The sequence below is a fragment of the Halomonas sp. E19 genome (assembly GCF_052439355.1).
Classification (GTDB): domain Bacteria; phylum Pseudomonadota; class Gammaproteobacteria; order Pseudomonadales; family Halomonadaceae; genus Halomonas.
In genome coordinates this window covers 2,462,654-2,574,049 of record NZ_JBNFWU010000001.1, presented here as the reverse complement: position 1 = coordinate 2,574,049, position 111,396 = coordinate 2,462,654, and the positions used below count along the sequence as shown (strand labels likewise).

At 64.9% G+C, this 111,396-nt stretch carries 87 protein-coding genes and 31 pseudogenes (2 of these 118 only partly in view); 66 read left to right on the top strand and 52 right to left on the bottom strand.

Annotated elements, in window-relative coordinates:
* Nucleotides 1-230 carry the 3' end of a GntR family transcriptional regulator gene (locus tag ACUDAL_RS13495; protein ID WP_444678479.1) on the top strand. Its footprint begins 430 nt before the window's first position, so the window shows 230 of its 660 coding nt (coding positions 431-660); its start codon lies off the left edge, out of view; it ends in the stop codon at nt 228-230.
* 85 nt (nt 231-315) lie between these two features.
* Here ACUDAL_RS13495 and ACUDAL_RS13490 read toward each other — a convergent pair whose 3' ends face one another.
* From ACUDAL_RS13490 to ACUDAL_RS13425, 14 genes and pseudogenes are all read right to left on the bottom strand, one after another.
* Complete coding sequence (locus tag ACUDAL_RS13490) at nt 316-606, bottom strand: DUF1330 domain-containing protein (protein ID WP_444678478.1); 291 nt, start codon at nt 604-606, stop codon at nt 316-318.
* A gap of 29 nt (nt 607-635) precedes the next feature.
* Entirely contained in the window at nt 636-1,121 is a 486-nt protein-coding gene (locus ACUDAL_RS13485; protein WP_444678477.1) for an aspartate dehydrogenase, read from the bottom strand.
* Nucleotides 1,010-1,444 (bottom strand): hypothetical protein, encoded by a 435-nt coding sequence (locus ACUDAL_RS13480; protein WP_444678476.1) that lies wholly within the window; start codon nt 1,442-1,444, stop codon nt 1,010-1,012. Before ACUDAL_RS13480 ends, ACUDAL_RS13485 begins: the two co-directional genes overlap by 112 nt.
* Before the next feature lie 6 nt (nt 1,445-1,450).
* The gene (locus ACUDAL_RS13475; protein WP_444678475.1) at nt 1,451-1,648 is read right to left on the bottom strand and encodes a hypothetical protein; all 198 of its coding nucleotides are present in this window, start codon (nt 1,646-1,648) and stop codon (nt 1,451-1,453) included.
* The gene (locus tag ACUDAL_RS13470; RefSeq protein WP_444679450.1) at nt 1,612-1,788 is read right to left on the bottom strand and encodes a hypothetical protein; all 177 of its coding nucleotides are present in this window, start codon (nt 1,786-1,788) and stop codon (nt 1,612-1,614) included. Before ACUDAL_RS13470 ends, ACUDAL_RS13475 begins: the two co-directional genes overlap by 37 nt.
* Nucleotides 1,789-1,920: 132 nt before the next feature.
* Nucleotides 1,921-2,831 (bottom strand): annotated as a pseudogene (locus ACUDAL_RS13465) (2Fe-2S iron-sulfur cluster-binding protein).
* Between the two features lie 132 nt (nt 2,832-2,963).
* Nucleotides 2,964-3,305, bottom strand: coding sequence for a GlcG/HbpS family heme-binding protein (locus ACUDAL_RS13460; RefSeq protein ID WP_444678474.1), 342 nt, complete (start codon nt 3,303-3,305; stop codon nt 2,964-2,966).
* Entirely contained in the window at nt 3,302-3,442 is a 141-nt protein-coding gene (locus ACUDAL_RS13455; RefSeq protein WP_444678473.1) for a hypothetical protein, read from the bottom strand. Before ACUDAL_RS13455 ends, ACUDAL_RS13460 begins: the two co-directional genes overlap by 4 nt.
* Before the next feature lie 131 nt (nt 3,443-3,573).
* Nucleotides 3,574-4,209 (bottom strand): aldehyde dehydrogenase family protein, encoded by a 636-nt coding sequence (locus ACUDAL_RS13450; RefSeq protein WP_444678472.1) that lies wholly within the window; start codon nt 4,207-4,209, stop codon nt 3,574-3,576.
* A gap of 64 nt (nt 4,210-4,273) precedes the next feature.
* Nucleotides 4,274-5,011 (bottom strand): annotated as a pseudogene (locus ACUDAL_RS13445) (aldehyde dehydrogenase family protein); the annotation flags it as partial.
* A gap of 53 nt (nt 5,012-5,064) precedes the next feature.
* Entirely contained in the window at nt 5,065-5,796 is a 732-nt protein-coding gene (locus ACUDAL_RS13440) for a TenA family transcriptional regulator (protein ID WP_444678471.1), read from the bottom strand.
* A gap of 512 nt (nt 5,797-6,308) precedes the next feature.
* Nucleotides 6,309-7,914 (bottom strand): annotated as a pseudogene (locus ACUDAL_RS13435) (gamma-glutamyltransferase family protein).
* A gap of 10 nt (nt 7,915-7,924) precedes the next feature.
* Nucleotides 7,925-8,545, bottom strand: a complete 621-nt coding sequence (locus ACUDAL_RS13430; protein WP_444678470.1) for an IMPACT family protein — start codon at nt 8,543-8,545, stop codon at nt 7,925-7,927.
* Nucleotides 8,545-9,027, bottom strand: coding sequence for a LexA family protein (locus ACUDAL_RS13425; RefSeq protein ID WP_444678469.1), 483 nt, complete (start codon nt 9,025-9,027; stop codon nt 8,545-8,547). The genes ACUDAL_RS13430 and ACUDAL_RS13425 overlap by 1 nt, the downstream gene beginning before the upstream one ends.
* 207 nt (nt 9,028-9,234) lie before the next feature.
* Between ACUDAL_RS13425 and ccmA the strand changes: the two are divergent.
* The 14 genes and pseudogenes from ccmA (at nt 9,235) to ACUDAL_RS13355 (ending at nt 27,035) form a co-directional block, all read left to right on the top strand.
* Nucleotides 9,235-9,878: pseudogene (gene ccmA / locus ACUDAL_RS13420) on the top strand (cytochrome c biogenesis heme-transporting ATPase CcmA).
* Between the two features lie 22 nt (nt 9,879-9,900).
* A pseudogene (gene ccmB / locus ACUDAL_RS13415) lies at nt 9,901-10,603 on the top strand (heme exporter protein CcmB).
* Between the two features lie 13 nt (nt 10,604-10,616).
* A pseudogene (locus tag ACUDAL_RS13410) lies at nt 10,617-11,356 on the top strand (heme ABC transporter permease).
* Nucleotides 11,357-11,435: 79 nt separating this feature from the next.
* Entirely contained in the window at nt 11,436-11,594 is a 159-nt protein-coding gene (locus ACUDAL_RS13405) for a heme exporter protein CcmD (RefSeq protein ID WP_444678468.1), read from the top strand.
* Complete coding sequence (gene ccmE, locus ACUDAL_RS13400) at nt 11,584-12,096, top strand: cytochrome c maturation protein CcmE (RefSeq protein ID WP_444678467.1); 513 nt, start codon at nt 11,584-11,586, stop codon at nt 12,094-12,096. Before ACUDAL_RS13405 ends, ccmE begins: the two co-directional genes overlap by 11 nt.
* 24 nt (nt 12,097-12,120) lie before the next feature.
* A pseudogene (locus tag ACUDAL_RS13395) lies at nt 12,121-14,129 on the top strand (heme lyase CcmF/NrfE family subunit).
* Nucleotides 14,126-14,656 carry a DsbE family thiol:disulfide interchange protein gene (locus tag ACUDAL_RS13390; RefSeq protein ID WP_444678466.1) on the top strand — a complete coding sequence of 177 codons (531 nt, stop codon included), beginning with the start codon at nt 14,126-14,128 and terminating at the stop codon, nt 14,654-14,656. The pseudogene ACUDAL_RS13395 and the gene ACUDAL_RS13390 overlap by 4 nt, the downstream one beginning before the upstream one ends.
* A complete protein-coding gene (locus ACUDAL_RS13385) occupies nt 14,647-15,120 on the top strand; it encodes a cytochrome c-type biogenesis protein (protein WP_444678465.1) in 474 nt (157 codons plus the stop codon). Before ACUDAL_RS13390 ends, ACUDAL_RS13385 begins: the two co-directional genes overlap by 10 nt.
* Nucleotides 15,117-16,341, top strand: a pseudogene (gene ccmI, locus ACUDAL_RS13380) (c-type cytochrome biogenesis protein CcmI). The gene ACUDAL_RS13385 and the pseudogene ccmI overlap by 4 nt, the downstream one beginning before the upstream one ends.
* Nucleotides 16,342-16,346: 5 nt before the next feature.
* Nucleotides 16,347-19,839, top strand: a pseudogene (gene smc / locus ACUDAL_RS13375) (chromosome segregation protein SMC).
* A gap of 627 nt (nt 19,840-20,466) precedes the next feature.
* Complete coding sequence (gene zipA, locus ACUDAL_RS13370; RefSeq protein WP_444678464.1) at nt 20,467-21,822, top strand: cell division protein ZipA; 1,356 nt, start codon at nt 20,467-20,469, stop codon at nt 21,820-21,822.
* 104 nt (nt 21,823-21,926) lie between these two features.
* Nucleotides 21,927-23,989, top strand: a pseudogene (gene ligA, locus ACUDAL_RS13365) (NAD-dependent DNA ligase LigA).
* A complete protein-coding gene (locus tag ACUDAL_RS13360) occupies nt 23,986-24,255 on the top strand; it encodes a YheU family protein (RefSeq protein ID WP_010630056.1) in 270 nt (89 codons plus the stop codon). Before ligA ends, ACUDAL_RS13360 begins: the two are co-directional and overlap by 4 nt.
* A gap of 197 nt (nt 24,256-24,452) precedes the next feature.
* A complete protein-coding gene (locus ACUDAL_RS13355) occupies nt 24,453-27,035 on the top strand; it encodes a putative bifunctional diguanylate cyclase/phosphodiesterase (RefSeq protein WP_444678463.1) in 2,583 nt (860 codons plus the stop codon).
* 37 nt (nt 27,036-27,072) lie between these two features.
* Here ACUDAL_RS13355 and mnmC read toward each other — a convergent pair whose 3' ends face one another.
* Entirely contained in the window at nt 27,073-28,035 is a 963-nt protein-coding gene (gene mnmC / locus ACUDAL_RS13350) for an FAD-dependent 5-carboxymethylaminomethyl-2-thiouridine(34) oxidoreductase MnmC (RefSeq protein WP_444678462.1), read from the bottom strand.
* Between mnmC and ACUDAL_RS13345 the strand changes: the two genes are divergently transcribed.
* Nucleotides 27,957-28,157 carry a hypothetical protein gene (locus ACUDAL_RS13345; protein WP_444679449.1) on the top strand — a complete coding sequence of 67 codons (201 nt, stop codon included), beginning with the start codon at nt 27,957-27,959 and terminating at the stop codon, nt 28,155-28,157. The two genes, mnmC and ACUDAL_RS13345, sit on opposite strands and share 79 nt — an antisense overlap.
* Before the next feature lie 44 nt (nt 28,158-28,201).
* Here ACUDAL_RS13345 and mnmD read toward each other — a convergent pair.
* Nucleotides 28,202-29,170, bottom strand: a pseudogene (gene mnmD, locus ACUDAL_RS13340) (tRNA (5-methylaminomethyl-2-thiouridine)(34)-methyltransferase MnmD); the annotation flags it as partial.
* Between the two features lie 129 nt (nt 29,171-29,299).
* Nucleotides 29,300-29,599 carry a YciI family protein gene (locus tag ACUDAL_RS13335; RefSeq protein WP_444678461.1) on the bottom strand — a complete coding sequence of 100 codons (300 nt, stop codon included), beginning with the start codon at nt 29,597-29,599 and terminating at the stop codon, nt 29,300-29,302.
* 184 nt (nt 29,600-29,783) lie between these two features.
* On the opposite strand from ACUDAL_RS13335, the gene ACUDAL_RS13330 reads away from it, so the two are divergent.
* Nucleotides 29,784-30,641 (top strand): PHP domain-containing protein, encoded by an 858-nt coding sequence (locus ACUDAL_RS13330; protein WP_444679380.1) that lies wholly within the window; start codon nt 29,784-29,786, stop codon nt 30,639-30,641.
* A 31-nt stretch (nt 30,642-30,672) separates the two neighbouring features.
* A pseudogene (locus ACUDAL_RS13325) lies at nt 30,673-31,295 on the top strand (L-threonylcarbamoyladenylate synthase).
* Between the two features lie 15 nt (nt 31,296-31,310).
* On the opposite strand, the gene ACUDAL_RS13320 reads toward ACUDAL_RS13325, so the two are convergent.
* The 3 genes and pseudogenes from ACUDAL_RS13320 to ACUDAL_RS13310 form a co-directional block, all read right to left on the bottom strand.
* Nucleotides 31,311-32,192 (bottom strand): ion transporter, encoded by an 882-nt coding sequence (locus tag ACUDAL_RS13320; RefSeq protein ID WP_444678460.1) that lies wholly within the window; start codon nt 32,190-32,192, stop codon nt 31,311-31,313.
* A 45-nt stretch (nt 32,193-32,237) separates the two neighbouring features.
* Nucleotides 32,238-32,696 (bottom strand): hypothetical protein, encoded by a 459-nt coding sequence (locus ACUDAL_RS13315; RefSeq protein WP_444678459.1) that lies wholly within the window; start codon nt 32,694-32,696, stop codon nt 32,238-32,240.
* 161 nt (nt 32,697-32,857) lie between these two features.
* Nucleotides 32,858-33,061 (bottom strand): annotated as a pseudogene (locus tag ACUDAL_RS13310) (CYTH domain-containing protein); the annotation flags it as partial.
* A 132-nt stretch (nt 33,062-33,193) separates the two neighbouring features.
* Between ACUDAL_RS13310 and ACUDAL_RS13305 the strand changes: the two are divergent.
* The 6 genes from ACUDAL_RS13305 to glrR all read left to right on the top strand — a co-directional run bounded on the left by ACUDAL_RS13305 (nt 33,194) and on the right by glrR (nt 40,995).
* Nucleotides 33,194-33,874 carry a TIGR00153 family protein gene (locus ACUDAL_RS13305; RefSeq protein ID WP_444678458.1) on the top strand — a complete coding sequence of 227 codons (681 nt, stop codon included), beginning with the start codon at nt 33,194-33,196 and terminating at the stop codon, nt 33,872-33,874.
* 67 nt (nt 33,875-33,941) lie between these two features.
* Nucleotides 33,942-35,207: an inorganic phosphate transporter gene (locus ACUDAL_RS13300; protein ID WP_444678457.1), complete on the top strand. Its 1,266-nt coding sequence runs from the start codon at nt 33,942-33,944 to the stop codon at nt 35,205-35,207.
* 128 nt (nt 35,208-35,335) lie between these two features.
* The gene (gene argA, locus ACUDAL_RS13295) at nt 35,336-36,649 is read left to right on the top strand and encodes an amino-acid N-acetyltransferase (RefSeq protein ID WP_444678456.1); all 1,314 of its coding nucleotides are present in this window, start codon (nt 35,336-35,338) and stop codon (nt 36,647-36,649) included.
* A gap of 863 nt (nt 36,650-37,512) precedes the next feature.
* Entirely contained in the window at nt 37,513-39,012 is a 1,500-nt protein-coding gene (locus ACUDAL_RS13290) for a sensor histidine kinase (protein WP_444678455.1), read from the top strand.
* On the top strand, nt 39,009-39,563 hold the full coding sequence (locus ACUDAL_RS13285) for a hypothetical protein (protein ID WP_444678454.1): 555 nt from the start codon (nt 39,009-39,011) through the stop codon (nt 39,561-39,563). Before ACUDAL_RS13290 ends, ACUDAL_RS13285 begins: the two co-directional genes overlap by 4 nt.
* A gap of 22 nt (nt 39,564-39,585) precedes the next feature.
* On the top strand, nt 39,586-40,995 hold the full coding sequence (gene glrR / locus ACUDAL_RS13280; protein ID WP_444678453.1) for a two-component system response regulator GlrR: 1,410 nt from the start codon (nt 39,586-39,588) through the stop codon (nt 40,993-40,995).
* A 43-nt stretch (nt 40,996-41,038) separates the two neighbouring features.
* Here glrR and xseA read toward each other — a convergent pair.
* From xseA to ACUDAL_RS13265, 3 genes and pseudogenes are all read right to left on the bottom strand, one after another.
* Nucleotides 41,039-42,375 (bottom strand): annotated as a pseudogene (gene xseA, locus ACUDAL_RS13275) (exodeoxyribonuclease VII large subunit).
* Between the two features lie 133 nt (nt 42,376-42,508).
* Nucleotides 42,509-43,153 (bottom strand): PRC-barrel domain-containing protein, encoded by a 645-nt coding sequence (locus ACUDAL_RS13270; protein ID WP_444678452.1) that lies wholly within the window; start codon nt 43,151-43,153, stop codon nt 42,509-42,511.
* Nucleotides 43,154-43,214: 61 nt separating this feature from the next.
* Complete coding sequence (locus tag ACUDAL_RS13265) at nt 43,215-43,412, bottom strand: CsbD family protein (protein WP_444678451.1); 198 nt, start codon at nt 43,410-43,412, stop codon at nt 43,215-43,217.
* Between the two features lie 228 nt (nt 43,413-43,640).
* On the opposite strand from ACUDAL_RS13265, the gene guaB reads away from it, so the two are divergent.
* The 7 genes and pseudogenes from guaB to ACUDAL_RS13230 all read left to right on the top strand — a co-directional run bounded on the left by guaB (nt 43,641) and on the right by ACUDAL_RS13230 (nt 53,928).
* Nucleotides 43,641-45,110 carry an IMP dehydrogenase gene (gene guaB, locus ACUDAL_RS13260; protein ID WP_444678450.1) on the top strand — a complete coding sequence of 490 codons (1,470 nt, stop codon included), beginning with the start codon at nt 43,641-43,643 and terminating at the stop codon, nt 45,108-45,110.
* 105 nt (nt 45,111-45,215) lie between these two features.
* A pseudogene (gene guaA / locus ACUDAL_RS13255) lies at nt 45,216-46,789 on the top strand (glutamine-hydrolyzing GMP synthase).
* A gap of 888 nt (nt 46,790-47,677) precedes the next feature.
* Nucleotides 47,678-49,858: an NERD domain-containing protein gene (locus tag ACUDAL_RS13250; RefSeq protein WP_444678449.1), complete on the top strand. Its 2,181-nt coding sequence runs from the start codon at nt 47,678-47,680 to the stop codon at nt 49,856-49,858.
* Complete coding sequence (locus ACUDAL_RS13245) at nt 49,855-50,514, top strand: hypothetical protein (RefSeq protein WP_444678448.1); 660 nt, start codon at nt 49,855-49,857, stop codon at nt 50,512-50,514. The genes ACUDAL_RS13250 and ACUDAL_RS13245 overlap by 4 nt, the downstream gene beginning before the upstream one ends.
* Before the next feature lie 98 nt (nt 50,515-50,612).
* The gene (locus ACUDAL_RS13240; protein WP_444678447.1) at nt 50,613-52,493 is read left to right on the top strand and encodes an AAA domain-containing protein; all 1,881 of its coding nucleotides are present in this window, start codon (nt 50,613-50,615) and stop codon (nt 52,491-52,493) included.
* Nucleotides 52,493-53,608 (top strand): hypothetical protein, encoded by a 1,116-nt coding sequence (locus tag ACUDAL_RS13235; RefSeq protein WP_444678446.1) that lies wholly within the window; start codon nt 52,493-52,495, stop codon nt 53,606-53,608. The genes ACUDAL_RS13240 and ACUDAL_RS13235 overlap by 1 nt, the downstream gene beginning before the upstream one ends.
* Entirely contained in the window at nt 53,599-53,928 is a 330-nt protein-coding gene (locus ACUDAL_RS13230; protein ID WP_444678445.1) for a hypothetical protein, read from the top strand. The genes ACUDAL_RS13235 and ACUDAL_RS13230 overlap by 10 nt, the downstream gene beginning before the upstream one ends.
* 125 nt (nt 53,929-54,053) lie before the next feature.
* Here ACUDAL_RS13230 and ACUDAL_RS13225 read toward each other — a convergent pair.
* The 3 genes and pseudogenes from ACUDAL_RS13225 to ACUDAL_RS13215 all read right to left on the bottom strand — a co-directional run bounded on the left by ACUDAL_RS13225 (nt 54,054) and on the right by ACUDAL_RS13215 (nt 56,680).
* Nucleotides 54,054-55,294: pseudogene (locus tag ACUDAL_RS13225) on the bottom strand (NAD(P)/FAD-dependent oxidoreductase).
* A 342-nt stretch (nt 55,295-55,636) separates the two neighbouring features.
* A complete protein-coding gene (locus ACUDAL_RS13220) occupies nt 55,637-56,179 on the bottom strand; it encodes an HD domain-containing protein (protein WP_444678444.1) in 543 nt (180 codons plus the stop codon).
* A gap of 294 nt (nt 56,180-56,473) precedes the next feature.
* Nucleotides 56,474-56,680 (bottom strand): cold-shock protein, encoded by a 207-nt coding sequence (locus ACUDAL_RS13215; protein ID WP_444678443.1) that lies wholly within the window; start codon nt 56,678-56,680, stop codon nt 56,474-56,476.
* 96 nt (nt 56,681-56,776) lie between these two features.
* On the opposite strand from ACUDAL_RS13215, the gene ACUDAL_RS13210 reads away from it, so the two are divergent.
* The 4 genes and pseudogenes from ACUDAL_RS13210 (at nt 56,777) to ACUDAL_RS13195 (ending at nt 60,266) form a co-directional block, all read left to right on the top strand.
* Nucleotides 56,777-57,061, top strand: a complete 285-nt coding sequence (locus tag ACUDAL_RS13210; protein WP_444678442.1) for a hypothetical protein — start codon at nt 56,777-56,779, stop codon at nt 57,059-57,061.
* A 70-nt stretch (nt 57,062-57,131) separates the two neighbouring features.
* A complete protein-coding gene (locus ACUDAL_RS13205) occupies nt 57,132-58,865 on the top strand; it encodes a mechanosensitive ion channel family protein (RefSeq protein WP_444678441.1) in 1,734 nt (577 codons plus the stop codon).
* Nucleotides 58,866-58,982: 117 nt separating this feature from the next.
* Nucleotides 58,983-59,857: pseudogene (yghU, locus tag ACUDAL_RS13200) on the top strand (glutathione-dependent disulfide-bond oxidoreductase).
* A 187-nt stretch (nt 59,858-60,044) separates the two neighbouring features.
* On the top strand, nt 60,045-60,266 hold the full coding sequence (locus ACUDAL_RS13195; protein ID WP_444678440.1) for a hypothetical protein: 222 nt from the start codon (nt 60,045-60,047) through the stop codon (nt 60,264-60,266).
* A gap of 160 nt (nt 60,267-60,426) precedes the next feature.
* Here the strand turns inward: ACUDAL_RS13195 and ACUDAL_RS13190 are convergent.
* Nucleotides 60,427-60,809 (bottom strand): annotated as a pseudogene (locus ACUDAL_RS13190) (septal ring lytic transglycosylase RlpA family protein).
* Between the two features lie 196 nt (nt 60,810-61,005).
* Nucleotides 61,006-61,842, bottom strand: coding sequence for a diguanylate cyclase (locus tag ACUDAL_RS13185; protein ID WP_444678439.1), 837 nt, complete (start codon nt 61,840-61,842; stop codon nt 61,006-61,008).
* A gap of 659 nt (nt 61,843-62,501) precedes the next feature.
* On the opposite strand from ACUDAL_RS13185, the gene ACUDAL_RS13180 reads away from it, so the two are divergent.
* On the top strand, nt 62,502-62,894 hold the full coding sequence (locus ACUDAL_RS13180) for an HIT family protein (RefSeq protein ID WP_444678438.1): 393 nt from the start codon (nt 62,502-62,504) through the stop codon (nt 62,892-62,894).
* Between the two features lie 476 nt (nt 62,895-63,370).
* Here the strand turns inward: ACUDAL_RS13180 and ACUDAL_RS13175 are convergent, their stop codons facing one another.
* Nucleotides 63,371-63,682 (bottom strand): hypothetical protein, encoded by a 312-nt coding sequence (locus ACUDAL_RS13175; protein WP_444678437.1) that lies wholly within the window; start codon nt 63,680-63,682, stop codon nt 63,371-63,373.
* Nucleotides 63,683-64,045: 363 nt separating this feature from the next.
* Nucleotides 64,046-64,357 carry a hypothetical protein gene (locus ACUDAL_RS13170; RefSeq protein ID WP_444678436.1) on the bottom strand — a complete coding sequence of 104 codons (312 nt, stop codon included), beginning with the start codon at nt 64,355-64,357 and terminating at the stop codon, nt 64,046-64,048.
* Nucleotides 64,358-64,611: 254 nt separating this feature from the next.
* Here ACUDAL_RS13170 and ACUDAL_RS13165 point away from each other — a divergent pair, with 254 nt between their 5' ends.
* Both ACUDAL_RS13165 and ACUDAL_RS13160 read left to right on the top strand, forming a co-directional pair.
* The gene (locus tag ACUDAL_RS13165; RefSeq protein ID WP_444678435.1) at nt 64,612-65,997 is read left to right on the top strand and encodes an AsmA family protein; all 1,386 of its coding nucleotides are present in this window, start codon (nt 64,612-64,614) and stop codon (nt 65,995-65,997) included.
* Nucleotides 65,982-67,283: an AsmA family protein gene (locus ACUDAL_RS13160; protein WP_444678434.1), complete on the top strand. Its 1,302-nt coding sequence runs from the start codon at nt 65,982-65,984 to the stop codon at nt 67,281-67,283. The genes ACUDAL_RS13165 and ACUDAL_RS13160 overlap by 16 nt, the downstream gene beginning before the upstream one ends.
* A gap of 16 nt (nt 67,284-67,299) precedes the next feature.
* Here ACUDAL_RS13160 and ACUDAL_RS13155 read toward each other — a convergent pair whose 3' ends face one another.
* The 3 genes from ACUDAL_RS13155 to ACUDAL_RS13145 form a co-directional block, all read right to left on the bottom strand.
* Nucleotides 67,300-67,632, bottom strand: coding sequence for a hypothetical protein (locus ACUDAL_RS13155; protein ID WP_444678433.1), 333 nt, complete (start codon nt 67,630-67,632; stop codon nt 67,300-67,302).
* 92 nt (nt 67,633-67,724) lie between these two features.
* Nucleotides 67,725-69,200, bottom strand: a complete 1,476-nt coding sequence (locus ACUDAL_RS13150; protein WP_444678432.1) for a dihydrolipoyl dehydrogenase — start codon at nt 69,198-69,200, stop codon at nt 67,725-67,727.
* Between the two features lie 189 nt (nt 69,201-69,389).
* Nucleotides 69,390-69,578 (bottom strand): DUF3008 family protein, encoded by a 189-nt coding sequence (locus ACUDAL_RS13145; protein WP_444678431.1) that lies wholly within the window; start codon nt 69,576-69,578, stop codon nt 69,390-69,392.
* 146 nt (nt 69,579-69,724) lie between these two features.
* On the opposite strand from ACUDAL_RS13145, the gene ACUDAL_RS13140 reads away from it, so the two are divergent.
* The 5 genes from ACUDAL_RS13140 to ACUDAL_RS13120 all read left to right on the top strand — a co-directional run bounded on the left by ACUDAL_RS13140 (nt 69,725) and on the right by ACUDAL_RS13120 (nt 73,263).
* Nucleotides 69,725-70,198 (top strand): creatininase family protein, encoded by a 474-nt coding sequence (locus tag ACUDAL_RS13140; RefSeq protein WP_444678430.1) that lies wholly within the window; start codon nt 69,725-69,727, stop codon nt 70,196-70,198.
* Nucleotides 70,183-70,758 (top strand): creatininase family protein, encoded by a 576-nt coding sequence (locus ACUDAL_RS13135; RefSeq protein WP_444678429.1) that lies wholly within the window; start codon nt 70,183-70,185, stop codon nt 70,756-70,758. The genes ACUDAL_RS13140 and ACUDAL_RS13135 overlap by 16 nt, the downstream gene beginning before the upstream one ends.
* A gap of 324 nt (nt 70,759-71,082) precedes the next feature.
* Nucleotides 71,083-71,571 carry a hypothetical protein gene (locus ACUDAL_RS13130; protein ID WP_444678428.1) on the top strand — a complete coding sequence of 163 codons (489 nt, stop codon included), beginning with the start codon at nt 71,083-71,085 and terminating at the stop codon, nt 71,569-71,571.
* Between the two features lie 97 nt (nt 71,572-71,668).
* The gene (locus tag ACUDAL_RS13125) at nt 71,669-72,121 is read left to right on the top strand and encodes a phage holin family protein (protein WP_444678427.1); all 453 of its coding nucleotides are present in this window, start codon (nt 71,669-71,671) and stop codon (nt 72,119-72,121) included.
* Entirely contained in the window at nt 72,118-73,263 is a 1,146-nt protein-coding gene (locus tag ACUDAL_RS13120) for a DUF3618 domain-containing protein (protein ID WP_444678426.1), read from the top strand. Before ACUDAL_RS13125 ends, ACUDAL_RS13120 begins: the two co-directional genes overlap by 4 nt.
* 92 nt (nt 73,264-73,355) lie before the next feature.
* Here the strand turns inward: ACUDAL_RS13120 and ACUDAL_RS13115 are convergent, their stop codons facing one another.
* Complete coding sequence (locus ACUDAL_RS13115; RefSeq protein ID WP_444678425.1) at nt 73,356-74,078, bottom strand: YebC/PmpR family DNA-binding transcriptional regulator; 723 nt, start codon at nt 74,076-74,078, stop codon at nt 73,356-73,358.
* Between the two features lie 372 nt (nt 74,079-74,450).
* Between ACUDAL_RS13115 and dbpA the strand changes: the two are divergent.
* The 3 genes and pseudogenes from dbpA (at nt 74,451) to ACUDAL_RS13100 (ending at nt 78,676) form a co-directional block, all read left to right on the top strand.
* Nucleotides 74,451-75,849: pseudogene (gene dbpA / locus ACUDAL_RS13110) on the top strand (ATP-dependent RNA helicase DbpA).
* Nucleotides 75,850-75,876: 27 nt separating this feature from the next.
* Nucleotides 75,877-76,701, top strand: a pseudogene (locus tag ACUDAL_RS13105) (PA4780 family RIO1-like protein kinase); the annotation flags it as partial.
* Between the two features lie 190 nt (nt 76,702-76,891).
* Nucleotides 76,892-78,676: a sensor domain-containing phosphodiesterase gene (locus ACUDAL_RS13100; RefSeq protein ID WP_444678424.1), complete on the top strand. Its 1,785-nt coding sequence runs from the start codon at nt 76,892-76,894 to the stop codon at nt 78,674-78,676.
* A gap of 224 nt (nt 78,677-78,900) precedes the next feature.
* Here the strand turns inward: ACUDAL_RS13100 and ACUDAL_RS13095 are convergent.
* The 3 genes and pseudogenes from ACUDAL_RS13095 to ACUDAL_RS13085 form a co-directional block, all read right to left on the bottom strand.
* A pseudogene (locus tag ACUDAL_RS13095) lies at nt 78,901-79,033 on the bottom strand (methyl-accepting chemotaxis protein); the annotation flags it as partial.
* 145 nt (nt 79,034-79,178) lie between these two features.
* The gene (locus ACUDAL_RS13090) at nt 79,179-79,832 is read right to left on the bottom strand and encodes an outer membrane protein assembly factor BamB family protein (protein WP_444678423.1); all 654 of its coding nucleotides are present in this window, start codon (nt 79,830-79,832) and stop codon (nt 79,179-79,181) included.
* Nucleotides 79,760-81,613, bottom strand: coding sequence for an outer membrane protein assembly factor BamB family protein (locus ACUDAL_RS13085; protein WP_444678422.1), 1,854 nt, complete (start codon nt 81,611-81,613; stop codon nt 79,760-79,762). Before ACUDAL_RS13085 ends, ACUDAL_RS13090 begins: the two co-directional genes overlap by 73 nt.
* Nucleotides 81,614-81,978: 365 nt before the next feature.
* Between ACUDAL_RS13085 and ACUDAL_RS13080 the strand changes: the two are divergent.
* Nucleotides 81,979-82,197, top strand: a pseudogene (locus ACUDAL_RS13080) (glutathione S-transferase N-terminal domain-containing protein); the annotation flags it as partial.
* A 459-nt stretch (nt 82,198-82,656) separates the two neighbouring features.
* On the opposite strand, the gene ACUDAL_RS13075 reads toward ACUDAL_RS13080, so the two are convergent.
* Both ACUDAL_RS13075 and ACUDAL_RS13070 read right to left on the bottom strand, forming a co-directional pair.
* Nucleotides 82,657-83,721, bottom strand: a complete 1,065-nt coding sequence (locus ACUDAL_RS13075) for a calcium/sodium antiporter (protein ID WP_444678421.1) — start codon at nt 83,719-83,721, stop codon at nt 82,657-82,659.
* Nucleotides 83,722-83,938: 217 nt separating this feature from the next.
* Nucleotides 83,939-85,237, bottom strand: a complete 1,299-nt coding sequence (locus ACUDAL_RS13070) for an NAD(P)/FAD-dependent oxidoreductase (protein ID WP_444678420.1) — start codon at nt 85,235-85,237, stop codon at nt 83,939-83,941.
* A 35-nt stretch (nt 85,238-85,272) separates the two neighbouring features.
* Here ACUDAL_RS13070 and ACUDAL_RS13065 point away from each other — a divergent pair, with 35 nt between their 5' ends.
* Nucleotides 85,273-85,608 (top strand): hypothetical protein, encoded by a 336-nt coding sequence (locus tag ACUDAL_RS13065; protein WP_444678419.1) that lies wholly within the window; start codon nt 85,273-85,275, stop codon nt 85,606-85,608.
* 38 nt (nt 85,609-85,646) lie between these two features.
* On the opposite strand, the gene ACUDAL_RS13060 is transcribed toward ACUDAL_RS13065, so the two are convergent.
* Nucleotides 85,647-85,805 (bottom strand): hypothetical protein, encoded by a 159-nt coding sequence (locus ACUDAL_RS13060; RefSeq protein WP_444678418.1) that lies wholly within the window; start codon nt 85,803-85,805, stop codon nt 85,647-85,649.
* 214 nt (nt 85,806-86,019) lie between these two features.
* On the opposite strand from ACUDAL_RS13060, the pseudogene ACUDAL_RS13055 reads away from it, so the two are divergent.
* The 8 genes and pseudogenes from ACUDAL_RS13055 to ACUDAL_RS13020 all read left to right on the top strand — a co-directional run.
* Nucleotides 86,020-87,025, top strand: a pseudogene (locus ACUDAL_RS13055) (zinc-dependent alcohol dehydrogenase family protein).
* A gap of 327 nt (nt 87,026-87,352) precedes the next feature.
* On the top strand, nt 87,353-87,427 hold the full coding sequence (pqqA, locus tag ACUDAL_RS13050; protein WP_444679379.1) for a pyrroloquinoline quinone precursor peptide PqqA: 75 nt from the start codon (nt 87,353-87,355) through the stop codon (nt 87,425-87,427).
* A 106-nt stretch (nt 87,428-87,533) separates the two neighbouring features.
* Nucleotides 87,534-87,788, top strand: a complete 255-nt coding sequence (pqqD, locus tag ACUDAL_RS13045; protein ID WP_444678417.1) for a pyrroloquinoline quinone biosynthesis peptide chaperone PqqD — start codon at nt 87,534-87,536, stop codon at nt 87,786-87,788.
* Nucleotides 87,700-88,898 (top strand): annotated as a pseudogene (gene pqqE, locus ACUDAL_RS13040) (pyrroloquinoline quinone biosynthesis protein PqqE). The gene pqqD and the pseudogene pqqE overlap by 89 nt, the downstream one beginning before the upstream one ends.
* Nucleotides 88,899-88,997: 99 nt before the next feature.
* Nucleotides 88,998-89,498 (top strand): urate hydroxylase PuuD, encoded by a 501-nt coding sequence (locus ACUDAL_RS13035; protein ID WP_444678416.1) that lies wholly within the window; start codon nt 88,998-89,000, stop codon nt 89,496-89,498.
* Between the two features lie 42 nt (nt 89,499-89,540).
* Complete coding sequence (gene serC, locus ACUDAL_RS13030) at nt 89,541-90,671, top strand: 3-phosphoserine/phosphohydroxythreonine transaminase (RefSeq protein WP_444678415.1); 1,131 nt, start codon at nt 89,541-89,543, stop codon at nt 90,669-90,671.
* The gene (locus tag ACUDAL_RS13025) at nt 90,656-91,165 is read left to right on the top strand and encodes a hypothetical protein (RefSeq protein WP_444678414.1); all 510 of its coding nucleotides are present in this window, start codon (nt 90,656-90,658) and stop codon (nt 91,163-91,165) included. Before serC ends, ACUDAL_RS13025 begins: the two co-directional genes overlap by 16 nt.
* Nucleotides 91,057-91,488 (top strand): annotated as a pseudogene (locus ACUDAL_RS13020) (hypothetical protein); the annotation flags it as partial. The gene ACUDAL_RS13025 and the pseudogene ACUDAL_RS13020, both read left to right, overlap by 109 nt.
* 67 nt (nt 91,489-91,555) lie before the next feature.
* On the opposite strand, the gene nfo reads toward ACUDAL_RS13020, so the two are convergent.
* Nucleotides 91,556-92,413 (bottom strand): deoxyribonuclease IV, encoded by an 858-nt coding sequence (nfo, locus tag ACUDAL_RS13015; protein WP_444678413.1) that lies wholly within the window; start codon nt 92,411-92,413, stop codon nt 91,556-91,558.
* 158 nt (nt 92,414-92,571) lie between these two features.
* Between nfo and ACUDAL_RS13010 the strand changes: the two genes are divergently transcribed.
* The 3 genes and pseudogenes from ACUDAL_RS13010 (at nt 92,572) to pdxR (ending at nt 95,672) form a co-directional block, all read left to right on the top strand.
* On the top strand, nt 92,572-93,087 hold the full coding sequence (locus tag ACUDAL_RS13010; RefSeq protein ID WP_444678412.1) for an SRPBCC family protein: 516 nt from the start codon (nt 92,572-92,574) through the stop codon (nt 93,085-93,087).
* Nucleotides 93,088-93,134: 47 nt separating this feature from the next.
* A complete protein-coding gene (locus ACUDAL_RS13005) occupies nt 93,135-94,142 on the top strand; it encodes a GGDEF domain-containing protein (protein WP_444678411.1) in 1,008 nt (335 codons plus the stop codon).
* Nucleotides 94,126-95,672 (top strand): annotated as a pseudogene (gene pdxR / locus ACUDAL_RS13000) (MocR-like pyridoxine biosynthesis transcription factor PdxR). The gene ACUDAL_RS13005 and the pseudogene pdxR overlap by 17 nt, the downstream one beginning before the upstream one ends.
* On the opposite strand, the gene ACUDAL_RS12995 reads toward pdxR, so the two are convergent.
* The 4 genes and pseudogenes from ACUDAL_RS12995 to ACUDAL_RS12980 form a co-directional block, all read right to left on the bottom strand.
* Nucleotides 95,664-96,383, bottom strand: a complete 720-nt coding sequence (locus ACUDAL_RS12995) for a GNAT family N-acetyltransferase (RefSeq protein ID WP_444678410.1) — start codon at nt 96,381-96,383, stop codon at nt 95,664-95,666. The pseudogene pdxR and the gene ACUDAL_RS12995 overlap by 9 nt on opposite strands.
* Nucleotides 96,380-96,568, bottom strand: a complete 189-nt coding sequence (locus ACUDAL_RS12990; protein WP_444679448.1) for a hypothetical protein — start codon at nt 96,566-96,568, stop codon at nt 96,380-96,382. Before ACUDAL_RS12990 ends, ACUDAL_RS12995 begins: the two co-directional genes overlap by 4 nt.
* 131 nt (nt 96,569-96,699) lie before the next feature.
* Nucleotides 96,700-96,972, bottom strand: a pseudogene (locus ACUDAL_RS12985) (FMN-binding negative transcriptional regulator); the annotation flags it as partial.
* A gap of 29 nt (nt 96,973-97,001) precedes the next feature.
* Complete coding sequence (locus tag ACUDAL_RS12980) at nt 97,002-97,466, bottom strand: GNAT family N-acetyltransferase (protein ID WP_444678409.1); 465 nt, start codon at nt 97,464-97,466, stop codon at nt 97,002-97,004.
* A 368-nt stretch (nt 97,467-97,834) separates the two neighbouring features.
* Between ACUDAL_RS12980 and ACUDAL_RS12975 the strand changes: the two genes are divergently transcribed.
* Nucleotides 97,835-98,065, top strand: a complete 231-nt coding sequence (locus tag ACUDAL_RS12975; RefSeq protein WP_444678408.1) for a hypothetical protein — start codon at nt 97,835-97,837, stop codon at nt 98,063-98,065.
* 35 nt (nt 98,066-98,100) lie between these two features.
* Nucleotides 98,101-98,355 carry a methylated-DNA--[protein]-cysteine S-methyltransferase gene (locus ACUDAL_RS12970; RefSeq protein WP_444678407.1) on the top strand — a complete coding sequence of 85 codons (255 nt, stop codon included), beginning with the start codon at nt 98,101-98,103 and terminating at the stop codon, nt 98,353-98,355.
* A 23-nt stretch (nt 98,356-98,378) separates the two neighbouring features.
* On the opposite strand, the gene ACUDAL_RS12965 is transcribed toward ACUDAL_RS12970, so the two are convergent.
* Nucleotides 98,379-99,656 (bottom strand): MgtC/SapB family protein, encoded by a 1,278-nt coding sequence (locus ACUDAL_RS12965; protein ID WP_444678406.1) that lies wholly within the window; start codon nt 99,654-99,656, stop codon nt 98,379-98,381.
* Nucleotides 99,657-99,784: 128 nt separating this feature from the next.
* Between ACUDAL_RS12965 and ACUDAL_RS12960 the strand changes: the two are divergent.
* The 3 genes and pseudogenes from ACUDAL_RS12960 to ACUDAL_RS12950 all read left to right on the top strand — a co-directional run.
* Nucleotides 99,785-100,186, top strand: a pseudogene (locus tag ACUDAL_RS12960) (LexA family protein); the annotation flags it as partial.
* Between the two features lie 79 nt (nt 100,187-100,265).
* Nucleotides 100,266-101,540, top strand: coding sequence for a Y-family DNA polymerase (locus ACUDAL_RS12955; RefSeq protein WP_444678405.1), 1,275 nt, complete (start codon nt 100,266-100,268; stop codon nt 101,538-101,540).
* Nucleotides 101,541-101,642: 102 nt separating this feature from the next.
* Nucleotides 101,643-102,512 (top strand): bifunctional nuclease domain-containing protein, encoded by an 870-nt coding sequence (locus ACUDAL_RS12950; protein WP_444678404.1) that lies wholly within the window; start codon nt 101,643-101,645, stop codon nt 102,510-102,512.
* Between the two features lie 43 nt (nt 102,513-102,555).
* Here the strand turns inward: ACUDAL_RS12950 and ACUDAL_RS12945 are convergent, their stop codons facing one another.
* From ACUDAL_RS12945 to ACUDAL_RS12935, 3 genes and pseudogenes are all read right to left on the bottom strand, one after another.
* Nucleotides 102,556-103,716: a methyl-accepting chemotaxis protein gene (locus ACUDAL_RS12945; protein ID WP_444679378.1), complete on the bottom strand. Its 1,161-nt coding sequence runs from the start codon at nt 103,714-103,716 to the stop codon at nt 102,556-102,558.
* A 48-nt stretch (nt 103,717-103,764) separates the two neighbouring features.
* Nucleotides 103,765-104,147, bottom strand: a pseudogene (locus tag ACUDAL_RS12940) (cache domain-containing protein); the annotation flags it as partial.
* Between the two features lie 264 nt (nt 104,148-104,411).
* Nucleotides 104,412-105,233, bottom strand: a complete 822-nt coding sequence (locus ACUDAL_RS12935) for an acyl-CoA thioesterase (protein ID WP_444678403.1) — start codon at nt 105,231-105,233, stop codon at nt 104,412-104,414.
* Nucleotides 105,234-105,293: 60 nt separating this feature from the next.
* Between ACUDAL_RS12935 and tadA the strand changes: the two are divergent.
* Nucleotides 105,294-105,784, top strand: a pseudogene (gene tadA / locus ACUDAL_RS12930) (tRNA adenosine(34) deaminase TadA).
* Here the strand turns inward: tadA and ACUDAL_RS12925 are convergent.
* From ACUDAL_RS12925 to mltF, 3 genes are all read right to left on the bottom strand, one after another.
* Nucleotides 105,761-106,513: a GGDEF domain-containing protein gene (locus ACUDAL_RS12925; RefSeq protein WP_444678402.1), complete on the bottom strand. Its 753-nt coding sequence runs from the start codon at nt 106,511-106,513 to the stop codon at nt 105,761-105,763. The pseudogene tadA and the gene ACUDAL_RS12925 overlap by 24 nt on opposite strands.
* Nucleotides 106,483-107,235, bottom strand: a complete 753-nt coding sequence (locus tag ACUDAL_RS12920; RefSeq protein WP_444678401.1) for a hypothetical protein — start codon at nt 107,233-107,235, stop codon at nt 106,483-106,485. The genes ACUDAL_RS12925 and ACUDAL_RS12920 overlap by 31 nt, the downstream gene beginning before the upstream one ends.
* A gap of 506 nt (nt 107,236-107,741) precedes the next feature.
* Nucleotides 107,742-109,208, bottom strand: coding sequence for a membrane-bound lytic murein transglycosylase MltF (gene mltF, locus ACUDAL_RS12915; protein WP_444678400.1), 1,467 nt, complete (start codon nt 109,206-109,208; stop codon nt 107,742-107,744).
* Nucleotides 109,209-109,361: 153 nt separating this feature from the next.
* On the opposite strand from mltF, the pseudogene purL reads away from it, so the two are divergent.
* Nucleotides 109,362-111,396, top strand: a pseudogene (gene purL, locus ACUDAL_RS12910) (phosphoribosylformylglycinamidine synthase); it runs 1,915 nt beyond the window's last position.

Below are 111,396 nucleotides of genomic sequence, written 5' to 3'. Positions count from 1 at the left end.
GGGCCGCGGGCAACCCCAAGCTCCACGAGATGCTGGTCGACCTCAAGGACTACGTGCGGGCCTTCTCCAACCTCAGCAGCGCCCTCCCGGGGCGTACCAAGGAAGCGTTGCGCGAGCATCGGGACATATTGAGCGCGATTCGCAACGGGGAAGAGGATCTGGCCGAGAGCTTTACCCGCATCCACCTCGAGAAGTCGCGCAAGGCCTACATGAGCCGCTCCCACGTCTGACGCTAGCCGACCACAGCACAACGCAACCCGGGCGCCTTGGCGCCCGGGTTGCTGTTTTTACCTGCTGCCTGGCGGTGTCCTGGCGTCAGGCGCCCTCGACGATGCGGATGTCCCTGATCGCGCCGTCGCCCAGCGCTTCTAGCGCCGCCCCGTACGCCTCGCCATCGTGGGTCGCCCGTGCACTCTCGAGATCGGGAAACTCGATGATAATGGTGCGATCCTTGAGGCCCTGCTCATAGGCAAAGGCGGCGACGTCCCTGGCCAGGAAGTGGCCGCCGCCTGTGGTGATGGCAGGCAGGGCAAGCTCTATATAGCGGGCATACCTGGTCCTGTCCGAGATTTCCCGGTAGCAGGAGACCCAATAGGCTTTCTTCATTTTCGAGCTCCTTGAACGCGTCAGCGATGCTAGCCGATCACCAGCGGCGAGGAGAGGTTCTTCAGCGTCCGGGCGACGCTCATGGCGACGATATAGCCAGTCTTGGGGTTGCTGGGAGAGGGCGTGTTCTGCACTTCGATGCGCACCTCGCCGAATAGGCCCTTGGCGCTGACCTCGTGCACGTTCTTGTCGATGGTGGGATCGACCAGCACCCTCACCTCGGTGGCCTCGAAGCCGATACCGGCCAGGCTAAGTGCCGCCGAGACATTGACGCTCTCCGGGAACACCCGTGACGATTCGCGGGCATTGCCCTCGAAGATCACCGTCGGCTGCGTCACCGTGTCGAGGTTTACTACTTCCTCGGCAAAGGTGCCGCGCCAGGCCTTGACCGGCTTGCGTGTGGTCAGCGTGACGCGCTCCAGCGGCCCCTGGGCGGCGGCGGCGATGCGGTCGAGCCCGGCGATGGCCGCCGAGGGCACCAGTACCCGCTTGCCGTGTTGGCTGGCGCTGGCCATGACCCGGTCGAACAGGGCCTGGTCGCAAAGGCGCCCACCGAGACCACCATGAAGTCGCAGCCGTGGGATAGCGCTGCCTCGGCGTAGCGGAACACCGCCGCGTGACCGGCGGTCTCGACCACCACGTCGGGGCGGCGCTCGAAGAAGGCCGCTTCGCTGTCGGTGATCAGACAGTCGCCCAGGGCGACGTCGGCGTATTTGGCCGCATCGCGCACCAGAACGGCGGCCAGACGCGTGTCACCCGCCTGACCGCCGAGGATGGCTTCGGCGACATCCTTGCCCGCCGTGCCATAGCCGATGAGTCCTACGTTCAGCATCGTCATGACTCCCTACGCTTCTGCCTTGGGCTTGACTTGGCCTGCGCCGGCATTGCCACCCTTGGTCGACTCTTCCCAGGAGACCTTGACGTCGCCCTTGAGGAAGGTCTGACAGGCCAGACGGTAGCCCTGCTCGATTTCTTCCTTGGTGAGCAGCTTTTCTTCCTTCTTTTTCACGGCGTCGGTGTTCTCCAGGCCTTCCTCGACCAAACACTTGCAGGTGCCACACAGGCCGCCGCCGCACTTGAATGGAATGCCCCCTTCTCGCGCAGGGACATGCGCAGCAAGTTGGAGTCTTCGGGAACACTGATGACCTTGCCACCGTTGGTGATGAAAGTGATATCCGGCATGTCGATTACCTCGCTGGTTCCGGTTGCGTCAGGCAGCGCTGCCTTCGAGCTCATGGGTGAAGTTGAAGCTGTCGGCGTAGATCCGCTCGATGTCGAGCCCGCGCTTGGCAAAACTTGTCTTGGCCGCGGCGATCATCGGCGGGGGCCGCACAGGTAGGCATCGAAGGCGCTCAGGTCGTTGAAGTCCTCGCATACCGCCTCATGCACGAAGCCGCGGCGACCGTCCCAGTCAGGGGCGGGCTCGGAGAGGACCGGCACGTAGCGGAAGCCGGGCAGCGTCCGGGCCCACTCGCTAAGCTGGTCGTGGAGGTAGAGGTCCTCGGCGCGGCGCACCCCCAGTAAAGGGCGATGCCCGGGCGGTCGTCGTGGTCGAGCAGCGACTCGATAATACTCTTGAGCGGTGCCAGGCCGGTGCCGCCGCCCACCATCAGCAGGTCGCGAGGACTCTCGGCGTCATGCCGGAAGTTGCCCAGCGGCAGCTCCACGTCGAGGGTGTCGCCAGGCTGGTAGTGAGTCTCCAGCCGGCCGGTGAAGTGCCCGCCCGGCACCCGGCGGACGTGAAAGTCGAACAGCTCGCCGCGGTGAGGCGAGGCCATGGAGAAGCTGCGCGGGGTGCCGTCGTCGAGCATCACGTTGAGGTACTGCCCCGGGTGGAAGACCACCTCGCTCGCCGTGGGGATGCGCAGCACCAGGTGGGTCACGTCGTGGCTCAGCTTGTCGAGCGTCTCGATGGTGGCGACATGGAAATCGGCCGGAATGTGACCCGCAGGCAGCAGCTTGGCGCTGATGGTCAGGTCGCTCTGGGCACATGCCTGGCAGGCCAGCGCATAGCCCTCCTCGGCCTCCTCTTCGGTCAGGCCGAAGGGGAACTCTTCATATTCGACCGTGCCTTCCACCAGTTTGACGCGGCAGGCGCCGCAGCCACCGAAGCGGCAGTCGTGAGCGAGCGGAAAGCCTGCTCGCTCGGCGGCTTCGAGCAGCGGCTCGCCAGCCTGGGCTTCGAAGCTTTCTGACGTGTCGGAGAGGGTAATACGGTAGCTCATGGCAGCCTCCTGGAGCGCACCCGTTTCAAGGCAGGGTCTTGTCGTTGTTGCCGAGTCGGTGCTTGGCCGGTCGTCTGGGGGGTCGGCAAGGGCGGGGCGCCTTGCCGACGGTCATGCTTGGCTCGGCCGGGCTTACTTCTTGATGTCGGCCTCGACCACCACTTCGTGGCCGGACTCGCGCAGGTGGTCCTGCAGTGCTTGGAGCGCAGCCAGGCCGGCCTGGGTGTCCTGCTCGCCGTTGCCGCCGCTCAGGCCCACGCCACCGATCACCTCGCCGTCGACGACGATGGGGAAGCCGCCGACGAACACGGCGAACTTGCCCTCGAAGCTCCACTGGATGCCGAAGGCCTCGTTGCCGGGCAGGGCGGGGCCGTTGGGGGCGGTGTTGAACAGGTGGGTCGAGCGCTTGTGGCCGGCGGCGGTGAAGGCCTTGTTCCAGGCGATCTGCGGGCCGGTGACGCGGGCACCGTTCATGCGCTCGAGTGCCAGGGGTAGCCGCCGTCATCCACTACGCAGATGGTTTCCAGCACGCCGATCTCCTCGGAGCGCTTCTTGGCGGCTTCCACCATCAGCTTGGCTTCTTCCAGTTCCAGTCGAAATACCTGTTTCATGTCTTTCACCTTGTCGTCAGGTTGTCGTTGTAGGTGTCGCGCTTAGCGGCCGAGGTAGACGGTCTTGGTCTGGGTGAAGAAGTCGAGCCCGGCGCGTCCCGACTCACGGAACGTGGAGGTGCTCGACTGTTTCAGGCCGCCGAAGGGGCGTTGACCAGATTGCCGGTGGTGGTGCGGTTGACCTTCACCGTGCCGGCCTGGATATCGAGCGGGAAGCGCTGGATATAGCCGATGTCGTTGGTCACCAGGGCAGCGGAGAGGCCATAAGGCGTGTCGTTGGCCTTGGCGATGGCATCCTCGTAGCCGTCGATCTCGATCACCGCGACCACCGGGCCGAAGATCTCCTCGCGGGCGATGCGCATCTGCTGGGTCACGTCGCTGAAGATGGCCGGTGCCATGTAGAAGCCCTTGGCGAACTCGCCTTCGGTGAGGTGCTCGCCGCCGTGAACGTGCGTGGCCTCCTGCTTGCCCGCCTCGACGTAGCCGAGCACGGTGTCGAGCTGCTGGCGGGTGGCCAGCGGGCCGATCTGGGTGCCCTCGGTCATGCCGTTGCCGATCTTCAGCGTCTTGACCTTCTCCACCAGTCGCGTGAGGTACTCCTCCTTGCGACTGCGGGAGATCAGCACCCGGCTGGTGCCGGTGCAGGCCTGGCCGGTCAGCGAGAAGCCGCCCTTGACGGTGAGGTCGACCGCGATGTCGATATCGGCATCGTCGAGCACGATCAGCGGGTTCTTGCCGCCGAGCTCCATCTGGGTGCGGGTGGCCATGCGGCGCGGCGCGGTGGATGCGCTCGCCCGCGGCGGTGGAACCGGTGAAGGAGATGGCCTTGACCGTCGGGTTGGCGGTGAGCTCCTCGCCGATCGCCGAGGCGGCGCCGGTGATGAAGTTGAACACGCCTGCCGGCACGCCGGCGTGGTGCAGGGCCTCGGCCAGCCGATAGCCGATCAGCGGCGCGTCGGAGGAGGGCTTGAATACCACGGTATTGCCGGTGATCAGGGCCGGGGCGATCTTGCGTGCCGGGATCGAGATGGGGAAGTTCCACGGCGAGATGATGGTGGCCACGCCGAGCGGCTCGCGCTGGGTGTAGACCATCATCTTGGCATCATCCTGGGGGAAGGTTTCGCCGGTGATGGTCTGGCCTTCCACCGCGTAGAAGCGCAGGGTCTGGGCCGAGCGCGCGATCTCGTCGCGGCTGTTGGCCAGCAGCTTGCCCTCTTCGCGGGTCAGCTCCTCGGCAAACTGCTCGACGTTCTGCATCAGATAGTCGGCGGCCTGGTTGAGGATCTTGGCGCGCTGCGAGATGGGTGTCTCGCGCCAGGCGGCGAAGGCACGATCCGCGGCCTCGATGGCCCGACGGGCATCGTCGACAGAAGACGCCTGGAAGTGGCCGAGCAGGTCATCCTGGTCGGCGGGGCTGCGGTTCTCGAAGGTCTTCCCCGAGGCGCTGGCGACCCACTGGCCGTCGATGTAGTTGAGAAACTGGGTTGCGTTATCCAAGACGCTTACCTCTTTGTCGTCGCTGGCTGTCGTCACGGGCTGTCTGCGCACTCCCGCCTGCGTGGCGGACATCTGCCGGCAGCGGGCCGGCAGATGACGTCACGCGAGTCTGGGCAGGGGCTCGATCAGGCCGCCATGTCGAGCTCGGTCAGGGGCAGCTCGTCGACGACATAGTCGTAGTACAGCGCGGTGGTGTAGAGCAGGCGCATCTGGGCGCCGATCTCGCAAATCTTCAGGCAGCGCTGCTGCAGCTCGACGGTGTCGGCGTGCTCCAGCACGATCTGATAGCCGCGCTCGCCGTGGATCTCGTCGGAGACGATGTGCAGATCGAAGAACTCGACCTCTTCGTCGGTGAAGCCATACTTCTCGCGCAGGGTCGGGGTCTGGCGGCGGTAGATCGAGGGCACCTGGGACTCCAGGCCGACCACCAGCGCTGCCACGGCGACCACCGGATGCTCGCGCATGGCCACGGCATAGCACCAGCTCTGCAGACCGCGAGTGGTAGGCGACATGTTGTCCGGATCTTCGACGCGCTCGCGGGTGGTGCCGCAGGCCTCGGCGAAGCGGATCAGCAGGTCGGTATGACGATCGCCGCCCAGCTCTTCCTCATACATGTTCTGCAGCAGGAAGTCCTTGGCCTCTTTGAAGTTCTCCGGGGTGTTTGCATAGATGTAGGCCAGGTAGTCGGCGAACGGACCCACATAGTGGTAGTGGTTCTCGGCCCACTTGGCTAGGTGCTCGCGCGACAGCTTGCCGCTGGCCCAGGCCACGCTGAACGGTGCCTTGTTGGCGCTCTTGCCTTTGATGGCCTCTTCGAGGGCGGTGCGGAATTCGTCGCGATTCATCAACTGTGCCATGGGGAGGACTCCTGTTTTGTCGCTCTTGCGCCGCCTGGCCATCAGGCCGCGCTCTTGTTGTTAATTCTCATGGTGCCGGCCATTCGCCGGGTTTCACTGGATGGCTCTTGGTATACCAAAGGCCATGCGTGCAGCGTAATTTCACGGCGCTTTACCTGTCAAGGCTTTTTCTGACCTGGGTCAATTTTCCGTTATTGACCTTTCCGCATGGCTCGTAACGCGTGGGGGTTTATCGACTATATGGCTGAATTTATTTGGGGTTTATGGAGGAGGGAGCGTTCGGGTGGGGTTGGTCAAAGGCCGGATATGGCTTTCGCACACGGTATACCATGTCTGATGGTATACCAAAGTTGAAAGCAGTTCGCCCTGGGTTGGCTCACCGGCACGCGCGGGCGAGGCGGAAGACGTTGGTGGGCTTCAGCGAAGGACGCAGGTGGGTCGCAAAGACTGGGGCGGAAAGGCCGGGGCGAACGCGTTGCCGGGCAGCGGGCCTGCCTTGCAGGCCCGCGCCGTTACCAGGGCAGGATAGCGCTGTCGGTACGCGGCTCGGTGCCGCCGCAGTAGCTGCCGTGGCGGGGGTCGCGCAGGATGATCTGGCCGCGGCCGAAGGCCAGCGAGTCGGTGGCCTTGACGATGGTGTGGCCGCGACGTGCCAGGGCCTGGGCGAGATGATCGGGAAAGTGGGGTTCCACCTGAATCGTGGTGCCGTGAGTCCACATCCAGCGCGGCAGGTCCAGCGCGGCCTGCGGGTTCAGGCCCTCGTCGAGCATGGCGGTGACCACCTGCACGTGCCCCTGGGGTTGCATGAAGGCGCCCATCACGCCGAAGGGCCCACGGCCTGGCCTTGGCGGGTGATGAAGCCGGGAATGATGGTGTGGTAGGGGCGCTTGCCGGGGGCGAGCACGTTGACGTGGTCGGCGTCGAGCGAGAAGGCGCGGCCGCGGTTGTGTAGGCTGATGCCGGTGCCCGGCACGACAATGCCGGAACCGAAGCCTTCGTAGTTGCTCTGGATCAGCGACACCATGTTGCCCTCGGCATCCGCCGTGGCGAGGTAGACGGTGCCACCCTTGAGCGGATTGCCGTAGCTCGGCTGCAGGGCGTCATGGCCGATGAGGCGGGCCCGGCGGCGCAGGTAGTCGGCGTCCAGCAGCGCGTCCACGCCGACGTGCATGGCGCTGCGCTCGCTGAGGTAGTGCAGGCCGTCGGCGTAGGCCAGTTTGGTCGCCTCGATGCGCTGGTGCAGCAGTTCCACCGGGTCGCGCAGCGGCTCGCCCAGCGCCTCTAGCATACCGAAGGCCTGCAGGGCGACCAGGCCGCTGCCGTTGGGCGGAAGCTCCCAGATTTCGTGGCCGCGATAGCCGATGCTGATGGGGTCGACCCATTCGGGCTGAAAGGTGGCCAGGTCGGCCTGGCGCAGGAAGCCGCCGTGACGCTGCATGAATCGGTCGATCCGTTCGGCCAGCTCGCCGCGATAGAAGGCTGCTGCGCGGCTGTCGGCGATGCGTCGCAGGGTGTCGGCCATTTCCCCTGAGCGCCAGATCTCGCCCGGCTGCGGTGCGCGCCCGTTCGGCGCGAAATGTGCGAACCAGGGGGCGAATGGCTCGCCCTGGCACGGGAGATAGCGCTGCCATGCCCGCTGCCAGGCCAGTGCCACCGTGGGCGAGACGGCGTAGCCGCCCTCGGCGTGGGCGATGGCCGGCGCCAGCAGGTCGGCGAAGGGCAGGCTGCCGAAGCGCTGCGAGAGCGCCGCCCAGGCGGAGGAGCGCCGGGCACCGTGACCGGCGTCAGCCCCACGGCCGGCATCTCGCTGTGGCCCAAGGCCATGACCGCCTCGCGGGAGATGGCCTGCGGCGCCGGGCCGCTGGCGTTGAGGCCATGCAGTTGCCCGTGCATCCACACCAAGGCGAAGGCGTCGCCGCCGATGCCGTTGGCGGTTGGCTCCACCACCGTGAGGGCGGCAGCTGCCGCGATGGCGGCATCCACGGCGTTACCGCCACGCTTGAGCATCTCCATGCCGGCCTGGGTGGCCAGGGGCTGTGAGGTGGCCACCATGCCGCGGTGGCCGTAGGTAGCCGTGCGGCGCGAGGGGCTGGGGTAGTACAGGGGATCGAAGGTCATGGGAGTCTCTTCAACGGGAGTCGAGGCGGGCGAGGCGCCCGCGCAGCCGGGTGGCGAGGGGTTGCAGGTCGACCTCGACGTCACTCGGCCAGGCGGCTGTCAGTACCACGCCATCGCTGAGATAGGCGGCTCCGTCAACTGGAGCGTCGTAAGCAGCCAGCCAGGCGCGGGCCTCGGCTTCGCCGGCGAAGTCGACCTTTAGCCGCACGGGCAGACGCTCCACCACTTCACGGCAGGCCAGCCCCTCGAGCGCCTGGCTTACCGCCTGGGCATAGGCGCGGGCCAGGCCGCCGGTGCCGAGCTTGGTGCCCCCGAAGTAGCGGGTCACCACGCAGCCTACCTGGCCGATGCCGGCCCTTTCCAGTACCTGGTACATGGGGCGCCCGGCAGTGCCGCCGGGTTCACCGTCGTCGGAAAAGCCGATGGCGTTCTGCTCGCCCGGCGGGCCGGCGATGAAGGCGCTGCAGTGGTGGCTGGCATTGGGGTGGGTTTGCCTTGCTGCCGCCAGCAGGGCTTCGAAGGCGGCCACGCTCGGAGCGTGACAGAGCCAGGCGATGAAGCGGCTGCGCTCCACCTCGGTCACGCTCTCCTGCCACTTGCCCTCGGGCAGGTCGGGGGCCGGGTAGCGCATCAGTGTGTCAGCTCGCGCCGCCCGTCGCGCTGGCGTACCACACCCATCACCATGCCGAGCACCTGGATGTCGCTGTTCTTGAGGAAGATCGGGGCCATGCTCTCGTTGGCCGGCTGCAGGCGAACGCCGCTCTTCTCTATATAAAGCTTCTTCAGCGTGACCTCCTGCTGGTTGATCAGCACCACTGCCGTCTCGCCGTTCTCGGCGCTCTCCTGGCGTTCGATGATGATCACGTCGCCGTCGTGAATATTGCAATCCACCATCGAATTGCCGCGCACGCGCAGCGCGTAGGTATTGCGCCGAACCATGCAGGCGGGGGCCTGGATGGTATCGCCGGTGGGGCAGGCCTCGATGGGCAGGCCCGCGGAGACGTCGCCCAGCAGCGGCACGTCGACCAGCTGGGTGGCATCGATACTTGCCCAGGCGGTGGCTATCGGCAGGCTGGGGCGCCGTTGTAGGTACTGCACGGAAAGCGGCGGCATGGCGGTTTCCCTCTCGTCGCGATGAAGACTGTCAAAATATACAGTCTTCTTGTATCTTATCAGTCGTACGCCGACTGACAAGTTCCCGGCCTCAACGCAAGCGTTGACCTGCGACAAGGAGGGCTTCGTGCGGCGTCGGGTTTGCTAGCGGCCAAAAACCATTTAGTGTAGCATTTCCCTAGAATTTACCATTCCTGGAGAGTGCCATTGAGCCTGCGGCTGCAAGCGCAAAGCCTGGCCTGTGAACGTGACGATCGTTGGCTGTTCCGGGGGCTGGATCTCGATATACGTGGCGGTGAAATCGTGCGTGTGGAAGGTCCGAACGGCAGTGGCAAGACCACCCTGCTCAAGATCTTGTCCGGCCAGCTGTCGGACTACGAAGGCGAGCTCTTCTGGGGCGAGCGCCCCATGCGCCAGGCGCGTGAATCCTTTCTGACCAATCTTCTCTACCTTGGGCATGCGCCCGGGGTGAAGGCGGCGCTGACCCCGTTGGAAAACCTGGCCTGGTACCAGGCGCTGGCCGGCCAGCCGGTCGACGAGCAGGCGCGTCTTGCCGCGCTGGAAGAGGTCGGGCTGGCTGGCTTCGAAGATGTTCCCGCAGGCCAGCTTTCGGCGGGGCAGCAGCGCCGGGTGGCGCTGGCGCGGCTCACCCTCACCCCTGTTCGCTGTGGGTGCTCGATGAACCCTTCACTGCCATCGACCGTGATGGCGTCCAGGCGCTGGAACAGCGACTGGTCCTGCATGCCCGTCGGGGAGGCTGCGTGCTGGTGACGACCCACCACGAGCTCACGCCTTGCCCCGAGCTGCGCCGCATTCGCCTTGGTGAAGGAGGGCGCGATGAAAGCCACTGACGGCTCGATGCTGGAAAACGTCATGCTGAGCTGCGAGGAACCCCGCGGTGGATTGGCTGTCGCAGTGTGGGCAACGCTCAAGCGTGATCTGGTGCTGCTGATGCGGCGGCGCAGCGAAGTGCTTAACCCGCTGGTTTTCTTCGCGATCGTGATCACCCTTTTTCCCATTGGCATCTCGCCAGATCCGGCCCTGCTGGCGGCAATCGCGCCAGGCCTGCTGTGGGTGGCGGCGCTGCTGGCAGCCCTGCTGTCGCTGGACAGTCTGTTTCGTGCCGATTTCGATGACGGCTCGTTGGAGCAGCTGCTGCTGACGCCTCAGCCGCTGCCGTTGCTGGTGCTGGCCAAGGTGGCCGTGCACTGGCTGCTGACCGGGCTGCCGCTGGCGCTGATGGCGCCCTTGCTCGGGCTCATGTTGGCGCTGCCGGCGGGCAGCTACGTAGTTCTTGCGGTTTCACTGGCGCTGGGCAGCGCCGAGTCTCAGCCTGATTGGTGCCATCGGAGCGGCGCTGACGGTGGGGCTGTCACGGGGAGGCGTGCTGCTCTCCCTGCTGGTACTGCCTCTTTACATTCCGGTGCTGATCTTCGGTGCTGGAGCCGTGCAGGCGGCCATCTTCGGCGATGGCGTGCTGGCGCATCTATCAATTCTCGGCGCGCTGCTGGCGCTGGCCTTGATCTTTGCACCCTTGGCAATCGCGGCATCGCTGCGCATCAGTATCAACGGTTGAGAGGTTGACGGGCATGTGGGCCTTCATTAACAAGTTGCGTTCCCCAAGTGGTTCTATGCCATCAGCGCTCGGCTTCAGCCCTGGTTCTGGGCAGCGGCACTGATCCTCATCGTCACGGGCACGGTGTGGGGGCTGGCCTTCGCGCCGGCCGACTACCAGCAGGGCAACAGCTTCCGCATCATCTACGTGCACGTGCCGGCGGCCTTCCTGGCACAGTCGATCTTCGTCTCAATGGCGATGACCGGGTTGGTGTTCATGGTGTGGAAGATCAAGATCTGCGACATGGCCGCCGCCGTGATGGCACCGCTGGGCGCCGCCATGACCTTCGTCGCGCTGTTTTCCGGCGCAGTGTGGGGCGTGCCGACCTGGGGTACCTGGTGGATGTGGGACGCCCGCCTCACCTCGATGCTGATCCTGCTGTTCCTGTACCTGGGCGTGATCGCCCTGCGCGGCGCCTTCGCCAGCCGCGACAGCGCCTCGCGCGCCGCCTCGGTGCTGGCCATGGTCGGGGTCATCAACATTCCGATCATCAAGTACTCGGTGGACTGGTGGTACACCCTGCATCAGCCGGCCACCTTTACCGTCACCGGGCGGGTCGGCATGCCGATGGAAATGTGGCTGCCGCTGCTGATCATGGTGCTGGGCTTCTACAGCTTCTTCATCGCCTTTACCTTGATGCGCACTCGCAGTGAGATCCTGCGTCGCGAATCCAATAAGCACTGGGTCCGGGAACTGGCCGAGGAGACTCCGTGATGGCTTTCGACTCCTTTACCGAATTTTTTGCCATGGGTGGCCATGCCCCTATGTCTGGGCGTCCTGGGGCGTTACCGCGGTGCTGCTGCTGGGCCTCGTGCTCCACGCGCGCGCCGAGCGTCGCCAGCTGCTGCGCCAATTGAAGCGCCGGATGCGCCGCGAAGACCGTCAGTCCAGCCGCGCCATGGGCGCGGTCCAGATTCAAACTAGCAGGGGTGGAAACGCCAATGACGCCTAAACGTAAGCAAAAACTGTTCATGTTCCTGGGGCTGGTCTCACTCGCGGCTATCGCCGTGGGGCTGACCCTGTATGCGCTGCGCGCCAACATCAATCTGTTCTTCAGTCCGATCCAGATTGCCGCAGGCGATGCGCCGTTCGACCGCCAGATCCGTGCGGGTGGCATGGTGCGTGAAGGCAGCGTCTACCGGAACCCCGACAGTCTCGACGTCGAGTTCGTGGTGACCGACTACGTAGAAGACGTGCGCGTTCACTACAGCGGCATCCTGCCCGACCTGTTCCGCGAAGGGCAGGGCGTGGTGGTAGTGGGCCAACTGCAGCAAAGCGGCTACATCAAGGCCGACCAGGTGCTGGCGCGCCACGACGAGAACTACATGCCGCCCGAAGTTGCCGATGCGCTGGAAGCGGCGGGCTATTCTCCTGCGGACTTCCAGGCCAAGGCTGCCAAGGTGGCCAAGCGTGTCGAAGAGCGCGAGGAACAGGAAGGCGCAAGCCAGTACTAAGCCGGAGCTTCCATGCTGATTCAGATGATCCCCGAGGTCGGCCATTTCGCCCTGATAATTGCGCTGCTGTTCGCCGTGACGCAGTCGGTGCTGCCGCTGGCCGGCGCCGCGCTGCGCCGGCCGCTGTGGATGGCCTATGCAAGACCCATGGCGGCCGGGCAGTTCCTGTTCGTCGCCATCGCCTACGCGGCGTTGACGGCCAGCTACATGCTGGACGACTTCAGCGTGCTCAACGTGGCCAATAATTCCAACTCCATGCTGCCCTGGTACTACAAGTTCAGCGCCGTGTGGGGCAACCATGAAGGCTCGGTGCTGCTATGGAGCCTGATGCTGGCGGGGTGGGGCTACTTTGCCGCGCGCTATTCCCGCGAGCTGCCGCGGGACATGGTGGCCCGGGTGCTGGGCGTGCTGGGCCTGGTATGCGTCGGCTTCCTGCTATTCATCCTGGTCACCTCCAACCCCTTCGAGCGCCTGCTGCCGCAGATGCCTCAGGACGGCGCCGACCTCAACCCGCTGCTGCAAGACATTGGCCTGATCCTACATCCGCCCATGCTCTACATGGGCTACGTGGGCTTCTCGGTGGTGTTCGCCTTCGCCATCGCCGCGCTGCTCGGTGGTCGGCTGGATGCCGCCTGGGCGCGCTGGGCACGGCCCTGGACCAACCTGGCGTGGGCCTTCCTCACGGTGGGTATCGCCCTGGGCAGCTGGTGGGCCTACTACGAGCTGGGCTGGGGCGGCTGGTGGTTCTGGGATCCGGTCGAGAACGCCTCGCTGCTGCCGTGGCTCACCGGCACCGCGCTGATGCACTCGCTGGCGGTGACCGAGAAGCGTGGCTCGTTCAAGAGCTGGACCCTGCTGCTGGCGATCACCACCTTCTCGCTGTCGCTGCTGGGCACCTTCCTGGTGCGTTCCGGCGTGCTGACCTCGGTGCACGCCTTCGCCAACGACCCCTCTCGCGGCTTCTTCATCCTGATGCTGCTTGGCATCACCGTGGGCCTGTCGCTGCTGATTTTGCCCTGCGCGCGCCGCGAGTCAGCCACAAGGTGAGCTTCGGCTGGCTGTCGCGTGACGCGCTGCTGCTGATCAACAACATCATGCTGGTGATTATGACCGTCACCGTGCTGATGGGCACCGTCTATCCGCTGCTGCTCGATGCCCTCGACCTGGGCAAGATCAGCGTGGGTCCTCCCTACTTCAATGCGCTGTTCGTGCCGCTGACCCTGATCATGTGCATCTTCATGGGCCTGGGGCCGGTGGCGCGCTGGAAGGACACCAGCAGTAAACTGCTGATCCAGCGGCTGTGGCTCGCTGCCGCGGTGGCGCTGGTGCTGGGCATGGCGCTTCCGCTGATCTTCGCCGAGCGCTGGAGCGCGGCGGTGGCGATCGGCCTGATCGCCGCGCTGTGGATCGTGCTGCCCATGTTCCGCGACCTCTACGACAAGACCCGCCACGCCAGCTCACTGGGCGCCGGGCTCAAGAAACTGTCGCTGGCCTACTGGGGCATGCAGCTGGGTCACCTCGGCGTGGCGGTGACCATCATCGGCGTGGCGATCGTGTCGAACTACAACATCGAACGCAATGTCCGCATGAGTGTCGGCGACAGCGTCAACGTGGCCGGCTACACCTTCACCATGACCGAGCTGACCAGCCGTCGCGGCCCTAACTTCCTGGCCGACCGGGCGGTGATCGAGGTGCAGCGCGATGGCAGGAACCGCAGCTTCACCATGAACCCAGAGAAGCGCCTCTATATCGCCCGCGGCATGCCGATGACTCAGGTCGCATTGCGGCCCGGTTTCCTCCGTGACCTCTACGTGGCCATGGGCGAAGACCTCGGCGACGGCAGCTGGGCGATGCGGGTGCAGTACAAGCCGTTTGTGCGCTGGCTGTGGCTGGGTGCCCTGCTGATGGCAGCCGGTGGCGTGCTGGCCGTGGCCGACAAGCGCTATCGCCGCCTGGCCACCGCACCGGACCCCGAGAGCGAAGCCGCCCTTGCCGGCAGCCGTGACGGCAAGCCGCAGGAGGCCACCGCATGAATCGCCGCCTGCTGCTACTATTGCCGCTGCTTGGCTTCCTGGTGCTGTCGGTATTCTTGTATCAGGGGCTGTCGCTCAACCCCTTCCATCGCGAGTCGGCGCTGATGGCGCGTGACTTCCCGGAGTTCGACCTGCCGACCCTGGAGGACCCGGATCGCCGCGTGGACCGCTCCCTGCTGCAGACCGGCGAGATGACGCTGGTCAATGTCTGGGGCGAGTGGTGCCCGGAGTGCAAGCGCGAGATGCCTCAGCTGCTGGATCTGGCAAGCCGCGGCATCCGCATGGTCGGGATCAGCTGGAAGGATACCCGCGATAAGGGGCTCGGCTTCCTCGAAGAGTTCGGCAACCCGTTCGAGATCAACATTTTCGACCCCGACAACGAACTCGGCTTCGAGCTGGGCGTGTTCGGCGCTCCCGAAACCTTCCTGGTGGATCGCGAAGGCATCATCCGCTACCACCATACGGGCTATATCTCGGCCCAGGACGTACGTGAACACATCCTGCCGGAGGTGCAGAAATGGCAGTGATCCGTTGGGCCTTGCTGGCCCTGCTGACCATGCTGGTGGCGAGCTCGGTTCAGGCCGCCGCCATCGAAGTGCGTGAATTCGACGACCCGGTGCTGGAACAGCGTTATCGTAGCCTCACGGCTTCGCTGCGCTGCCCCACCTGCGAGAATCAGGCCATCAACGACTCCGACGCGCCGGTCTCGGGCGACATGCGCGACCGCGTCTACTTCCTGCTCCATGAAGGTGTCTCCGACATGGAGATCCGTGACCACATGGTCGAGCGCTTCGGCAACTACGTGCTCTACAACCCGCGCCTTGAAGGCCGCACCTTCCTGCTGTGGGGCCTGCCTGCCGGCCTGGTGGTGGCGGGTGCCGTGCTGGTCGGGCTGGTGGTGCGGGCCCGTCGCAATGCCTCGGCGCGTGAGCTGAGTGCCGACGAGCGGGCTCGGCTGGATGCATTAATCAATCGCGGGAGACCCGAATGATCGAGCTATGGGTAGCCTTTGCCCTCCTGCTGCTTCCGGCCCTGTGGCTGCTGGTGGCACCGCTGCGGCGCGCACGCCTGGTGCACGACGCCCAGCGCGATTTTGAAGCCAACGACAAGTCCACCGAGCAGAACGTGGCCATCTACCAGCGGCGCCTGGCATCACTGGAGGCCGCGCTGGAACGCGGTGACATCGACGAGGCGCGCTACGCCGAAGATCGTCTCGATCTCGATCGTAGCCTGCTCGAGGACGCCGAAGACCAGGTACGCAGGCCCCTGCATTCGCCGGCCTCCGGCCGTTTGGCGGTGCCGATCGTGGCCCTGGCGGTGGTGATCGGTGCGGTAGGGTGGTATCTGCAGCACGGCGCCGAGGACGACCTGATCCTCTACGACGTCTTCCAGACCAGCGACTCGCTGCCGATGCTGATGCAGCGCCTGGAAGGAGGCGCAGCGCCAGCCCGGCAACCCCAACATCTGGGCCACGCTCTATCCGATCTATCGTGATTCGGGTCAGGGGCCGGCCGCGCTGAATGCCCTGGAAAACCTGATCGCGATCGAAGGCCGGGTGCCGACGCTGCTGGCCCAGAAGGCGCAGCTCAAGTTCTTCATGGCCGACCGCAGCATGACCGATGAGGTCCAGGCCCTGGTCGATGAAACGCTGGCGTACAACCCCAGCGAGCCGACCATCATGGGGTTGCTGGGCGTGCTGGCATTCGATGACGAAAACTACGAGCAGGCCATCGACCACTGGCGTCGGGCCATTGCCGGCATGCCGGACTCTGGCTCGGCCGAGGCGCTGCGTGAAGGCATCCGCGTCGCTCAGCAGCGGCTGGGCGTGGCGCCCGAGCAGATGGAACCGGTGGCGCATGGCCCCGGCGTGCACCTGCAGGTGAGCCTCGATGAGCGCCTGCAAGGGCTGCTGGACGACGACACCCGCGTGTTCATTGTCGCCCGCGACATGGCAGGCGAGCTGCCGCCGCTGGCGGTGGCCCGGGTCACCCTGGGCGACCTGCCGACCACGCTGATTCTCGACGACCGCCACGCCATGTCCGCCGATGCCAGCCTGTCCCAGGTGAGCGAAGTCCGCCTGCTGGTGCGCGTCTCCAAGAGCGGGGGCACCACGCCGGAGGTCGGCGACATGTTCACCGACCTGGAGGGGGTGGCAGTCGGCGACGTTGAAGGCGAACCTGTGGAGATCGTGATCGACCGCGTCATCGAGTAGCCGGGATGCGCCTGACCTCGATTCGCCTGAGCGGCTTCAAGTCCTTTGTCGATCCCGTCACGGTGCCGTTCGATGGCAACATGACCGCCATCGTCGGCCCCAACGGCTGCGGTAAATCCAACATCATCGACGCCGTCCGCTGGGTCATGGGCGAATCTTCGGCCAAGACCCTGCGCGGCGAATCGATGACGGATGTCATCTTCAACGGCTCCACCGCGCGCAAGCCGGTGGGGCAGGCTGCCATCGAGCTGCGCTTCGACAACAGCGACGGCACCATGGGCGGCCCCTATGCCCAGTACGCCGAGCTTGCGGTCAAGCGCCAGGTCTCCCGCGACGGCCAGTCCAGCTACTTCTTCAACGGCCAGAAGTGTCGCCGCCGCGATATCGCCGACCTGTTCCTCGGCACTGGCCTCGGCCCCGCTCCTACGCCATCATCGGCCAAGGCATGATCTCGCGCCTGATCGAGGCACGTCCCGAAGAGCTGCGTGCCACGCTCGAAGAGGCTGCCGGCATCTCCAAGTACAAGGAGCGCCGCCGCGAGACCGAGAATCGCATGCGCCGTACCCGCGAGAACCTCGAGCGACTCGAGGACATTCGCGACGAACTCGACAAGCAGCTCGAGCGCCTGCGCCGCCAGGCGGAGGCCGCCCGTCGCTACCAGACCCTCAAGGCAGAAGAGCATCGGCTCAAGGGCGAGCTGGCGCTGCTGCGTGGCCGCGCCCTGCGTGTGCGCCAGGGCGAAGAGGAGCGGCGGGTGCGCGAGCTGGAAACCGCCGTCGAGCGCGAGGTGCTGGGACTGCGCCAGTGCGAGACCCGGCTGGAAGAAGCGCGGGCCGACCACGACAGCCTGGCCGAGACGCTCGAGGCGTGTCAGGCACGCTTCTTCGAGACCACCGGCGCCATCGCCCGCCTCGAGCAGAGCCTGGAGCACGCCCGCAGCCGCGAAGGGCAGCTCGCCCGCGACCTGGAAAGCGCCCGCCAGGAGCTGGCCGAGCTCGACCGCCTGGGCGAACACGACCACGACCGACTGCTGCGGCTCGACGAACGCCTGGTGACCCTGGTGCCGGAGCAGGAGGAGGTGGCCGAACAGCTCGCCGAGCTTGAGGCGATGCTGGAGGAGGCTGCGCCCGAGGCCGAAGAGGCCGAAGAGGCATTCGAGCGCTTCAGCGAGCAATGGCGTGAGGCCAGCCGCGAGGCCGAGCGCAGCCAGGACCGGCTGCGCGAACTCGAGAGTCGCCTGGCTCGGCTCGAGGCCGATGCCCAGCGGCGCCGCCAGCAGCAGCAAGAGCTTCCCGACCTGGCGGAACTTACCGCCCGGCGCGATGAGCTCGCGTCACGTCTGGAAGAGCTCGGCCTGGCCCAGGAAGAGGTCGAAGCGCGCCGAGCGGCGCTTCAGGGCGTTCGCGAGGCGGCCCGTGACGCCACCGCCGTACAGGAGCGCGAGCGCGAGGCCGAGCGCGCCCGGCGCAGCGCGCTGCAGGGCGAGCTGGCTTCCCTCGAAGCGCTGGTCCAGGCCGCGCTCGGCGATCCGGATGGCGCCCTGAGCGAGCACCTGGCAGGTCATGTTCTGCAGGAGCTGCCGCGGCTGGGCGAGTCGCTCGACGTCGACCCCGGCTGGGAGGCCAGCGTTTCCTGGGTGCTGGCGCCCTGGCTCAAGGCCCGCCTGGCTGCCCCGGAAATTTTTCGTGCGGCAAGCGAGGCACCGCCCGCCGAGCTGGGCGCGCTGTCGCCCCAGGCCGAGGCGGCCTTCGCCCCGGCTAGCCTGGCCGCTAAGGTGCGCGGCGCCGGCGCCGCCGCGGCCTGGCTGGCGCCGATCCGCTGCGTGGACAGCAGCGACCAGGCCTGGGCCGAGCGTGACCGACTGGGCGAGGGGAGAGCCTGATCACCCCGCAGGGCCTGTGGCTAGGGCGTGACTGGGTGCGTCATCGCGGCCAGGGCGCCGGGCCGGATGCGCTGCTGGTCAGCCGGCGTCGTCTCGCGGAGGCGCGTGATGAACTCGATGAGATCGAGGCGCGCCTGGCTGCACGCGAGCTTGCCATCGAGGCCGAGCGGGAGCGCGCCGAGCAGGCCGAGCGTGACCTCGAGGCAATCCGCCAGGAGGAGCGACGCCTGGCCGGCGAGCAGCAGCAGCTGGCGGCGCAGGAGGGTGGCCTGGCCAGTCGCCTGGAGCACCTGCAGGGGCGTGCCGGCGAGCTGGCCGAGGAGCTGGCGGGCCTCGACGAGGCGCGTGAGGAGACACGCCTGGCCATCGAGGAGGCCCGCGAGCGCTGGCAGCAGGCTATGGCGAGCCTGGAGGAGGGCGCGGAGCAGCGCGAACGGCTTGAGCGCGCCCGCAGCGCTGTCCGTGAGCGTCTGGCGGGACTGCGCGGACGCCAGCGCCCGCTGCAAGAAAAAGCGCAGCAGTTGGCCCTGGAGCACCAGCGTCTCGCCACCGAGCGTGCCGGCCTGGCCGAACAGCAGGGTCGCAGCGGTGATGCCCGCGCGCGCCTGCTGGCTCGCTGCGAGGAGCTGACCGAGGCGCTCGAACACTTGCGCGAACCCGACGAGGAGCAGCGCGAGCGGCTCGACGAGCTGCTGCACCGGCGCGAGGGCGATGAGCGTGCGCTCAACGAGGCCAGGGCGCGCGCCGCGGAGCTGGTCGAGCGGCTGCGCGAGGACGAGCTGGCGCGGCAGGGCCACGAGCGCAGCCTGGAAGGCATCCGCGAGCGGCTGCAAGAAGCGCGGTTGCAGGTGCAGGCACTGGCGCTGAAGGCCGAGACCCAGGATGAACAGCTGACCGAGCTTGGCCATCAGGTCGCTCTGCTGGAGACCGAGCTCGACCCCAACGCCACCGAGTCGGCCTGGCAGGTGCGGCTAGAAGAGGTGGGCGAGCGGGTGCGTCGGCTGGGAGCGATCAACCTGGCCGCCATCGAGGAGTACGACCAGCAGGCTGAGCGCCGTGACTACCTCAAGGCCCAGCAGGCCGAACTCAACGAAGCGCTGGAGACGCTCGAGCGTGCGATCCGGCGCATCGACCAGGAGACGCGCAGCCGTTTTCGCGACACCTTTGAGCGGGTCAATCAAGGGCTGCAAGCGCTTTTCCCGCGGGTCTTCGGCGGCGGAACCGCATGGTTGACGCTGACCGGGGAGGATTTGCTCGATACGGGTGTGGCCATCATGGCCAGGCCGCCCGGCAAGAAGAACAGCACCATTCACCTGCTCTCGGGTGGCGAAAAGGCATTGACGGCACTATCGCTGGTCTTTGCTATCTTCCAACTCAACCCGGCACCTTTTTGCATGCTCGATGAAGTCGATGCGCCGTTGGATGATGCCAATGTCGGTCGCTATGCCAGACTAGTTAAGGATATGTCGGACACGGTTCAGTTCATTTACATTACGCATAATAAAATTGCGATGGAGGCCGCCGAAAGATTAATGGGCGTAACGATGCAGGAACCGGGCGTTTCACGGCTGGTGGCGGTAGGTGTCGAAGAGGCGGCAGCGCTAGCCGAGGCCTGACACCCTTGAAACTCACAGGCAAACGCGATATCAGAATGCACGTCATAGTCTAATTGCATACGGCTAGTGCAAGATGACAGGGAAAGGCGCAGGGTCGATTGACTCTCAAGCGAGAATGCCGGGGCTTGACAAACAAAAACAGTGGCCCTTTTTTTGGCGATCGCGCTATGCTGTTTACGGACATTCAACCGGCATGGCGCCCTAGTGATAGGCAAGACGACCCATGGAACTTAGAGAATGGCTGATCATTCTGGGGCTGGCTCTGGTGACCCTCATCGTCATTGATGGGGTGCGTCGCCTGAAACGCCAGCGCCGAGTGCCCCGCCTGGACCAGGTAGGGGAAAACAACCACCTCAGTGGACAGGGTGCCACTGCCGAAGACGAGGAGATCCCAACTGGGAATTGCCTAACGGCGGCGCACGCGTCGTCAGCCCTGCCAAGTACGATGTAAAGGCCAAGCCGAAGCTGGAGCGCCAGGAGCATCCTGGGCCTTCGCGCGTGCTGGCCGAATTCAAGGAGAGGCCGGACCCTTCGCCTGTCACGCATTCCGAGCCTGCGGCAGCGACACGCAGCAAGCCGGCCGTACACGCATCGACAGGTGCAGCTGTCAAGGCGGCGCCGGACGCCGTGGCCGCCGCGCTGCGGTCGGGTGCCGCAACCCCGGCCGACGCTGCGTCTGCAGCGGCGGTAGAAAAGCCGAGCCCCGCGACCGATCCGGCACCCGCCAAGCGCGAGACCGAACGCAGCGAGCCGACCCTGGCCGACCTCCCTTCGCATGACGCTGCGCCTCCGACCAAGCCGATCGAAGTCGAAAGCGCAAAAATCGAACGCGACGAGATACAAAGCGCTGCGGCCGAACGCGACGCTGTTGCCGCACGCCAGGCATCGACCTCCGCCGCCGAACCCGCTGCGACCAAGACCACGGCTACAACGGCCGAGTCGCCGCAGCCCGCCAGCACCCAGCGGCGCGAGCCGGTGCTTTCTGCCCTTGACGACGAACCAACCCTGGCGGCAGCGGACGAGCCGCTGATGGCAGATCCCGAGGATCACGACGAGCTGCACGATGAAGACGAGCGCTACCGCCTGGTCGATCTCGAAGGCATGGGCGACTCGATCAAGAGCAGCTCGCGCCGCATGGGCCAGTCGGTGCAGCGCTTCGGCCTCTCCATGCAGCAGCGCATGGCCAAGCGCCGTGAGCAGAAGCGCGAGGAAAAGGCGCGCCGCGAGAAGGAGCGCGCCGAGAAGGCCGCCCGTGAAGCCGAGCGTCGTCGCGTAGAGGCCGAAGCCCAGGCCGCCCGGGATGCCGAGCGCCGTCGCCTGGAAGCCGAGGTCATCGACCTTGCCGATGACGATGATCCGCTGTTCGCCCCGTCGCGCCCGCGCTCCGCCGAGTTCGAGCATGCCGCCTACGGCGAGCCGGCCGCTCCGCTGCCTGAAGCCATCAACGATGACGACGACGTGGTACGCGCCCACCCGACCCTGGCGCGTGCGCTACGCCACAACGTCAACGCCGAGCGGGCACGCGAGACGCTGAGCCAGGCCGACGAGATCATCGTCATCAGCGTGCTGTCGCGCGACGAGGAGGGCTTCTCGGGCGGGGCGCTGCTCAACCTGATGCTGGCCTGCGGCTTGCGCTACAGCAGCGAGATGGGCATCTTCCACCGCTTCGAGACCGAGAACCCCGACAGCGAACTGCAGTTCTCGATGGTCAACGTGCTCAAGCCGGGCACCTTCCCGATCGAAGCGATGGACGAGTTCCGTACCCCGGGCATCACTCTGCTGATGCCGCTGCCCGGCGCGCTGGATACCGCCGCGGCGTTCGAAGCCATGGTTGAGACCGCCATGGTCATCGTGCGCAACCTCGGCGGTGAGCTGAAGGACGAGAACCACAGCGTGATGACGGCCCAGACCGTGGAGTTTGCTCGCCAGAGAGTGAAGGAGTTCGAGCGGCGCAACCGCCTCAACCGCTATCAGGTGAACTGACGCCAAGCCGACAAGCAGGCAAGGCGGCCCCGACAACCCCGTGAGCGATCACGGGGTTGTCGTGTTAGTGGCTGCCACCATTCAACACGAGACCTAGCCGATCCATGAACCAGCCAGACCAGGACACCCTCGACGAGATCGCCCGGCTGCGTGCCGAGCTCGATGACGCCAACTATCGCTACTACGTGCTCGACGAGCCGCACCTTACCGACGCCGAGTACGACCGTAAGCTGCGCCGCCTGCAGGAGCTGGAGCAGGCCCATCCCGAGCTGGTGACGCCCGATTCCCCCACCCAGCGGGTGGGCGCGCCGCCGGACGCCGGCTTCCCCGCGGTCGAGCACGCGGTGCCCATGCTGTCGCTGGACAACGCCTTGAACGAAGAGGAGCTCGAAGCCTTCGTCAAGCGGGTGGCGGAGCGGCTGGAAATCGACTCCGAGACGATCCGCTTCTGCTGCGAGCCCAAGCTCGACGGCGCCGCCGTGTCACTGGTCTACGAGCGCGGCGTGCTGATCAGCGGCGCGACCCGGGGCGACGGGCGCACCGGCGAGGGCATCACCTCCAACCTGCGCACGCTGCGCTCGATCCGCTCAAGCTGCGTGGCGACGCTCCCGAGCTGCTCGAAGTGCGCGGCGAGGTGATCATGAGCCATGCGGGTTTCGAGCGGCTCAACGAGCGCGCCCGGGAAGAGGACGGCAAGGTGTTCGCCAATCCGCGCAACGCCGCGGCGGGCAGCCTGCGCCAGCTCGACCCCGAGATCACGGCCAAGCGGCCGCTGGAGTTCAGCGCCTACCAGGTGGCGCGGATCGAACCGGACCCGGGTGATGCCAGCCACAGCGAGCTGATGACGCACCTCAAGGCCTTCGGCTTTCGTACCAGCTCCCTGCTGGAGGTGGTCACCGGCAGCCGTGGCGTCGTCGACTACTGCCGGCGGCTGGGCGAGCGGCGCGACGGCCTCGGCTACGACATCGACGGTGCGGTGATCAAGGTCGATGACCTGCGTCTGCAGCGCGAGCTGGGCTTCGTCGCCCGGGCGCCGCGCTGGGCCACTGCGTTCAAGTTCCCCGCCCAGGAGGCGACCACCCGGCTCAACGACGTCGAGTTCCAGGTCGGTCGCACCGGCGCGATCACCCCGGTGGCGCGCCTCGAGCCGGTCTCGGTGGCCGGGGTCACCGTCTCCAATGCCAGCCTGCACAACGCCGACGAGATCGCCCGCCTCGATGTCATGATCGGCGACAGCGTGGTGATCCGCCGCGCCGGCGACGTCATTCCCCAGGTGGTGCGGGTGCTGCCCGAGAGGCGGCCCGCCGACGCGCGCGAGATCGTTTTTCCCGAGCGCTGTCCGGTGTGCGACGCCGAAATCGAGCGCCTCGAAGGGGAGGCGGTAGCGCGCTGCTCGGGCGGACTCTACTGCGCTGCTCAGCGCAAGGAGGCGCTCAAATACTTCGCCTCGCGCCGGGCCATGGACATCGACGGCCTAGGGGAGAAGCTGATCGACCAGCTGGTCGAGCTCGATTGGGTCAAGACGCCTGCCGATCTGTTCCGCCTCGATGCTGAACGCCTGGCCACGCTGCCGCGCATGGCGCAGAAGTCCTCCGAGAAGCTGGTGGCGGCGCTGGAGAAGGCCAAGAGCACCACGCTGCCGCGCTTCATTTTTGCTCTGGGCATTCGTGAGGTGGGCGAGGCCACGGCGGCCAACCTGGCCCGCCACTTCGGCACCCTGGACGCGCTGATGGAGGCCGAGCAGGCCGACCTCGAAGCGGTAGCGGACGTTGGCCCGGTGGTGGCCGCTCACGTGCATACTTTCTTCCGTCAGCCGCATAACCGCGAGACCATCGAGGCCCTGCGCGAGCAGGGCGTGAACTGGGCCGAGGAAACCATCGGCGAGCGGCCCCAGCCGCTGGCGGGGCAGACCTGGGTACTCACCGGTAGCCTGGAGAGCATGACCCGCGACGAAGGCAAGGAGCGCCTGCAAGCGCTGGGGGCCAAGGTGGCCGGCAGCGTCTCCAAGAAGACCACCGGCGTGGTGGCAGGCGAGGCCGCCGGAAGCAAGCTGGCCAAGGCGCAGGAGCTGGGCGTCGAAGTGCTCGACGAGGCCGCTTTCCTCGAACGGCTGGCGGCCTGGGAGCGCGGCGAGGGCGCGCCGGACAGTGAAGGGGAGCCGTCATGAGCGGCCGTTTCATTGAAGTGCCCTACCGCATGCTGCCGGGCGAGACGCTGGATGCCCTGCTGGAGGCCTTCGTCACCCGCCAGGGCTACGACACCACTGACACCGGCGAGGGCATGCGCGGCTGGGTCGCCGAGCTCAAGCGTCAGCTGGAGCGCGGCGAGCTGCTCATCGCCCACGACCTGCAGACCGAGACCACCGAGGTGATGACGCTGGCCCAGTGGCGCGCCTTCGGCCGCGACCTGGCCGACGACGAAGAGGAAGGATAGGCGGCCGACTCGACTAAGGATGAGTGCCGCCGCGGCGGAACATCGGGACATATTGATGCAGGTCAAAGGCAGGCGACGACAATGTGTCGAGAATGTAACAGCATTCTTCTGCCGTTAGCTCAGGGTTGAGGTTCGGCGCCTCCTGTCTTGTGATTGGGAACGTCATGTTGACCCATGCCCGCGCTTTGCTTTCCTGCATGCGAACCCTCAAGGGCTTCGTGCTGGTCGCCATCATCTCGGCCTCGATGACCGTCTTCGCCGGGGTGACCCTGGTGACCACCCTGCTCTACGAGAACATCCTGGCCCGCCAGGCCGAGCAGACCTCGGAAACCCTGGCCAGGCAGAGCTTCACGGCCATGCTGCAGATCATGCGCCAGGGCTGGACCCGAGAGCAGATGGAGGCCTTCATCGAGGAGACCCAGCAGCTCTATGCCGGAAGCGGCTATCGGTTCGCCTTCTACCGCGGCGAGCGCGTGTCCGAACGCTACGGCGAGATCGACCAGCCGGCCATGGATATCGTCATCCAGGCGGCCTTCGCCTCGGGCGAGGCGCGGGTCTGGAACCAGGATGGCCAGGTGCGCCGCGTCATACCGCTGCTGGCCCGCTCGGACTGCCTGACCTGCCACCAGAATGCCGCCACCGGCGACGTGCTGGGGATCATCGACCTCCAGCACGACCTGTCGCCCATCAGCCGTGAGATGCGTCTCAACTATGTGGCGATGTTCCTGGTGGCGTCGGTGTTCGTCCTGCTACTGGCGCTGGCCATCTCGACCCTCTTCTCCGATCGAATCCAGCGCACTCTGGGGCTCTTTCGCCAGCGCATGTCCGCAGTGAATTCGATCGAGGACTTCCGCCAGCTCGACGTGACCGATGCCAATGTGCCGTTCATCGAACTCAACGATGCGCTGCAGCAGGTCAATGCCCTGGTGGGGCGGCTGCGCAACGTGGCGGTGGACAAGGACATCCTCGAGTTCGAGATCCGCCTGCTGAGCAAGTTCATCATCACTTCCGACGTGGTGCGCGACTGGCGCGAGTTCATCAAGGAGCTGCTGGGCGATATCAACACCATCATCGTGGCGCATACCCTGGTGACGATCTTCCAGGTCGAAGAGGAGGGCTACGAGCTAGAGGTATTCTGGTACCGCGAGGTGACGGCGCAGACGCAGCAGACCTTTGCCCACCTGCTGACCCAACTGCTGGAGCGACACCACAACGGCCAGGCCGCCGCCGTGCTCAAGGTGACGCACCACAGCGTCTGCAGCGCGGCAGAGGATGGCCAGCCCATGCACGACCTCTCGGCCGAGGATATCCGCCTACAGACCAAGTCGCTGCTGCTGGAGGCGCCGAAGATTGGCGGTATCGTTGGCATCGGCGTGCAGTCGGACCTGGCGCAGGACCCGATCCGCCACATCGTCATCGACGGCATCCTGTCGACGCTGCTCAACCTGGTGGGCTCGGTCAAGGCGATCTACAAGTACACCAAGGATCTTGAGTTCTACGCCACCCGCGATCCGCTGACCAACCTGCATAACCAGCGCGTCTTCAAGGACATGCTGCACTACGAGGTGGCCCGTGCGTCGCGCCACCAGGATCGCTTCAGCCTGCTGATGCTCGACATGGACAACTTCAAGTCCGTCAACGACCGTCACGGCCACGCCTTCGGCGACCAGTTCCTGCATGCCGTGGCCAATACCCTGGCGCACTCGGTGCGCCCCGGTGACTTCCTGGCGCGCTACGGCGGTGACGAGTTCACCGTCATCCTGCCGGAAACCAGCGAGGAGCAGGCCTACTCGGTGGCCATGCGCATTGCCCAGAACCTGACCAGCCAGGTGCTCACTGCTCCGGATGGCACGGCGGTGCGCGCCACCACCTCGGTGGGCATCGCCAGCTATCCCAACCATGCCGCCAATTCCCACGACCTCTTCCTGATGGCCGACAACATGATGTACAAGGCCAAGCGCAAGGGTAAGAACTGCGTGGCGCTGCCCGACGACGAGGAAGTGGCGGCGGTGTTCCGTGAGGTAGGCGAGAAGAACCAGATGGTGCTCAGCGCGCTGGAAGAGCAGCGCATCGTGCCCTACTTCCAGCCCATTGCCGACGTCAACACGGGTGAAGTCCATATCCACGAGCTGCTGATGCGCATCCAGATCGGCGAGCGCATCATCCCCGCCGGCGAGTTCATCGAGATCGCCGAGAGCATCGGCGTGATCCACAAGATGGACTACCTGCTGATCGAGAAGGCCTTCGCCCAGATCCGCGAGCAGGGCTACGACGGCATGCTGTTCATCAACCTGTCGCCCAAATCGCTGATCATCGGTGAGTTCATCGCTCACATTCACCAGTTGGCCATCGACTACGGCATCAAGCCGAGCCGCATCGTATTCGAGCTCACCGAGCGCGAGACCGTCAGCAACCTCACCCTGCTCGAGAAGTTCGTGCTCGACCTTAAGCTCGAAGGCTTCAATTTCGCCATCGACGACTTCGGTTCAGGCTTCTCCTCGTTCCGCTATCTCAAGCAGTTCCCCATCGACGTGATCAAGATCGAAGGGGAGTTCATCCGCAACATGCTGCAAGATGAGAAGTACATGGCCTTCGTCAAGAGCATCGTCACGCTGGCGGGGAGCCTGGGTGTCAGCACCATCGCCGAGTTCATCGAGGACGAGGAGGTGCTAGCCGCCGTGGCCGAGCTGGGGATCGACTACGGCCAGGGCTACCACCTCGGCCGGCCTTCGCCGCGCTTCGTCACCGCCAGCCGGGCCGAGCGGCTCACGTCACAATGACGCCTGTGACTGAGTCGCCGGCGGGCGCGGCAACGCCCTAGTGTCCGCGGATCAAGTCGCGAATGATGCGCCGCCCCGGGTGGAGATGATCCACCAGCGGCCACTCCAGCGGCAGGGGCTCGTCGCAGATCCGCGAGGCGATCAGCTCGGCGCACAGCGGGGCGCTGGCCATCCCCCGCGAGCCGTGGGCGGCGCTGATCCACAGTCCCGCATGGTGGCGTCCGGCGATCTCGGGCACACGCGAAGCATCCTTGGCCAGCACGCCGTAGTCGTGCCGCCACGCCGCGGCGTCGGGCACCGGCCCGCAGTACGGTGACTTGTCGGGGCTGGCGGCACGCACGCCGACCCGCCCGGTGAGCCGCTGCGGCGAAAGGTCGGCCCCGGCGGCACGCAGGCCCGCCACCAGCGCGGGCAGGCCGCGCTCGAGCTCCGCCAGGTTGGCGGCGTGGTCGGCCTCGCGTTCCGCCATGTCGGTCTCCTTGGGCCCGAAAGTGGCGCCGAAGTTGAGCACGCCGTCCGCCGCTGGGGGCACATAGCCGCCGGCGCACACCACCCGGCCGAGCCTGGGAGCGCCTTCGGGCACTCGCAGCTGGCTGATCTGACCGCGCACCGGCTGCAGCGGCAGCGCTTCGGACTGGGCAAACCGGGCCGCCTCGACGGCGGCGGCGATCACCACCTGATCGGCCGCGAGGCGTTCGCCGTCGGCCAGCGCCAGGGTCCAGCCCGATGCGTCGGGCTCCAGCGCCGTCACCTCGGCCTGGCGGAAGCACACCCCCGGCGTGGCCGCCAGGCGCACGCACAGCTCCATCGGCTTGACCCAGGCGGCGCAGGGTAGTCCAGCGCCGGCGCGCCGACATCGACACCGGCCACGGCGCTGGCCGTCTCGGCGTCGAGCCCACGCACCACGCTTTCGGGTAAGGGGTGGTTGGCCAGGAAGCGAGCCTGGCGCGCCTGTTCCTTGTCGTCCAGAGCGAGCTGCAGTACGCCGCTGGGCTGCCACAGCGCCTGCTGCGGGTCGAGCTGGGCCAGCCAGCGCCGGCTGTGCAGCAGCCCGGCCAGGTAGGTGCGGCTCTGCAGGTTGGTATCGGCGGCCAGCTTGACGTAGAGCGCCCCTGCAGGTGAGTGGTGCCGAGGCTGGCGCGATCGAAGCGATCGATCAGCGTCACCGCGATGCCGCGCCGCGCCAGGGCAGCGGCGACGCTGGCCCCGGCGATGCCGGCGCCGATCACCGCTACGTGGCGGGGCGGCTGGACGGCGGGCGGAGTGAACCAGGGCGTGGCCTGGCGGCGAGCATCCGGCGGCGGCGAGGCGATTTCACCGACCAGCATCTCGCGCTTGCGACCGAACCCTGGCGCCTTACGCCAGGCAAAACCGGCCGCCGCCAGGCCGCGCTTGACCGCGCCGGCACAGGTAAAGGTGGCGAAGGTGGCGCCGGGGCGCGAGCGGGCGGCCATGGCGTCGAACAGCGCCTGCTGCCACATTTCGGGATTCTTCGCCGGAGCGAAGCCGTCGAGGAACCAGGCGTCGACCTGGCCGTCGAGCAGGGCCAGGCGCTCGGCGGCATCGCCCAGGTGCAGGTCAAGGGTCACCCGCGGGGAAAGCCACAGACGATGCACCCCGGTAACCGGCTCGGGCCACTGCGCCAGCAGCGCCTCGGCGCGCTCGGCCAGGTCGGGCCAGGCGGCAAGCGCGCGGGCCAGGTCGTCGCGGTGGAGCGGATACTTCTCGGTGGAGACCAGGTGCAGCCTCGCCTGTGCCGGGGCGTGCGTCTCGAAGCAGGCCCAGGCGCACAGCATGTTGAGCCCGGTGCCGAAGCCGGTCTCGCCGATCACGAAGGGGCGGCCGGCGGGCCATGCGGCCAGGCGCTGCGGTAGGCCGTTGCCCTGAATGAAGACATGCTCGGTCTCGGCGCGGCCGTCGTGGCGCGAGAAGTAGACGTCGTCGAAGGCCGGCGAATGGGGGCTTCGCCGCCGGCCGCGTCGGGCTGCCAGTCGAGGCGGGCGGGCTCCAGGCCGGCTAGCGGCGGAAGGGGGCGTAAGGGAAGGACACGGGCTTCTCCGAAGCGTGGGCACGCGATGCTCAAGAGTTGATCGATGGCGCCGGGCCGGCCTGCCATGGGGGCTGGCGGCAGGCATCCGCGGCGTGTCAACAGTGTTATCCACAGGAACTGTGAGTAAGGCGCCTGGGGGCAACGGCCAGGGGAAGGGGCGTATCGCGGGGCCGGCCGGCGGCGTTCTGCGCGCCGCGCGCCCGGCCCCGGTGGCTCAGGGCAGGACCTTCTTGAACGGCTTCACGGTCACCTTGGCATAGACCCCGGCAATCATGTAGGGGTCGGCATCGGCCCACGCCTGCGCCGCCTCGAGGGTGTCGAACTCCGCCACCACCAGGCTACCGCTGAAACCGGCTTCGCCGGGGTTGTCGGCGTCGATGGCGGGGTGGGGGCCGGCCAGCACCAGGCGACCCTCGTCGCGAAGCTTCTCCAGGCGCGCCAGGTGGTCGGGACGGGCCGCCAGCCGGCGTTCCAGGCTGTTGTTGACGTCTTCACAGATAAAGGCGTAGAGCATTGCAGCGTTTCCTCGGGCAGCGCGGCACATACCGCGGTCTCGTAAGGTGCCGGCATTGACCGTCGTCGGGCGGACGCGCACCATGGGCGATTATTCTGACAAAGTTGCTCCCCTGCGTCATGCCAACCGCTCAGTTCCCCTGCGTTTCACCGGCGATCCCGCGCCTATCGGGGTCGATTTCCACATGCACTCGACGGCCTCGGACGGCGCCCTCGCGCCCGCCGACCTGGTGGCCCTGTGCGCCCAGCGCGGCGTGCGGCTGATGGCGCTGACCGACCACGACACCATGGCCGGCGTGCCGGAGGCCGCGGCGGCCGCGGCAGACCTGGGGATCATGCTGGTGCCGGGAACCGAGCTCTCCACCCTGTGGCAGGGCATCGGTATTCATGTGGTGGGCCTGCTGCCTGAAGGGGCCAGCGGCGAACTCGCCGCCGGGCTCGAGGCCCAGGCCCGCTCCCGAGAGGCGCGAGCCAGAACCATCGCCGAGCGCATGGAAAAGCTCGGCCTCGACAACGCCCTGGCAAGGGCCCGCGAGCAGGCCGGGCCCTACCGCCCGCTAGGCCGGCCCGATTTTGCCCGCGCACTGGTGGCGGCGGGGCTGGTGCCCGACGTGGCCACGGCGTTTCGCAAGCACCTGGGCAGCGGCAAGGCGGGCGACGTCAAGGCCCACTGGCCGGCGCTGGACGAGGTGGTGGGCTGGATCGTGGCAGCGGGCGGGGTGGCGGTGCTGGCACATCCGCTGCGCCATGGCCTGACCCGGCGCAAGCGCGGCCTGCTGCTCGACAGCTTCGTCGAGGCCGGCGGCCAGGCCGCGGAGTGGGTCAACGGGTTCCAGAATGCCGACGTGACGCGGGACCTGGCGCGCCAGCTCGACGAGCGTGGCCTTTATGCCTCGCTCGGCAGCGACTTTCACTTCCCCGGCGGCCACCTGGCGCCGGGCAGCATGAGTCCGCTGCCGCGTGCCGCCGTGCCGCCGGTATGGGCGCACCCGACGCTAGCCGGTGTCATCGCAAACTACCACGGGCCTGCCGGCGCGCTATAGTGGGCAGATCGAACAGAGCAGGGAACCGAACATGAGCCAATTTCTACAGATCCACCCGGACAACCCGCAGCAGCGCCTGATCGCCCAGGCGGTACAGATCGTGCGCCAGGGCGGGGTAATCGCCTATCCCACCGACTCCGGCTACGCGCTGGGCTGCCACCTGGGCGACAAGAAGGCGATCGAGAAGATCAAGTGGCTGCGTTCGCTGGACGACAAGCATAACTTCACCCTGGTGTGCTCCGACCTTTCCGACATCGGCACCTACGCCAAGGTCGACAACAGCGTGTTTCGCCTGCTCAAGGCCAATACCCCGGGGCCTATACCTTCATCCTCCATGCCACCACGGAAGTGCCGCGCCTGCTGCTGCACCCCAAGCGGCGCTCCATCGGCGTGCGCGTGCCCGATCATCGCATCACCCATGCGCTGCTTGCGGCGCTGGGCGAGCCGCTGATGAGTGTGACGCTGATCCCAGTGGGTGAGACGCTGCCGCTGACCGACCCGGAGGAGATTCGCGACCGCTACAGCGCCCACCTGGATGCGATCATCGATGGCGGTGCCTGCCACCTGGAGCCCACCAGCGTGATCGACCTGCGCGAACTGCCGCCGACCATCGTGCGCGAAGGGCGCGGCGACCTGGCGCCGTTCGGCGGCTGAGCGGGCCGCCCGGCGTCAGCGCGCCCTCTTGCCTCGCGGCTTGCGCTTGTTGGGATCGGGCGTTTCCTCATCCAGCCAGGTGCCGCACTTGAGGCAGTAGCGTGCCCGCCGCTCGTGGCGGTCGTGGCCACAGCCGGGGCAGGCTTGTTCAGAGTAGCGGTCGGCGCGAATCGAGCGGATCACCTCGGCGGAGAACACCCCGGTGGGCACGGCGATGATCGAGTAGCCGATCAGCATGATCAGCGTCGAGATGGACTGGCCAAACGGCGTGACGGGAACGATGTCGCCATAGCCCACCGTGGTCAGGGTGACGATGGCCCAGTAGATCGAGATGGGGATGCTGGTGAAGCCCGCCTCGGCAGGCTCGATCATGTACATCAGCGAAGCGAACAGGGTCACCAGCAGGAACACGGTGAACAGGAACAGGAAGATCTGGTGCACGCTGTTCTTGAGGGCTTCCACCAGCAGGCGGCCTTCGCCGACGAACTGCATCAGGCGCAGCACGCGGAAGATGCGCAGCACCCTCAGCAGGCGCACGATGACCAAGGTCTGGGTGCCGGGTATCAGCAGCATCAGCCAGGTGGGCAGGATGGCCACGATGTCGATCACGCCGTAGAAGCTGCGCACGTACCGCATCGGCTTGTCGAGGATATAGAGGCGTATCGCCAGCTCGACGGTGAACAGAAGGGTGAAGCCCCACTCGATCCAGTAGAACCACTCGCCGTAGGCGGTGCTGAAGCCCTCGACGGTATCGAGCATCACCACCAGCACGCTGGCCAGGATCACGACGATCAAGGCGATATCGAAGGCTTTTGCCAGCGGGGTGTCCGACTCGAAGATGATCTGGAACAGGCGCGTGCGCACGCCTTCGCCGGCTGGACGGAAAGGCGCTGTCATGGCTTGGCTTCCTGCATCAAGGGCTCCTGAATCCTTTCCTGTGACTTACGACGCCAGGCGCTGCGCGAGTTGCAGCGCGGTACGCCCAAAATCGACGCCGAGCCAATCGGGCTCTTCCAGCAGGGCCGCCAGCCGGCCGGCCTCGGGGTGGCCGTCGGCCTCCAGTACCTGCAGCGTCGCCCTGGCGTGCGCCTTCCAACCATCCTCGCCGGTATCGGCGTAGGCGTCCAATGCCAGCAGGGCACGGTGCAGCCGTTCACCTGCCAGGGTGCCATCGGGCAGGGTCCACTGGCCGGTGAGCAGCGCACTGCCTCGCAGGGCCTTGCTGGCGTCGGCTGGGCGCAGTGCCAGCGTTTCGGCGAAGGCCCTGGCCAGCGACCAGAGCGCCTCGGCGTCGCCATGCTTGAGTTCGAGTTCCAGCTCTCGAATCGGTACCTGCCGTCCGGCGGCGCGAATCTCGCCCTGGTCCAGCGCCACCTCGATGTGGGCCTCGGCCAGCTCCAATTGCCAACGGCGGCGCTCGAAGTCGGTGGTGAAGCGCGGCTCAAGCGGGCCAGCAGGTCCGGGCCCAGCTCGGCCATGGGCGGCAGCGCGGCGAGCCGCTCGCGGTCGAGCGCCTCGCCGGCCACCGGCCACTCCCATTCGCCGCGCTGGCTGAGCCCGCCGCTGCCCACCCCGCTGGTCTTCAGCGTTTGTATCCAGTGCCCTTCCTGGTAGCGCAGGCGCAGCGCCATGCCGCGTGACTCCAGCGTGCCTTCGGCGGTGTCGTAATAGGTGTTGGCCAGGCGCCGGGTGTCGGCAGGCAGGCGCTGCAGCAGCGGATGCCGGCACAGGCGCTCGGCGCTCTCGCGGGCCAGCGCCAGCTTCATTTCGATCTCTTGGCTCACGTAGTAACTCCTTGAACCTGTTCCCGTGCGGCGGGCGTCAGGTGATTTTTTCGATGACGTAACAAAGGCCAGTCTCTATACTGGCGCCGCCATTCCACAAGCGCATGATACGCCATGGTAAAGCCCAACCCGTTTTCCGCGATGTTCGGCCGCTCGCCTTTCCAGCCCCTGCTGGCCCACATCGAAAAGGCCAGCGAATGTGCCGACCAGCTGCTGCCCTTCTTCGAGGCGTCGCTGGCCGGTGAGTGGGAGGACGCTGCTCGAATCCGCGAAACCATCACTCAGCTCGAGCACGACGCCGACAATCTCAAGACCGAGCTGCGCCTCAACCTGCCCAATACGCTATTCCTTCCCGTCTCCCGCAGTGACCTTCTCGACCTGATCACGGTTCAGGACAAGATCGCCAACAAGGTGCGCGATATCACCGGCATCATGCTGGGTCGCCGCATGCGGGTTCCCGACGAGCTGGCCCAGCCGATGCGCGACTACATGCAGACCTCCGTGGCCTGCGTCGCCCAGGCGCGCCAGGCCCTGGAAGAGCTCGAAGACCTGCTTGAGTCCGGCTTCGGGCGCCACGTGACCGACGTGATGCTCAACCTGATTCGTGAGCTGCACGTGCTCGAACAGCAGGCCGACCATCAGCAGATAGCGATTCGCCGCCAGCTCTTCGACCTGGAGGATCGCCTCAAGCCGGTCGATGTGGTCTTCCTCTACAAGATCATCGATTGGGTCGGCGAGCTTTCCGATCGCGCGGAACGCGTCGGCAGCCGCCTGCAGATTCTCACCGCACGGTAAGAGCTGACGCCACCGGCGATCCCGGGGCGGCATCTCTCGCTCAGACAGCCACATAGGAACCAACCCTATGTCGATCATTGCGCAGCACGGTGAAGTGTTCATCATCCTCGCCTGCCTGTTCGGTTTCTTCATGGCCTGGGGCGTGGGGGCCAACGACGTCGCCAACGCCATGGGCACCTCGGTGGGCTCCAAGGCCATCACCATCAAGCAGGCGATCATCATCGCCGTGATCTTCGAATTCCTCGGCGCCTGGCTGGCCGGCGGCGAGGTGACCGCGACCATTCGCGGCGGCATCGTCGACCCCGTACTGCTGCAGGCCAATCCGGAGCTGCTGGTCTACGGCATGCTCTCGGCGCTGCTAGCCGCCGCCATCTGGCTGCTGGTGGCCTCAGCCAAGGGCTGGCCGGTGTCCACCACCCACTCCATCGTCGGTGCCATCGTCGGCTTCGGTGCGGTAGGGCTGGGCATGGAGGCGGTGGCCTGGGGCCGGGTCGGCACCATCGCCTCGAGCTGGGTGGTGTCGCCGCTGCTGGCCGGCACCATTGCCTTTATCCTGTTCAAGTCGGTGCAGCACCTGATCTTCGAGGCCAAGGACCCCTTCGCCGCGGCCAAGCGCACCGTGCCGTTCTATATCTTCCTGGTCGGCTTCATCGTCTCCATGGTCACCCTGACCAAGGGCCTGACCCATGTGGGGCTCGACTTCACCTTCGCCCAGAGTTTCCTGCTTTCCCTGCTGATGGGGCTTGGCATCATGGGCCTCGGCATCCTGATGGAGAGCCGAGTCAAGGGCGAGCGTCATATCGACGACCAGTTCGGCTACGGCAGCGTGGAGCGGGTGTTCGGCGTGCTGATGATCTTCACCGCCTGCGCCATGGCCTTCGCTCACGGCTCCAACGATGTGGCCAACGCTGTGGGGCCGCTGGCGGCGGTGATCAGCGTGGTGCGCAGTGATGGCGTGATCGACTCTGCGGCGCTGGTGCCCTGGTGGGTGCTGATGCTCGGCGGCGGCGGCATCGTGGCCGGTCTGGTCACCTACGGTCACAAGGTCATCGCCACCGTCGGCACCGGCATCACCGAGCTGACCCCCAGCCGCGGCTTTGCCGCCACCCTGGCGGCGGCTACCACCGTGGTGCTGGCCTCGGGCACCGGGCTGCCCATCTCCACCACCCATACCCTGGTGGGGGCGGTGCTCGGCGTGGGGCTGGCACGCGGCATGGCGGCGCTCAACCTGCGCGTGATCGGCACCATCGTCATGTCATGGCTGATTACCCTGCCGGCGGGGGCCGGCCTGGCGATCATGTTCTTCTTCCTGTTCCGCGCGATCTTCGGCTGACGCGCACCTCGCCTGGCAACAGCGGCTGGCGACCGCGGCGGCGGCATCCTACGGGTGCCGCCGTTTTCGTCGCTCTGATATAGTCGTCTCGCCACCCCTTCCTCTCATCTCCTGCCGGAGAGCGGCCTTTGGATAACCGTTTCCCTTTTGCCGACTGGTTTCGCAATTCGTCCCCCTATATCAATGCACACCGGGGCCGAACCTTCGTGATTCTCATCGAAGGCGAGGCCATGGCGCGCGGCCGCGGCGAGCAGCTGATCCAGGATCTGGCCCTGCTGCACACCCTGGGCGTGCGCCTGGTGGTGGCGTTCGGCATCCGCCCCCAGGTGGAGCGAGCGCTGAGTGAAAGCGGCATCGTGCCGCAGCACCACAACGGACGCTGGGTGGCCGACGAGCAGCTGATGAGCTGTATCCAGCAGGTGGCGGCCGAACAGCGGCTGTGGCTGGAGGCGCGCCTCTCATTGGGCCTGCCCAATACTCCGTTGCACGGGGTCGAGCTGACCGCGGTATCCGGAAACCTGGTGATGGCCAAGCCGCTAGGCGTGCGTGACGGCGTCGACTATGACCACAGTGGCGAGGTGCGCCGGGTGCGCGTTTCGGCGGTGCAGGGGCTGCTCGACCGCGGCTCGCTGGTGCTGCTGCCGCCGCTGGGCTTCTCCAGCACCGGGGAGGTCTTCGACCTGGATGCCTCCGAGGTAGCGCAGCATGCCGCCATGGCGCTGGGGGCCGACAAGCTGATCCTGCTGGGCGAAGCGGCCGGGCTCTACGACGAGAACGGCGCGCTGCAGCGCCAGCTGACCCCGGCCGAGGCGGAAACCCTGCTGGCCCGTGCCACGCTTGGCGAGGAGCAGGCCAGGCACCTGGCCGCGGCCTGCGAGGCGGCGCGCCATGGCGTGGCACGTACCCACCTGCTGTCGTGGCACGATCACGATGCGCTGCTTGCCGAGCTCTTCACCCGAGATGGCGTGGGCACCATGATCACCCAGCATCGCTACGAACAGCTGCGCCTGGCCGAACTCGGCGACATTGGCGGCCTGCTCGAGCTGCTCGAGCCCCTGGAGCGGCGTGGCATGCTGGTACCGCGCTCGCGTGAGCGGCTGGAGCACGAGATCGACGACTATCTGGTCATCGAGCGCGACGGCATGGTAATCGGCTGTGCCGCGCTGCACTGCTTCGGTGACGCCGATATGGGTGAGCTCGCCTGCCTGGCCATTCACACCGAGTATCGCGGCGGCGCCCGCGGTGCGCTGCTGCTGTCGGGTATCGAGCGCCGTGCGCGGCGGCTGGGGATCGCCTCGCTGTTCGTGCTGACTACCCATACCGCCCACTGGTTCGTCGAGCACGGTTTCCGGCCGGCGGATATCGACGTGCTGCCACCGCTGAAGCGCGACACCTACAACCACGCCCGCAAGTCCAAGATCCTGGTCAAACCCCTCGCTTGACCCCTCAATAGCACGCCTGCGTGCTGCCGAGCCTGCCTCGGCAGCGCCTGTTGTCGCCGTGCGGCAACGCGGCCTGCCCTGTTGTCTCTTCGTGGCAACACCGTAAAGCATTGATGTAATAATAGTTTCTTCCATGCCAAGGAATGCTGTCGCCAAATGCTGACAAAAAAGAGCGCCGAATGGCTCGTTTCGGCGCGGATCGAGTCGCTGCGCGACGCGCTGCCTTTTTGATATTACTTAAGCTGTTGTTTTTAAATTAAATTAAGAAAAGATGGCACGGCTATCGCAATAGTCTAGGTGAGCGGCGAAGAGGTGATTCACACGGCTCGAATCACCAGGTTGTCGAGAAGCTCGGGGACCACCCCCATGCCCTGTGCACCCGGGCGTCACGATGACAACGTTTGCTCCGCGATGTGTAACTCAGGTTGCGATGAGACGGGTACCGCCGCCAGGCATGGAAGGGTACCTGAAGGGCAAGGATGCCCCGGCAAGGATGCCTCATCCCCTTCGGGGGATCGAATTTCGGGCCAGCGCTTACGGTTGATGTAGCGATGGTGCCAAGGAACGAAGCCGAGCGGGCGTACCGCTTGTCTGCCCCGACCAGCTCCTGGAAGCTCATGGGCGTCGGCAGGGCTTCGCGGCCTTCGGGCCACGGAAAGTATGTGACATGGCTCGGCCAGGCGATCGATGTCGATATTTTCCACCCCCTTTAGTTCCCTGCGTACTTGGGCCGGCCTTGCCGGCAGCTTTTTACATAGCGGCAGCATTTCCTGCCCCAGTGCACCGGTCAGGTGCGGAACTCTGTTATTCTTTCAGGCAAGGCTATGGTGGTCCCCACTTCTCTCCTGAGCACACTATTGGTCATGACCAAACGGGTCTCGCGCCGTTGGCGTCCGCGCTCCTTGCCGCAGCTGGTATTGATGGCGTTTCTGGTGGTAATGCTGCCGCTGGGCATTTTGATGTATCAGGCCGGTCAGGCGCTCGCCGAGCTTTCCCAACTGGCCGACGTGAGCGCGCGTCAGGCCGTAGAGCAGTCGCGTCGTGCGCGCCAGCTCAGTAATCTGGCGGTGGAGATGGAGCGCAGCGCGCGCCAGTACGCGGTGCTGGAGCAGGAGAGCCTGCTCGACATCTACCACGAGAAGCACACCGAGTTTACCGCGCTGCTGGCCCAGCAGCGCCGGCTGCTGGCCAACGACACCGACCTGCGCGCGCTCGAGGAGCAGCTGTTGCTGCTGTCGCAGCTGCCGGAGCTGGAGCCCGAGGCGCTGGAGCTGTGGCTCGCCCTGTTCGGCCCGTTCGCCGAGCACACCGAGGCGATTCGCCGCGCCACCAACCAGCAGATCGACAACCGCATCGAGCTGATTCGCGAACGCGCCCAGGCGGTGCAGACCCGGCTCTGGTCGCAGACCGCCGCGCTGGTATCGGCCAGCCTGTTGCTGATGCTGCTGTTCAGCTGGCTGATCGTGCGCCCCGTGCGCCAGCTCGAGCGCCGCATCCTCGGCATCGGCAGCGGCAAGGAACACATTCACCTCGAGCATATCCAGGGGCCCGCCGAGCTGGTCAGGCTGGGTGACAGGCTCGACTGGCTATCGACCCGGCTCAGCGATCTAGAGGCGCAGAAGCAGCAGTTCCTGCGCCACATGTCGCATGAACTCAAGACCCCGCTGGCCAGTGTCCGCGAAGGCTCGGCGCTGCTAGCCGACGGCGTGGCCGGCGAGCTGACGCCACGCCAGCGCGAGATCCTCTCGCTGATCGACGCCAGCGGCAGCGAGCTGCAGCGTCTGATCGAACAGCTGCTGGACTACAACCTGCTGCAGCACAGCCAGGGGATCCGCCTGGAGAGGGTCGACCTGGCCGGCTTGATCCAGGCCACGCTGGCCAAGCATCGCCTGGCGCTGGAAAAGAAAGGCATGCAGGTGACCGTGTTCCCCGGCCCCCTGGAGTGGGTGGTGGATCGCATGGCCATGGGGCGGATTTTCGACAACCTGATCTCCAATGCCATCGCCTACGGTGAAGATGGCGGCATTTTGCTGATCCGGGCGCATCCGGGGCGGGATCATCTGTTCCTCGAGGTGGCTAATAGCGGCCAGGCCATCGCCGCTACGGACAAGGCGCGTCTGTTCGAACCTTTCTATCAGGGCCGTTCGCGGCGCAAGGGGCCGCTGAAGGGCTCCGGCATCGGCCTGTCGGTCGCGGCGGACTGCGCCCGCCTTCATCAAGGCGCGTTGGCGCTGGTCGACGACCCGGAGCTTGCCGTCTGTTTCCGCCTGACGCTGCCGCGCCGCGCGGCTCCCTTGACCCAGCACGGACGCAAGAGAGAGCCCAAGGAAAGGGGCATCAGTGCACGGAGCGAGAGAGTATGAACCCTACGGCGTTCAATGCCGGCGTGGTGGCAGTGGCCCTGGTTCTGGGCGGCTGCCAGTACCTGCCTGACTATGCCTTGTTGCAGGACGAAGAGAACGAAGCCGAGGTCGATGTCGTCTGCGGGGGCGAGCCTTCCTTTGTCGAGGGCGCCTGCCTGCTGCCCGACTGGGTGGCCTTCGGCCTTGCCTCCCAGCGTGGCGACCACCACTGGCGCCGTGACAAGCTGCAGGAACTCGAGGGCCGGCAGGGCATTGATGTGAGCGAGCGTGAGCTGGTCCGCGCGGTTGCCCTAGCCTGGGGCACCGAGCGGCAGTGGGCGCAGGCTTCCGAGCTTTACCGGGCGCATATCGACCAGGCGCCGGCCGACCTGCAGCCGCTGCTGCGCTACTGGCTCAACGAGCTGGAGGGACGGCGCGCCATGGCCAGCCAGACTGAGCGCTCCCGCAGCCAGCTCTCGGCGCTGCAGCAGGAAAAGGCCGAGCTTGCCGAGAAGCTCGAAGCGCTCACCACCATCGAGCAGAATATCAACCTGAGACAGCAGTCGCCCTGAGCGGCGAGGAGTAGATGACGTGATGCAAGCGGCTCGACTCGCTGATCACTCCAGAACCGAGGCCCGCAGGAGCGCCGGCCGCGAGGCGCAGGCTTCCGGTGCCCATATCCTGCTGGTAGACGACGATGTCAGCCTACTGCGGCTGCTGGGCATGCGCCTGGAGAGCCGCGGCTTTCGTGTCACCACGGTGGAGAGCGGCCCCGAGGCGTTGCGCTGCCTGGCGGAAGAGCGCCCCGACCTCGTGCTGTCGGACCTGCGCATGGACGAGATGGACGGCCTGACGCTGTTCCAGGCGATACAGCGTCAGGTCCCCGGCCTGCCGGTGATCATCCTCACCGCCCACGGCTCGATTCCCGATGCGGTAAATGCCACCCAGCAGGGCGTATTCAGCTTCCTGACCAAGCCCGTCGACCGCGACGAGCTGTTTCGAGCCATTGATGAAGCCCTGGCCCAGGCGCCTCCCGTCGGCAGCGAGGGCGACGACACCTGGCGCGCCGCCATCCTTACCCGCAGCCCCGAAATGGAACGCGTGCTGGAGCAGGCCCACATGGTGGCGGCCTCCGATGTCAGCGTGCTGATCACCGGCCCCTCCGGCTCGGGCAAGGAGCTGCTGGCACGTGCCATCCACGATGCCAGCCCGCGCGCCAACAAGCCGTTCGTGGCGATCAACTGCGGTGCGCTGCCCGAGCAGCTGCTGGAGAGCGAACTTTTCGGCCATGCCAAAGGCGCCTTCACCGGCGCAGTGAGCGAGCACAAGGGCCTGTTCCAGGCGGCGGACGGCGGCACGCTGTTTCTCGACGAGATCGGCGACATGCCGCTGCCGCTGCAAGTCAAGCTGCTGCGTGCGCTGCAGGAGCGCCAGATACGTCCGCTCGGCTCGACCCAGTCGATTCCGGTCAACGTGCGTATCCTCTCCGCCACCCATCGTGACCTCAGTCAGGCCATGCACCAGGGCGAGTTCCGCGAGGACTTCTTCTACCGCCTCAACGTGGTCAACCTGAAGCTGCCGGCGCTGAAAGACCGTGCCGAGGACGTTCCGCTGCTGGCGCGCCACCTGGTGGCCCAGGCGGCGGCCCGCCACAAGCCGTTCGTGAAGGGGTTTTCGCCGGAGGCGCTCAACCTGCTGGCCACCAGCGCCTGGCCCGGCAACGTGCGGCAGCTGGTCAACGTGGTGGAGCAGTGCGTAGCGCTGACGCGTTCGCCGATGATCCCCGAAGCGCTGGTGGCGCAGGCCCTGGCCGCCGAAGACAGCGCGCTGCCCACCTTCAACGATGCCCGTGCCAGCTTCGAGCGTAGCTACCTGGTCAAGGTGCTCAAGATTACCGAAGGCAATGTGACCCAGGCCGCGCGGATCGCCGGACGCAACCGCACCGACTTCTACAAGCTGTTGGCTCGTCACGAGCTGGAGCCGAGCACCTTCAAGCCGGAGTAACGCCCGCCCCTGCCTAAAAGAGCGCCTGCCATAGGCGCTCTTTTCATTTCAGGCGGCGCTTCACCTCCACCCTCAGCCTTCCCTCTCCCAGTCGTGCGGTCAGCGCCTGGCCGGGCTGGGTGTCGGCTGCGCGCCGCACCACCTGGCCTTGCTCGTCCTGTAGGATAGCGTAGCCGCGCCCCAGCACCGCCAGCGGGCTCACCGTTTGCAGCTGACGGGCCAGGCCGGCCAGGCGGTCGCGCGAATGCGCCAACCTGCGCCGCATGGCCTGGGCCAGCCGTTCCTGGGCGCGCGCCAGCCGGCTCTCGGCCTGTTCGGCTTCGCGCTGCGGATGGCAGGCGGCGAGCCGCCGCGTCAGGTGGCGCAACTGCTCGCGCTCGCCGGCAAGCCGGGTGCGCAGCGCACGTACCAGGCGGGCTTCGCGTTCGTTCAGGGCCTGGCGCTGACGGACCAGCACTTCGCCGGGGTGACGCAGCCGGGCGCGGGCATGGTCGAGCCGTTGGCTTTCACGCGCCAGGCGTGCCTGGGTGCAGCGCGCCAGCCGCTGCTCCAGCTCCTGCAGGCGGCGCGACAGGTCGCGGCGATCCGGCACCAGCATCTCGGCGGCGGCGGAGGGGTGGGTGCGCGCAGGTCGGCGGCCAGGTCCGCCAGGGTGGTGTCGATCTCGTGCCCGACGGCCGACACGACTGGCAAGCGCGAGTGGAAGATCGCCCGGGCCAGGTGCTCGTCGTTGAACGCCCACAGGTCTTCCAGGCTGCCACCGCCGCGGGTGATCAGCACCGCATCGCGGGCCGGATCCAGCGCCTGCTGGCGATTGAGCAGCCCCAGGGCGGCGATCAGCGCCGGTGCCGCTTCGCGGCCCTGCACCGGCACGCCGATCAGGGTGACCTGGGTCAGCGGCCAGCGGGCGCCGAGCACGGCCAGCACGTCGCGAATGGCGGCGCCGCTGGGGGACGACAACACCAGCAGGTGGCGCGGCGGGTAGGGCTGGGGCCTAGCGTTGGCGAACACGCCCTCGTCGGCCAGGCGCTGGCGGAGCTGGGCCAGCGCCAGCAGCAGTTCGCCTTCGCCGGCCAGGCGCACGGCCTCGACGATCATCTGGTAGTCGCCCCGCGGCTCGAACAATGAGACCTGGCCACGCACGCGCACGCGGTCGCCGTCACGCATGGGCGCGGCGACGAAGCGGGCGCGCTGGCGAAACAGGGCGCAGCGCAGCTGTGCCGAGCTGTCCTTCAGCGTGAAATACAGGTGACCGGAGGCAGGCCGCGATACGCCGGAAAGCTCCCCTTCGACCCAAACCTCGCCGATGCCTTGCTCAAGCAGCTGGCGGGCGCGGCGATTCAGGTCGCTGACGGAGAGGGGCGTGTCGGCTGGGGGCATGGCGGCGACTCCTGCGGGCGATCGTGCCACTTTAGCACGGCTGCCGCGCAGCCAAGTTCACGAGCCAGTTTCACAACGAAGACGCCGGGCCACGAGGCCCGGCGTTGCGTTCTTCAGGGGAGGGGACGCTAACTCAATCGAAATCGTCCACCACATCCTCGTCGGTGTATTCGGCATCGTCGCGGTCGGTGCGGTCGCGGTTGACGCCGTCGGTGGCACCCACGGTGTCGCCATCGGCCTCGCCGTCGCGGAAGGCGGTGCCGCCATCGTCACCCCGCGTGCCGGTGCCCGCCGTGCCGGTGGTCTGCCAGACGCCCTCGCGATCGCCGCGCTCTTCGGTGCGACGGTTGCGCTCGTCGTTGAACCACTGCTCGTCGTAGGACGGGAAGTTCTCGAGTTCGTCTTCAGTGGCGTCGACCAGGATACGGTGGGTCACGTCGTTCTGGCCGAAGACGCCGCCGTCATCGCGCTCGGTTTCCATGCTGAAATGCTCGATGCCAACGACCACGTCGTCGCCACCCATGCCCCACAGGCCGCCGGCGCTGACGATCAGGGCCGTTACCTGGCCGTCATCGTCGATCAGGATGTTCTCGACGGTGCCGACTTCTTCGTCGGTGTCATTGGCGTGATAGACATCGGCGCCGATGATGTCGTTGGCGGAGTAGAGGCCCTGGGCCATCCGCTGGTCAGTCTGGTCCTGCTGTGCCACCGCTTGAGTGCCGAAGGCGAGGCTGCCGGCAATGGCAGCGACTGCGATAGTAAGAGCGTGCTTCTGCATGGTCACTTCTCCTTAGACCTGTCCGTAGACCTTGGATCGTGGTTTTGTGATGCGGGGGCGGTTAGAGGCCGCGAGCCCAATCATCGACCTGGCGTTCCGCTTCCTCGCGCTCCAGGCCATAGCGTTTCTGGATCTTGCCGACCAGCTCGTCCTTCTTGCCGCCGACTTGGTCCAGTTCGTCATCGGTCAGCTCGCCCCAACTGGCGCGGGCCTTGCCCTTCATTTCCTTCCAGGTGCCTTCGATCTGGTCCCAGTTCATTTCCGTCACTCCTATCCGTGAGTGGACCCGTTGCGCACTTCTCAAGCTAGTTCAGCTTCCTGCCGCTGTAAGTCAGCGTCGGTGTCTATCTGTTTCAGAATGTAGACGGGCGGTATGTCGGTGGGCGGCTGGCTCGGGACGGTGCCGCATTGCCCGTGTCTTGGAGCGAGCGTTATAATGGTCGATTCACTTTTCCCCCCTCCCCACCAGCACTGGGTGTTGCCGACTATGTTACGTATGGCCCAAGAAGCTCTTACGTTCGACGACGTATTACTCGTACCCGGCTACTCCGAGGTCCTGCCCAAGGACGTCAGCCTGCGAACCCGCCTGACCCGCGACCTGTACCTCAACATTCCCCTCGTCTCTGCCGCCATGGACACCGTGACCGAAGCCCGCCTGGCCATCGCCATGGCCCAGGAAGGCGGCATCGGCATCATCCACAAGAATATGAGCGTTACCGCTCAGGCCGCCGAGGTGCGCAAGGTCAAGAAGCACGAGAGCGTAATCGTCAAGGACCCGGTCACCGTCGGGCCCAAGGCCAAGCTCGAAGACCTGCTGAGCATGGCCGAGGAGTACGGCTTCTCCGGCTTTCCGGTAGTCGAGGGCGAGACCCTGGTGGGGATCGTGACCGAGCGCGACATGCGCTTCCAGCCCAACCAGGGCGACAGCGTTGCCGACATCATGACCCCGCGTGAACGGCTGGTGACGGTGGCCGAAGGCACCGGGCTCGACGTGATCAAGGCCAAAATGCAGGAACACCGGGTCGAGAAGATGCTGGTGGTGGACGAGGGCTTCCACCTGCGCGGCCTGGTCACCTTCCAGGACATCGAGAAGGCGCGCACCTTCCCCAACGCCGCCAAGGACGCCGACGGCCGCCTGCTGGTGGGCGCCGCCGTGGGCACCGGCCCCGAAACCCCCGACCGCGTCGCCGCGCTGGTGGAAGCCGGGGTCGACGTGATCATCGTCGACACCGCCCACGGCCACTCCAAGGGCGTGATCGACCGCGTGGCCTGGGTCAAGGAGCACTTTCCGCAGATCCAGGTGATCGGCGGCAACATTGCCACCGCCGCCGCCGCCCGTGCCTTGGCCGAGGCCGGCGCCGACGGCGTCAAAGTGGGCATCGGCCCCGGCTCCATCTGCACCACCCGCGTGGTGGCCGGCGTCGGCGTGCCGCAGATTACCGCGGTGTCCAACGTGGCCGAGGCGCTCAAGGCGTACGACATCCCGCTGATCGCCGACGGCGGCGTGCGCTACTCCGGCGACCTGGCCAAGGCGATTGCCGCCGGCGCCAGCGCGGTGATGGTGGGCGGCCTGTTGGCCGGTACCGAGGAAGCCCCGGGTGAGGTCGAACTGTTCCAGGGCCGTACCTATAAGGCCTACCGGGGCATGGGCTCGATGGGCGCCATGGCCCAGAGCCAGGGCAGCGCCGACCGCTACTTCCAGGACAAAGACGCCGGCGCCGAGAAGCTGGTGCCGGAAGGCATTGAAGGCCGCGTACCCTACAAGGGCGTGATGAGCGCCATCGTGCACCAGCTGATGGGCGGCCTGCGTGCCTCCATGGGCTACACCGGCTGCACCAACATCCAGGAGATGCGCACCAAGCCGGAGTTCGTGCAGATCACCGGCGCCGGCTTTGCCGAATCGCACGTTCACGACGTACAGATCACCAAAGAAGCTCCGAACTACCGAGCCGGTTAACCGCCAGCTCGTAAGAGACAGACGCGGCGGGACTCATCCCGCCGCACGCTTTTCAGACGCCTTGCCCTTGGCCCGCCGCCATACGCTGCCAGTAGAGACGCCCCGATGACCGACATTCACGCCCACAAGATCCTCATCCTCGACTTCGGCTCCCAGTACACCCAGCTGATCGCCCGCCGCGTGCGCGAGATCGGCGTGTACTCCGAGGTGCGTGCCTACGACATCACCGAGGAAGAGATCCGCGAATACGCCCCCAACGGCATCATCCTCTCCGGCGGCCCGGAATCCACCGTCGCTTCCGGCTCGCCCCGCGCGCCCGAGTGCGTGTTCGAGATGGGCCTGCCGGTGCTGGGCATCTGCTACGGCATGCAGACCATGGCGGTGCAGCTCGGCGGCGCCGTGGAAGGCTCCGACAAGCAGGAGTTCGGCTACGCCCAGGTCAAGATCGACAGCGACGACGACCTGTTCCGCGACATCAAGGACCACGTGGACCACGACGGCAAGGCGCTGCTCGACGTGTGGATGAGCCACGGCGACAAGGTGGCCCGTGCCCTGAACCGTTCACCGTGACCGCCTCCACCCCGAGCTGCCCCGTGGCCGCCATGACCTGGCCCGAGAAGCGCTTCTACGCCGTGCAGTTCCACCCCGAGGTGACCCACACCCTGCAAGGCCAGCGCATCCTCGAGCACTTCGTGGTGGGCGTGTGTGGTTCCGAAAAGCTGTGGACCCCGGCGCGCATCATCGAAGACCAGATCGCCCGCGTGCGCGATCAGGTGGGCGACCGCCACGTGCTGCTCGGCCTCTCCGGCGGCGTGGACTCCTCGGTAGTGGCCGCACTGCTGCACAAGGCCATCGGCGACCAGCTCACCTGCGTATTCGTCGACAACGGCCTGCTGCGCAAGAACGAAGGCGACCAGGTGATGGAAACCTTCGCCCGCCACATGGGCGTGAAGGTGATTCGCGTGGATGCCGAAGAGCTGTTCCTCTCCAAGCTGAAAGGCGAGAACGACCCGGAAGCCAAGCGCAAGATCATCGGCAACACCTTCATCGACGTGTTCGATGAAGAGGCCAGCAAGATCGAAGGCGTCGACTTCCTGGCCCAGGGCACCATCTACCCCGACGTGATCGAATCCGCCGCCAGCAAGACCGGCAAGGCCCACGTGATCAAGTCGCACCACAATGTCGGCGGCCTGCCCGAGACCATGAAGCTGCAGCTGGTCGAACCGCTGCGCGAACTGTTCAAGGACGAAGTGCGCAAGCTCGGCCTGGAACTCGGCCTGCCCTACGACATGGTGTACCGCCACCCCTTCCCGGGGCCGGGCCTGGGCGTGCGCATTCTCGGCGAAGTGAAGAAGGAGTACGCCGATATCCTGCGCGAAGCCGACGCCATCTTCATCGAGGAGCTGCACAACGCCGACTGGTACCACAAGACCAGCCAGGCCTTCGCCGTGTTCCTGCCGGTCAAGTCCGTCGGCGTAGTCGGCGACGGCCGCCGCTACGAATGGGTCATCGCCCTGCGCGCCGTGGAAACCATCGACTTCATGACCGCACGCTGGGCGCACCTGCCGTATGAGCTGCTGGAAAAGGTCTCCAACCGCATCATCAACGAGATCCGCGGCGTCTCCCGCGTGACGTATGACGTCAGCAGCAAGCCGCCCGCGACGATCGAGTGGGAGTGAGGTACGCCTAGGCAGAACGCCTGACACGGCTAAGCTGACCGGGATCAAGGGTCTACCAAAGGGTAGGCCCTTTTTCTTTGCAATCCGTTACAGGATTCAGTTAACTCAGTTTAAGGTCGCCGAGACGACTGCCGAAAGAACAGATAGGAAAACGCAGACAGGGCTGTCGCAGGGAAAGGATGTCATCCCCGGGCGGTAGCGTGTAGTGGAAAACTAATGCAGCCTATTAATGGAAACGCTATCTCTGGGGGCTTCTCATATTATATGAGCTGGGTAGAGCCTGCGGCACCCTTACTAATTTTAAGTTGGAAAGATTATTAATTTCTTTTGAAGAAAAGAATGAGATTCCTTTATTGCCAGAACAAACTAAATCATCCTCTGTTGCAGTCTTTTTTAAATTCAAATACAAATTATTTGCTGTGTAATATTCTACGAGAACTTGACGGCTATTTAGACTGTTAACTAATGATAAAATTGGCTTAAAGCCGGCTTGGAAGTGCGTATATCAAGTTGGTTAATTTTGATCTCATTCTAGCAGTAATTTCACTGCGAGGACTTTCTCTGCTTCGGTAATAGATACTGCTAGATTATTTTTAGTCGGACTTGAGTGGTGCGCTTTAGATGTTAATGAGCGCATGGCCAGTGATAGAAATTGGCAGCTAGATCATGATTAAATGAATAGTAGGCGAGTATCTAAATTTATATATAAAAGATAATGAGGGATGAAAGTTGAAAATAGAAATTTGGGATGGCGGGTTGCAAGAGCAAGAAGTAAAGGCAATTGAAAAAATAAAGACAGCTTTTTCTTCTAAGGCTATGATGAGTGGGAATCTATCTGAGGGGGGCTCTGCGTGATCAGCTACAGGATGCAGGATTTGGAAAAAAGGAATGTTTCCGTGGAAAGGTTATGCGGGATTTCGTTTTGTAGAGTCGAAGAAAGAAGGCGAATTTGATCTTGTAATTGTTACGCATTGCAACGTTATTATCGTCGAGCTGAAAGATTGGAATCATCATCCAATCACAGCCAAAGGTGATATTTGGTACAAAGGCGATCAGAACATGGGTCGCTCTCCAGTTAGCGTAACGCGGCCGAAAAAATTTATGCTAGACAATAAGTTAAAACGTCTGTCGCATAAGTTTTCCAACAAAGGATTTGTTCCTCGCGTTTATTTTTTTGTCGTCATGACAGGTGACGCTGATTTTAGTCAATTGCCAGAGGACCAACTCCATCACACGATATCGTTGCGAGAATTCTTAAAGTATTCTAATGAGGGCACCTTTAACCATTACTTTAGGCCCCACCCAAACGAAAAAGTCCTCAATCAGGATTTCTTAATATTTGATAAGCTTTTCCTAGGTCCGCAGACAGCCCCGAAAACATTAAGGGTAGATGGTTACGAGGCTAAAGAACAAATTTTCAAGCACCCTAAGAACGTCTATCGAGAATATCTGGCAAGATCAGAAATTTCCTCAAATTCCGAAGCGCTGCTTCGCGTATGGAACTTCAATAAAGTAGAAGGTGGAAAAGCGTACACACCTGATGGTAGAGCTGAGATTGTCTCGCGCGAACGTGCAGTCCTCCACCATCTCAATCATCATAATCGGGATTTGTATAACCATTGCTTGCGCTCGTTAACTAGTTTTCAAAAAGACGAAATCACTGCAGAGTATTGTGAGGTTTATGAGTTGCCTCCTGGGCATGTGAGATTTAACGAATTTGTTGGAAAGTATGGGGCAGCCTTCTCTGATCAAGACCTGTCAAACATAGCGAAATTATTAGTTTCAAAATTTGGCGATCTTCATGAAGCGAAGGTTGCACATAGAGATATTGCGGATCACAGCCTTTGGCTTTCTCCATCGAAGGAGATTGCCTTATCTAACTTTATATCAGCCTATCATCGCTCCACAGGGACAGTTGGTGACTATAGAAAGGCCCTAGCAGTGGGTGCAGTTGAAGCACAGGATATGCTGGATGACAGTGACTTAACTCCTTATCAGAAAGATGTGCATGCTTTGGGCTTGGTGTGCTGGCACCTTCTTAATGGGCGTCGTATGTCTCCAAAAAGTCTGGAGGCAGTACAGAATGAGATGCTCGCGTGTAATGAGTGGTACTCAGAAGTTCTTTTGGACGCAGTTGCAGCAAATTTTTCAAATGCGTCAGAGTTTTTTGAAGCTTTAGTGGAAGCGGAACCCGCCGATGATGAGATGTCTACTTTTGATGATGTCGATCTAGACCCATATCGCCATGCAATTAATCATTTGCGACAATACCGTGAAGATGGCGAGTTCATTGTTGAAACGTCGGATAAGGAAGTCTATGTATCTGGTGGAAGGTTGGTTAAAGCATGGCTCGACTGTGGCGGACAAGGTGCTTCTTTAGTTTCTAATTTCCAAGTGCTTGGCTTTCTGAGAAGGTTGGACAAACTAAAGTCAGTAAATCCAAGTTACCTACCAACCATTCGAGACTATGGCATCGCTTCTAAATCATCTGCTTTGTATCTAGTAACTGACCTTGTTGATGGCAGCACATGGGAAACTGCCAAAATAGAAGAAGAGTTTCGCCTGGATAGTGTCTCTAAGTTAGTTGATGCAGTGGAGCACCTGCATGGACTTGGACTATCTCATGGTGATTTGCACCCTAAAAATGTAATGATTGAAGAAGGTAGTTCGTCGATATTTTTGATTGATATTCCTGATTTCACCCCTTCTGACGATGAGCCTAAAAATCATCAATACAGCCCCGACAATATAGATGGATGCACATCTTTTGAGCGTGATAATTTTGCCGTCATGAAAATGTCGTGCGAACTATTGGGAATGGCTTGGGGAGTGAAATCTGAAAAATTCTCTTCGATTGCTAACGCAGTTTTAGTAGAGTTGGAAGATCCGCAGTTCGGATTCAAAGATCTTGGGCGCTTCAAGAAAGCATTAAATACGCCAAAGGTTGAAACTGAGCAGGAGTATATTGAAATCATTGCCGGTAATGCTGATGAAACTGTAACTTTGCTTCCTGACAACGGTCATCTTTACTGCCGAGTCGAAAAAACCCTAAAGAATCATCTGAGGTGAAAGTCACTTTCGCAGGGATTGGCGGGGTTGTTTCTGCGATGTACAGCAAGGACGAGAAAGGGCTTGTAGTCGGGTTTACGCCAAAGCAGCGATCATCAGTGAATAAACGCGATGCTGAAGAAAGCCATTTCGAATTGCCCTGTGCTATTAAAGTTATACCGGGTAAGCCCCATGTTTTATCGGCATTGACCGCAGTTTTGGAAAATAATGAGGCTTTTCATAGAGCGGTTGAGCTGGCTACGGTTCTGGACGATACGGAACAGGACGAGCCGAAAAAAGAGAGTGGTTTGATCACGCTCGAACTAAAAGAAGCTTTCGAGCGTTTAAATAATCAGGCTGGAGCGCGGCTAGAGAGTTCAAAAATAGCCATTTCGACTACGAAGCTTTGGCAGGCGATTCTAGATACCGAAACACAATCACTTCCGAATATCGAAATCGACGGTGAGATTTCACCCATCGGAAAAACTGATGGCCGAATCATCATGCCATACTCCGCCGAAGTTGATCCTCTAGGTGCATTCTCTGCCTCTGATGAAGTAGAGGCATTACTTGTGGATGAGGACGGGGGTGAAAGGGTTTTGGGAGAAGTTTGCCTGAAATCTTCCACTCTCAATTCAGTCAGTCTTCTCAAAGCCAGGGGGCGGCGTACTTCTTAAAAAACAGTGATGTTGTTTTTTTCAGAACATGGCAAGACAGAGCGTCTTACCGTAAGAGGAAAGCAGCCCTTAAACGTCTAATAGACCGAGAAGGCGTTATGCCGGAACTGGTGGATTTGTTCGATCCTTCATGTGATAGAACTGCCACCCAATATGGTATTGAGACAACAGATGAAGACTTTTCTCGATATGATAGAGAAGACAAATACGGAAATCAAATTAGCCTTAACTCTCAGCAAAGAGACGCGTTTTCGAAAATAGTCAATAACGGGCCGTTATCACTGTTGCAAGGCCCACCTGGAACAGGAAAGACGGAGTTCATTGCAGCATTTGTACACTACTTGGTTGAAAAGCAACAAGCCAAGAAAATTTTGTTAGTAAGTCAATCACATGAAGCGGTGAATACTGCTGCTGAGCGAATAAGACGACACTGCGCTCGACTTAACACGGACTTGGAGGTTGTACGATTCAGTAACCGCGAGGCTGCTGTGTCGACAGGATTGAAAGATGTTTATTCCCACGCTATCACCGCAGAGAAAAGAGAGCTATTTGGTGCAGAGATAAAGTACAGGGTTGAAGCTCTAAGTGATGCTCTAGGTCTGCAGCCTGAATTTATTTCCAGTGTTGTTTTGGCAGAGTTTAAATTATTCAGTAAGGTCGACCATCTCGAGACGCTTTTATATCGAGTGGATGATGTGGTTGATGATGAGGATATAAAAAAATTAAGGTCGATCGCTGTCGAACTCGATTATTCGATTCGTGAGGAACTTAGCGTTAAGTTTGGCATTGAATTGGAATGCACTGCCCCAATTTCAGATGTAAAAGACAGAGTGGTATCAAAGCTGTGCTTCGATTATGGAGTTAGGCCGGACGAAGCGCGGCGCGTACTAGCCTTAGCTAAAGTTTCGCGAGATATGCACAACGCTCTGTCTGCCGAGCGTGTGAATTATGACGAGTTTTTTGCCCGCTCCCGACAATTGGTAGCCGGCACATGTGTTGGCATAGGTCAAGGACACATCGGTATTCAAGACAATATTTACGACTGGGTAATTATTGATGAAGCAGCGCGTTCTATTGCTAGTGAACTTGCTATTGCAATGCAATCTGCCAAGAGAGTGCTATTGGTAGGTGATCACTTGCAACTACCACCTCTTTATTCTGATGCACACAAAAAAGCCTTGGCGCGAAGGCTGGGAATAAGTAGTAAGCACACCGAGCTGGATGAGGTCCTTCGTAGTGATTTTGCAAGAGCATTCAATTCTAAATACGGTGAACAGACAAGCGCCGCATTACTAACTCAATACCGGATGGCCCCACCCATCGGAAATCTTGTTTCTACGACATTCTATGATGGTAAATTGAAGAATGGTGATAGGAGCATTCCTGCTATTTATGATTGTGCGCCCGCTCCATTACGCAGCGTAGTTACGTGGATTGATACCTCTAATTTGGGTCAAAAGTCCTACCACTCCAAAGGAGGCGGTACTAGTATCTATAATAGGAGCGAGGCGGATGAAATAATAGCGCTCCTAAAAGAATTGTCTGATAATTTAGAGTTTGTTAAAGGACTCTCAGGAGTGATTGGTGAGGATGAGGCTGCGATTGGTGTTATTTGCATGTATTCAGAGCAAAAGAATATTCTACGTGCGAAATTCAACCAAGAGGCGTGGAATGATGGATTTAAAGACCTAGTGAAGATAGACACTGTTGACAGCTATCAAGGGAAGGAAAATCGAGTGATTATCCTATCCCTGACTCGTTCTGACAAACAACATACTGCAGGCTTTTTGAGAGCGCCGAATCGAATAAACGTGGCCATGTCGCGAGCCATGGATCGATTGGTGATTGTTGGTAATGCAGACATGTGGAAAGGCGGCAATAAAAATATGCCTCTAGGATTGGTTTTGAGTTTTATGAATCAGCATGGGTGTGCTGCTGGGTATTCTTTTGCTTCTGCTCGTCAAGGTGGTAATAACTAATGGATTCACTAAACAACATAACTTATCAGGAAGTCGATTTTCTTCTTCCATCACAAAAATTTAACATCCAGTTTTCATATATAACACAAAAAGGCTTGCCATTTATTCGGGAGTTTGTTCTTCGCTTGGTTCACATAGCTCCAATGAGTAAATCCCAGATAGCCACATACTTCGGACTGAGCCGGCTTGAGACGGAAGAGGCTGTATCAGACTTAGTTCAGCGAGGAGAGTTGACTCTTTCAGATAATGGTCGACTCATGTTGACTAATCTTTCACAAGGCTATTTTACAGACTTGGGAGAGACTCCTCAGCTTTCGGCTGTCTTGGACAGTGGAGCGACACTCTCATTTGATTTAGCTAGCTTTAGCTGTTTTAGTAATAAGAATTTTAATGATAGTTGGAGGTGCGGTATCTCACTTGAGGTGGATGGTAAGAATGTCTCACAAAGTGAAAAGCTGGTCGAGAAACATTTTCAGCATCAATTTTCCCAGATATTAGATAAAGAATTTCTGCCTAACTCTGTTAGTCGAGATGCCAAGGAGAGACCTTACGTTTATACAGTAAATGCAGTAAATAAATTGCGCGACTTGCCTCTTCGACTTACGATTAAATTTACAATTGGTGAAGATGGTGAGTCGCTTGAAAGGGCCGATTTTGAACAGCTAAATGATTCTGAGGTTGTGCATGGGCTTATAGCGATAAGTTTATCAAGTTTGGTACGTCCCTCAAATACGATGTCTCTTATGCAGGCGATGATGGAGCTTGGGGATGAGGACACGATTAAGGTCTTTGATCCTAAAACAAATTCTGTTATTCCTCGCTTTATCGATGATCTACAAAAACTAGAAGAACACAATGAGGCGGCTAGAACAACTTTCGTAGGCCAGGTCTACACACTACCCAATTGGGAGTTGCTTCAAAAATTTTTATCACCGATACTGGCGAAACGTATAAGTAATAAAGCAGAGTACGGAGATAGCCGCTTTACATGGATTGCTCCGTCCGATCCCTTTGGGCGAAAAGTGACAGAGCTAGGTCAGCGATCAGTACTTTCATCGACAGGGCGGCCACAAAAAATAAGAGGCTTTACAAGCCGACTATTTATGTGCCTGTAATTGGCTGTGACGACTTTCGAGCCGCTAAAAAGTGGTGTCACGAGTTCAGGGGGTTTGAAAATTCAATCAACGGATTGGCTGAGGGTATGCTCGGAGGCAATGTTGAAATAATCCATTTGGATGATGAGTTAGTGGTTGTTGTGTATCATTTTTCGAAGCCTGAAGCGTTGCCTGTCTCTATGCCAGTAGGTTTTATTTCAACTAATAAATTTATTGTCGAAAGAGTGGGGCGTATCGCTCGCGATTATGTCGATTCCTGCTCTTCGTTTGATAGGCCAAACGATTGTGGAGCTATTTCGGCAATAGCTAAACTTCGTTAAGGGGTCGCCGATAAATAAAATTCAAGAATTCCAACATTTCACCGCAGAAGTCCCTGCATAATAGCTGCAAGAATATACACAAAACGGGCGCCTCAAGGACGCCCGCTTTCGTTATGAGCTCAGCTTCAGAAGCGGTCGACCCGGAACGGGGCCATATCCACCGCGGGCGCTTCGCCATCCATCATCTGGGCGAGCAGTTCGCCGGTGGCTGGGCCGAGGGTGAAGCCCTGATGGCCGTGGCCGAAGGCGAGCCACAGCCCTTCCTTGTTGGGGGCGGGGCCGATCACCGGCTTCATGTCGGGCAGGCAGGGGCGGGCGCCTTTCCAAGGCTGGCTGTCGCGCCGCTTGCCCAGCGGGAACAGCTTGCGTGCCACCTTCTCGGCGGCGGCCAGCTGCTTGTACTGGGGTGGCGATTCCAGGTCGGCCAACTCGGCGCCGGTGGTCAGGCGAATGCCGGCGCGCATCGGTTCGAGCAGGAAGCCTTTCTCGGCGTCCATCACCCAGTGGTTGAGCTTGGCGTTCCCTTCGGCGGAGTAGTGCATGTGGTAGCCGCGCTTCACGAACAGCGGCACTTTCATGCCCAGCTTCGCCAGCAGCTCTCCGGCCCAGGGCCCAGGGCCACCACCACTTCCTCAGCTTCCAGGGCGCCTTCGCTGGTATCGACTCGCCAGCCGCCCTCAACCTGGCGCACGTCCTCGACGCTGGCCTGCTTCACCTGGCCGCCTTGGTCGGCAAAGCTGCGGGCGTAGGCCTGTACCAGGCCGCCCGGGTCCGAGACCATCCAGGGCTGCGTCCAGTGGATCGCTCCGATCAGCCCTTTGGCCAGGTGCGGCTCCTTGGCGTAGAGCGCCTCGGCGTCCAGCACCTCGTACTCCACCCCGAAGCGCTCGTGGTTTTCCCGGGCTTCTTGCTGGCGCTCCTCAAATTCTTTCTGGGTGCGGTACAGCTCCAGCCAGCCGCCCTTGCGCACCAGCGCCTCGGCGCCGGCGGCTTCGATCATCGGCGCGTGGGCATCCTGGCAGCGCATGATCAGCGAGGCCCACTCGTTCACGATGCGCTCGTAGCGCTTACCGCTGGAGTTCAGCCAGTAGTTCAGCAGCGGGCCCGCCGCGCTCAGCATGCCAGTGGGGCGGTAGCGGATGTCTACCTGGCGGTTGGGCACCACCCGCAGCAGGGTGGCGACATCGCGGGGAAAGGCGTAAGGGCGCACCGCCTCGCGCTGGATGATGCCGGCATTGCCGAAGGAAGTCTCTAGGCCCGGCTCGCGGCGGTCCACCAGCGTGACATCATGACCGCGACGCACCAGATGCCAGGCTACAGATACGCCGACCATGCCGGCACCAAGAACGATGATTTTGCGGGCCATGAAGGTCTCCCTGCCGATGGAAAATGGAAAGCTCCGCCGCGGGCAGAGCCTGTCATTGCGCGGAGTGTATCAGCACTTCCCAGAAAATCGGCTGCCTGCTGAAAATTAAGATAAAGCCGCCATAACTCTGCTTTCAGACAGAATTTTCGCCCATAGTCATAAGGTTGAAGAGAATTTTTGTTTGTAGCGGGCCCTGGGCCTGCTCGCGCCCTTATCGAATAGTGTAGGTGCTGCCTTGAGGGCCGCCATGGTCTGGCTGTGCTCTGATCAAGGGCGGGTGGGGCGGCCGTACTGCTGGTCTTTGGTGAATGGTAGCGATGAGGCTCGGGAGGCTGTCGCTGGTTATCGCGAAGCGCCGCGGATCTTGGCCTCGCCCTCCGTCAAGACGCTCCATGCCTGGCGCCTCAGCGCCTCGTCACCCGCCGTCATCACTTCCAGAAGCTGGCGCTTTTCGGCCAGGTAGACCCGGGCGAAGCCATGGTCTCGCGCGACAATGCTGCCGGTGTTGTCGATCAGGTCGGCGTACTTGATGGTCTGCGCCTGTGGGGATACCTGCGCCAGCCTGTCGCGCTCCAGTGCCTTGCGGTGGGCGCGATTGCCGATTTCCGGATTGGAGAACTGGTTCGTCAATTCCAGCACCAGCAGGGTGACACGCTGACCGAAGCACTCCTCGATGTCCAACGCCGTCACGGCGGTGTCTTCGAGCACGTCGTGCAGGTAGGCGGCGGCGATCATCTCTGCTGTTGCCGACCCTACGGCCGCCACCATCTCGGCAACGTCCACCGGGTGCTGCCAGTAGGGCTCGTCGGTGTACTTGCGTCGCTGCCCCACGGCCTGGTGGGCGGCGCGGCTGAACAGCGCAGCGTGTCTGATCATGTCGTGCATCTGGTCACTCCCGTTGCTGTACTTTCCATCCTGTTGCCAGCTATCGTCGAGCATGGAGTACTTCATGGGGAGTATTAGCAGAGAACGAGCTGGTGTAATAGGTTGGTTGTAGATCAGCGGCTGGGTTGTATTGATGCAGAGGCAGAGTATTTCAATACTTTTGGGTTGCTCAGGCTAGACGCTAATTGATAAAGGCCACGCTCGATAAGTGTCATGTTTAATAAAGCAGCAAGGCCCGCCTAGGCGGGCCTTGCTATCGAGCCGTGAGACTCGACAAATCGTTTAACCGTTAGGTTAGGCGATTTGCTTGATATTCGAAGCCTGAAGGCCTTTCTTGCCCTGGGTCACGTCAAACGAGACGCTTTGACCTTCCTGCAGGGACTTGAAGCCATCAGATTGAATTTCGGAGAAATGGGCGAACACGTCGTCGCTGCCATCGGCAGGAGAAATGAAGCCAAAACCCTTGGAGTCGTTGAACCACTTGACTGTTCCAGTCGTCATAATCGAATTCCTTTCGCGCATTTTAGCGCCTTGCCTTTGTCCTGGTGTTACCCAGATGAGTAGCGGGTAAAACAAGGAAAATCACAGGGCTGCCGAATGAATCCGAACGCTACTGAAACCATGCCGCTTGCTTACCAACTGCAGCTACGGTGTCACGTTGACTGTTCCAGGTCAAAGCCTTTCGTTGCTGTTTTTAGTGAATGTCGTGAAGAGCATGTTTTCGTTGAAGTTAATAAAAAATTAAATTCCGGTTTGAACGGAAGTGCTGATCTCGACATAGGCAAGAGGGGGCTGGGCAGGTCGGAGGCGGCACTGGGCTGGACGAAGCGCAAGCCGTTGGCTGTACTGCAAGCAACCTTGGGGCTGGCTGGCGCGGCATGATCGCCGAGCGGGCAGCCCCACGCTGGCCGAGGGAGGCGCCAGCGTTTCGCTTCGTATCAGGATGAGCTGTATGACGGGAAACGGCACATGGCGACGAGTGGCAGTGTGGGCCGTCTTGCTGATGGGGATTGTCATTGCGCTGCCGGGCTTTGCGCAGGTGCCCCAAGGGGCGGGTGGCAATGGGCCTGAAAGCGAGAGTGAAAGCGAGGCCGAGGAGAAGGAGTGGTTTCCCCTCGACTCGCTGAATGTCGGGCTTGGTGAGGTACCCGAAGGCGTATTGCGCTCCACCCCGCGGGATTCGGTCCGCAGCTTCCAGCAGCTTACCGGGCAGGAGCGGTATGCCGACGCGGCGCACCTGCTCAATCTTTCCGAGCTGGAACCGGAGGCACAGCGCCAGCAAGGGGCGGAGTTGGTGCGGCAGCTGGCCGAGGTGTTTCAGCGCGGCGAGGGGCTGGATGCTTCCGAGCTTTCCGGGCGGCAGGATGCCGCTATCGAGGACCCTTCAGGGCAGCACCCCCAGGCGGGTGAGCCGCGGCGAGATATCGAGCTGGCATCGCTCGAGGCCGGCGGTGAAGCCTATGATATCCGCCTGGCTCGCTATCGGGTGGACGATGAAGACCCGGTCTGGCTGATTACGCCGAACAGCATCGCTTCCATTCCCGTGCTCTACGAGGCGTTCGGCCCCTCGCTGATCGAGCGCTATATCCCCGAGCGCTTCAAGACCCCGCTCGGCCGGCTTCAGCTCTGGGAGTGGATCGCCCTTCCGCTCTTCTTGCTGTTGATCGGCCTGGTGGGCTGGGGGGTTTACTGGTTTGTGGGCCTGCTGGCCTACTGGTTTCCCAGCGGGGTGGTGAGCATCTTCACCGGCCGCATCCGTGGCCCCATGGCGCTGCTGATCATGGCGTTCGTGGCGCAGACGCTGCTCGACTACGTGGTGTCGTTCACGGCGATGGCCACCACCTTCATCAGCGTGATGCTCATTGCGCTGATCGCCTGGAGTGTCGCCAGCATTGCGCTGCGCCTGGTGGATACCTTCCTGCTCAAGGTCACCCGGCGCTTCGTGGGCGAAATCGACGACACCAAGCCCAAGGATGAGCGCAGACTTCTGACATCGCTCTATGCGCTGCGCCGGGTCATCATCCTGGTCACGGTCATCGCCGTTGCCGTTTATGTGCTGAGCCAGATCCAGCTCTTCGAGACGCTGGGCATGTCGCTGCTGGCGTCGGCCAGCGTGGTGGCCGTGCTGGTGGGTATCGCGGGCCAGGCGGTGCTGAGCAACATTCTTTCCTCGTTCCAGCTCTCGCTGGCCAAGCCCATCCGCATCGGCGACCTGGTGATGTTCGAAGGGCAGTGGTGCTACGTGGAGGGTATCTTCTATACCTACATCCGCCTGCGGGTGTGGGATGAGCGGCGGGTGATCGTGCCGGTGACCTACTTTGCCTCGAAGCCCTTCGAGAATTTCTCGGTGATCAATCCCAAGATGTACCGCAGCCTGGAGTTGACCCTGCACCTGAGCGCCGATATCGAGGTGATTCGTGAGAAATTCATGGCGCTGGCCGAGCAGGAGGAGAACGTCATCGAGCATCACAAGCTGTGCTGCTACGTGACCGGCCAGACCGAAAGGGCGCAGACCGTGGTCTGCTATCTGATGGGTTCCGACCCCTTCGCCGGCTGGGTGGCAGAGATGCAGATCCGCGAGAAGCTGATGGCCTTCATTCGTGACGAGCACCCGGAATGGTGGCCCCGCGAGGTGGTGGTCTTGAGCCAGCGAGATATCGCCCGTGGCGATAAGCCCGATGCCTAGCGACAAGGCCGGCGGTATGCTCGAACCCCAACTTTTAACCGGCTATCTTTTGCCTACTGCTCGCGTTCGCTGTTCGGCAGCAGACGCGGCTGTTTCGCTAGCCGTTGGGGAATTGCCATGAGTTCAGACAATGCGTACGTGCCGCCCAGGGTATGGAAATGGGAGAGGGCGAGCGGCGGCCAGTTCGCCAGCATCAATCGACCGGTAGCGGGGCCGACCCACGACCAGGCGCTGCCGGTAGGCGAGCACCCGTTCCAGCTCTATTCGCTGGCCACGCCCAATGGGGTGAAGGTCACGGTGATGTTCGAGGAGCTGCTGGCGTTGGGCCACAGGCAGGCCGAGTACGATGCCTGGCTGATTCGTATCGCCGAGGGCGAGCAGTTCGGCAGCGGGTTCGTGGCGGTGAACCCCAACTCCAAGATCCCGGCGCTGATGGATCACAGCACCTCGCCGCCCACCCGAGTGTTCGAATCGGGCGCCATCCTGCTCTACCTGGCAGAAAAGTTCGGCGAGTTCCTACCCCGCGACCCGGCTGGGCGAACGGAGGCGTTGAACTGGCTATTCTGGCAGATGGGCAGCGCACCCTATCTCGGCGGCGGCTTCGGCCACTTCTATGCCTACGCACCCACCAAGATCGAATACGCCATCGACCGCTTCGCTATGGAGGCCAAGCGCCAGCTCGACGTGCTGGATCGTCGCCTGGCCGAAAGCCGCTACCTGGGGGCGAGGCCTACACCATCGCCGACATCGCCAACTGGCCTTGGTATGGGCAGCTGGCGCTGGGGCGGCTTTACGAAGCGGGTGAATTTCTGCAGGTCGAGACGTACGAACACGTGCAGCGGTGGGCCAGGGAGATCGATGCCCGTCCGGCGGTAACGCGCGGTCGCATGGTCAACCGCACCTTCGGTGAGCCGGAAGAGCAGCTGCACGAGCGCCACGCCGCCAGCGACTTCGACACCGCCACCCAGGACAAGCTCGTACCGCGGCGCTGAGGGAGGGGGCGATAGCGCGGGTAGCGAGGCGATGCTCATGTGATACGTTCAGGCTATTGAAGCGATAGGCTGGCTCTCTCGAACCTTCCCTGCATGGCTAGGCTCCAATGTCATACCCGTAACCACGTAAAGCATGAGCGGCAGTATGACGATACAAGCCATCCACCATCAGGGAAGGAGCTGACATATGATGACGCGTCTAGGTTGTGTTCTGTATTTGATCGGGATCGGGGTGGCCATCGTGATGGTATTCCCGTTGATCTCGGCCTTGGCCTATTCAGCGCTGACAGGCTTCGAGCAGATTCGCTGGGGGCTCTTCTTCTCCGGCAGCCTGTTCTTCCTCGTTATCGCTGCGATGGCCTTCCTGCTTGGCAAAGGCGCCAACCACGCCCTCAGCAACGCGAGTTGAAGCTGAGGCTTCCTGCCTGACAATGTCACCCGCACAAGCCGGCAGCGTGAATCGCGCTGCCGGCTTGTGCTTTTGGTCGTCTCGATGAAAAAACAGCGCAAAGACGAATTTACCCAGGGTAAAGAAGTCTTTGCGCTGCTTTTTGTTATGCCTGCCGAGGCTAGTTGATGGCGGTGACCTGAACGGGAACGGTGCCGCGCCGCAGCATGCCAAGCTCTCGTGCCGCCTGTTTCGAGAGATCGATGATCCGGCCTTCGATGAAGGGGCCGCGGTCGTTGATCAGCACCTTCACCTCCTGGCCCGTATCCGCACGGGTGACCAATACCTCGGTGCCGAGGGGAGGCTGGGGTGGGCGGCCGTCAGGGCCTGTTGGTCGAAGGGTTCGCCACTGGCGGTGGTGGCGCCCTGAAAGCGATCGCTGTAGTAGGAGGCGATGCCTTCCTCGATGGTGTCGCTAGTCTCGGCGTGGGCGATGGTAGCGCTCAGTGCCAGGAGTAAGCCTGCAAGTAAGCAGGCGTAACGCGTTCGGGGTCGTGCTCCCATAGGGTTACCTCAGGTTTATCGTGTGGCGGTTATCGCTGACATCGATGAGGTGCTGGCGAGCTGTCTGGATAGTAACCGCCCAGCCTGATCGCGGCAACCCCACGGTTCCTGCAGTTCAAAACGGTTTGGCACTGATACCTGCAAAATGGGCGGCGATGAACTCAAGTTTCGAGGCTTGGCATCGCCGCCACAGGCTTCAGGCCTGCCCGGCCAGGCTGGGGGCGCTGTCCGGTTCGCTGGCGATCAGCCGCAGGCGCGGCACGCTGCCGGTTCGATTGCGCCCTTTCGCCTTGGCGAGATAGAGCCCCTCGTCGGCCTGCTTGATCAGGGTGTGGCGATCGCTGCCATGCTGGGGAAGCGTGGAGGCGACGCCGATGCTGACGGTGAGATGGTCGGCAACTGGCGACTCGGGGAAGCTGAGCGCACGCTCGGCCAGCAGGCTATGCACGCGCTGCGCCATGCGCGTCGCACCTTCCAGGCTGGTGCGCGGCATGATGATCGCCATCTCTTCGCCGCCGTAGCGTGCCACCAGGTCGCCGGGGCGAGCCGCTGCAGCCTGCAGCACATCGCCGACCTGGCGCAGGCATTCGTCACCTTCCAGGTGGCCGTAGCTGTCGTTGTAGAGCTTGAAGTGATCGACATCGATCAGCAGCAGGCTGATCGGCTGGTGCTCACGTGCGGCGCGGCGCCACTCCAGCTGGTAGACGCGCTCGAATTCGCGCCGATTGGCCATGGCAAGCAGGCCATCGCTGGCGGCCTGCTTGTGCAGTGCTTCGTTGCGGGCTCTAAGCGCCCGATGCTCGGCCTGCAGCTTGGCTTCACGCACCTGCTGCCATTTCCAGGCCGGGATGAGCAGGGTGGCCACGGTGGCCAGGATGCCCGCCAGGAAGGAGACGAGCATAGGATTGGCTTGAAGCGCCTGGGGAATCAGCAGTTGCAGCGCGTAGGCGGTAGCGGGGAACAGGGCCAGCTCTTGGGGCACCAGGTTGCCCAGGGCGAGCGCCGCGTCCAGCAGCAGAATGGTGCCGAGCACTGCGCCAGCATGGGCTGAGCTTAAATGGGACGGTAATTTGACCTTCATGTGCAACGCCTCTTCCTGAGTCTTACTGCAATGCCGGCGTGATAACGTCTTCCTATGGGGTGGCGACCAGTTCTCTTGCTGTCTAGACCGATAAAAAAGAAGGCCGCGGAGCGGCCCAAGTACGCAGGGAACTATCGGTCATTGCCGGCTGACCGTGAAACTGCCGGAACGATCAGCAATGAAAACTGTGGGCCGAGCTTGCCGGGACTCCTGTCCCGTGGGCCTGTCCATGGCGAAGCAAGAGCTCCGGGCCTGGGGCGGCACGAGGGTTTTGCCAGCGTGCCTTCCTGTCTCGCCTGTCACTGGAACTAATGTAAGCGATAAACATGCCAGCTGTTAAAATTTTTGTTATCTAACAGTTTCTTAGTGTTACGAAAAGGCGGCGAGGGGAGCCTGGGTTGGCCAACTCCTTCTTTTCGGCACTCATATCTGTCGCCATTTGCGGACGCTTGGCAGGGGGTTTAGAAATAATTAAGTAAAATCATGTTGTTATGTGTCACTTTTTGGCGACATATTAAGTGTGCCGTTTCGCTCACCGTGCGTTCTATTGCGTTATCAGCGTAGTTGGGGTCTATTCGCTTTAGTGCAAAAGCCTGCTGAGGAGGCGTGAAATGGCAACGGTGTTTACCCGTATCATGCAAGGCGAGCTTCCGGGCCACTTCGTGTGGGACGACGAGCAGTGTGTGGCGATCATGACGCTGAACCCGATGAAGCCTGGCCACCTGCTGGTGATACCGCGCCAGGAGATCGACCATTGGGACGACCTGCCGGCCGAGCTCAGCGATCACCTGATGGCGGTTTCCCGAACGCTGGCCAAGGCCCTGAAAAAGGCCTTTCCCTGCGAGCGGGTCGGGCTGATGCTGGTCGGGCTCGAGGTACCTCATGTGCATGTTCACCTGGTGCCGCTCGATGCGATGGAGGACATCCAGGTCGTGGGGTTGCCCCAAGCCACGCCCGACGCGCTGTCGGCCGCTGCCCAGCGGGTGCGTGATGCGCTGGGTTGAAGCTAAGTTTCTTTGGTTAGGCTGGCGGTATGTCGGGCCAGGCGCGGTCCGTCGGGCCAAGCGCGTATTTCAGGACAGGCGCGTACCTTGGTAACTAAACAGGAGGCGTGACGCCTCCTGAGGGTGGGTTACTCCTAGTGGGGATTCCGCGAGGGCCCGCTGCGTCCTGGCTGGGCTCGGTTGGCGGGGTTGAGCCTAAGGTAGTCGGCGAAAGCGTCGAACGCGTTACGTTGCTCGCGGGCTTGCTGTGCCCAATGGAGTATTACTTCGGTGTTGAACGGCGTGGGTTTCACATCGGATAGAGTCATCGGGGGTCCTCCTTGTGGGACGACACCCTCAGGGTAGGCTGAATTGCTGCGGTGCAGCATGTATTTTTGTAACCATGCTGGAAGCTGAACCGCTCGCCTGCCCTACAACCCCTTTGACCTCAAGCAGTTGGCGACCAGCGCCCCATGGCATGGCCATGGGGCAAGTGATCACTGCTGGCGGCTTTGCTGGTAAAGTTCCGCTTTGGCGTCGCGCATGACATCCTCGCAGGCGGCCTGATGGGCCAACTGGGTGAGCAGGCTTTGCGTGACTTCAAAGCCCTTGCCAAGACAGTTGTCGATCTCCTGCCGGCTGACCAAGGGATAGATGGTGTATTGCACTTTCAAGGTTCTTCCGCCACCGTCCAGCTTGTCCGCGAATTCTCTAATGCGCCAGGCGATACGCTCCTTCCAGCTTGCGCGTTCTTCCGCCCCGTCGTTAACACTGAACGTGCACTGCCATTCAGGCTTGTAGACTTTCATGAGAACCTCCTGTGCAAGCTTGGAATGATCGAGCGTGGCATTTTCTCCGTGGTAACAGGACTGCGTAATCAGCTTACCAATTTTACGAAATGGTGACATCCGTTGCGCTGGCGCGTATGCCGCTGTTCCTTTCGTATGAAACGGGCATCAGTTCAGCCTACAGGCCCTCTTGGCGAGAGTCCCGGCTTTTCTTGCTTGTGTGAGTCCCTGGCTGCTTGGGCGGGACACCACGACTGGCTTGCTCTGCGGGTGGGCAGCAGGCGCAGCGGCAGTCGGCACGGCCTGTCTACCACAGAAAGGGCTGGCTGCGCTTAACGGCAGTGGGTGGGTGACCGACATGTGGCCGCAGGGCATGCCAAGGGCTCAGCGGTGCTGCTGCTCCTCGAAGAGCTCGGCCTTGGCATCGCGCATCACGTCTTCACAGGCGGCCTGCTGGGCCAGCTGATTCAACAGGTTATGCGTCACTTCGAAGCCCTTCACCAGGCAGGTATCGACGTCCTGGCGGCTGACTTCCGGCATCACGCTGCATTCGATCTTGACAGTTCTTCCGTTGCCATCGAGTCTGTCGGCCATTTGCCGCAGGTACCAGGCAATACGCTCCTTCCAGTTCGCATTTCCTTGCGCGCCTTCGTTCACGGTGAACGTGCATTGCCACTCAGGTTTATAGACCTTCATGTGAACCTCCTGTTCTGACCGGTAGGTATCAGGGTGGGTGGTACTCCTTGCGTGCAGGTTCCTGACTCTCAGCATAGAAGCTTTACCGCCTTTGGGCAGCGTTGGCCTGTACGCCTTGGTAAGGCTCCGTCACGCTCGGTGTGTTGGCGCGGTCAGCCAACAGCGCCTCGCCTGGGTTACGTTGCCGCTTCGCTTGGACTGTGGCGCCATCCCTGTCCATGGTTAGGGAAGGCGTGGCAGACAGGGATGACACCGTGGGCAAGCGAGCCAAGATCGTGGCAATTGCGCTGGGCATGCTGGTTGGGCTGGGAGTGGCCGCCGTGCTGTTCCTGGAGTCCGCCTGGATGCGGGGCTGGCTCGAGGACCAGGCCAGCGAGCAGCTGGGGCGCCGGGTAGAGATCGCCGATCATGGCATTCGCTGGGGTCTGCCGCTGACCCTGGAGCTTGACGAGGTGCGCATTGCCAACCCCGACTGGGCCGAGACGCCCGATCTGGCCCGTATCGACCAGCTTGCCATTACCCTCGACGTGGGTCGCCTGCTGCGCGGCGAGATCGAGCTGGAACGCGTCGCCCTGCAGCGCCCCGAGCTCCTGGTGCTTCGCCGCGACGACGGCAGCACCAACCTGGATGACCTGATGGACGGCGAGCCCACGCAGGAGCAGGAGGCCCTGCTCTGGCCCGAAGTCTTCGTCATCGAGCAGGGCGCGCTGAGTTTTCGCGATGAGGGGCAAGCCATTGCGCTTGAGGTCGCCTTCGAGACACCCGGCGAGAGCACGGGGGCGCTAAGCCTGAGGCTGCAGGGTGAAGGCGAGGTGCAGCAGGATGACGTGCAGTTCCAGGCTGGTGCGCAGTTCGACATCGAGGAGCGCCGTGGCGCGGTCGAGGATTTCGTCGGTCAACTCGGCGATAGTCGACTGGAGGGCGCGCTGGCGTTCGACCTCGGGGCCGAGTCGCCCCAACTGGCCGTGCGGCTGCATGGCGATACCCTCGACCTGGACCGCCTCGGACTCATGCCGGGCCCCGACGAGGAAGACGCGGCGCAGCCGGATGACCCCGAGGCGGGCGAGTGGGATCGCGGCCTGGCGCAGGTGCTGGCCGAGCTCGAAGCCATCGAGGCGGAGCTCGATCTGGCGCTGGAGCGCCTGCACTACGGCGGCCAGTCGCTGCACGACCTGGAGGCCCAGGCCGCCGTGTCGCAAGGGCGGCTGACGATCGAGCGGCTGCAAGCCTACCAGGCCACGGACGAGGAGGGTGCGCGCTCGCTGTGGGCGCAGGGCTGGCTCGAATCGCAAGACGGCCGGCTGGCAGCCGACCTGTCGGCGCGCTTCGAGCGAATCGACCTGACGGCGGCGCTGGCACCGTTCGGCCTCGGGGAGATAGGCACGCTGGACGGCGAGCTCAACCTGCAGCGGGTCGAGGAGGGGCTGGTCTTCGATGACACGCGCCTGGACTACGAGGCGCCGCAGTGGGAGCTGTCGCTTTCGTTGCGTGCCGACAGCGTCGAGCGGGAGGGTGAGCCGCGGGTGCATCTGGTCGGTGATGGTCGCTACGCCGGTGAGCCTTTGCCTTCGACCTGCACGTCGGGCCGCTGCTCGACCTTACCGACGATGAGACTCCCTATCCGGTGGCCGGGGAGCTGAGCGCCGGCGACACGCATCTCAGCCTGGATGGCAGCGCGGTACAGCCCTTTGCCCTGGGGTCGGTGGAAGGGCACCTCACTCTGCAAGGGCCGAGCCCGGCGCAGCTGACCGACCTGACCGGGATCAACCTGCCTGAGCTGCCGCCCTACCGGGTAAGCGGCTACCTGAGCTACGCCGATGACCTGCTCACCCTCGACGGCCTCGACGGCTCCTTCGGCGACAGCGATGTGGCCGGTGATGTGCGCCTGCGGCTGGGCGAGCCGCCGCAGCTGTGGGCCACGCTGGTGTCACGGCAGCTGGAAGCCGACGACCTGTTGCCGATGCTGGGCGTGTCACCGGATACCGGACCCGGCGAGACGGCTTCTGCCGAACAGCAGCGCTGGGACGCGGAGGAGGAGAGCCGCCAGATGCTGTTCCCCGACCGCCCCTGGGACCTGGAGGCGCTGCGTGGCACCGATATCGTGCTGGACTACCAGGCGGCGAACGTTCAGGCGGAGCATGTGCCCTTCACCGACCTGGCCCTTGCGCTTGAGCTGGAAGGTGGAGTGATGAGCGTCGAGCCGCTGCAGGTGGGGCTCGGCGGTGGCCAGGTGAGTGCCTCCTGGGTGATGGATGCACGCCAGGAGGCCTTGGAGGGTAGCCTCCAGCTCGCCATCGACCAGGTCAACCTGCAGGCGCTGCTGGACGAGGCGGGCCTGCCCGAGGTCGCCCGGGATACCCTGGGCGTGATCGGCGGGCGTGGCGACTTCCACTATCACGGGCGCTCACTGCATGAGGTCATGGCCGGGCTCGATGGCGAACTTGAACTGGCAATGGCGCAGGGGTGGCTGGACATCATTGCCGCCGAGCTGCTGCCGCTGAACGTAGCCAACGCGCTGCTGGCCGCGCTCACCGGTGAGGAGCAGGTCCAGCTCGAATGCAGCTACGTGCAGTTAGTCGCCGAGCGAGGGGTGGTCGACCTGGCGCAGTTCTTCATGGCCACGGAGATCGCACACTTCACCGGTGCCGGGGCGATCAACCTGGAAACGGAGCAGCTCGACATGGCCTTCGAAGGGCACAACCGCGACCTGACCCTGTTCACCGGCAACTCGCCGGTGCAATTACTAGGGCCGCTGCGCGAGCCGGAAGTCAACGTGATCACTCGCGAGCTGCTGGCGCGAGGGGCGCTGTCGGTGCTGGGCGCAATCGTGGCCCTGCCCCTGGCGATCCTGCCCTGGGTGGACCTGGGCGGCGGCGAGCAGGTCGGCATGGGCTGCGAGCAGGCGCTGCGGGAGTTCGAGCGCTAAGCGCGGTGGTGTGACATCAGTCGGCTTCGTGCCAGTCGCGGTGGCCGCAGCTCAGGCAGTGAAAGCGCGCCTCGAGGCCGGTGTCGGTATCGGCGCGACGCAGGGTGCCGGGTTCGAAGGTGAAGGCACGCAGCGAGCAGCGGGGGCAGCGCAGCACCTCGTGGCGGGGCCTGGTCGGAGTGGCCTGCCCGGCAGCGGTGGGCCCGGCCTCGGGAAAGGCCTGATCGAGCTCGGCCTGCAGGGAGTCGGCCAGGTGCTGGGCCTCGGCGACGTGCTCGCGGTCGGCCAGCTGGGCGAGGCGGGCAATGCCGGCACGCAGCGCCGCCAGGTGGGAGGTGGTATCGGCCATTGGCTTGTTTCTCCAGCGCATCGCCCGTGGGCGGCAGGGGGTCAGCTTAACGTGCGCGCTGGCGCAGGGAAAAGGGCTGGCCTCAGCAAGCGCTAGCCTCGCTCAATCCCCGGGCCGTATTCGAGGCAGCGGGCCGTGATTGCCGGTCCATGCTCCAGCTTGGCGCTGAGATCGCGCAGCGCGCTGCGCAGAGCTTCTTCCAGCACCGGGTGGTAGAAGGGCATCTCGAGCAGGCGGCTGACGCAGGCTCGCTCCTCCACGGCCCAGGCCAGCAGGTGCGCCATGTGCTCCACCTGCGGCCCGAACAGCTCCGCTCCCAGTAGCAGCCCGGTGCCGTGCTCGGCATACAGGTGCAGGCGCCCGCGCTCCTGGCGCATCACCACGGCGCGCCCCTGGCCCTCGAAGGAGGCTTCGCCGGTGGCCACGTGGCGGCAGCCGCCCAGCCGCTCTTCATGTGCCTGGCGGCTGAGCCCGACCGTGGCGATCTGCGGGTCGGTGAAGACGATCGACAGCGGCGTGGTGCGGCGGCCGGCGCGCCGCTCGGGATAGCGGCCGGCATTGTCGCCGGCGATACGCCCCTGCAGGCTGGCTTCATGCAGCAGAGGCAGTTCGTGATTGGCGTCGCCGGCGATGAAGACCGGGCTTGGGCCGCCGTCGGCGGCGTGGCACTGCAGAGTGAAGCGGTCGAAATGGGGCACGCCGTGCTCGTCCAGCTCCAGTTCGGCCTGTTCCAGTGCCAGCGCTTCGAGGTTGGGGCGCCGGCCGGTGGCGGCCAGCAGGTAGTCGAAGCGTTCAGTGAGGCGGCGGCCGCTGTGGCGCTCCTGAAAGGTAATGGCAACCTGGTTGCCCTCTCGCCTGATCTCCTCGACCTTGGCCTGCGGATCGACATAGAAGCTTTCGTTGAAGGTTCGGTCGGCATAGTCGCGCAGCTTGGCATCCTGGAAGGGGCCGAGGGAGCCGCTCTTGCCGAAGATGCGCAGCCGTACCCCCAGGCGATGCAGGGCCTGGCCCAGCTCCAGGCCGATGATGCCGGGGCCGAATACTGCCGCGGACTCGGGCAGCGTCTGCCAGCGGAAGACGTCGTCGTTGACGACCAGCCGGTCGCCGGCGTTGCTCAAGAGGTCGGGCCAATGATTGCGCGAGCCCGTGGCAATGACGATGGCGCGTGCCTTCACGCGCAGGTCGTCGCCGACCCGCAGCACCTGGGGCGATTCGAAGCGGGCGGTGCCGGCCAGGCGCTGCTCGGCGGGGATGCGCTCCATGGAGTCGAGCACCTGGCCGACGAAGCGGTCGCGCTCCTGGTGCAGCCACGCCATGACGGCACCCCCGTCGACCTCGACCGACCCCGTGCGGATGCCGAAGCCGGTGGCGTCGCGGGTGCGCTGGGCCGCCTCGGCGGCGGCGAGCAGCAGCTTGGATGGCATGCAGCCCACGCGGGCGCAGGTGGTGCCGCCTTCGCCGCCCTCGATCAGCACAATCTTATCGCCATGCTGCCGAGCGGCTTGCCAGGCGCTCAGCCCGGCGGTGCCGGCCCCGATGATGGCGACATCGACCTCTCGATTCTGCATTCGCTCTCCCTGGCCAGGCCCCTGCAGCTTGCTCTAGGCCGGCCGGCTGCGCCTTGCGGCCTTCATCCTGCTGCGTTTCGCCCTGCTGCATTCATTCATTAGCGCTGGATGGCGTCACGCAGCGTCGTGCCGCGTTCAGCCACGCTTCATCTCAGCGTAGTCGACCGGCGCGGCACGGGGCGTTCCCCTTCAGGACTTGCGATTGTGCTCGGGTTTGCCCTTCTGGCGGGTAGAAGCCATCTTTTCCAGCTCTTTCTCGTCCATCGACTCGTACATCTGCTTGGCGGCCCCTTCCAGTTCGCTGACCTTCTTTTCGCCGCGCTTGGCCGAGAGTGCGGCACCGGCGGCCATCTGCTGGGCCTGGGACTTGGCGGGCATGGCTTCCTCCTTCCTGGTGGCAAGCATGGGTGTGCTTCGTTCAGCCTAGTCAGCGTGGCCGACGCCTGCCACCGCCATGCCGGAAGCAGGGTTGCGGCGAGCGGGCTTTCGCCGGACGATAGAGGCTTTTCAGCAGGGAGCCGGGCATGCCCATCGTGACCATTCAGCAGTTCCCCCGCGAGCTCGAGCAGCGCCGCGAACTCGCGCGGCGCATCACCGAGGCCTTCGTGGCGGTGTACGGCAGCACGCCGGAGAGCGTGCAGGTGTTCTTCAATGAAGTCGACGCGGCGCACTGGGCCAAGGGGGAGTCATGGGCTGCGACACGGTTGCGCCGAGCCCCGCCCGCGACACCCAATGACAGGCTCGCCTCGGCAAGCCGGCGCCCGCAAGCCGGCCACTGCCGACAGGCCCCACCCAGCGAGGAAGAGACGATGAGGCTGCAGCATGCTACCTGGCAGGAGGTCGAGGCTTACCTGCAACACGCCACCGGCATCATCCTGCCCATAGGCTCCACCGAGCAGCACGGGCCCAACGGCCTGGTAGGCACCGACGCCATCTGCCCCGAGGCCATCGCCTGGGAGCTCGGTGAGCGCGAGGGGTGCTGGTGGGGCCGACGCTGAGCCTTGGCATGGCGCAGCATCACCTGGCCTTTCCCGGCAGCATCAGCCTGCGCCCGAGCACTCTGATCGCGCTGGTACGCGATACCGTGGTGTCGCTGGGCCGCCATGGCTTCACCCATGTGTTCTTCCTCAACGGCCATGGCGGCAACATCGCCACCCTGAGTGCGGCCTATGCCGAGGTTTATGCGGAGCAGAGCATGGGCTACGCCTCTCCGCTCGCCTCGCTGAACCTGACCACCCACAACTGGTTCGCTGGCCCCCGCGTACGTGAGCTGGCGCAAGCCCTGTATGGCAACGCCGAAGGCTCCCACGCGACCGCCTCGGAGGTGTCGCTGTCGTGGTACGCCTGCCCACAGGCGGTCAAGCAGGTGGCCATGTCGCCGACCGTGGCGCCTGTCGGCAGCGCCCAGTGCCATGCCGAGGCGTTTCGTCGCCGCTTCCCCGACGGCCGCATGGGCTCCAATCCCGCGCTGGCCAGCGTCGAGCATGGGCGCCGGTTCCTCGAGGCAGGCGTTGACGATGCCTGGGAGGCGTACCAGGCGTTCATCGGTCAGGCGTGATGGGCATTCCTTTGGGCTCGCCACCGGCGAGCTCGTCTACCTCCACTTTCCCCGCCGGTCGGCCGCGCTGTCAGGCCCTGGACGATCGGCGCCGCAACTAATTTACCCCGCCCTTTCTGAGGGCCCGCCCCTTTCTTTCGAGTGTCCGAAAGTTGCGATTTATTGCGCAGTGTTGTAACCCAAAGCGCCGCCACTGCTGGTTTGGCGGCTTGCATTGACAGGGTGGTGACGGCAGCTATTTTTCGAATGATAGCGAAGGAAAGGCGTGGCCTTATCCCTTGCGCGAAAGGCGACGGTGAACATTGCAGGACATGGAGGTAGCAAATGAGAGAGACCGACAGCCGCACAAACCAGGGCTATTCCGAGCATGCATCCGAGCTGGGTGACGAGCTCAAGCGTGAAGCCTCGCAAGCCAAGGAGGAGGTGCGCGATGCCGCCCGTGAGCAGGCGCAAGGGCTGCTTGATCGACAGAAGGCGGCCGCCGCGGAGCAGGCAGAGAAGGTATCGACTGTGCTGCACAAGATGGCCGACGAGTTCGAAGAGCAGCACCAGCCCTATTTTTCCGATTGTCTCCACGAGCTGGCCCACCGCTCCGACCAGGTGTCACGCACCCTGCGTGAGCGCGACCTGCAGAGTCTGATGGAACAGACCCGCGACTACGGCCGCCGCCATCCCGCGCTGTTTCTCGGCGGTGCCGTTGCGGCAGGCTTCATGTTGTCGCGCTTCCTGCGCAGCTCTGCCGAGCATGGCGCCCATTCGTCCGGTCGGTCGAGCCAGGCGTCATCCATGACGTCGATGAATGGCCCTCACTGAACGAGAGGGAGTTCATCGTCTGTTCCTCATAGCTCACGTGACACTGCGCTGGTGAGGCGAGCCCCGTCTTGCCGGTGAAACAAGGAGGCTTTTTCTCATGGAGCCAGAAAGCAGAGTCAGAACGGGAGGGGGCGGCACGGGAGAGAGCACCATCGGTGCGCTGTTTTCCAGCCTGACCCGTGAAGTCACCGCCCTGGTACGCAAGGAGTCCGAGCTGGCCAGGGTCGAAATGACGGAGAAGGCCGGCCAGGCCATGGGCGGCGTCGCGGCGATCGCCATTGCCGGCGGGGTGCTGCTGTGCGGCTTCCTGGTACTGCTGGCGGCGGCTGTCTTCGGGCTCAACACGGTGCTGCCGCCCGAGACCACGCCGTGGCTATCGGCGCTGATCGTCGGGGTGGTGGTTGTGATCATCGGCTTCATCATGCTGCAGGCCGGGCGCAAGAAGCTCGACCGCGAGGCCTTGATGCCGACGCGCACCATGGCCAGTTTCCGCCGTGACAGGGAGCTCGCTCAGCAGCATGAAGATGTGGTCAAGGAGGAGCTGAGATGAGCGACAGCAGGCGGCGCAAGCCGGAAGAGATCGAAAACGAGATCTATCAGGCACGGGCACGCCTGGATGAAACCCTGCATGAGATTGAAGAGCGCTTCTCGCCCCAGCAGCTCATGAATGCCACCTACGACTATCTGCGCCACGGCGGGGCACACGAGATCGCCGACAGCCTGGGCAGAACCGTGCGAGAGAATCCGCTGCCGGTGGTGCTCACCGGCGTCGGGCTTGGCTGGCTGATGCTTAGCCAGCGCGGCCAGCGGCACGCTTACCATCAAGACGACCACCATCAGGGCGAGACGGAACATCGACCCGGCGGGTACAGGCGCCAAGCAGGCTATCCTGGCGCCACCGTGCCCACTCATTCGCGTATGCCGAACGGAGGCGACATGGCAGACGATACCCATTCCCAGAGCAAGACCCCTACCGGCGCCGGCACCACCACCCTGGGGCATGACCCCGCGGCGCTCGGCGCCACGCAGCAGCATGCGTCAGGCGCAGGTTCTCAGTCCCCCGAGCATCAGTCCCACGAGCATGGTGGCGGCCTGTCCGACAAGGCGCACCAGATGACGGACAAGGCCCAGCAGATGATGGGCAAGGTGAAGCATCAGGCCCAGCACGTAGGCAGCCAGCTGCGCAGCGGAGCGTCGCATGTCAATGAGCGCCAGCATGCGGCCATGGATGCGGTGAGCCACAGGGCCCGTGACACGGGGCATGGCATCACCCAGTTCGTGCAGGACCACCCGCTGATCGCCGGAGCGCTGGGGGTGGCGGTTGGCGCGGCCCTGGGCAGCCTGTTTGCCCCCACCCGCGTCGAGAATCGCCATCTCGGTGAGGTGCGCGACCGGGCCATGCATCGGGCCTCCGAGTACGGCCACGAGCAGATGGATCACGCCAAGGAAAAAATTCATGAAACTGCCGACAGGGTGCGTTCCGAGGTGCGCAGCCATGCGTCGGCGAACGAGGAGTCCCACGGTTCGTCGCGTGGCTATGTGGAGAATCCTTCCAGCGAGGAGCGCTATGCCAAGGCCGGTTCCGGCGGCAAGGGTGAAGGCGGGCTAAAGAGCGAAGGAGCCGCCAAGAGTGCAGGCACCGCTGCCTCGCGTGGCGACGGAGCGCACAAGGGCGGCAGCGGCCGGACCTGAGTGCTGCGCTCAAACGTCGAAACCCGCACCGGCTGAGGCTGGTGTGGGTTTTTCTTGCGTATGGGCCTGCTTGGAGATGGTGCCGCTGAACGTCAGCCGGCGATCTCGGCGTTGTGGTAGACGTTCTGCACGTCATCCAGGTCGCTCAGCGTGTCGATCAGCTTCTCGAACAGGGCCACGTCGTCCCCCTCCACCGTGGTGGTAGTCTGGGGCACGAACTGGATCTCGCTGACCTCGAAGTCGATGTCGCCGAAGGCGTCGACCAGCGCCTGCCTGGCCTTGGCATACTCGGTGTGCGGCGCGAAGACGGTGATGCGGCCTTCCTCATTCTCGATGTCGGTGACGTCGACATCGGCCTCCATGAGCGCTTCAAGCGTCGCTTCCTCGTCGTTGCCGGCGAAGGCGAGAATGGCGCAGTGATCGAACATGTGGCTGACGCTGCCCGGCGTGCCGAGCTTGCTCTTGGCCTTGTTGAAACAGGCGCGTACGTCGCCGAAGGTGCGGTTCGGGTTGTCGGTAAGGCAGTCGACGATGACCATGCAGTTGCCCGGGCCGAAGCCTTCGTAGCGGGCCGGTGAATAATCCTCGCCGCCCACGCCGCTGGCCTTGTCGAGCGCCTTCTCGATCACGTGGCTCGGCACCTGATCCTTCTTCGCTCGTTCCATCAGCCCGCGCAGCGTCAGGTTGCCGTTGGGGTCGGTGCCGCCCTGCTTGGCGCAGACATAGATCTCGCGCCCGTACTTGCTGTACACCTTGGTCTTGGCGGCGGCCGTCTTGGCCATGGATTCCTTGCGGTTCTGAAAGGCCCTGCCCATAGCGTTGTCCTGTGGCATCGAATACGAGGCTGGATTCTACGAAACCGGCCTGCCGGGGAACAGCCCTAAATCGTCACTCCCGCCGCGGCCATGATGCGTGTCATGGCCTATTCTGCAGGCGGGCGCTCAACCGCGGGAGCTTGTCCATGGCGCAGCTTCGCTGCCGTCATGCCTTGCCGCTCCGGCCAGTGGCGTTAAGCGGCCGTTGGCCGCTGGCTTTTCGTGCAGCCAGCAAAGCCGGGCGGCTTCGCTCGTCAGCGCATGGCGCTTTCTGCTACCCTGACTGACTGGTTTTATCCCCGGCTTGTGCCTTGCCGCATCCCGCCTTTGCTTGCCGCCCCGGCAACCGCTCAATCTCTGCAGGTTCTTTCTGTGTCCGATACCCCCCACGATGAGGCGTTTGCCTCGCTGCCCCTGGCCCCGGAATTGCTGGCCAATCTCGATTCGCTTGGCTACCACGCCATGACGCCGGTGCAGGCCGCCAGCCTGCCGCCGGTGCTGGCGGGCCGCGACGTGATCGCCCAGGCCAGGACCGGCTCGGGCAAGACCGCGGCGTTCGGCCTGGGGCTGCTCTCGCGCCTCGAGGTCTCGCGCTTTCGGGTCCAGGCGCTGGTGCTCTGCCCCACGCGCGAGCTGGCCGACCAGGTGGCCGGCGAACTCCGGAGGCTGGCGCGCACGCTGCCCAACGTCAAGGTGCTGACCCTGTGCGGTGGGGCGCCCTTCGGCCCGCAGCTGGCCTCGCTGGCGCATGGCGCGCATGTGGTGGTGGGCACGCCCGGTCGTATCGAAGAGCACCTGCGCAAGGGCGCGCTCGATCTCGCCGCGCTCGACGTACTGGTGCTGGACGAGGCCGACCGCATGCTCGACATGGGCTTTCAGCCCAGCCTGGAGGCGATCGTCGCCGCGACGCCCGCCAGCCGCCAGACCCTGCTGTTCAGCGCCACCTACAGCGACGAGGTCAGGGGCATCGCCCAGGGGCTGATGCGTGACCCGGCCGAGGTGGCGGTGGCCGAAACCCATGACGAGAGCACCATTCGCCAGCGCGTCTACCGGGTGGCCGACGAGACGCAGCGTTTCGCCGCGCTGCGCGGGCTGCTGCTGCAGCACCGGCCGCGCTCCAGCGTGGTGTTCTGCAACACCCGGCGTGAGGCCCAGGCGCTCGCCGACGCCCTCGCTGAGGCGGGCTTCAGCGCCCTGGCGCTGCACGGCGACCTGGAGCAGCGCGATCGCGACCGTATCCTGGTGCTGTTCGCCAATGGCAGCGTCTCCATCCTGGTGGCCACCGACGTGGCGGCCCGCGGGCTGGATATCGCCGCGCTGGATGCGGTATTCAACTACCAGATCGCCCGCGACCTGGAGGTCCACGTGCATCGCGTCGGACGTACCGGCCGCGCCGGCGGCTCCGGCATCGCCTGTACCCTGGTCAGCGAGAGCGAGGCCTATCGCCTCGAGCGGCTGAACGAATTCCTCGGTGAGCCGCTCGAGGAGGCACCGCTGCCGCCGCGCAGCGTGCTGACACGGGAGCCGTTCCTGCCGGAAATGGCCACGCTGCAGCTCGACGGCGGCAAGAAGCAGAAGGTGCGTCCCGGCGATATCCTCGGTGCCTTGACCGGCGAGGGGGCATCGAGGAGCCCAGGTGGGCAAGATCAAGGTGCTGGAGCGCAGCGCCTACGTGGCGGTGCAGCGCGAGGTCGCCAAGGCGGCGCTTGCCCAGCTCGGCACGGGCAAGCTCAAGGGGCGCTCGTTTCGCGCCCGGCGCGTCAGCCGCTGATGGCCGCTTTGACCAGTAGGAGGATAGGTGAAGGTACCTAAACGATTGCAGCCGCTGATCGACGATGGCTTGGTCGACGCAGTCGAGAGCCAGCTGATGAGCGGCAAGGAGGCCCAGGTCTTCGTGGTGATTTCCCACGGCGAGCGGCGCTGTGCCAAGGTCTTCAAGGAGGCCAAGCAGCGCAGCTTCAAGCAGGCGGTGCAGTACCAGGAGGGGCGCCGCGAGCGCAACAGCCGCCGCTCGCGGGCCATGGCCAAGAAGACCCGCTACGGCCAGAAGGAGCAGGAGCAGGCCTGGCTCAACGCCGAGGTCGATGCCCTCTACCGGCTGGCGGCGGCGGACGTGCGGGTGCCGCAGCCCTACGGCTTCATCGACGGCGTGCTGCTGATGGAGATGATCAGCGATGCCGAGGGCCTGACCGCCCCGCGACTGGACGACGTGACCCTGAGCCCCGAACAGGCCCGCGAGTACTACACCAAGATCCTGCGCGACGTGGTCAAGATGCTGTGCGCCGGCCTGGTGCACGGCGATCTCTCCGAGTTCAACGTGCTGCTGGCCACCGACGGCCCGGTGATCATCGACCTGCCCCAGGCGGTGGACGCCGCCGGCAACAACAGCGCCGAGTGGATGTTCGAGCGTGACGTGGACAACATGCGTCGCTACTTCGGGCGCTTCGCCCCGGAGCTGCTCGGCACCGACTACGGCAAGGAGATCTGGGCGCTCTACGAAGCCGGCGAACTGCACCCGGAGAGCCCGTTGACCGGCTGCTTCGAGCACGACACCGGCACCGTGGACGTGAACGAGCTGATGAGCGTGATCGACGACGTGCGCGAGGAAGAAGCCTACCGCCAGGAGGCGCAACCGCAGCGACGAACCCGGCGTGGAGGAGGCCGCCGAGGAGTGGCAGGAGTCCCAGCGGGAGCGTTGAGCCGGCGGCCCAGGTCAGCCTCCCGCCAATTATGGCTCCCATTGGGAAGGTTGATTAGGCCGGGACGGTGGCCCATGGTTAAGTGCTGGCGCAAAATCGGCAGGGGACCCTTCGATGCATAACGACGTTCACGATCTCGATTATGAGCAGGCGCGGCTCTATGCGCTGCGCCAGCTCAATCTTCTGGACACGCCTCCCAGCGAGAGCTTTGATCGCATCACGCGCATGGCCAGCAAGTTTTTCGACATGCCGATCGCTGCCGTTTCGCTGACCGACGCCGATCGCCAGTGGTTCAAGTCGCGTGTCGGCGTCGATCACTGGGAGATTCCCCGCTACAAGGCCTGCTGCGGCGAGGTGGCGGACGAGTCCGAGGTGCTGGTGGTGCCGGACCTGCTCGAGTCCCCGACCTATCACGACAGCCTGCTGGCCCAGTCCGGCATTCGCTTTTATGCCGGTGCCCCGCTGCGGACACAGGATGGCTATACCCTGGGCGCCATGTGCGTGCTCGACACCCAGCCGCGAAAGATCGGCGAGGAGGAGTTGCGGGTGCTACAGGACATGGCCGCCATGGTCATGGCCCAGGTCGAACTGCAGCATGCTTTCGGCAGGATTGACCCGCTCAGTGGGCTGCCCAACCGCAGCCAGTTCGCCGAGGACCTCGACGATCTGAGCCGCGATGCGCCCGGTGAAAGCCGCTGTGCGATCTTCACCGAGGTGCTCGACATCAACGAGGTCAGCACCTTGCACCGTGTCATGGGACCGAGCTACGTCGATGAGTTTGCGCGGCTGGCCGGGCGCGGGCTGCAGCAGGCACTGGGCGGGGAGAACCGACTCTACTCGGTGGGGCCCGGCCAGTTCGTCCATCTGGTGGAGGTCTGCAGCGATGACGCGCTGATCGAAGGGGCGCTGCACCTGCGCGAAACCCTGCTGTCGCTGGAACTGCTGCGCGACTCGCCGATTCTGGTGCGTCCGGCGGTGGGGATCGCACCGCTACGCCTGGGCAGGGATCGTGCGGCGGACGTGTTGCGAACCGCCCACAGCGCCTGCCTGGATGCCCGCCAGACCGAGGCCGGCGCCGGGATCTACTCCCAGGCAATGGATGCCGCCCATCGGCGCCGCTTCCTGCTGCTGTCGGACTTTCGCGATGCGCTTAACGCTGCCGATCAACTGCGCCTGGTCTATCAGCCCCGCGTCGAGCTGAGCACTCACCGCTGCCTCGGGGTGGAAGCCCTGCTGCGCTGGCACCACCCCAAGCTCGGCGAGGTTTCCCCTGCCGAGTTCATTCCGCTGATCGAAAATACGCCGCTGGCTCGCCCGCTGACGGCCTGGGTGGTGACCAAGGCTATCGAGCAGGCTCGGGCCTGGCGGTGTCAGGGGCTGACCATCGGCGTCTCGCTCAACGTCTCGGCCTGCAACCTGGAGGAGGAGGATTTCGCCGAGCGGGTGCTGGCCCAGATTCGGCAGGCTGGCCTGCCCGCCTCGGCCATCGAGCTGGAGCTGACGGAAACGGCGCTATTCGGCCAGGGGCGTGCCGCCTCGCAGCAGCTCGATCGGCTGATCGAGGCAGGCATCGGCATCGCGATCGACGATTTTGGCACCGGTTACAGTAGCCTGGCCTACCTGCAGGAGATTCCCGCCGACGTCGTCAAGATCGACCGCTCCTTCGTCAAGGGACTGGACGACTCCGCCCGCAGCCGCACCATGGTCGAGGCAATGCTGAGCATGGCCAACAGCCTGGGCTATCGCGTGGTGGCCGAAGGCGTGGAAACCCGGCAGACCTACGACTATCTGGCAGCGCTTGGCTGCCACGAAGCCCAGGGGTTCTTGATCTCACGCCCCCTGGAGGTGGCCGACCTGGAACGCTGGGTGCGCAGCGCAAGCGGGTCACCCGGCAGCTGATGCTGCCGGGCGCCGCACGTTACGCCGCGAGGGGAGCCGTCAGGGCAGCGGAGCGCGGCATGCCCGGCAGCCTTCAATGTCGGCCAGGCAGGAGGCCACGTCACGAAGCGTGGTCAGCATCTGCTGTATGGTGCCGTCTACATCTTGGGTCTACTGCACATCCTGGCGCACGCTGTCGCCGGTTTGCTGCACTCGTTCACGAATGCGACCGGCCGTCTCGCTGGTGCGGCTCGCCAAGGTGCGCACTTCGCTGGCAACTACCGCGAAGCCGCGCCCATGCTCGCCGGCCCGTGCCGCCTCGACCGAAGCATTGAGTGCCAGCAGGTTGGTCTGGAAGGTGATGTCGTCGATCTCTCCCAGCAGGGAGGCGATCTTCTGGGAGTGCGCCTCCAGTACCCGCATCGCTTCGCGTAGGGAGGTGGCTTTCTCCTGCATTGCCGGGCGGCACCCAAGGGGCGGTAGATGCCGAAGCGGCCCTTCGCCGATGCCTGCGCCGGGTGGCTCACTCGGGCAGGGCGTAGGCCATCACGCTGTCGCCCAGGCTGGTCTCGGCCTGAAAGGCACCGCCCGCGGCGATCACTACGTACTGACGCCCCTCGTGCATGTAGGTCAACGGCGTTGCCTGGCCGCCGGCGGGCAGGCGTGCCTCCCACAGCATGTCGCCGCTGGTGTTGTCAAAAGCGCGGATGTAGTCGTCCATGGTGGCGCCGATGAAGGTCACGCCGCCGGCGGTGGTGACCGGCCCCGCGCTGGTGGGCGCGCCGACGGTCATCTTGAGTCGCGTGGGAATGCCCCAGGGGCCCTGGTCGAAGCTGGTGCCGATCGGCCGGGACCAGACCAGTTCGCCGGTGGCGAGATCGGTGGCGCTGAGAAAGCCCCAGGGCGGCGCGGCACAGGGCATGTCCAGCGGCGAGAGCCAGGCGCCACGCTGCGCCGCCACCGGGGCGCCGAGCATGGGCTGTGCTTCCTGATCGATATAGCTGGCATCCTCTTCGCCGATGGGGGCGATGTTCTCCATCTCGTCGGCTTCCTCGCGCGGGTAGAGCACCACCCGTGACGGCATGCGGTTGTTGTTGACGATCATCAGACCGTTGTCGAGATCGAAGGCGGCGCTACCCCAGTTGATGCCGCCGAGAATGCCCGGGAACTGCAGCATGCCGCCGGGATGGTCGAGGGTCGGGGAGTGAACATGCCTTCGTAGCGCATGCGCTCGAACTGAATCCGGCAGTAGAGGTGGTCGATGGGGGTGGCGCCCCAGGTGTGGGCGCCGGTGAAATGCTCGACCTCCTGGCCGGGTATCGAGCCGAAGTTCGGCATCTGTGGGGAGAAGCGCTGCACCTCGGCGGTCCAGTCGCCCTCGATGGCGCCCTGGGGGGCCGGGCGCTCCTCGATGGGCAGCAAGGGCTCTCCGTTTTCCCGATCGAAGACGAACACCTGGCCGTACTTGGTCGCCTGAACCACGGCGGGACGGGGCCCGTCGTCGGTGGGAAAGTCGATCAGCGCGGGCTGGGCGCCGAGGTCGTAGTCCCACAGGTCGTGGAGCACCGTGGTGAATTTCCAGCGCACTTCACCGCTGTCGACCTCCACCGCCACCAGCGTCGAGGTGAACTCCTCCTCCTCGGGGCTGCGGTCGCCGCCGTACTGGTCATTGGCGGGGTTGCCGGTGGGCAGGTAGACCAGCCCCAGCTCCTCGTCCGCGGAGATCGCCGTCCACACGTTGGGCGTGCCGCGCGGGTAGACCTCGTCTTCAGGCGGCTGCCGGTCCGGTGTGGTCCATACCGAGTCCCAGGTCCACTGCCATTCGCCGCTGATGACGTCGTAGGCACGCACGGCGCCGGAGGGCGCGTCGCGGCGCTGGTTGTCGGTGACCTGATGGCCCACCACGACGATGCCGTTCACCACGATCGGCCCCGAGGTGTTGGAGAGCAGTCCCAGCGCCTGCGGGTCCATGCGGTCGTTGAGATCCACCGTGCCGTCGTCACCGAAGCCGCTGCACAGCGAGCCGTCTTCGGCGTCCAGTGCCATCAGGCGGCCGTCCAGCGTGCCCAGCAGCAGGCGACGAGGGCACTCCTCGACCGGCTCGGGAGCCTCGAAATAGGCCACCGAGCGGCAGGCGGTCGAGAACACGTGCTCCTGGGCCTCCACCGCCACTTGCGGGTCGAAGTGCCACTGCGGCTCGCCCGTGCCGGGGTCGAGGGCGAAGACCTGGTTGCTCTGGGTGCAGACGTAAAGGCTGTTGCCGATCTTCAGCGGCGTATTCTGGAAGGCGTAGGGGGCGGCATCGCTGGGCGGCTCGTCGCCGGTATTGAACTCCCAGGCCACCTCCAGCCGATCGGCGTTGTGCGGCGTGATCTGGTCGGCCGGCGAGAAGCGCTGGGCCAGGTTGGTACCCCCGTAGGCAACCCAGTCGGTGTCGTCCGGGGCACTCGGCTGACGGATCTCGTCGGCGGCCGCCGTGGTGGAGGCATCGGGGCCGGAGTCGACGATGAGCCACAGCACCGCCCCGGCGTAGCCGACGAGGATCAGCACGCCGAGCAGCGGGCCGGCATAGGGCAGGGCGGGCTGGTAATAGCCGCGGCGGTACAGCACCGGCAATAACAGCAGGGCGACAGCCAGCAGGCCGGCCATGAGGCCGGTGCGTGCCATCAGGTCGATGTGCCAGACCGGCATCCAGCCCTTCATGGCAATTTCCCACAGCGACCAGAGGAAGGTGCCCGCGACGGTAGCGGCATAGACCCACACCCCCGCTGGCAAGCCCAGCTTGAGCATGACGGCAGCCACCAGCGTGCCGATGCCGGCCAGGAGAAAGTAGAACGTACCGCCGAGGTAGAGCAGGTAGGCGCCACCCAGCGACATGGCCAGGCCGAGCAGCAGCAGAGCATAGGCGAGAACGGTGACGGCCCAGCCGGCCGCTCCTCGTGAGGTATGCACATCCATGGCGTTACCTGTGGTCAAGGGCGAGAAGATCGGGTCCGCTTGCGGGAATGGCTTAAAGCTAGGCCACATCCGGGGCAGGCGCCATGCTTGGGAGGGAGCTAGCTCCGCGAGGTGTTGGGGTCGGCCGAGTGTTCCGGGTTGCCCTTCCGCCGGAATGTTGAACTAGTCTCATGACATTCCCTTCAGAACGACGGAAAGGGGTGCTGTGAGGAAGGTCGTTACCCTGGGCCTGACCTGCTGAGCTATCGGGACTCTCGAGCGTTTGACGTGCCGATCAGCAAGGCTCCCTGGCAGTGGCGGCTCAGCATCGCGCAGCCGCTTCGTGCCCGTAAGCCAACACGTTCAAGGACAGACCGGAGGCCGCCATGATCACACTCCATCACTGCATTAGCGCCCGCTCGTTTCGTCCCCTGTGGTTGCTCGAAGAGATTGGTGTGCCCTATGAGCTGGTGATGCACGACTTTCCGCCCCGGGTACGCGACGAAGCCTTTCTCGAGATCAATCCGCTGGGAACGGTGCCGGTGCTGTTCGACGACAGGGTGACGATGACCGAATCGGCGGCCATCTGCCAGTATCTCGCCGGTCGCCATCCCCAGGCGGGCCTCGCGGTAACGCCGGACGACCCCGCCTACGGCGACTACCTCAACTTCCTGCACTTCGGCGAAGCGACGCTGACCTTTCCCCAGACCCTGGTGCTGCGCTACGGCCGGTTCGAGCCCGAGGAGCGCCGTTCGCCCCAGGTGGTGGAGGACTACTCACGCTGGTTCCTCTCCCGCCTGCGTACCCTGGAGCCGCACCTGGAGCGTGAAGCGTTCGTCTGTGCCGGGCGCTTCACCGCGGCCGACGTGTCGGTGGGCTATGCGCTGCTGCTGGCCAGCTACATCGGCCTGGACGAGCGCTTCAAGCCCGCCGTGGCGGCCTATTGGCAGCGCCTGCAGGCGCGGGAGGCCTTCCAGCGGGCCAAGGCCGTCGAGCGGGAGGCGGCCCTGGCCCAGGGCGTCTCCCCAAGCCGGCCATGGACATGCTGGGCTGAGCCTCAGGCGCTACTCGTTCGCTCTTCGGCGCAGCTCGGGCACGACCAGCACGGCCAGGGTCAGGGCAGTGATCGGCAGCACGAAATAGAGCATCAGGGCACTGAAACCGGCCAGCGCGTCGTGGTGGGTGGCGGCCAGTACCAGGTAGGCGGTATAGGCCACGTAGTAACCCAGCAGCACAGCCCCTTCCCAGCGATCGATGGCGCTGGCGGTGAAGCAGATCGGCAGACAGGCGACGGCTACCGCGACCATCACCGGCAGGTCGAGGCTGAGCATGGCCTGGGTCACGGCGATGCCGGCCGGGGCGATCAGGGCGGTGATGCCCAGCACGCCGAGCAGGTTGAAGATGTTGCTGCCCACCACGTTACCCACGGCGATATCCCGCTGGCCGCGCAGGGCCGCAACGATCGAGGTCACGACCTCGGGCAGCGAGGTGCCTGCCGCCACCAGGGTCAGCCCGATCACCTGATCGCTGACCCCGAACCAGCCGGCCAGGGTCACGGCCGAGTCGACGAACAGACGTGAGCCGGCCACCAGCATGGCAAGCCCACCGAGGACGTAGAGCGCGTCATGCCATCCGGGACGGGCCAGGGCCTCGTGGTCGGCTGCCGGCGCGTCGCTGGCCGCCTGGCGTTTCCCCTGCCAAAGCAGGAAGACGGTGTAGACCACCAGGCCAAGGACCAGCAGCCCACCGTCGAGCCGGCCGACGCTGCCGTCCAGTGCCATCACCAGCACCACTAGGGAAAGCACGATCATCAGCGGAATATCCAGGCGGATCAGCTGCTGGGCCACCGCCAGCGGCACGATCAGCGCCGAGACGCCGAGAATGAACAGCACGTTGAAGATATTGCTGCCCACCACGTTGCCCATGGCGATGCCCGCCTGACCGTCCAGAGCGGCCTTGAGGCTGACCACGAGCTCCGGTGCGCTGGTGCCGAAAGCCACCACCGTGAGCCCGACCACCAATGGCGGAATGCCCAATCGCGCCGCCAGGCGCGACGCACCTTGCACCAGACCCTCCGCCCCCACGATCAACAGCCCCAGGCCGAGGGCCAACAGCAGCAGCGTCACCATTCGGGAGTTCCTCGCCGTGAAAAGGGTGTAAGACGAACGAGCCGCTGGGAGAGGTGAAAGCGTTCAGGCCGCCAAGCGGTCGGGTCGTTGTGGCTTCTTCGTCGCACATAATCGCTGGGTTAGGCTTCACCCACCCGCTTCGGCCCCGCGCCTGCAGGTGGACGCTGCCCTGGCAGGCGGCATCGTGGACACCGGGCAGTGGAGGCTTAGCCGGTGGTCAATGCAGCTTCATGCGCGGGCGGATAAAGCGGTTGAGCCCGTCCGAGAGCAGGATCAGCGCCGTCTTGGCGGTGCCGTGGATGGCGCGCTGGTGCATACGATAGAGCGAGGCGTAGAAGAACTTGGCCAGGCGCCCCTCGATGAACAGGCTGCGCGCCGAGGCGCCGCGCATCAGGCTGCCGATCGCCTCGAAGTGAGCCAGCGAGATGAGCGAGCCGCGGTCACGATAGCGGAACGGCTTGAGGGTGCCGTTGTCGAGCCGGGCAAGCAGGTTCTTGTAGAGCCGCTGGGCCTGCTGGTGGGCGGCCTGCGCTCGTGGCGGTACCACGCTGCCGTCCGGCTGGGGGCAGCTGGCGCAGTCGCCGAGCACGAAGATGTCGGGGTCGTCGACGCTCTGCAGGGTCGGCTCCACCTGGATGCGCTGGTTGCGATCCAGGCTCAGCCCCAGGTCGCGCAGCACGTTGGGCGCCTTGATCCCGGCGGCCCAGACGTTGAGGTCCGTTTCGATGCGCTTCTCGTCGGCGGTGACGATGGCGTGCTCCTCCACGCGTACCACCCGGGTGGCGGTGTGCACCTTCACGCCGAGTCGTTCCAGCTCGATACGCACGGCAATGCGAATGCGCTCGGGCAGGGCCGGCAGTACATCAGGGGCCGCTTCGATCAGGTGGACCTCCAGGTGGCGGCTGTCCATGTCGGTGAAGCCGTAGCTGTGCAGCATGCGCGAAGCGTCGTAGAGCTCCGCCGAAAGCTCTACGCCGGTGGCGCCGGCGCCGACGATGCCCACCGTGAGGTGCGGATGCTCTCGCCGTTCGGGGTCGCTGTAGCGCAAGAAGGTATTGAGCATGTCGTGGCGGAAGGCCTCGGCCTGGGCCGGGCTGTCGAGGAAGTGGCAATGATCGGCGACCCCCGCGGTGCCGAAGTCGTTGCTCACGCTGCCCAGCGCCAGCACTAGCAGGTCATAGTCCAGGCTGCGGGCCGGCAGCACTTCTTCGCCGTGGTCGTCGAGCACCGGGGCCAGGCGCAGCTGGCGGGCCTCGCGGTCGAGCCCTTCGAAGGTGCCGCGCTGGAAGCGGTAACCGTTGAGCTGGGCATGGCTCTGATAGGAAATCTCGTCGATGCTGGAGTCGAGCGCGCCGGTGGCGACCTCGTGCAGCAGCGGCTTCCAGATATGGGTGGGGTTGCGGTCGATCAGCGTAATCTCCGCCTTGCTGCGTCGTCCCAGGCGGCGGCCGAGGCGGGTGACCAGCTCCAGCCCGCCGGCGCCGCCGCCGACCACAACGATTCGTCTTCCTGCCATGTAGGGCTCCGTCAGGATGAAGGTGTCATTGAGACATGGGTGCCTTTACTGTACCGCTGGGCGCCACTTCCAGTGCGACATGGTGCCGATGGCGAGGGTCGTCGCCCGGCGGCCAAGGCGCCGAGATCCGCTTCGCACTGGCCGAGGGTTCGCTGGGAGCGCTGCTGGTGGCGGCAAGCGACAAGGGGTTTGCGCCATTTCCTGGGGAGAGGCCCCCGAGGCTTTGCTGCATGCGGGAAGATCGCTTTTCTGCGGCTAGCCTGGTCGCCGACGCCGGCGCCGACGCCTTTGATGAAGGGTTGGCCACGGTGGCCGGCTTCGTCGAGGCGCCCGAGGAGCGGAGCCCTTGCGAATCAGCCCCCGACACCTAGGGTGGCGGGGGCTGCTGCGAACTCGATGACAAAGGCGCTCAATCGCGCCGCGGGCGATTCCGGCTGGGGCCGCGCTCAGGCTCTTCGATACGCGCTTCCTTGCGGACGGGACGCCGCTGTTTCCCGAGCATGGCGTGCGCCAAGGCCAACAGCGCCACTGCGGCCACGCCCACGGTCAGCGTCTCTATGATTCCCATGTGCATGTCCTCCTGTGGTGAATGGGCGACCCCGGGACGCCTTCTGCCCCGGCGAAAGTCCTGCCTCATGCTCAAGGTGGCAGCTTTCGGGCTGGCCGACAAATGCTTTGACCCAATGAAGCTCATTAAGTTTTCCCGCACCCGGGCGGCTGGGGTTGCCAGGGGGTGCCAGGAGTGCCAGGTTTCAGGAGGGTTTCCTCCACAGGAGAAAGCAATGAAAGCGGTGACCGTACCCAGCCCGGGCGGGCTGGAGCGACTCGAACTGACGGACCGAGCCGAGCCAGGTTCGCCCGGCCCCGGCGAGATCCGGGTGCGTATCCGGGCCAGCTCGCTCAACTTTCATGACTACGGTGTCGTCTCCGGCATGATTCCGGCGGCGGATGGTCGCATTCCCATGTCCGATGGCGCGGGCGACGTCGAGGCCGTGGGCGAGGGCGTGGATGAATTCGCGCCGGGCGATGCGGTGGTGTCGACCTTCTTCCCCGGCTGGCTCGACGGCCCGGCACGGGTGGGCGACTTCCGCACCACGCCGGGCGACGGCGTGGACGGCTACGCCTGCGAATGGGTGGTGCGTCCGGCGACCTGGTTCACCCACGCGCCGCGCGGCTACAGCCATGCCGAAGCGGCGACCCTGACCACGGCGGGCCTTACCGCCTGGCGGGCGCTGGTGGTCGATGCCGGGCTCAAGGCGGGGGACACCATCCTCACGCTGGGCACCGGGGGTGTCGATCTTCGCCCTGCAGTTCGCCAAGGCGATGGGTGCGCGTGTCATTGCCACCTCCTCTTCCGACGAAAAGATCGCTCGCCTGCAGCAGCTGGGTGCCGATCACACCATCAACTACCGGGCCGAGCCCGAGTGGGGCCGTCGCGTCAAGACGCTCACCGATGGGCGCGGCGTCGACCATGTGATCGAGGTCGGCGGGCCTGGCACGCTGCCGCAGTCGATCGAGGCGGTGCGCATCGGCGGCCATATCTCGCTCATCGGCGTGCTGACCGGCCGTGGCGGCGAGATTCCCACCGCCAAGCTGATGGCCAAGCAGGCCCGTCTTCAGGGCTTGATCGTCGGCAGCCGAACCCACCAGCAGGAGATGATTCGCGGCATCGAGGCCAGCGGCCTGCGCCCGATCATCGACAGCACCTTCTCGCTGGAAGAGATCGCCGATGCCTTCCGCCACGAGGAGGCGGGGCGCCACTTCGGCAAGATCTGCCTGGGCTGGTAGCCGGCGGCGCCGTTCCCCGCGGCAGCCTCGCTAAATGGCAGCGATCGTCATGGCACGATCGGCATCTCGCGTTTGGCGCTTCGCAGCGCTCATCAGCGCACACGCTTATCGCTAGGTAATGCTCCCCACTCTCGGCCCCAACGGCAGCGGTTCTTGCGCCGCCCGTGGGGCCTGCCTTGCCTTGCTGCTTCTTCGTGGAAAGCGACGTACCTGAGACCTAGGAAGGTCCGGCTTCCTTCCAAAGTGCTATACATGCATTTCATATGCCTCTCTAGTATCAATAGGCAACACCTGGGTAGAACAATCACACGCAATTGGAGGTGAATCATGCAATGGGTTGAGCCGGCTTTCTGTGACCTTCGGCTGGGATTTGAAGTCACGGCCTATGTCTACGTTCGGTAGTTGATACCGACCGGGAGCGGCCCGTGTCGCTCCCGGCTTCTCGCCAATAACAACAACGGAGGCGGGTGTGATTCCACAGCCAAAGGTGGCGATACACGATCGCTATATGATTAGCCCTACCTTCCTTTTTCGTTGGGAAGAATCCCAGGAAGCCCATGTGCTTCTCTACCCCGAGGGGGTGGTGAAGCTGAATGATACGGCCGCCAATATCCTCATGCTTTGCAATGGCGAAGCCACGGTGGACGTCCTGATTGACGAGCTTCAATCCCACTATGCTGCCGAGCGTGATCTCATCGCCAAAGGCGTCATCGATTTCCTGGAGGTGTCCCATGCCAAAGGCTGGATCCGCCTTGCGCCTTGACGGCGACGGCAAGCCCATCTGGGTGCTATTGGAGCTTACCTACCAGTGTCCGTTGAAGTGCGTCTTCTGCAGCAATCCGGTCGATTTCGATCGTGGTCGCGACAAGGAGTTGAGCACCGACGAGTGGAAGCGCGTCATTCACGATGCCCGCCAAATGGGCGCCATGCAGATCGGCTTTTCGGGGGTGAACCCACGCTGCGCAAGGATCTCGAGGCGCTGGTGGCGGAGGCCAACGGGCTGGGCTACTACACCAACCTGATCACCTCCGGCATCGGGCTGACCGCCAAGCGGCTGGAAGCGCTCAAGGCCGCGGGTCTCAAGCATATCCAGCTGGGTTTCCAGTCGAGCGACCCGGCCACGGCGAACCGCCTGGCGGGTGTGGAATGTTTCGACAGGAAGCTCGCCATTGCCCGGGAGATCAAGGCCCAGGGGTTTCCCATGGTGCTCAATGTGCCGATCACCCGGCACAACATTGCGCAGGTACCGGAAATCATCGCGCTGGCCAGCGAGCTGGGCGTGGAGTACCTGGAGCTTGCCAACGTGCAGTACTACAACTGGGCGCTGCTCAACCGTGACGAACTGCTGCCGACCCGCGAAGCACTGGAACGGGCCGAGCGGGAAGTGAACCTGGCGCGCCAGCGGCTGGGCGATAGCATGACCATTTTCTTCGTCATTCCCGACTACTACGAGGGGCGTCCCAAGGCCTGTATGAACGGCTGGGGTGCGATTCACCTGACCATCGCCCCGGATGGCACGGCCTTGCCCTGCTCCCAGGCGCGCTCGATCGAAGGGCTGCAATTCCCCAACGTGCGCGAGCATAGCCTGGCGTGGCTGTGGCGCGAGTCGCCGGCGTTCCAGATGTTTCGCGGCGATGCGTGGATGAAGGAGCCCTGCCGCAGCTGCGACGAGCGGGAGCAGGACTTCGGCGGCTGCCGCTGCCAGGCCATGCTGCTGACCGGCGATGCCGCCAACACCGATCCCGCCTGCAGCAAGTCGCCCCATCACCATCTGATTCAGGAGGCGGTGCGCCAGGCAACGGCTGCGGAGCGCCCGGCCGGCGAGCTGATCGCACGCCAGGGCGGTGCCGCCCTGGGGCGGGAGGTGACATGAAGCTGCCGCACGATTCCCTGGGCGGCACCCTGGCCGCCGGGCTGGCCCTTACCGGCGTGCTCTTCCTGTTCGTCCGGACCCTGGTCTAGGAGGCTGCGCATGGCAATGCTCGACTTCGTGTTCCGCTGGGCGCACCTGCTCTTCGCGCTGATCTGGATCGGCCACAACTATGCCAACGTGGTGAAACACCCCACCTTCACGCCCTTGAACGGCGAGCCGAGCGAGACCGAGCGCAGCGCGGCCCTCGAGGCGCGCATGCAGCGCGAGCACGCCATCTTCCGCCATGCCTCCATCGTCGTCTGGCTGTCCGGCATGGGTATGCTGTGGTACCGCGGCTGGCTGGTCGATGCTCTGTTGCTCCAGGGCCCCTATGCCGTGATCGGCATGGGGGCCTGGATCGGCACCCTGATGCTGCTCAACCTGTGGCTGGTGCTGTGGCCCCACCAGAAGAAGGTGCTGGGCTTCGTGCCGGCGCCGATGGAGGAGCGGGTGCGCTGCTCGCGCATCACCTACCTGTCGTCGCGCACCAATACCATCCTGTCGATCCCGCTGCTGTTCTTCATGGCGGCCAGTGGCCATGGCCTGCATCTCTTCTTCTGATCGCCCTGTTCGATGCACGCCAGGGCCCGAGAGGTAACGCCCATGCCCCGTCCCTCCTACAACTTCGCCGCCGGCCCCGGCATGTTGCCCCGCGAGGTGCTGCAGCAGGCCCGCGACGAGCTGATGGACTGGCAGCACAGCGGCATGTCCGTGCTGGAGATGCCCTTCACCAGCGAGGCGTACCGGGCGATCGAACAGCAGGCGCTGCGCGACCTGGCCGAGCTGCTCGATCTGCCGGCGCACTACCGCATCCTGTTCCTGCAGGGTGGGGCCTCGGCGCAGTTCGCGCTGCTGCCGCTGAATCTGTTGCCGCCCGGCGGGCGGGCCGACTACCTCGACACCGGACACTGGTCGCGCAAGGCGATCGCCGAGGGGCGCCGTCATGCCCGGGTGCGGGTTGCCGCCAGCGGGGCCGCCCATGGCTACCGCCGGATTCCTCCGTTCGCCGAATGGCGACTCGATCCGCGGGCGGGCTACTGCCACCTGACCAGCAACGAAACGGCCGACGGCCTGGCCTACACTTGGCTGCCCGATACCGGCGAAGTGCCGCTGGTCGCCGATATGACCTCCGACTTCCTGTCGCGCCCGGTTCCCATCGAGCGTTTCGGGATGATCTATGCCGGGGCGCAGAAGAACATCGGCCCGACGGGGCTGACGATCGTCATTATCCGCGACGACCTGCTGCGCCCGGCGCGGCCGCAGACGCCGACGCTCTTCAGCTACCGCGAGCAGGCCTGCTGCGAGGGTCGTCTCAACACGCCGCTGACCTATGCCGTTTATCTGGCCGGCCTGACGTTTCGCTGGCTGCGGCGGCAGGGCGGGCTGGGCGCCATGGCGGTGCGCAACCGACGCAAGAGCGACAGGCTCTACGTCGCCATCGACGCCAGCGCGCTCTATGTCTGTCGGCAGCAGGCCGCCGACCGTTCCTGCATGAATGTCTGCTTCGAGCTTGCCGCCCCCGGCCTGACCGCCGAGTTTCTGGCCCAGGCCACCGCCCAGGGGCTGCTGCATCTGCACGGGCACCCGGCCGTCGGCGGGGTGCGGGCCAGCCTCTACAACGCCATGCCTGAAGCCGGGGTCGAGGCGCTGATCCGCTTCATGCAGGCGTTCGAGGCGCGATATGCCGGGCGCCGTGGAGTGCCGCCGGAGGCCGGGGCATGCCCCGCCGCCTGATGCTGGCGCTGATGCGCCGCTCGCCGGCGCTGGGGCGCCGGCTGGCCTTCGCCCGTACGTGCCTTGCCGCCAGGCGACGCGGCCAGGGGCAGGCCGGCCGGGCCCGCGCCCAGCCGCGCATGGCGCCGGTTCGGGTTATGGGGCTGGAGTTCGCCAATCCACTAGGCATTGCGGCCGGTTTCGACAAGCGGGGGCAACTGGGCCGGCAGGCAGGGGCACTGGGTTTTGGCGCCATCGAGATCGGCACCTTGACACCGCCCCAGGCGGCCGCCTGGGGCGCCGGCCAGGCCGCTGCGGCAGGCGGCGGCGCGGTGCTGGGCGTCAGCCTCGGCATGGCCGCGGACACCGAGCCGGGGGCTGCCGTCGACGATTACTTGGCCGGAATGTGCTCGGCCTGGGCGCACGCCGACTACTTGACCATCAACCTGTGCAGCCCCCAGGCCGGTGCGCTGCTGGCCCCGCCTGCCGTGAATGGCTGGAGGCGCTGCTGGTAGCACTCAAGCAGCAGCAGCGGGATCTGGCCGCGCTGACCGGGCGCCAGGTGCCCCTGGCGGTGAAGCTTCGGCTACCGCTGGCGGGGCAGGCCCTGCCAGCGGTAGCGAGCCGGCTGGCGGCGCTGCGGTTCGATGCGCTGGTGGCGGCGTTCGACCTGGGTCCGCCGGCTACCCCGCAGCGCTACCTCGACTGGCAGACGCCCGAGCGGCAGCGCCAGGCCTGCATTCAGGTGAGCCGTCTGGCCGCCGCGCTGGCCGGGCGGCTGCCGATCATCTCGGTGGGCGGCATCTGCTCGGCGGCGCAGGTGGCCGCCCGGCTGCAGGCCGGTGCGGCCCTGGTGCAACTGCACGATGCGCTGGTCTACGAAGGGCCGCTGGTGGCCGGGCCCTTCAGCCCTCGCCGTCAGTCACGGCCTGAGCGCGCAGCCAGGCGATCTCCTCGGCCCAGATTTCGGGCTCGATGGTTTCCAGCACCATGGGAATCTCGTCGATGCGTGGGTCGCGCATCAGCGTGGTGAAGGCGTCGAGCCCGATGTTGCCCTGGCCCAGGCTGTGGTGGCGGTCGACCCGGCTGGCGTACTCGCTCTTGGCGTCGTTGAGGTGCATGCCGCGCAGGTACGTGAAGCCGACCACTTCATCGAAGGTGTCCAGGGTGGCGGTGCAGGCCTCGGGGGTGCGCAAGTCGTAGCCGGCGGCGAAGGCGTGGCAGGTGTCGAGGCAAACGCCGACCCGCGACTTGTCCTCGACCTGCTCGATGATCTCGGCCAGGTGCTCGAAGCGCCAGCCCAGGTTGGTGCCCTGGCCGGCGGTGTTCTCGATCACGGCAGTGACGCCGCGGGTCTTGTCGAGGGCCAGGTTGATCGACTCGGCGATGCGGGTCAGGCATTCGCTTTCGCTGATCTTCTTCAGGTGGCTGCCCGGGTGGAAGTTGAGCAGCGTCAGGCCGAGCTGCTCGCAGCGCTGCATCTCGTCGAGGAAGGCCGCACGGGATTTCTCCAGGCCGGCCGGGTCCGGGTGGCCGAGGTTGATCAGGTAGCTGTCGTGGGGAAGGATCTGCCCCGGGCCGAAGCCGTGACGCTCGCAGGCGTTGCGAAAGGCCTTGATGGTGGCACCGTCGAGTGGCTTGGCGCGCCACTGGCGCTGGTTCTTGGTGAACAGCGCAAAGGCATCGGCGCCGATCTCGACGGCGCGCAGCACGGCCTGGTCCGGGCCGCCGGCCGCACTGACATGAGCCCCGAGGTATTTCATCTGACGTCTCCAGCTGGGGAAGGTGAGGGGAGTGAAGGTGAAGGGGAAATAGTAGCGCAGCCTGCCGCCCGGCGGCGCCGGGGCAAGGGAAAGACTAGGCTGAGCGAAGAGCGCGCCGTTGCGTTGCCTCGGCGTGGCGATATGACAAGGATGGTGTCATGGCGGATTTTCACTTCGTCTCCCGCTGGTATCTGGAGGCGCCTGTCGAGCAGGTCTACGAGGCCCTGGCGACCCCGTGCCACTGGCCGCAGTGGTGGCCGGAGCTGATCGACGTCGAGGAGCGTGAGCGCGGCGATCGGCAGGGCATCGGACGCACCGAGCATTTCGTGTGGCGAAGCCCGCTGCGCTATACCCTGCGCTTCGATATGCGCGTATGCCGGGTGCGCTCGCCGTGGCTGATCGAGGGCGAGGCGAGCGGCGATGTGACTGGCCTGGGGCGCTGGGAGCTTAGCGAGCAGGCCGGCCGAACCTGCGTGAAGTATACCTGGCAGGTGCGCACCACCCGGCCATGGATGGGCTGGCTGGCGCGCCTGGCTCGGCCGCTGGTGATCTGGAGCCATCATGCCGTGATGCGGCATGGCGCCGAGGGCCTGGCGCGGCATCTTGCTCGGCCGCTGGAAGCCGCGGTGGAAGAACCGTCGCCCTTGCCGGGCAGGCATGGCAGTCGGCGTTAGGCGACGGTATCCTGCTGCTAAAACCCCTGATAGTTACTGCTGAAAACATGAAGAAAACGCGGGAACAGGAAGCCTTGGCGCCATCGGCCGGGCACAGCCCCGAGGCGGCGGCCGCCGGCGAATCCGACGCGCTGCGCCATGAGCTGGAGCGCCTGCGCAGCGAGAACGTTCGGCTCAAGCGCACCCTGCATCGTGTCCAGCAGATCGCCCGCCTGGGTTACTGGAAGCTCAGCCTGAAGACCCAGGACGTGTTCTGGTCGGATGTGATCTACGACATCTTCGGCGTCGCAGCGTCCTCGTTCACGCCCAGCGTGGAGGCGTTCAAGCAGCGCGTGCATCCGGAGGACCTGCCGATGGTCGAAGCCGCCATCGCCAAGGCGCTGGGGCGCGGCAACTACGATGTGATTCATCGCATCATCCGCCCCAATGGCGAGGTGCGCTGGGTGCATGAGCTGGCCGATTACGTGCCCGATGACGACGACCAGATGCTCATCGGCACGCTGCGCGACATCACCGATCAGAAGATTCTGGAGCAGCGTCTGCGCCTGCTGTCACGCACCGACGAACTCACCGGCCTGTTCAATCGGCGCTACTTCATGAAGCGCCTGGTGCAGGAGCTGGCGCGTTTCCGCCGCTATGCGCGGCCGGCTTCGGTGATCCTGTTCGATTTCGATCACTTCAAGCGCATCAATGACACCCATGGCCATCCTGCGGGTGACCAGGTGCTGGTTCAGACCAGCCGCATGCTGCGCGGCAAGCTGCGGGTCAACGACATTCCAGCGCGCCTGGGAGGCGAGGAGTTTGCGATCCTGCTGCCGGAAACCGAGCTCGATGGCGCCATCGGCGTAGCGGAGAAGCTGCGCCAGCAAGTCAGCGCGCTCTCCTTCGCTTCGGAAGAGGGCCACCTCTTCACCGCCTCGATCACCTGCGGCGTATCGGCCTTCCGCGACCGCGAGGAGACCATCGAAGCCACCCTGCATCGCGCCGACCGCAACCTCTATCAAGGCAAGCGCGCGGGGCGCAATCGGGTTATCGCGGATGAGTGGGATAGCTGACAGGGGGCTGTCTGCCACACCTGCCGGCATCGGGCAGACCGACTGGCTGGCCGATGCGCTGGGCTTGGCGCTGGCAGAAGGTGCGCCGCAGCCGCTGGCCACGCGTCTCTATCATCAGCTACGCGAGTGGATCCAGACGGGACGCCTGGTTTGCGGTCAGCGACTGCCCTCATCGCGCCAGCTGGCTGGCGAGCTGGGGTTGGGGCGCAACACGGTGCTGGCCGCCTTCGATCAGCTGCTGGCCGAAGGCTTCCTGGTCACGCGGCATGGGTCGGGCACCTTCGTTGCCGACCTGGCGTTTCCATGTACCACTCAACCAGCCACCCAGCCGGCACTAGCGGTTGGGCTCACCACGTCGCACACGCTACCGGCGCGAGCGGATGCGCCGTCGCTCTCTGCGCGCGGCACGTCGCTGCTGGCGTTCTGCCATGCCAGCCAGGAGCGCCCCATCCTGGCCCCCGGCGTGCCGGCGCTGGATCGTTTCCCCCATGGCCCGTGGCAGCGGCTGATACGCCGCCACCAGCAGCGCATGCCGCAGGAGTGGCTGGCCTATCAGGCCCAGGGCGGCGTGCCGACGCTGCGCGAGGCGCTGGCCGACTACCTGCAGCTCTCGCGCTCGGTGCGCTGTCGCCCCGAGCAGATTCTCATCGTGCAGGGGCGCAGCAGGGCTTCGAGCTGATCGCCAGGCTGCTCAGCGACCCCGGCGACAAGGTGTGGATCGAGGAGCCGGGCTACCCTGGGGCTCAGGCCTGCTTTGCGGCTGCCGGACTCGATTTGCAGGCGGTGCCGGTGGATGACGAAGGCCTCAGCGTCGCGGCTGCGGCGAACGCCGAGAGTCCGAGATTGATCTATGTGACGCCCTCGCATCAATACCCTAGCGGCGTGACCATGAGTCTGTCCCGCCGCTTGGCGCTGCTGGAAGCCGCGGAGCGGCACGGCGCCTGGATCGTCGAGGACGACTACGACAGCGAGTTTCGCTACGGGCAGCGCCCCATCGCCGCTCTGCAGGGGCTCGTCGACGATAGCCGTGTCATCTACGTGGGCACCTTCAGCAAGGTGATGTATCCCGGGCTGCGTCTGGGCTATGTGGTACTGCCCGAGTCATTGGTCGAGCCGTTTCGCCGGGCCAACGCGCGGCTTCACCGCGAGGGGCAGTACCCGGTACAGGCTGCCTTGGCGGAGTTCATCGTCGGCGGCCAGTTCTCACGCCACATCCGACGCATGCGTGACTGCTACCGTCGGCGTCAGGTGCTGCTGCGCAAGGCCCTGGCACCCGCCGTGGCACGCGGTCTGCGTCTATCCGACGGGCAGGCCGGCATGCATCTGGTGGCCTGGCTCGATGAAGCGGAACAAGAGCGTGAGTTGCTCCGACGGGGTGCGGCGCAGGGCATCTCGCTCTCGCCGCTGTCGAGTTATTACCTCAAGGCACCCGCTTGCCCCGGCCTGGTGCTGGGCTATGCCGGCACCGTGGAAGCCGAGATCGAACGGGCCGGGCGCTGGCTGGCTCGCGAATGGCTGAGCCTAGGCTGACAGCGCCGATAGCGACGACCTCTGACGACCCTCGTCATCGAAGTTGTCCGATGCGAGCCAGCGCACCAGGCGGGCTTCGTTGGCAGGCCATTCGCCGTCGAGCAGCGAGAACCAGGCGGTGTCGCGGTTGCGTCCCTCGACTACACGGTGCTGACGGAATATCCCCTCGAAGCGAAAGCCCAGGCGCTCGGCGGCACGCCGCGAGGCGGCGTTGAGCGCATCGCACTTCCATTCGTAGCGCCGGTAGCCCAGGGCGAAGGCGTGGCGCATCATCAGCAGCATGGCTTCGGTGGCCGCCGGCGTGCGGTGAAGCGGCGGCGTGAAATGGAGATGGCCGACCTCGATGCTGCCGTGCTCCGGCACGATGTTGAGGTAGCTGGCCAGTCCCAGGGCCCGCCCGGATTTTGCTTCGACGATGGCGAAGAAGAGTGGGTCCTCGCTGCGCGCACGCTCGGCCAGCCAGGCATGACACTGCTCGGCATCGCTGAACGGCATGCCGCCGGAATAGGCCCAGCGTGCTTGGGGTGTGTCGTGGGGCCCCTCACCGGGCAATAGAAAGGCGGCGAACAGCGAATCGCCATGGCGCTCTGCCGACAGCGGTTCGAGGCGAACCCGTTCTCCCTGCAGAGGGGTTCGCTGCGGCCGGCTTGCCGGCTGCCAGCCGGGCAGGGCGACACCGAGGGGGCGGTCGTCTACGGGCCGCGTGCTCATGCCTGCCGCTCCTCGTCTGCCAGTGTCTGCATCTCGTGCCAAAGCTGGCGCGCCTGCGGGTCGGCGCTCTGCGCCAGGGCCGCTTCGACCCCTGCCTGATCGGCCCGGGAGCGCTGCCGGCCGAGTTTGGCCTTGCCTTCGAGGGCTTCGATGCGCAGGCGAAAGCCGACCACGCCGGCCTGCATCTTTTCCAGGTAGTCGTGCTCGCGGCCCAGCGAATCGAGCAGGGCGGGTTCGAAGTGGGCCAGGCTGCGCGCGAGCAGCTCCGCGTGGCCGCGGCGTCCAGCAGCTCCAGGCGCCCCGTGGCATGCACGGCCAGGTAGTTCCAGGTGGGCACGGCAGGCCGGCTGGCGTACCAGCTCGGCGAGACATAGGCGTGGGGCCCGCTGAAGATCGCCAGCGCCCGGTTGCCGTCCAGCGCTCGCCAGTGAGGATTGGCCCGGGCGACGTGGCCGTAGAGCGAACCGAGCTCGCCTTCGCTTCGTTCCAGCGTCAGGGGCAGGTGGGTAGCCTGCAGATCGGCGCCGACCAGCACGGCGAAGCCGTAGCGCTCGACCAGCGCCCAGGCCTGCTCGCGCGTCAGCCGCATCGATGGGGGAACGTACATGGCGCCTCCGCTCAGCCCTGGTCTGCCTGGGTGTCGAACAGCAGACCGTAGTGATAGAAGGTCGTATCGCGCTGCCAGCCGAGCGATTCGTAGAGCGCCTGGGCGGTGCGGTTGTCGATCTCGGTGGCGAGCTTGAGATGGCCGACGCCATGGGCTCGGGCGAGCTCCCTGGCGGCCTGCATCAGGGCGCGCCCGACGCCGCTGCGACGAGCCTCGGGGGCGACGAACAGATCGTTGAGCAGCCACAGCGGGGCCAGGCGCACGGTGGAAAGCAGGGGGTAGAGCTGTACGAAACCCTGCAGTTCTCCCTGGCTTCCTGTGTGAACCAGAATGTGCGAATCGCCGCGCTCGAGGCGTGCCTGCAGGAACTGCCGGGCGCCTTCGAGATCGGACGCCTGGCGGTAGAACTGCCGGTAGCCGTCGAGCAGTTGGCTGAGTGGCTCCAGGTCGTTAAGGGTGGCTTGGCGAATGGTCATGGGTGGCTCCTCTGCGTTGCGATGGGCGAGAGCCAGTGTGGTATGAATCTGGTTCCTTGCTAAGGGCCAGTTTGACGTCATTCAGGAGAACCACTTTGCGTTGGCAGGGAGGCTGCAAAAGATACCGGCCATCGGCCATGGGCGGGCTAGAATGGAGCGATGACGCTCTCGATCGCAGCGCATCGCTGAGGCGGCGCGCCATGCACGGGCTGCGGGAGAGCTTCGGGCTTGGCCGTGCAGCGGCGCTGACGGAGCCGGGCAAATGCTCCGCGCCGAGGCCTGGCGGCCCTGGCGTGGCTACGCCGTGATGCACCTATGGCATGCCGATGCGGTCGCAAGGCAGGCAACAGCGAGATAGGAGAGAGGCAATGCAACTCTGGCTGGATCGATTGGCGTCCCCGGTGGGCGAGCTGCGCCTGGTCGTGGACGAACAGGGCGCGCTGCGAGCGCTGGAATTCGACGATCACGACGAACGCCTGCACCGCCTGCTGAAGCGCCACTACGGCCGCTACGAGCTTATCCGGGAGCGGCGCCCGCGGCCATTCGGCAGGCCCTGGCGGCCTACTTCGAGGACGATGCCTCCCGGCTTGCGGCACTAACGGTCGCTACCGGCGGCACGCCGTTCCAGCGCCTGGTGTGGCAGGCGCTGCGCGAGATCCCGGCGGGCAGCACGATCAGCTATGGCGAGCTGGCGAAGCGGATCGGGCGGCCAGGGGCCTGCCGCGCGGTAGGCCTGGCCAACGGTGCCAACCCCGTGGCGATCGTGGTGCCGTGCCATCGGGTTATCGGGGCCAACGGCACCCTTACCGGCTATGGCGGCGGGCTGCCGCGCAAGCAGTGGCTGGTGGCGCACGAGCGCCGCCTGAACGTGCCGGCAGTGCCGGCCTAGCCCAGGCTCAGGCCAGCCAGGGCTCAGGTTAGCCAGGCGACGGCCAGGCCCGCCGCCGCCGAGGCCGCGATCGGGCCGACGATGCAGCGGGTCAGGCGTGCATTGCCCGCGGTGGCGGTCAGCACCACCTTGAACAGGTTGTTTACCGAGGCGGCCAGCAGGATGCCCAGCACGGCGGTGGACACCGTGATGGTTTCCGGCGCCAGGCGGCTGAGCGACAGGGCGATGGCATGCACGTCGGCAATGCCGGAGGTGGCGGCCAGCAGGTAGATGCCGGCTTCGCCGAGCCAGTCGCGTAGCCACTCGCCCAGCACCATCACCACCGCCAGCAAGGCGCCGAGCACCAGCGCGGCGCGCAGTTCCAGCGGGTTCTGGGTCATCGGCTGGTGGGTCTTGAGATGGCGGCGGTGGCGCCGCCACAGCCACAGCGCCGGCAGGGTGAGCGCCACCCCCATGGCGGCCAGCGGGGCCAGCAGCCGGGGCAACAGGGCCGGGCCGACCAGGGCGGCGTAGAGCAGCAGGCGCGGCAGCATGGTGCCGCAGGCGAGCAGGATGCCGGCGGCCAGCATTGGTGCCAGCTGCGGCTCGCGGCGGGCCTGGCGGGCGTACTGCAGGGTCAGTGCGGTGGATGAGCTCAGCCCGGCGAACAGCCCGGTGAACAGGATGCCCTTCTCGGTGCCGCCGATCCGCACGGCAAAGTAGCCGATGAACGAGATCGAGGCGATCAGCACCACCAGCCACCAGATCGCATAGGGGTTGAGCACCCCGCCGGGGCCCATGTCCTCGTTGGGCAGCAGCGGCAGCATCACCACACTGATCAGCAGCAGCTTGAGGCCGGCGGCGAGCTCATTGGCTTCGAGCTTGTGCAGCAGGCCGTGGATCTCGCGCTTGTTATCGAGGATCAGCGCGGTGACCACCGCACAGGCCGTGGCCAGGGCGATCTCCACCGCCACCGCCAGGGCACCGAAGCAGAAGGTCAACAGCAGCCCGATCAGGCCGGTGATGCTGTAGTCCCGGCTCTTTTCCATGCTGGCCCGGTAGCCGGCCAGGGCGATGCCGGCGACCGCCAGGAAGATCAGTGGAAACGCCCAGGAGGTGAGCGTTTCCGATAGCAGCGCCGCGATGCCGCCGAACAGCCCCACCAACGCGTGGGTGCGCACCCCGGCCACCCGCTCGCCCCATTCGCGCTTGCGCGCCGACCAGCCGCGCTCGATGCCGATCAGCGCACCCAGCAGCAGCGCCACGGCCAGCTCCATGAGGATGGCATTGTCGGCCAGAAACTCGCTGGCGATGTCGTCCATGGTGGTTTCCCTTCCCTGGAAAGCTCCTTCCCTCAGCATGGAGGGCGATCGCGCTGCCTTCAAACCTGGCGACGGTGTCGTGCTGCCCGTTCAGGGCTTGCCAAGGGGCGGCATCGCAAGAATACTGTATGGGAGTACAGTATATGGAGGCCCTCATGCCGCTCACTTCACTTCCTCTGCTGCGCGTTGTCGGTCGACCCGCCACGCGGCCCGTGCCGCAGCCCTTGCCCCTGCTGGGTTGCCGGGTCCGCGCCGGGTTTCCCAGCCCTGCCGACGACCATCTCGACATCGACCTGGACCTGCACGATCACGTGGTGAAGCGCCCGGCCTCCACCTATTTCGTGCGTGCCGAAGGTGACTCGATGCAGGGCGACGGCATTTATGACGGCGACCTGCTGGTGGTGGACCGCAGCCTGGAACCGCTGCCCGGCCGGGTGGTGATCATCGCCGTGGACGGCGAACCCACGGTCAAGCGGCTGGTGCGCCAGGGCGGGCGTACCGTGCTGCTGGCCAGCAACCCGCGCTTTGCGCCGATCCCGCTGGATGGCAGGACGTGCCACGTCTGGGGCGTGGTCACCCATGTGATTCACGCCTTGCCGGGGGTTGACCATGATCGCGCTGGTGGATGGCGACAGCTTCTACGTGAGCTGCGAACGGGCGTTCAACCCGCGGCTGGAAGGACTGCCGGTCGGTGTGCTGTCGAACAACGACGGCTGCGTGGTGGCGCGCTCCCGCGAGCTCAAGGCGCTGGGGGTGGCCATGGGGGCACCGCTGCACCTGCTGCCGCCGGCCATTCGCCGCCAGGCGGTGCTGCTGTCGAGCAACTACGCCCTCTACGGCGACGTGTCGCGCCGGGTCAATCAGGTGCTGGCGGAGTTCTCCCCGGAGGTGGAGCTCTACTCCATCGACGAAAGCTTCGTGCACTTCGACGGCTTCGACCCCGCCGGGCTGGAGGCCCACTGCCAGCGGCTGCGCCAGACGGTGCGCCGCTGGACCGGCATCCCGGCCGGTGTGGGGGTGGCGCCCACCCGGGTGCTGGCCAAGGTGGCCAACCGCCTGACCAAGCGCGAGCCTGCCTACGAAGGGGTGTGCCTGCTCGAAGCCGACAGCGACGTGACGCGCCGGGTGCTGCAGGCGCTGCCGGTCGGCGACCTCTGGGGCGTGGCTCGGCGCACGGCCGAGCGGCTTGCACTGCTGGACATCACCACCGCCTGGGAGCTGCGGCAGGCCGATCCCAAGCGGATCCGCAGCGCCTTCTCGGTGGTGCTCGAGCGTATCGTCTGGGAGCTGCGCGGCCGACCCGCCATCCGTCTCGAGGACATGACGCTGCCGCGCCAGCGCATCCTGGTATCGCGCTCCTTCGGCAGGCTGACCCGCGACCTGGCCGATCTGCAGGCCGCCACCCGCCAGCATGCCGCACGCGCCGCCGAGAAGCTGCGTCGCCAGGGCAGCCTGGCGCGGGCGGTGCTGGTATTCGTGCGCACCAACCCCCACCGGCTGGGCGACCCGCAGTACACCAACAGCCAGATCGTCGCGCTGCCGGAGCCCAGCGCCGACACGCCCACGCTGCTCGCGGCGGCGCGCCGGGCGCTGGAAACGGTGTTCCTGGAGGAGCATCGCTACCAGAAGTGCGGCGTCATACTGCTGGACCTGGTGGAGGGCGAGCGCTGCCAGGGCTCGCTGCTCGATGAGCCCGGCGATGAGCATAGGCGCGACCGCAGCCGTCGGCTGATGGCCACCCTCGACCGGCTCAACCGCGAGATGGGGCGCGATACCGTGCGCTTCGGCCTGCCGCACAAGGACAATGCCTGGGCCCTGCGCTGTCAGCACCGCACCCAGCGCTACACCACCCGCTGGGATGAGCTGATGAAGGTCAGGTCCTGACCCCCTCTCTATCTCGCACGCCGGGTTCGCTCACCCCGCCGCATGGCGGGGTGCAGCCATGAGTGCCATGCTCTAGGCATTGTTGCTTGCGGGGAGAAGTCCATGACATTGCTGGTTCGCGGTTATCGTCTGCTGTCGCTGCTGTGTGGCCTCGCGCTGCTGCTGAGCGCGCATGCCGTGAGTGCCCGCGAACTGGCGGCAGAGGTCGACGAGATGGTGGAAGTCGAGGTTGCCACCGTGGGCATCGCCGGCTTCGGTGTGCCAGTGGTGTTGCTGCGCGAGCCCGGTGCGCGCGAGGTGGTGCCGATCTTCGTCGGTTCCAACGAGGCCAGCGCCATTTTGCGCGGCCTGGGCGGTGCACGGGCGCCGCGCCCCATGACCCATGAGCTGTTCGGCGATGTGCTGGGCGGGATCGATGTCACCTTGGTGCGGGTATTCGTCGACGACCTGGTCGACAACACCTTTCTCGGCATGCTGGAGCTTCGCATCGCCGAGCGCGACGAGCCGGTCCGCATCGACAGCCGGCCGAGCGATGCGATCGCCCTGGCGCTGCAGGTCGGGGCCAGCATTCATGTGGCGCCCCAGGTGCTGGCGGCCGCACGCCAGATCGAGTTCGAGGGGCTGGAAGATCAGGTAGTGGCCGCCCTCGGCATCACGGTGGCCCCGGTCAGCGACGACCTGCGTGAAGCGCTGGGCCTGCCCGACCGTGAAGGGGTGCTGGTCAACGATACCCGCGGCCCGGCGCTGAGCGCCGGCCTGGCGCCCGGGGCGCTGCTGCTCGAGGTGAACGGCGAGATCCCCACCACGCCCATGCGCTTCCTCGAGCTGGTGCGGGACACGCCGGTGGGCGAGGAGGCGCAGCTGCGCTACTGGCAGGAAGGCGAGGAGCACACGCTGAGCCTGCCCACCGCCGTGCCGCCCCCGGGGCCGGTTCCCCAGCACCGGCTGCAGTCGCCGGGCACCCAGGTGTGAGCCGCCAGCGGCCGCGGCTGCAAGGGCAGCGGCCTGCCTGGATTCAGAAGGCTTCCCACTCCGCCTGGGAGCCGGGCCGAGCGGGCGAGGCGGGCACCTTCCTGCTCGCGGCGGGTAGCGCAGGCAGCTGCCTGGCAGGCGTGGCAGCTGCGGCCCCGCCATTCTCGCGCTCGTCGCCCAGGATGAAAGTGCCGACCAGGTCGCTGAGTTGCTGCGAGTGACGGCGCATCTCGGCGGCCAGGGAGGACGTATGCTGCACCATGGCGGCATTCTGCTGCGTCATGGTGTCCATCTCGGCCACGGCCGTATTGATCTGGCCGATACCGGCATTCTGTTCACGCGCGCCAGCGCTGATTTCGGCGATCACGTCGCTGACCCGTGCCACGCTGGACACGATCTCCTGCATGGTGGCGCCCGCCCGCTGGACGATCTCGCTGCCGCTGCGAGCGTGGGCCACGGAGGTATCGATCAACGTTCGGATTTCCTTGGCGGCATCGCCGGAGCGGCTGGCCAGGGTGCGCACCTCCTGCGCCACCACGGCGAAGCCGCGGCCATGTTCGCCGGCCCGAGCGGCTTCCACCGAGGCGTTGAGCGCCAGTATGTTGGTCTGGAAGGCAATGCCGTCGATCAGGCTGACGATCTCGGCGATACGGCTCGATGAGGCGTCAATATCCGCCATGGTGCGCTCTACGCGCTGCATGGCGCTTTCGCCATCACGCGCTACCTGGGTAGTGGCGACGACCAGCTGATTCGCCTGTTGTGCCGATTCAGCGCTGTGATTCACCGTGGCGGTGATCTCCTCCATGGAGGCGGATGTTTCCTGCAGGTTGGCGGCGGCCTGCTCGGTGCGCGTGGCCAGTTCATCGCTGCCCTGGGCAATGTCTTCCGCGGCGAGATGCACGCTGGTAGTGCTGCGGCGCACGTCGCGCAGGGTCTCTTGCATGCGGGTGACGAAGGCATTGAACTGGGTGGCCAGCTCGCCGATCTCGTCCTGGGTTTCGGCGTTAAGGCGGCGGGTGAGGTCGCCCTGGCCCTGGGCGATGTCGCGCATGGCATCTGCGGTGCGACGTATGGGGCGAATCGTGCGGCGCACGAGCCATACCGAGGCGGCCGCCACCGCAGCGAACAGCGCCAGCCCGGTCAGGATTGACGACAGAATGGCGCTGCGCAGCACGCTGGCGGCTTGGAGGTCGGCCTTGGCCATGGCGGCATCGATATCGGTGATATAGACCCCCGCGCCCAGCATCCAGCCCAGCTCGGGAACGGTGTCGACGAACGAATACTTGGGCTCCACGTCGTTGGTGCCGGGGTATTCCCATGGGTACTGATAAAAGCCGCCCCCTGCTGCGCCAGCGAGATCATGTCGCGGATGATGAAGGCGCCATCGGGGGCGCGCAGGTTGCTGAGGTCGGTGCCCTCGCGTTCCCGACTGTAGGGCAGCACGATATTGGTACCGTCGTACTGGTAGGCAAAGATGTAGTTATCGCCTTCGAAGCGAATCGCACGGAGGATCTCGGCGGCTTGCTCGCGCCGCTGTGCCTCGCTGAGGCCGCGATTCTGCAGCACGGGCTGGATGGCCGTGCGGGCACTTTCGACGACGTCGCGAACCCCGGCCTGGCGCGTTTCGATCAGCATGGCACGCTGCATGGCCAGGGCATCCTGGTTGCCCACGATGCGGTCGCGGGCATCCAGCGTGACAAGCACGAGGGTCGTCACCAGCAGGGGAAGCAGCACCAGGGCCAGGAGCTTGCTTTGAAGCCCGAAGGCGCGCCTAGAGCCGCTTAAGGAATCTGTCATTATCCGAATCTCGTCGTGCGTTCCATGGAAGATTTTTCCAATATCGACGGTTCGGTAGGGAACTTTAGCCTCGGATGCGGCTGGTGCCGTGTCGAGAAGCGCTCAGCGCGCTTCGCGCAGGCGCGTCAGGCCTTCCTGCGCGGTGGAGGCCACCAGCCGCCCGCTGCGGTCGTAGATGCTGCCGCGGGTGAAGCCGCGGGCCCCGCCGGCCCAGGGGCTGTCCATGTCGTAGAGCAGCCAGTCGTTGACCTTGACGTCGTGGTGGAACCACAGCGCATGGTCGAGGCTGGCGATCTGCAGCTTGGGGTCGCGGAAGGTGATGCCGTGGGGCACCAGCGCCGTAGTCAGCAGGTTGAAGTCGGAGCTGTAGGTCAGCAGGTAGCGGTGCAGGGCCGGGTCGTCGGGCAGTTCGCCGGTCAGGCGGAACCACAGCCGCTTGCGTGAAGGCTGGCCGGGTTCGGCGTCATCGCCCAGGTGCAGGAATTCGATGGGGTGGCCGGGGAAGCGCTCCAGGCGGGCATCGGGCTGGTGAGCCAGCGCTTCGGGCGAGGCGAGTTCCGGCATCGCCATCTGGTGGGCCAGGCTCTCTTCGCGGCCATGGAAGGAGGCGCTGCAGAAGAAGATCGGCCGGCCTTTCTGAATGGCGGTGACGCGCCGGGTGGTGAAGCTGCCGCCGTCGCGCACGGCATCGACCTGATAGACTACCGGGCGATGCGGGTCGCCGGGACGCAGGAAGTAGCCGTGCAGCGAATGGGCCTGGCGGCTGGGGTCCACGGTGTGAGTGGCGGCCGAGAGCGCCTGGCCGAGCACCTGGCCACCGAACAGCTGCGGCAGGCCCAGGTCCTGGCTGCGGCCACGGAACAGGTTCTCTTCGATTTCTTCCAGGCCGAGCAGGTTGACCAGCGCATTCAGGGCATCGGACATGAGGCTTCCTCGGGGCGTCTCCATACGGTTGTTTCAGCAAGGATAACGGAGTCGGCGCCGATGCGCAGTGACGAATTCTACATGCATCGGGCGCTGGACCAGGCCCGCGAGGGCTGGCAGCCGGCGAGGTGCCGGTGGGCGCGGTGGTGGTGGATGCGGCAGGCGAGATCATCGGGGCGGGCTACAATGCGCCGATCTCGGGGCATGATCCCAGCGCCCATGCCGAGATCCGCGCGCTGCGCGCCGCCGCCGAGCGGCTCGGCAATTACCGCCTGGACGGCTGCACGCTCTACGTCACCCTGGAGCCCTGCCTGATGTGCACCGGTGCGATCATCCATGCGCGCATCGCCCGCTTGGTCTACGGTGCCGCCGAGCCGCGCACCGGCATGGTGGAGTCGAAGGCCAACCTGTTCGCCCAGCCTTGGCACAATCACCGGGTCGTGGTGGAAGGCGGTGTGCTCGCCGTGCGCGCCTCGCGGCTGCTCAAGGCGTTCTTCGAAGCGCGCCGCCAGGCCGACGCGGCGGCGTCAGGCGCGCTCGGTGACGGCTAGGGCCGGGGCGGCCTTGACCCGGTTGCGCCCCTCGGCCTTGGCGCGATAGAGCGCTTCATCGGCCGCCTGCATGAGCGTGGCGACATCCAGCGGCCCCTTCTCCAGCGTGACCACGCCGACGCTGACCGTCAGCGTGCTGTCGTCGTGATGTGCCAGCGCGGCGTCCTGCACGTTGCGGCGCAGCGTTTCGGCGATCGCCACGGCCTGGCTGCCGCCTGCCTGCGGCAGGCAGGCGACGAACTCCTCTCCGCCGTAGCGGGCGAACAGTCCGCCGTGTTGCTCGATCACTTTGCGACCGATGTCACCCAACTGGGTCAGGTAGCGGTCGCCGACCAGGTGGCCCTGGTGGTCGTTGACCCGCTTGAAATGGTCGATGTCGCAGATCAGTACGCTCAGCGGGCGCTGTGCGGCGTTGGCCTGCAGGGTTTCCATGAACAGCCGTCGGTTGGGCAGCCGGGTCAGCTCGTCGTGGCGGGCCAGCCATTCAATTTCCTGCTGGAGCTGGCTGCGCACGCGGATCTCGCGGCGCAGTTCGGTGTTGGCGGCATGCACCCGCCGGTGCTGACGGGCCAGGCGCGTGTAGCCGTGCAGCACCAGGTAAAGCAGGTAGGCCAGCAGCAGCCCGATGACCAGGCTGATGACCGGGTGGCGGGGCAGCCGCTGCAGCAGGCTGGCGTGGCTGGGCTGCACGCTGAGGGTCAGCGGCTCGCCGGCCACGCCGAGCGGCACCGCGTGATGCCAGGGCCCAGGCGCCCTTCGGGCAGGCGCTCGGCCAGGTGCTGGTCGCCCTGGCGTAGCACAAGCCCGACATGGCGGCCATCCACTTCCTGAAACAGCGTCTCCGCGAGGATCGGCAGGCTGATGACCATGGCCACGGCGCCCAGGGTGCGCTGCTCGTCCAGCGGTATCGGCAGGTAGTGAATGATGCCCGGCACGCCCTGCAGCAGCGGAATAACGCCCGTGCGGCCGATGCGCTGCTCGACGAGCGCAAGGCTGACCGCCTCGCGGCTGGCGGGCTGGGCATCGAAGAGCCGAGTGCCCTGAATCCGGAGATTGAGCTCGCTGGCCGGGTAGACCCGGGTGAGACGACTGTCGGGATCGACGAAGGCGATATTGAGCAGGAAGCGGAAGTCGCGCGCATAGGGACCAGCCTGGCCGGCCCATTCCGCTTGGGTGGGGGGCGCGTCGAACAGGGTCCAGACGTTGGCGAAGCGCTCCACCGCCGCCAGGTGGTCGTATACCTCGCGGGTGAGTCGGCTGCCCAACTGCTGGGCCTCCGCTTCGACCGCGGTGCGCAGCCCGCGCTCGGTGACGCCTTGCTGGTGATGCCACAGCAGCAGGGTGGCCACGACGAGCGCCAGCGACGGGAACAGGGCGCGGCCGAGCGTGGCGGCGTGGGCACGCCAGCCGGGCTGGGCGGCCAGCCCCTGCCCGACCAGCAGCAGGGCCATGGCCAGCGTGGCCCAGGGCCGGCGGCCAGGCGTAGCAGTGGCGCCTGGGCGGCAGCGGCGAGCAGACCCTGCAGGCTGACCAGCAGCGCAACCATGACCAGCAGCAGTGGGCCGCCCCGCGCGGCCTGGGAGCGCGTGATGATCAGCGCGCCGAGCAGGAGCAGGGTCAGGGTGGGCAGCAGGCCCGGGCGCCAGGACTCCAGCGTCAGGCGGCTATCCAGGCCGCGGCTCATGGCGTCCCAGCTCGACGTGGCGACCCAATACTCTGGCAGGGTGTAGCTGAGCAGTGCCAGGCCGAGGGGCAGCAGGGCAGCACTCACCAGTCCCTTGGCCAGCGCTCGTGCGCCCAGCAGCAGCATCAGCTGGGCCAGGATGAGCATGGCCAGCAGGCCGAGGGTGACCAGCTCGTGCATCGGCTGGCCGCCGTGGGAGCCCGGTGCCAGCGGCACGCAGGCCAGGCAGGTGACGAGAAGGGCGCGGCGTTGCATGGTCATGCCCTGTTCCTGCTAGAGAAGGGGAGAAATGATGTCGAACAACGGGGCTTCGTCGGCCTCGCCGTTGGCCATCTCGTTGAGCTGCAGGTACTGCTGCTGGCTGCGATCCACGTAGCTCAGGATCTCATAGTAACGCCGGATGTTGCGCACGTAGATCACCGGCTCGCCGCCGCGGGCGTAGCCGTGGCGGGTCTGGCTGTGCCATTCGCGCTTCTGCAGCAGCGGCAGCGCCTCGCGCACGTCTTCCCAGCGATCGGGGTCGCCGCCCAACTGCTCGGCGATACGCCGGGCGTCGTAGAGATGCCCGAGGCCGACGTTATAGGCGGCCATGGCCATATAGAGCCGGTCATCTCCTGTTATCGACTCCGGCAGCCGATCCTTGAGATGGCGGAGATAGCGCGCCCCGCCGTCGATGCTTTGGGCGGGGTCGAGACGGTCGCTCACACCCATCTCGCCGGCGGTGGGCAGGGTCAGCATCATCAGGCCGCGCACGCCGGTGGGTGAGGTGGCTTCCGGGTCCCAGTGTGACTCCTGGTAGCCGAGGGAGGCCAACAGCTTCCAGTCGAAGCCGGTGTTGCGTGCCGCTTCACGAAACAGCGCGGTATAGGTGGGCAGCCGCGCATGCACGTGGGCGATGAAAACCCGGGCGCCGACGTATTCGAGGTAGTCGTCATGGCCGAAGTGGCGGTCGATGAGCGCATCGAGCCAGCCCTCCTGCCGCAGCTCTTCGAGGAAGCGGTTGGCCGCCTGCTGCAGCGTGAGGCCGCCGTGGGCGGGAAAGGCCCAGGCCATGGAGAGCGGCTGGCCCAGCAAGAAGCCGCGCTCTACGCCGGGGAAGAAGATTCGGTTGATGCGAAACTGATGCTCGAAGACTACCGCCGCATCCAGGTAGCCGTTTTCGACCTGGCTGAGCAATTCTGCCACTTCGACGTCCGAGGATTCCCGCCAGCCCAGCGCCGGGTGCTCGACCTGCAGTTCGCGCAGCACGCGGTCGGCTCCGGAGCCGCGAATGGTGCCGATGGTGAGTCCCGCCAGTCCCTCGATATCGGTGACCGGCGGCAGGCCGCGGCGGTAGACCAGCAGCGGTTGCAGGTCGAGGATCGGGCGGCTGTAGATGAGGCCCGGCTGGGTCAGGTCCAGCGGCAGCGCGGCGGCGGCCAGATCGCCCTCCAGGCGCACCGCGTCCAGTGCGCTCTGGATGTGGTGGCGCGCATCCAGGGTCAGGCTGACGCCGAGGAAGTCGGCGAAGCGGCGCACCAGCTCGTACTCGAAGCCGGTCGGGCCGTGGCGCCCTTCGTAATAGGTAGTCGGCGTATTGCGCGTGTGAATGCTGAGGAAGTCGCGCTCGCGTATTTCGTCCAGCAGGCCGCTGGCTGGCGTGAAGTGGCGATAGGGGGCCAGGCACAGCACGACACCCAGCAGCAGCAGGGCGGCCAGGCGCAGGCGGCTCAGCAGGATAGGACGTTCGGGCTCGGGCATTCAGGCGACGGTCGGCGAAGAGAGCTTCACGATAACGGCACGCGGCACGGCTGTCATCCGCCGCATTTCGTCTGTCCGGCGCTTTCCAGTATCATGGCGCCTTCTATGCCGCCGTGCGGCCCTCCCTCCGCTTGCTTCAGAGGCTTCCAAGACATGCTCGAACTTCGCGGCGCGCCTGCCCTTTCCGCTTTCCGTCACGACAAGCTGCTGGCTGCCCTGCGCGCACGGGTTCCCGAGGTCGAGTCCCTGCACGCTTCCTACGTGCATTTCGTGGATCACGACGGTGAGCTATCCGACGATGAACGGAGTCTGCTCGATCAGTTGCTCGACTATGGCATCAAAGACGGTGGCGACCAGGGCGAGGCCGACGGCCAGCTGTTTCTGGTGGTGCCGCGTATCGGTACCCAGTCGCCGTGGTCGTCCAAGGCTACCGACATCGCCCGCAACTGCGGCCTGGCGCGGGTGCGCCGCCTCGAGCAGGGCGTCGCCTATCGCGTGGCGCTCAGGGCGCCGATGTCCGAAGCGGCCTTCATGGCGATTCGCGAGACCCTGCACGACCGCATGACCGAGAGCGTGCTGGTCAATGCCTCCGATGCCGCCCGGCTGTTCGCGCATCACGAGCCGGCCCCGCTGGGGCGGGTGGACATTCTCGAGGGCGGCCGGGCGGCGCTGGAGCAGGCCAACGTCGCGCTGGGCCTGGCCCTGGCCGAGGACGAGATCGACTATCTCGTCGAGGCGTTCCGCGAGCTTGCGCGCAACCCCACCGACGTTGAACTGATGATGTTCGCCCAGGCCAACTCCGAGCACTGCCGACACAAGATCTTCAACGCCGACTGGGTGATCGACGGCGAGGCCCAGAGCCATTCGCTGTTCAAGATGATCAAGAACACCTACCAGGCTTCGCCCGGCGACATCCTTTCCGCCTACAGCGACAACGCCGCGGTGATCAAGGGCAGCGAGGCGGGGCGCTTCTTCGCCGCGCCGTTGACCGGCAAGGCCGCCGAGCGTGCCGTGTACGGCACGCACCGCGAGCCGATCCATATCCTGATGAAGGTGGAGACTCACAACCATCCCACCGCCATCGCGCCCTATCCGGGGGCGGCCACCGGCGCCGGCGGCGAGATCCGCGACGAAGGGGCCACGGGCATCGGCTCCAAGCCCAAGGCGGGCCTCACCGGCTTCACTGTCTCCAACCTGCGTATTCCCGAGTTCGTCCAGCCCTGGGAAGCCTTCGACTACGGCAAGCCCGAGCGCATGCAGTCGGCGCTTTCCATCATGCTCGAAGGTCCCATCGGCGGGGCCTCGTTCAACAACGAGTTCGGCCGCCCCAACCTGACCGGCTACTTCCGTACCTATGAGCAGGACACCCTGAGTGCCGGCGGCATCGAGCGGCGCGGTTATCACAAGCCGATCATGATCGCCGGCGGCTACGGCAACATTCGCGAGGGCCACGTCCAGAAAGGCGAGATTCCGGTCGGCGGCAAGCTGATCGTGCTGGGCGGCCCGGCCATGCTGATCGGTCTGGGCGGTGGCGCCGCCTCGTCGATGGCCTCCGGCGCCTCCAGCGCCGATCTCGACTTCGCCTCGGTGCAACGCGACAACGCCGAGATCGAACGCCGTGCCCAGGAAGTGATCGACCGCTGCTGGGCGCTGGGCGAGGCCAATCCCATCCGCTTCATTCACGACGTCGGTGCCGGCGGGCTCTCCAATGCCCTGCCGGAGCTGGTCAAGGACGGCGGCCGTGGCGGCCTGTTCGATCTGCGTGCGGTGCCCAACGCCGAGCCGGGCATGAGCCCGCTGGAGATCTGGTGCAACGAGGCCCAGGAGCGCTACGTGCTGGCGGTAGCACCCGAGGACCTCGATACCTTCGATGCGCTGTGCAGGCGCGAACGCTGCCCCTATGCGGTAGTCGGCGAGGCCACCGAGGCCCATCACCTCGAGGTGCGCGACGGCCACTTCGAGGCCCAGTCCATGGCCAGCCAGCCGGTCGATCTGCCGATGAGCGTGCTGTTCGGCAAGCCGCCCAAGATGCAGCGCGAGTTCCGGCGCGAGTCGCTGGAGCTGCCCGGCGTGATGCTCGACAACCTCGATCTGCGCGAGGCCATGGATCGCGTGCTGCGGCTGCCCACGGTAGCCTCCAAGAGCTTTTTGATCACCATCGGCGATCGCTCCATCACCGGCATGGTGG

What these genes read in the sequence shown, in the direction of transcription:
- ACUDAL_RS13175 (WP_444678437.1), bottom strand. Translation starts at nt 63,682, where the DNA reads ATGAAAGTCTACAAGCCTGAATGGCAGTGCACGTTCAGTGTTAACGAC.
- ACUDAL_RS13215 (WP_444678443.1), bottom strand. Translation starts at nt 56,680, where the DNA reads ATGACGACTGGAACAGTCAAGTGGTTCAACGACTCCAAGGGTTTTGGC.
- ACUDAL_RS13385 (WP_444678465.1), top strand. Translation starts at nt 14,647, where the DNA reads ATGGCAGTGATCCGTTGGGCCTTGCTGGCCCTGCTGACCATGCTGGTG.
- ACUDAL_RS13360 (WP_010630056.1), top strand. Translation starts at nt 23,986, where the DNA reads ATGAGCGGCCGTTTCATTGAAGTGCCCTACCGCATGCTGCCGGGCGAG.
- ACUDAL_RS13090 (WP_444678423.1), bottom strand. Translation starts at nt 79,832, where the DNA reads ATGCTGCAGTTCCCGGGCATTCTCGGCGGCATCAACTGGGGTAGCGCC.
- ACUDAL_RS13085 (WP_444678422.1), bottom strand. Translation starts at nt 81,613, where the DNA reads ATGGATGTGCATACCTCACGAGGAGCGGCCGGCTGGGCCGTCACCGTT.
- ACUDAL_RS13125 (WP_444678427.1), top strand. Translation starts at nt 71,669, where the DNA reads ATGGAGCCAGAAAGCAGAGTCAGAACGGGAGGGGGCGGCACGGGAGAG.
- ACUDAL_RS13265 (WP_444678451.1), bottom strand. Translation starts at nt 43,412, where the DNA reads ATGAACTGGGACCAGATCGAAGGCACCTGGAAGGAAATGAAGGGCAAG.
- ACUDAL_RS13140 (WP_444678430.1), top strand. Translation starts at nt 69,725, where the DNA reads ATGCCCATCGTGACCATTCAGCAGTTCCCCCGCGAGCTCGAGCAGCGC.
- ACUDAL_RS13115 (WP_444678425.1), bottom strand. Translation starts at nt 74,078, where the DNA reads ATGGGCAGGGCCTTTCAGAACCGCAAGGAATCCATGGCCAAGACGGCC.
- ACUDAL_RS13100 (WP_444678424.1), top strand. Translation starts at nt 76,892, where the DNA reads ATGCATAACGACGTTCACGATCTCGATTATGAGCAGGCGCGGCTCTAT.
- ACUDAL_RS13425 (WP_444678469.1), bottom strand. Translation starts at nt 9,027, where the DNA reads ATGCCGCCGCTTTCCGTGCAGTACCTACAACGGCGCCCCAGCCTGCCG.
- guaB (WP_444678450.1), top strand. Translation starts at nt 43,641, where the DNA reads ATGTTACGTATGGCCCAAGAAGCTCTTACGTTCGACGACGTATTACTC.
- ACUDAL_RS13440 (WP_444678471.1), bottom strand. Translation starts at nt 5,796, where the DNA reads ATGGCACAGTTGATGAATCGCGACGAATTCCGCACCGCCCTCGAAGAG.
- ACUDAL_RS13460 (WP_444678474.1), bottom strand. Translation starts at nt 3,305, where the DNA reads ATGAACGGTGCCCGCGTCACCGGCCCGCAGATCGCCTGGAACAAGGCC.
- ACUDAL_RS13145 (WP_444678431.1), bottom strand. Translation starts at nt 69,578, where the DNA reads ATGCCCGCCAAGTCCCAGGCCCAGCAGATGGCCGCCGGTGCCGCACTC.
- ACUDAL_RS12920 (WP_444678401.1), bottom strand. Translation starts at nt 107,235, where the DNA reads ATGGCCCTGCTGCTGGTCGGGCAGGGGCTGGCCGCCCAGCCCGGCTGG.
- ACUDAL_RS13490 (WP_444678478.1), bottom strand. Translation starts at nt 606, where the DNA reads ATGAAGAAAGCCTATTGGGTCTCCTGCTACCGGGAAATCTCGGACAGG.
- ACUDAL_RS13235 (WP_444678446.1), top strand. Translation starts at nt 52,493, where the DNA reads ATGGATTCACTAAACAACATAACTTATCAGGAAGTCGATTTTCTTCTT.
- ACUDAL_RS12995 (WP_444678410.1), bottom strand. Translation starts at nt 96,383, where the DNA reads ATGAGCACGCGGCCCGTAGACGACCGCCCCCTCGGTGTCGCCCTGCCC.
- ACUDAL_RS13170 (WP_444678436.1), bottom strand. Translation starts at nt 64,357, where the DNA reads ATGAAGGTCTATAAACCTGAGTGGCAATGCACGTTCACCGTGAACGAA.
- ACUDAL_RS13455 (WP_444678473.1), bottom strand. Translation starts at nt 3,442, where the DNA reads ATGAAACAGGTATTTCGACTGGAACTGGAAGAAGCCAAGCTGATGGTG.
- ACUDAL_RS13010 (WP_444678412.1), top strand. Translation starts at nt 92,572, where the DNA reads ATGGCGGATTTTCACTTCGTCTCCCGCTGGTATCTGGAGGCGCCTGTC.
- ACUDAL_RS13480 (WP_444678476.1), bottom strand. Translation starts at nt 1,444, where the DNA reads ATGACGATGCTGAACGTAGGACTCATCGGCTATGGCACGGCGGGCAAG.
- ACUDAL_RS12955 (WP_444678405.1), top strand. Translation starts at nt 100,266, where the DNA reads ATGATCGCGCTGGTGGATGGCGACAGCTTCTACGTGAGCTGCGAACGG.
- ACUDAL_RS13355 (WP_444678463.1), top strand. Translation starts at nt 24,453, where the DNA reads ATGCGAACCCTCAAGGGCTTCGTGCTGGTCGCCATCATCTCGGCCTCG.
- ACUDAL_RS13270 (WP_444678452.1), bottom strand. Translation starts at nt 43,153, where the DNA reads ATGCAGAAGCACGCTCTTACTATCGCAGTCGCTGCCATTGCCGGCAGC.
- ACUDAL_RS13005 (WP_444678411.1), top strand. Translation starts at nt 93,135, where the DNA reads ATGAAGAAAACGCGGGAACAGGAAGCCTTGGCGCCATCGGCCGGGCAC.
- mltF (WP_444678400.1), bottom strand. Translation starts at nt 109,208, where the DNA reads ATGCCCGAGCCCGAACGTCCTATCCTGCTGAGCCGCCTGCGCCTGGCC.
- ACUDAL_RS13060 (WP_444678418.1), bottom strand. Translation starts at nt 85,805, where the DNA reads ATGGGAATCATAGAGACGCTGACCGTGGGCGTGGCCGCAGTGGCGCTG.
- glrR (WP_444678453.1), top strand. Translation starts at nt 39,586, where the DNA reads ATGCAAGCGGCTCGACTCGCTGATCACTCCAGAACCGAGGCCCGCAGG.
- ACUDAL_RS13205 (WP_444678441.1), top strand. Translation starts at nt 57,132, where the DNA reads ATGACGGGAAACGGCACATGGCGACGAGTGGCAGTGTGGGCCGTCTTG.
- ACUDAL_RS13155 (WP_444678433.1), bottom strand. Translation starts at nt 67,632, where the DNA reads ATGGCCGATACCACCTCCCACCTGGCGGCGCTGCGTGCCGGCATTGCC.
- ACUDAL_RS13485 (WP_444678477.1), bottom strand. Translation starts at nt 1,121, where the DNA reads ATGGCCAGCGCCAGCCAACACGGCAAGCGGGTACTGGTGCCCTCGGCG.
- ACUDAL_RS12945 (WP_444679378.1), bottom strand. Translation starts at nt 103,716, where the DNA reads ATGGCCAAGGCCGACCTCCAAGCCGCCAGCGTGCTGCGCAGCGCCATT.
- ACUDAL_RS13250 (WP_444678449.1), top strand. Translation starts at nt 47,678, where the DNA reads ATGTTTCCGTGGAAAGGTTATGCGGGATTTCGTTTTGTAGAGTCGAAG.
- ACUDAL_RS12935 (WP_444678403.1), bottom strand. Translation starts at nt 105,233, where the DNA reads ATGTCCGATGCCCTGAATGCGCTGGTCAACCTGCTCGGCCTGGAAGAA.
- pqqD (WP_444678417.1), top strand. Translation starts at nt 87,534, where the DNA reads ATGATTAGCCCTACCTTCCTTTTTCGTTGGGAAGAATCCCAGGAAGCC.
- ACUDAL_RS13210 (WP_444678442.1), top strand. Translation starts at nt 56,777, where the DNA reads ATGAATCCGAACGCTACTGAAACCATGCCGCTTGCTTACCAACTGCAG.
- ACUDAL_RS13130 (WP_444678428.1), top strand. Translation starts at nt 71,083, where the DNA reads ATGAGAGAGACCGACAGCCGCACAAACCAGGGCTATTCCGAGCATGCA.
- ACUDAL_RS13150 (WP_444678432.1), bottom strand. Translation starts at nt 69,200, where the DNA reads ATGCAGAATCGAGAGGTCGATGTCGCCATCATCGGGGCCGGCACCGCC.
- ACUDAL_RS13335 (WP_444678461.1), bottom strand. Translation starts at nt 29,599, where the DNA reads ATGCTCTACGCCTTTATCTGTGAAGACGTCAACAACAGCCTGGAACGC.
- ACUDAL_RS13430 (WP_444678470.1), bottom strand. Translation starts at nt 8,545, where the DNA reads ATGCGCTACCCGGCCCCCGACCTGCCCGAGGGCAAGTGGCAGGAGAGC.
- ACUDAL_RS12950 (WP_444678404.1), top strand. Translation starts at nt 101,643, where the DNA reads ATGACATTGCTGGTTCGCGGTTATCGTCTGCTGTCGCTGCTGTGTGGC.
- ACUDAL_RS12980 (WP_444678409.1), bottom strand. Translation starts at nt 97,466, where the DNA reads ATGACCATTCGCCAAGCCACCCTTAACGACCTGGAGCCACTCAGCCAA.
- ACUDAL_RS13290 (WP_444678455.1), top strand. Translation starts at nt 37,513, where the DNA reads ATGACCAAACGGGTCTCGCGCCGTTGGCGTCCGCGCTCCTTGCCGCAG.
- serC (WP_444678415.1), top strand. Translation starts at nt 89,541, where the DNA reads ATGCCCCGTCCCTCCTACAACTTCGCCGCCGGCCCCGGCATGTTGCCC.
- ACUDAL_RS13220 (WP_444678444.1), bottom strand. Translation starts at nt 56,179, where the DNA reads ATGCACGACATGATCAGACACGCTGCGCTGTTCAGCCGCGCCGCCCAC.
- ACUDAL_RS13120 (WP_444678426.1), top strand. Translation starts at nt 72,118, where the DNA reads ATGAGCGACAGCAGGCGGCGCAAGCCGGAAGAGATCGAAAACGAGATC.
- ACUDAL_RS13320 (WP_444678460.1), bottom strand. Translation starts at nt 32,192, where the DNA reads ATGACAGCGCCTTTCCGTCCAGCCGGCGAAGGCGTGCGCACGCGCCTG.
- ACUDAL_RS12975 (WP_444678408.1), top strand. Translation starts at nt 97,835, where the DNA reads ATGCAACTCTGGCTGGATCGATTGGCGTCCCCGGTGGGCGAGCTGCGC.
- ACUDAL_RS13300 (WP_444678457.1), top strand. Translation starts at nt 33,942, where the DNA reads ATGTCGATCATTGCGCAGCACGGTGAAGTGTTCATCATCCTCGCCTGC.
- nfo (WP_444678413.1), bottom strand. Translation starts at nt 92,413, where the DNA reads ATGAAATACCTCGGGGCTCATGTCAGTGCGGCCGGCGGCCCGGACCAG.
- ACUDAL_RS13065 (WP_444678419.1), top strand. Translation starts at nt 85,273, where the DNA reads ATGGGTGCCTTTACTGTACCGCTGGGCGCCACTTCCAGTGCGACATGG.
- ACUDAL_RS13180 (WP_444678438.1), top strand. Translation starts at nt 62,502, where the DNA reads ATGGCAACGGTGTTTACCCGTATCATGCAAGGCGAGCTTCCGGGCCAC.
- ACUDAL_RS13470 (WP_444679450.1), bottom strand. Translation starts at nt 1,788, where the DNA reads ATGCCGGATATCACTTTCATCACCAACGGTGGCAAGGTCATCAGTGTT.
- ACUDAL_RS13305 (WP_444678458.1), top strand. Translation starts at nt 33,194, where the DNA reads ATGGTAAAGCCCAACCCGTTTTCCGCGATGTTCGGCCGCTCGCCTTTC.
- ACUDAL_RS13025 (WP_444678414.1), top strand. Translation starts at nt 90,656, where the DNA reads ATGCCCCGCCGCCTGATGCTGGCGCTGATGCGCCGCTCGCCGGCGCTG.
- ACUDAL_RS13075 (WP_444678421.1), bottom strand. Translation starts at nt 83,721, where the DNA reads ATGGTGACGCTGCTGCTGTTGGCCCTCGGCCTGGGGCTGTTGATCGTG.
- ACUDAL_RS13390 (WP_444678466.1), top strand. Translation starts at nt 14,126, where the DNA reads ATGAATCGCCGCCTGCTGCTACTATTGCCGCTGCTTGGCTTCCTGGTG.
- ACUDAL_RS13070 (WP_444678420.1), bottom strand. Translation starts at nt 85,237, where the DNA reads ATGGCAGGAAGACGAATCGTTGTGGTCGGCGGCGGCGCCGGCGGGCTG.
- ACUDAL_RS12965 (WP_444678406.1), bottom strand. Translation starts at nt 99,656, where the DNA reads ATGGACGACATCGCCAGCGAGTTTCTGGCCGACAATGCCATCCTCATG.
- ACUDAL_RS13330 (WP_444679380.1), top strand. Translation starts at nt 29,784, where the DNA reads ATGCACTCGACGGCCTCGGACGGCGCCCTCGCGCCCGCCGACCTGGTG.
- ACUDAL_RS13285 (WP_444678454.1), top strand. Translation starts at nt 39,009, where the DNA reads ATGAACCCTACGGCGTTCAATGCCGGCGTGGTGGCAGTGGCCCTGGTT.
- ACUDAL_RS13450 (WP_444678472.1), bottom strand. Translation starts at nt 4,209, where the DNA reads ATGGCCACCCGCACCCAGATGGAGCTCGGCGGCAAGAACCCGCTGATC.
- ACUDAL_RS13195 (WP_444678440.1), top strand. Translation starts at nt 60,045, where the DNA reads ATGATGACGCGTCTAGGTTGTGTTCTGTATTTGATCGGGATCGGGGTG.
- ACUDAL_RS13035 (WP_444678416.1), top strand. Translation starts at nt 88,998, where the DNA reads ATGGCAATGCTCGACTTCGTGTTCCGCTGGGCGCACCTGCTCTTCGCG.
- ACUDAL_RS12990 (WP_444679448.1), bottom strand. Translation starts at nt 96,568, where the DNA reads ATGCAGGCCGGCGTGGTCGGCTTTCGCCTGCGCATCGAAGCCCTCGAA.
- ccmE (WP_444678467.1), top strand. Translation starts at nt 11,584, where the DNA reads ATGACGCCTAAACGTAAGCAAAAACTGTTCATGTTCCTGGGGCTGGTC.
- ACUDAL_RS13240 (WP_444678447.1), top strand. Translation starts at nt 50,613, where the DNA reads ATGCCGGAACTGGTGGATTTGTTCGATCCTTCATGTGATAGAACTGCC.